Genomic DNA, 99,195 nt, shown 5'->3' on the forward strand with positions numbered 1-99,195 from the left:
ATCCCCATAGAGATAGAGTATAGATGTAACATTAAATCCAGCGGCTAAGTTCAACCTCATTTTATCTGTTAATGCCGCTGGCACTACAGATAAAACGCTAATTGTTATAGTTCCCCGCGTCTTTATCAAAAATACCGATATAATTATTATAAAAATCATTATTCTTAACCGTTGCATAGGATGTACTGTAAAGAATTATTCCGGCGCTGTTAACAGCAGCTTCTATACGATCCGGATCTCCCGGCAATAATCCGTTCGAGTCATGAATCAAGTTGTTTTCAATGGTCAGATGGCTTGCCGTATCCGCAAATATCAAGGCATTATTATCGTGGGTATCGGCATTTAATCCCGTCAGGTCACAGTTCTTAATAGTAATATTATTGGACTGAAAAACACCCACCAGGAAGTTGACCCCACCCGTGTCTACCTGGGTGGAAGTAAAACCATCCCAGGTAATGTAGTTTCGGTTGAAAGCCCCTATAACGGGACCGTCCATATTGCCCGTTAAAACCGGACTTTCACCGGGGTAAGCTTTAAATATGATTGGATTCCCTGCTGTGCCTGAATTTGCCGGATTCATTGCAGGTATGTCGTAATTTGCCGCATTTCCAGGATCATAGACACCGGTACGGAAGTAGACTGTGTCGCCTGCCTTAGCATTTGTTATTGCCGTCTGCCATGAACAGGGAGTTGCCGTGTTTGAACAATCGGCCCACACTGCCGAGCCCGAAGTTGAAACATAATATGTAGCAGCCTCAATAAAATTCGGTGTGCATATAACGATTACATTAAAGAAGATAAAAATAATGAAGGACTTTCGGATTTTATGCATTGTTTCCTGGCCTTTTGCCAATACTTCTATATCAAAAAAAACAAGTAACCTGCATCATCAGGGCTGGCCTTAAATATCATAAAGTTTTTGGGTCCCCATTTCATTCTTCCCCGTTTTTTTAACATTACTTTTTATACATTAATCAACTTTATTTGTAAACGAATAAAAGCCGGAAATAACAGGTGTTGCATCTACGCATTTGATAAAAAATGAGCTTTTTTCTAACATTGCCGTAAGTTCTTTCCATAAATAAAGAGAAAGGGTAAGATTAATTCACTTACAGTAAAAGCCTTAAAAGTAAACGATGAAAATGGAAATATAACAGCCGTTAGAGGTATATCAGGCTGTGAGATAGAAGTGAAAGTTAGAACGAAAAGAGGGGCCGCGTCCAGGCCTTTGACAAAATATGGGGAGTTAATATGCTAAGAAAATTTTTCGGAAAAAAGAAAAAGCTGACAGAGGAAGAGGAAGAAAAACTTGAAAATAATTGGTTTGATGAAAAAAGCCGATTAATGGAATCAATACTGGCAAAGGAGCATGACATGGTAATGCATGCTCTTATTCCTTATGAAGTAGGCGGCGGTTTGGATCTTTATTATTATCCAAATGGTATTCCGGGCACAGCAATTGCCACAAAAGAGCTTTCTTACGCATGCAGAGAAAGCTCATCAAATGATAAGTACAAAAAATATGAACTGGTCATGTTTACGAGAGAAAAACTTAATCTGGATCAGGCGAAAGAAGAAAACGCCACTTTTGGAAAAGCCCATAAAAATATAAACTCCATTCTGAATCCGGTAGCAAATTATAGCAAGCAAGCGACGCTTAATCCGAATGAAACATGTGAGTTCCCTTCCGATATGGAAGGTATAGGCGGTAAATGCCTCATTTTTTCCGAATATAAACCAGCCAGTGATGATGTTGAAGATTTCGGGCTCATGGCTGTCATTGAAATTCACCGCAGTGAAATGGAATATGCTATGCAAAATGGCGGAAGAGAACTGCTCAACCTGCTGGAGGAAAAAGGATACTATCCCTATTCTGATATGGATAGAGAACCGGTTGTGTGAAAATGAAGGGGGCGTTGATGTGAGTTAATTTCGTGGGCAATGCCCAAGCTGCGGGACTGAGCCTGTCGTAAGAGTACCCCCCTCATCTGAAGTTTTTTATAGCTCTTAATGTCAAAGTTGAACATTTAATTGACAAGAGTCACATTCATGTATTAAATAGAGAAAGCCTGTTAATAACATAGTTGGAAGAAAATCAAAGCGAAGGTTGTCAAATGAGATATAGAAAAACGACACCTCCAGACAAGATAGTTCTCGATGATTCATTAATTCTGGAAGGGGATGCATTGCACGCGCTTCGCCTATTACCGTCAGCTTCGATTCAATGCGTTGTCACTTCTCCCCCTTACTGGGGGCTTCGTGATTATGGGATTGATGGTCAAATTGGATTGGAAACTACTTTACCACAATTTATTAATCATTTAGTTGCAATATTTAACGAGGTAAAACGCGTTCTACGCGACGATGGCACACTATGGTTGAATGTTGGTGACGGATATACTAGTGGAAATCGTGGTTACCGCGCAGTCGACAAGAAAAACCCTGCACGGGCAATGACCATTAGACCAGATACCCCTGAAGGTTTAAAACCAAAAGATCTTCAAGGCATTCCGTGGAGATTAGCATTTGCTCTTCAAGATGACGGCTGGTATCTAAGAAGTGATATTGTTTGGCGCAAACCGAATGCAATGCCGGAAAGTGTAAAAGATCGGCCAACACGTGCACATGAATATTTATTCATGCTCACCAAGTCAGAGCACTATTACTATGACTATGAGTTAGTTAAAGAAGTTGGATTAAATGGAAAACTTCGCAACCGTAGAAGTGTATGGGATATTAATACACAACCATTTCCTGAAGCTCACTTTGCAACGTTTCCTCCTAAGTTGATTGAACCTTGTATTCTAGCTTCTTCACAACCGGGTGATTATATTCTCGATCCTTTTTTTGGTTCTGGCACAGTTGGCATTGTATGTATAGAACAGTATAGGCGATATGCTGGAATAGAATTAAATCCAGAATATGTGGCCATAGCAGCAAATCGGCTAAGTGCCACAGAGGAAAGAATAATTAAGGTTGCTGTGTGATGGCGGATATAAATATTCCTGCACCAGAACTTCAAATTGATTTTTCATTCGCACTTGGTCAGGTACGAAGCCTTTACCTTCAAGACGCATTAAGCAGCACCATTGACGCTCTGAACCTGTCTACTCTAGACAAGGAGTTGTCCACATATGTACCACAAAGTAGCCTCAAAGCACTAGCGAAACATGGCTTGAGAGGCGAGCTTGTTTATGCAGTTCCATGTGTTCTTAAAACTAATCCATATCTACTCGGCTATTACAGATTACTGCTCGGATTCAGTCAAAAAGAATTCTATACAAAAGAATTCGGTGTTTCTGGCTTCAAATCAATGGAATCAAAAGGAATTCTAACTGAAAGAAATAAGCCTGATTTATCAAATTTGTGCAAAGGTTTGGTTGTCAGTGCGGTGGCTTTAGTAAATGGGATTGGAATCGATAGATTGAGCCGGGATATGCTTGACGATTTAACCCTTCTTACCGTTGGGCCACAGTTAAGAGGTGGTGCAAATGTCAAAAAGGGTGTTGCTGGTATCGTTGATGTGTTTCAAACAATTCACGACATTGTTGAACATCCCGCCACGAAGTCCAGCGCTGGCAAAATCGAAATTGAGAATGCTGCTGGTCGAAAAGTTCTAATAGAATTTGCACCTGATCCCGACATAGTCATTAGAGAGGAAATGAGCAAAAAAAGATATAGAAATATAATTGCTATTGAGGTCAAAGGTGGGACGGATTTTTCTAACATTCACAACCGCGTGGGCGAAGCTGAAAAAAGTCACCAAAAAGCAAAGGCAACAGGATATGTCGAGTGTTGGACAGTCGTCAATGTAGACCGTATTGATATAGAAATGTCAAAAAGGGAGTCGCCGTCTACAAATACTTTTTATCGCTTATCTTCTTTAAAGCAGGGTGAAAGCGATGAGTACCAAGACTTTAAAGAGCGTGTAATTTCATTGACAGGGATACGGAATGACATGGTTTAGCAGATATTCTATAAATAAGGGTCAAGCATTTGAAAATTCATGAATACTTACTCAAAAACAATTCCTTTGCTCATTTTTCTCTCCTTCCTTTCAGCCTGTTGCCCACTTACATCGGTTCATCCCTTATCAAATCCCGATAAAGCGACTTTTGATGATAGGCTTAAGGGCACCTGGAAGCTTCAAAAAGAGGGGGATACCGTTTTCCTGCATATTGGAAAACTGAAGGATAATAAAACTCAGGTTGTCTCCATTGAACACACGGATTCAGGAAATCTCGTCACCGTGGCGGCATCCATGTTTCCAACAGAAATTAAGGGTAATCACTTTATGAATCTCAATGCCATAAAGGTAGAATTTATTGAACCTTCTAACGAGATACCGCCCGATGAAGGAGGGTACTACTTTTTCAAGTATAATTTTAAAGACAAGGATAGCTTTTCATTTTCAATGATTAATGAAAATATCGTAGCTGATGCAATAAAAAAAGGTAAATTAAAAGGGGAAATAAAGAAGAAACCGGTTCGGCCCAATAAAGGGGACATTATAAAAATAGAAAAGATTGTATGTACCAGCATTACAGACAGTACAGAAAACCTGGTAAGATTTTTCAGAGAAACGCCTGTAAATACTTTATTTCCTGAAAAAGATTCATTCCTTTTCAAAAGGGTGAAGTAGCCTATTGGGATTCATTTACGCTTTGCCCAATCTTATACACTTAAATCCTTTTCATCCCCCTTCTCTTTGTTACGCCTGCAGGTTTACTACTTGACGAGTACGTGCTATTGTTATTACATTAGTACGTATCGGAGGTTTTTGCCATAAACAAAAAACTAACACTCAAGCTCGATGATGATGTCATTGAAAAAGCCAGAGTTTATGCCGGGACAAGGCACAAAAGTCTCTCTCAACTCGTGGAGAACTACTTCAGGGTGATTACCGGAGAAAGTGGGGAAAAAGTGGAAATAACACCTATTGTGAAGGATTTGTCCGGAGTAATCAAGCTTGAGGAAGATGAAGACATAAAAGATGACTATGCCCAATATCTAATTGAGAAGTATCGACTCTGATATTCTTCTCGATCTTCTCGCCAAACGTGAGCCTTTCTACAAATCCGCAGCCGCTTTATTCTCTCTTGCTGAAAAGAAGGAAATAAAGGGAACATCCTACTACTCCTTATGTCACCAAAAGTGTTTACAGAAGGTCTTCCGGATTCTGCACTTAGTGCGGAATCCGGTTCTATTTATTATTAGAATTGCAAGTAGCAATGGAACTAAATATTGACTCTTAAAAGCGTGATACAATTACTGAACAACTATAGCTGTCCCCAATTACCTCACCATTTTTCGTCCTTTCCGGCCAGTTGCTGAAAAGCACTACTTATCACTTACTTTCTTATCACTCAGGCATTTTCAATAACTATAGTAACCGAGGCATTGATAGTATTAGTTTCCTTATTCCAGGTCGTTCCTTCCTTCAGGGTTAAAACAAAATCCTTATTAAAGATTAAATCAACAAGCTTTGCCTTAGGAATATCGAGAGTAGCAAAACCGAATTCCAGATTACACTCGTAGGTTGATCCATCCTTTTCAAAGGTTTCTCTACCGCTTGTAATTTTACCTATGGGGCTCATTAATTCGTTTACATTGAGTTGTAAAAGCGCATCTAAATTAGCCTTTCCATCAATATCAATCAGCCACGAACGGATATTAACACCAGCCGTAGCACCAAATGACAATAAGGTCTTAGATTTTTCCCATTTAGGCTCCTGACCATAGGTTGGTATGCTTACTACCCTGAAACTAATCAGAGTGGAACTGTTTTTTTTAATCTCTCTGAGAATACCCGGAAAAGCTCCCCATGTCCCTCCTGAAGTGCTTCTGTCTGTGTTATATAAAATAGGACCTGATATAGCTGATTTTTGGAATAGTTCTTTCTTTTTAATTTTCAGATCTGATCCGCAGCTTGCAATAGCATTAGAACATAATGGCCAGCCTAATTTATTTTTGAGTTTATCTTCCGATTTATCTTCCGATTTATCTCCCGGTGTAAAGCTAAATTCATGGTCTGTTTCGTTTTCAAAATAGATAGAGATATTATTTGCAGCAACAATGGCAGGTGTTCCCTGATGTACGTGAATCTTAAGAGAACAGTTTCCGGTATCCCCACGGCCTTTGAGACTAAAAATATCTATCAATTCTGTATTACTGCCGGCTTTCAAGTAATAATCATCGGAAGTGTCATGTTTAGAAGAGTTATTATACTTGCTAAAGGAAGCATCATCTGTACCCAGCTGAAACTCTCCAATATCCGGGCCATCCACATAACTGACCTTTATCCTTCTGTATGAATCTCCCCAATGTGAATTGACATCGGAAACAGAGTGTAGATCCAGGATATCTCCCGGTTTTATCTCCGGCTTGCTGTTCACATGATCATGCTGCCAGTCCTCTGATGAACCGCTGGTTAATTTAATAGGTCTCTGTGTTTTGTTCTCAATATTTGTAAAAAAACATGGATTAGACATAACATTAAGCTCCTTATTTATATTGTAATAGGGTGAATGAAGTTACTTTTTCAGCAAGCGGCTCCGGAGGGCAAAAGGAGAGCCTTGTTGCCCACAAAAGATTTGGTAGAATCTGACCTTCCTTAACTGTCAAGTTTGGGGTCATATATGTAAACATATACCTTTCAATCATTGATTCGGCCACTATTTTTTTCAAAATAACGCTCAGCTTCACCGACTGGTTTTTCCGCTGACACTCCAAAGCCAGTCCAGGTTGAAACTGTTGTTATCTAACCTTATTCGTTAGGCAACTTTATCCACATTAATCCCTGGAATTGCCATAAATTTAAAAGAGGGCGCAATAGCATATTGCGCCCTCTTTTGTCAGCTATTGACAGGCAGCGATCATTTCGTTTCCTGATGGAGTGCAACCTTTTCCATTACTTGTTGCATTGCTTAGTTGTCCTGATGCATCGACTGTAATTTTGTAATTACAACCGGCTCCGCCACCTGACCCCCATGGAGAAGAGGAGCTTGTCCAGTTACAGGTTTTTCCGGCCACGGTAAAGGAAATTGGGGCTGATGGTCTGAATGCATAGGAAATAGTGCCGGAAGCGCCCGGCTTTTCCGGGGTAATAAAATCGGCAACAGTGGTAATATTTACGGTATCTGCAAGTGCAGGCGTTGATAAAAACATTGAAATAATAACAGCAAATATAATCTTTTTCATAATATTCTCCTTTTAATCAGCAATTAAATAGTTTACGAAATAAAATCTTGATTAGTCCTCACTTTCTATCCCTGCTTGCACGATATACAGGGTAAAAAAACCTCAAAGAGCAATCATTGATGACAAAGAGGGAACATCATTTATTATTTTCCCTGATCAGATTTTATTACCCTTCTCGTGCATGCCCCCATCCGGTAATTAACCTCCTTTCCTGTTTTAGAAAAACAGTAGTCAATAAAAATAACGATTTCTACAGGAAAGGTATGACCTTCCCTGAACCTTTCAGTGATTAGCCGGAATTTACTGACCAATACTTCAAATCTATGACCTTTTGAAATTTATTTTTTTGGAGGGGCAATAGTGCTTGAAAAGATTAAAATCAGGGAAAAAGAGTGGAAATGATATGAACAGGGGGATACTTTTTTAAGATTTCTCCCTGCCGTCGAAATGGCATGATTATTTGTAATGAGGAAAACCTGAGCCATCGATTCCCGGTCAAGTGGACAATGACGGATAAAAACATTCCCGTCCCTCCCCCTTTGCATTATCAAATATCTTGTGATAACCTGCAAATATCCTGAAATAAAATCCGAGAAAGGGTGGCCGGCATGAATTTATAGTGTAACATTTTGGTTTTACCCCAAGGGCACTTCCTTCGGGGCGCACAGTGCTTTCAAAAAATCCTGGTTTCACCCGCAGGTTAAGCGGGCATTTTTTGAATGTGTTGTGGAATCAAAAGGTTGCGCTGGAAATCGTGATCCAACTACCCTTTCCCGGACTATTAATTTTCACATCCTATCCATGGCAATACTAATCGTTGACGATTCAGCAAGTATCAGGGAAATAACGGGAGATATCCTTGCTTCCGCCGGGTACAGCGACATATTAACTGCCGCTTCCGGTGAAGAAGCAATGGAAATACTTGCCGCAAATAAAGAAAACAGGATAGACCTCATCCTCATGGACATGGTCATGCCCGGGATGGGAGGCATTGAAGCATGCCGCATGCTCAAGGAAAGTAAAGAGCACCACTATATTCCCGTCATCATGGTTACCGCCATTAATGATATGAACAGGCTCAAACTTGCCTTTGATGCAGGCGTCAACGACTATATTCATAAGCCTGTCAATAATATTGAGTTGCTCTCCAGGGTCAGGGCCGCCCTGGGCCTTAAATCGGAAATTGACAAGAGGCAAAAACATGAGAGTGAACTGCTGGACCTTACCGGTGAACTTAAAGAAACAAACGAGAAACTGAGATACTTCGAAAAAGCCATCGACAATATGCAGATGGGACTGACCATCGCTGATCCCGATGGAAAAATCATGTACTGCAATCCTGCCGAAGCAAAAATGCATCGATACAGCCCGGAAGAACTCATCGGAAAGGACGCCAGGATTTTTGCGCCGAAAAAACTCTGGAAACCGATGGAAAGAAAAAAACTTAAAGAAATCGGAAGTTTCAGGAGAGAAACGACGAACCTGAGAAAAGACGGCACCACCTTTCCTGTTCAACTGCTATCGGATATTGTGCTTAACGACGACAATGAGCCCATTGCCATTGTAACGACCTGTGACGATATTACGGAAAGAACGGAAGCGAAAGAAGCCCTTAAAAAAGCCCATGGCGAACTTGAAGAGAGAGTCAGGGAAAGGACAAAAGCGCTTTCCGACGCCAACATCCTGCTGAAAGACGAGATCAGCGAGCGCAGAAAAGTGGAAGAATCGCTCAGGGTAAGTGAAAATGAATTACGCAGCCTCTTCCAGCAATTCAATGCCCTTCTTGAAGCCATACCCGATTCTCTCATCCTTTTCGGCCCCGACCTTCATATCCTCTGGTCCAATCATGGCGCGATAAAAATATTCGGTTTAAAGAAAAAGGAAGAGCCGGGCAAGCCCTTTGCTATTATAAACAGGATTTATGAGGACCTGGATGAATGGCCCGTAAAAAAATGCTTTGAAAGCGGTCACGAAGAAAGTGACGAAATTTCCATGGACGATGGAAAGATGCTTCATATCCGTGCCTTTCCCGTAATTGATGAAAAAGGACGGGTAAACAACGTGCTTCAATTTTTAATCGACGTTACCAAAACAGCTAACCTCCAGGCAGAAGCAATGAAAGCAGGCCACCTGGCATCAATAGGGGAACTTTCCGCCGGCGTTGCCCATGAAATAAACAATCCCGTCAACGGCATTATCAACTGCGCCCAGCTCATTGAAAAAAAATGTGAAGGAGCAGAAAAAATAGAAGAACTGGCATCAATGATAATAAAGGAAGGAAAACGGGTGGCCAAGATCGTAAAGGCCCTGCTTTCCTTCGCCAGGCACAGGGGAGACAAACTGGAAGCCATGAGTCTTGAAGCCGTTTTGCGCGAATCACTTGCACTGACCGAGGCCCACCTTAGAAAGGACGGCATTACACTCCATATTGATTTTCCCGAAGACCTGCCACTGCTCACAGCCAATGATCAGCAAATAGAACAGGTCTTCCTCAACCTTATTAATAATGCAAGGTACGCCCTCAATAAAAAGTATCCCCATGACGATAAGAAGAAAGTCCTGAAAATCAAGGCAAAGACCTTTAAGCGGGATAAAAATCTCTACGTGAGAACAGTCTTTCATGACAGTGGCCCGGGTATAGAAAAAAAGGTCCTTAACAAGGTCATCAACCCCTTCTTTACAACCAAGCCCCCCCGGGAGGGAACGGGCCTTGGCCTCAGCATCAGTCACGGTATTATCATTGACCACGGTGGGAACCTTTCTATTGACAGCAGGGAAGGCCAATATACAAAAATCATTATTGAACTTCCTGCAAGAAAAGAGGAACGATGAATTCCATTCTTGTTGTCGATGATGAAAAAATACTCCGCTTTACCTTCCAGGAGTTCCTTGAAGAGGGAGGATATGCTGTTGTAACGGCCGGTAACTATAGGGAGGCCCTCGAAAAACTTAAAGAAAAGTCTTTTGATCTCATCATTACCGACATCATACTGGGCGGGAAAACTGGCCTTGATCTGCTGGAAAAAATCAGGGAAATGGAACTCACCTGTCCCGTAATCGTGCTGACCGGTTATCCTGATATTGAAACGGCCACAGAAGCGGTGAGATTAGGCGCATTTAACTATCTTTCCAAGCCTGTCGACCAGGAAATGCTTTTAAATGCCGTCCGTATCGCCATCAAGTACAAGGATTCAAAGGAAAAGGAAGAGAGTTATAAATCAAACCTGGAGGCCATCTATAAAAGCGTTAATGAAGGAATCATCACGGTAGATACGGATTTTAAGATCATTGAACTCAACAAGGCAGCCGAATCCATTTGCGGGCTTACGCGCAAGGACATTGGAAAAAAATACAATACCCTTGCCCGCCCCTGCGGCAGCGGCTGCACAGAAATTCTGAAAAGGGCCGTCACGATAAAAAAACCGGGAGAAGTTCACCGAATTGAATGCCACCGCAGTGACAGACAAAACCAGCTCGTCACAATAACCACGTCACCCCTCATTTATGAAAAGGGGGACTATGCAGGTGCTGTAATGGTCATCTCTGACGAGACACGGCTTGCCGAACTGGAGCGTGATCTGAAGGCAAGAAAAAGCTTTAAAAATATGATCGGTGAAAGTCAGAAAATGCAGGCCCTCTATGATCTCATTGAGAACATCTCAAAAGTCGATTCAACGGTCCTTATCATCGGTGAAAGCGGAACAGGCAAGGAACTCGTTGCCCAGGCCCTCCACTACGGCAATCCTCTCAGAAACGGCAAACCGCTTATATTCATTAATTGTGCCGCTATCCCGGAGAACCTCATAGAAAGCGAGCTTTTCGGCCATGAAAAAGGGGCCTTTACCGGCGCCATTTCGCTCCAGAAAGGAAAGTTCGAGCTTGCCTCAGGGGGAACCCTCGTTTTGGATGAAATCGGCGATATGCCCCTTACGCTCCAGGCAAAACTGCTAAGGGTACTGGAGCAATCGGAAATACAGCGGGTAGGCGGCAAAGAAATTATCCCCATAAATACGAGAGTCATTGCATCAACCAATAGAGATCTTCGCAAGAAAGTTAAAGAAGGAATGTTCAGGGAAGATCTCTACTACCGCCTCAGAGTTATTGAATTAACCATGCCCCCCTTGCGAGAGAGAATGACCGATATCAATCTCCTTGCCAGGCATTTTATTGAACAATTCAGCAAAAAATTTAAAAAAACGATAAAAGGCGTTTCATCGGAAGTACTTAAGGCCTTTATGGATTACCGTTGGCCGGGAAACGTGAGAGAACTTGAACATATCCTGGAACATGCCGCCATTCTTTGCAATGCCCCCGTAATAACCATTGATGACCTCCCGCGCCAGTTTCTTTCCGACAGCCGCAGTGAAGAAGCTGCCCCTCCTTCCCGGGAGGACAAGGAAGACGACCGCATACGGCATGCCCTGAAAAAAACAAAATGGAACAAAACAGAAACGGCAAAAATGTTAAATATGGACAGAAGCACACTTTACCGTAAAATGCAGAAGTATAACATCACTTAAAAACACACCCTTTCAGCAACACCTCTTTTTTCCCCTCATCTGATGCATAACCGGACAATGCAACAAACTGTTGTGCAACAGTTTGTTGCACAACAGCCTCTTTTTCTATTCAGGACATCCACATCCCCTTTAACGCACGCACAACCCATTGATATTTAAAGCTTTTTAGACACCCCTCTTTTGATGCCCTTTGGCATACATATTGTTCTTAGTAAAGACAGGAAGAGGTATGTCATGAGCAAAGTAAAAAAACCGGATAACAAAAAAACAGAGAAAGGAGCCGGAAAAATGAAAAACTGTCCTTTGATCAAAAAACCCTTCGAGGAATGCTATTGCATGAATATGAGCAGCATGAAAATTTACGATGCCATTTATTACTGCGGCAACAATTACAAGCTCTGTCCCATTTATAAAGAAAAAGCAGCAATCCCTAAAAAAACATACAGAAAGTCAATTTGTAAAAGTAAAAGGTAAAAAGTCATGATGGCTCCTTTTAAAAAAAGTATTCTCCCTCTATTGCTCGCCCCATTATTCTCTCTTATGCCTGCTATGGCCCTGGCCTGGCCCAATGATGCAGACTGGATAGCCATTTACAGAGGGGTGGACCCCGTCGACGATACGCTTAACGATGCAGCAGGCTCGCGGGACATTGTAGGAGACACGACAACACCCTATCCTGCTGCCTATATATCTAACGACGGCACATACATCAATTTCCGCATCCGCCTCGACGATGACCCCCTCAACAATCCACGAACAGCACTGGACCCCTTTGGATGGGGTTTCATCATTGATACGGACCAGAATGCCGATGACTACGAATGGATGGTCATGGTTGATGGTATTTCCGAAGAAATCTACCTTGCCGAGAATACCCTTAAAACAGGCACAGGTGATCCCTCAGACAAAGCCGAAGTCATTGCTACACCCACCTGGCCGGAAGCAGCCGTACTGAACAGCAATTACAGGGTCGTAACAGCCGATTCCACATTTAACGGGGATACAGACTATTTTCTCGACTTTCGCCTTAATTATACAGATTTTAAAGCAGCTACAGGCATTACTGATTCAACACCGGTCAGATATTTTATGGGAAGCTCCAATAGCGCCCAGACACTGGCCTCTGACCTCGTTGCCGCCTCGGACCTTTATGCCGGGCTTAGTGAAACCGTACTGCCTACGGGCCCTCAGCCCACAACAGGCAGTGCAAAATTCGCTGCTGACCTGGCCGGCACAGGTGATGTGACAGAAATTTACCCCGGCGACACCATTTATATAAGAGTTGATGATGCAGACCGGAACAGCATGGCTTCCGAAGCGGAGACAATCACCGTAACAATATCGGCCCCCAGCGGAGACAGTGAAACCGTCACAGTCACAGAAACGGGGATTAACACAGGCATTTTTACGGGTTCCATAGTTTCTTCGGGCGCTGCGCCAACAGTTAGTGACGGCACACTGCAAGTAGAGGCCATTGAAACAGCTACCGCAACCTATACAGATGCTGTTGATGCCGCTCTCAATGAAAACCAGTCACGCACCGATACACTCACCGTTTTACCGAGCGCTGATCTTGAGCTTACAAAAACGGTAAGCAACCTCACACCCAACGAGGGAGACCCTATCAGCTATCGTCTTTCTCTTATCAATACCGGCCCCAGCAATTCGTCAGGTGTGCAGGTTTACGACCCGCTGCCTGCCGGCGTCACCTATGACTCTTACAGTGGTGATGGAACCTATAACTTTTCAACAGGCATTTGGACCGTTCCCCCAACACTTAGTGGTTACAGTTCCATTCTCTCTATTAATGCAACGGTAGATTCCGGAACAGCCTATTCGACAATAACAAACTTTACGAATATTACAACAGCCGGACAACTTGATCCCATCAGTGCAAACAACTCGGATTCAGCATCGATCACTGTGGCAGGCGCCGACCTGAATCTTACGAAAAGTGTCGACAATGCAACGCCCAATACAGGTGACACGGTAATTTTCACCATTACCGTCACCAATGAGGGCTTAAACAATTCGAGCAACATCGAGGTAACGGACCTTCTTCCGGCGGGACTCTCCTTTGTGTCCTACAGCAGTTCAACGGCTTACAACAGCGGCACAGGCCTCTGGAACGTGGGCGATCTTACCGTTGGAGCAAGCAGCACCCTGAAACTGGCAGCAACAGTAACGGCAGGAAGCGGCTCACTTATAAGCAACACGGCCCATATTACCGCCACAGACCAGGCCGATCCCCATGCAGCCGACAACAGCGCTTCAATCTCTATTTCGGTAGGCGGTACCGACGTGGCTGTCACCAAAACGATCAACAATGCAACACCCAATGAGGGTGAAGGAATCTTCTATACACTTACCGTCACCAATAACGGTAATAACGATGCAACGGGGCTGGCTGTTACCGATAGCCTTCCTGCGGGGGTCACCTATCTTTCAGATTCGGGAGGCGGCAGCTACAACAGCGGCAGCGGTCTATGGACTATAGGCAACCTCGCCAACGGGGCAAACACCTTTCTAAATATCTCGGCAACAATCGATAGTGGAACGGCAGGCACTTCCATCAGTAATACGGCCTCCCTTTCAGCCATCGATCAGCTCGATCCTGTAAGCGGAAACGATTCATCCGCTGCTTCACTAACCGTTCAAAAAGCGGATTTGGCCATTACCAAGGCAGTCGATAATTCAGGGCCGAACGAGGGTGACACCATCAATTATACGGTTACCGTAAACAATAACGGCCCCAATGAAGCAACAGGAATAGAGGTAACAGACAATCTTCCGGCAGGAGTGACCTATGTTTCATACAGCTCAACTCAGGGAACCTACAATAGTGGAACCGGTCTATGGAACATCACTTCCATAGCCAATCCCGGAACGGCAGTACTTACCCTGACGGCAACCGTCGATACGGGAACGGCACTTACATCCATCACTAATACAGCCTCCCTGAGCGCAGCAGACCAGGTGGACCCTGTCAGTTCAAATAATACAGCCACAGCTTCTATCTCCGTTGGCGGTGTCGATCTTGAAATCAGCAAGAGCGTAAACAACCCTGTTCCCGGCGAAGGTGACGCCATTACCTATACCGTTACAATTGTTAACAACGGCCCCAATGATGCCGACGGCATTGTCATAAAAGATATGGAACCGGCCGGTGTCTCATTCGGGACCGTCACCGTTTCACAGGGAAGCTGGAATGGCGGTCAATCAAAGTGGACCGCAGGCACTCTTGTTAACGGGGCTTCAGCAACGATGACCATTGCCGCCACCGTCGATGCGGGAACAACGGGACAGACCATTAGCAACACGGCAAGGGTAACAGAGGTGGATCAGACGGACTACGCCCTTGCAAATAACGTTTCTTCTATCGACATTGAAGTGGGAGGTCTCGACCTCGCCATCTCAAAGACAGTGAGCAATGCCACACCGACCATCGGCGATACAGTGACCTATACCATTACCGTAAGCAACAACGGTCCGGCAGATGCAACGGGTATTGAAGTAACGGATAATCTCCCATCGGGCGTGACCTTCACTTCCTACAGCGCCACCCAGGGAAGCTTCAATAACGTAAGCGGTCTCTGGACTGTCGGCGGCATTACAGCCGCCGCTCCCAACACAGCATCGCTTTATCTCCGGGCAACTATCGATTCAGGCACAGCCGGCTGGAGCATTACAAACAGCGCCCACCTTTCGGCCGTCGACCAGAATGATTCCGATAATAGCAACGACAGCGCTTCAGACTTGCTGGTCGTACAGGCGGCCGATCTTTCCATCGTCAAAACAGCGGACAATTCTACACCCGATGAGGGCGACAGCATTAGCTATACCATCACCGTCACCAATAACGGCCCGCACGATACGACAGGTGTGGAGATCACCGATTTACTGCCTGCCGGTGTTACATACCAGTCCTACAGTTCAACCTTCGGAAGTTACAGCAGCGGACCGGGGCTGTGGAACATTGGCAACCTTGCCAAACTTTCCAGCGCTGTTTTAACAATTAGAGCATCCGTCGATAACGGCACGGGAGGATCAAACATTACCAACACAGCCTCAATAACCGCCTCCGGCCTTGCAGACACAAGCAGTGCAAACGACAGTTCGTCTTTTGTCATTACGCCCAGAGCCATGCCGCTCATCACACTGGCAAAACTGGTGGCAGCCATATCGGATCCCGTCAACGGCGGGACCAATCCCAAGGCCATTCCCGGCGCCGTTATGGAATACACCCTATCAGCAACCAACACGGGCCTCGGCGTTGCCGATGCAGACACCGTTATTATTACCGACGCCATCCCTGCCGATACGGAGTTCTACGCCTGGGATATGGGCGGATGGCCCGTCATCTTTAGCAACGGCGCTACGGCAAGCGGTCTTACTTATACCTTTACTTCCCTCGGTGACGGAGGCGACAGCATCGAATTCCTCGATTCAGACGACAATCCCATGACACCGACAGCCGGTTTTGACGCCGCTGTGGCAAAAATAAAGATTACCTTCGGCGGAAGCTTTAATGCCTCCGATGGAACAAACCACCCCTCATTCAGCCTGAAATTCAGAGTGAGGATTAAATGAGCGGAGGAACTGATTTATGAAAGGGATTAAATTCATAGCGGCGCTCATTCTGCTAATCGCCATTAGCCCCCTTTCTTCATGGGCAGCGGGCACACCGGCAGGCACAAATATATCCAATAGCGCAACCGTCACCTATACCGTTGACACAACGGATTACAGTATTACAAGCCTGCCCGCTAACATTACCGTTTCTGAACTGATAAACATCAATCTTCTCTGGCAGGATTCAGGCCCCGTCAGGGTGTCATCGGGCGATTCAGGCCAGGCGCTTACCTTTCTTGCCGCCAACAGTGGAAACGGGAGTGAAACTTACGATCTTTCGGCAAATTCGGCCCTTGGCACGGCAGATTTTAATCCCCTTTTAAGCGGCATCTATTTCGACAGCAACGGCAATGGTACTTACGATGCGGGAACGGACATTCAATATGTGGCAGGCGTCAACGAGCCAACCCTTTCTCCCGATGCAGCCATAACGCTATTCCTTGTAAACGACATTCCACCATCACTTAACGATGGTGATTCAGGTGACAGCGAACTGACCATCACCTCTCAAACAGGATCAGGGCCGGTGGGAACAATTATTGCCAATGGCGGCGACGGCGGTCTCATTGACGCCGTCATCGGCGCCTCAGGAGGAAGGGCAACGACAAGAGGCAGCTACATCGTCTCCACACTGGATGTGGTCATCAATAAATCAGCTGTCGTAACAGACCTGTCGGGCGGCTCCACTGCCATGACGGGTTCAACCATCAGCTATACACTTTCTGTCTCCGTCACAGGAACGGGGACAGTAACGGGACTGGTCATAAATGATCTGATTCCCGCAAATACAAGCTATAAGGCAAACACATTAAGGCTAAATGGAAGTGCGCTCTCCGACGCCGCCGACAGTGATGCAGGCGATGTGGGCATAAGCGCCGCCAACACGGTAACCGTAACGCTAGGCAATGTAACAGGCGGCTCGGCCGCTCAGGATATAACTTTCGACGTCACTATAAACTAACGGAGGGATTGAAATGAATAAACAGGTCTTGACAGCACTGGCTCTCATATTGCTCTTACCGATCAGCACTTTTGCAGCCGATCCGGGCAGCATAGAGCTAAGGTCAGCGGCAGAAGTGGAAATGAAGACAAGCAATGAAAAAGGAGAAACCGAAATAAAGAGGGTAAATGCCGAAAAAGCGGAAGTTTATCCCGGTGATGAGGTGATCTTTACAACACATTACAGGCATGTCGGTGAAAAACCGGCTGACAATGTAGTCATCACCAATCCTGTGCCAAAACACATGACTTACGTCGGCAAGAGTGCAAAAGGAAAGGACGGCTTAATCCGCTTTTCCATTGATGGAGGGGAAAAGTACGACATCCCTTCCCGGTTGAAGGTGAAGACGGCTGACGGCGGGGAAAGAGTGGCAGACCCGGCTGAATATACCCATGTCAGGTGGATATTCAGCGCTGATTTAAAAAAAGGGGATGCAGGCCATGTTTCATTCAGGGCCAAGCTTAAATAAACAAACAAACTTATAAACTTTTAAGCGAATTCAGGAGGGTTGAAATGAAAAAGAATATAAAGAAAAAAAGAAGCCTGGTAACAACTCACAAAGCAAGACAACTCAGTTTTAGAACAAATCCTGTGAAAACCGGTTGCGGCAGGTTCCCCAATCTTCCGCCTCCCGACGATGAAGTAAGGATAGCAATAAAAAGAACCGACTTTAAAGAAACTTACAAAAACAACCATAAGCAGGAGGAGAAAATGAAAACACTAAAACGATACAGTATGGCAGCGCTGGTCATTCTATCTGCGCTGGTCATCGTCATGCCGCAGCTGGCCTATGCCGTCGGCACCCCGGCCGGGACGGTCATAGGCAACAGGGCCTATGTCGATTACCAGGTAGGCGGTATCGATCAGACGCAGATAGGAAGCTCGGTGGCCGGTAACTCATCGGGCGCCGGAAGTGACACAACCTTTACCGTCGACAAGATGGTCGATGTTACCGTTGCGGCAGGGGCAGGGGCCACCGTCTTTGCAAACCAGACTTCAGCGCCACTCGTCTTTACCGTCACCAATACGGGTAATGCAGCCATGTATTTTGCCCTTTCATCGGCTGAAGTTACCGACGTAAACGCAATCCTCACGATCCAGCCCGAACTCTGGCTCGACGTTGATGCAAGCGGAACGGTATCGGCTGGAGATGTTCAGTATGTGGATGAAAGTACTTTCGGAACCTTTTCAGGTAATGAGACCTTCCAGGTTCTCGTAACAGGTGATATCTCGGCAGGGGCACTCAATGCCCAGACGGCGACAGTCAACCTCTTTGCCAACGCCTATTCGGCAATTGGCGTTGAGGCAGTCGGCGGCGGTGCAGCGGGGACAGGAAATGCCATTGCTTTAGCCGACGATGACGCCGACGGCGCAGGAGCGGATGATGCGGCAAATAACGGCGCCGACTTTGCCGTTAATACTTACACCGTATCAGGGGCAACGCTGACTATCACCAAAACGGCGGCTGTTTACTCAGATCCCGTTAACGGCACAGCAAGTCCTGTCGCCATGCCGGGAGCCGTTGTTACTTACAGCATTACCGTCGCGAATGCAGCCGGTGGCGCAAATGCCACCAATGTTCAGGTTGCCGATCTGCTCGACACAGCCAATCTGACCTTTGCAACCCAGTTCAATGACGGCGTCGACGCCTGCGCCGCAGGTGAAGGGATAGTCATTAACAACGTCTGTAATGACCATGGTGATGCTGATGGAAGTGATTACAATGTAACGACGGCAAATACGGTTACCCTGTCGGGCCTTACCGTCAATGCGGGGGCCAGCACAACCATCAAGATCCAGGTAACCATCAACTAAGGTTACGGGCAAGGAGTCAAAGTGAAAAGTGTAATCGGCATAAGAGCGTTAGGAAAGCGCATGGGCAGGGCCTTAAAGGCCTTGCCTTGCGCCGTTTTGCGCGCTTTTGCCCTTTCTTTTTCACAATTAACCTTTAATCCGGGCAGGCAGGCCGGTCTGACCCTCCCTCCGGCCCGCCTCTCTCAATCCATATCCTTTAGGGGCTATGGATTGAGAAAGGCCTTTATCCTGTTCATTATCCTCGTAGCGGCGCCGGGAATATCCCTGGCGGCAACGCCGGCAGGGACCGTCATCAGTAATACAGCGACGGCGCAATTCTCAGTCTACAGTTCTGCACCCATTACAAAACCATCCAATACGGTTGATGTGACAACAGTCACCTACCACACACCTTCACAGATAGAATTCATGCAGTATGCGCCTGCCCATCCGTCGCCGGACAATATTCTTGTCAATAATACGGATTATGCAAGCGGTGGAAGCGGTGGTCCCTTTGTTTCACTGCCGGCGCCGACCCCTTTCGGCTCGTCAACACCACTCGATCTGTCAAATCCTGTTCCCCTTATCACTTCAAACCTCTTTCATGCAGGGAACATCATCTTTATAAGGCTTACCGATCTCGATCAGAATGCAGACAGCCTTCTCATGGAGACCGTTACCCTTACGCTGACAAACAACGGAACAGGCGACACAGAGGTACTGCGGCTATACGAAACCGGCACCGATACAGGAGTCTTTGCAGCTTACCTTATGACAACGACAGCGGCTGCCACTGCCTATGACGGCAGCCTCTCGGTAACAGACGGTTCGACAACACAGGCGTCCTATACAGACAGTAATGACGGCGCCGATACGACTGCATCGGCTGCCCTCGTCGATCCCTTCGGCCTCATCTTTAACAGCAATAACGGCAATCCCGTCGACGGCGTAACGGTAAGCCTCATCGATGCCTCAACAGGGCTGGCGGCCACTGTCTATGGTGACGATGGTGTAAGCACATTCCCCTCAACCGTTACATCGGGCGGAACAGCCACCGATTCGGGGGGAACAAGCTATACCTTCTCCACCGGCAGCTACAGGTTTCCCTATCTTCTGCCCGGAAGCTATCGCCTTCTCGTTACACCACCGTCAGGCTATGAAGCGCCTTCAACAGTGAGCACAGCCGAGCTTCAGGCCCTGCCCGGCGCTCCCTTTGCCATTGTCAATCCCGGTTCGAGAGGCGAGGTTTTTATTGTTAATCCCGGCCCGGCCCTTCATATCGATTATCCCGTCGATCCACTCATTACAAGCCTTTATGTGCGGAAAAAGGCCCTCAAGTCCTTCGTTTCCCATGGTGATTTTCTGCAATATGAAGTTGAGGTTATTAACGGTACCGTCGCGGATATTACCAACACAACCATTTCAGACGTGCTTCCCCAGGGCTTCAGATATGAAAAAGGCTCTCTCAAAACAGGCGGAGTAAAGGGAAATGAACCCCTTATCTCACCTGACGGCAGGACCCTTTCCGTTAATATAGGGACGCTGGCAACGGGCGCTTCCCGTAAGCTTACCTATGTTACGGAAGTTGCCTCAGGCGCAAAAAGAGGAGAGGCCCACAACATTGCAAAAGCTGCCGGCGACGGCGGCATGGAATCAAATCTGGCCAAAGCGACAGTCACTGTGAAAGAAGCGTTTTTCAGAAGTGAAACCCTCATAACGGGACAGGTCATGGCCGGTCTTTGCGATGAAAAAGAAGCGCCTTTCCCTGTGGAAGGAATAAGGATCTACATGGAAGACGGAACTTCCGTCATCTCCGACAAGAAGGGTATGTTCCACTTTAAAGGCGTCTCAAAAGGAACACACCTTGTTCAACTTGACGTGGACACCATCCCCCCCATGTATGAAGTTGTTTCCTGCCATGAAAACAGCCGTTTTGCCGGAAGGACATTCTCCCGCTTTGTCGACCTTCAGGGAGGGACATTGTGGAGAGCCGACTTCCACCTGGCCCTCAAGCCGAGAATGGCCGGTGAAATATCGCTCCAGCTAAAGAGCCGTTTTAGAAAATATGAAGAGGCAAAGGAAAAAAGTTCTTTCACTAATCTTTCTTCAAGGGAACCTTCACAGCTTATCCTCGATAAAAATACGGACGACCAATCAAGGAAGGAAATGAAGAAAATCATAAAGAACCGGGAACTGGAAAGAGAAAAAAGGATCGTCGACTTGAGCATTCCCTTCTCCATCGGCCAGGTCGATGTAAGAAACATGAGGCTTACCCTTATACTTCCCGACGGCGCGCGCTACCTCCCGGGAAGCACTTTCTATGACAATGAACCGCTGGAAGATCCTTTTATTATGGGCAACTCCCTCACTTATAATATAGGCAACGGCCAAGCGGGAACAACAAGGGAGCTAAAGCTTTCCGCTGCCGTCGTTTCAGGGAAAGGGTACCGGACACTGACAACAAAAACCCTTATTACCTTCGATACGCCTGCAATTAAAAATGTCAGAACACCGCTGGCAGAAAATATTCTCGAAAGTGTGGAAGAGGAAGAGCAGGTAGAAAATCCCGATATTATACTAAGACCCCACTTCCAGCCCATGAGCGCCGAACTCGATGAGGATTACAAAAGACAGCTCGATGATCTCATTGAGGCCCTTAAGGACGCTTCCGTTACCCACATCTATGTAACAGGACACACAGATTCCCTGGCTATTCGTAAAAGGTCCAGAACCGTCTATGCCGATAATTATGAACTCTCCAAAGCGCGGGCCGAAAGTGTGGGCAACTACATAATCGATAAACTCCGTCTCGACCCTTTCCATCTGTCTTTTGAAGGCCGCGGTCCCGACGAACCGATTGCAACGAACAAGACGGAAAAGGGAAGGGCCCTTAACCGCCGCGTTGAACTTAAGGTGGAATCGGTAAGGCTGGTCCTTTGGTCACATCTTGATCATGTTAAAGATGAAAGCCCTATTGAAAAAGTCGAAACAGAGGGACTAAGGCCCGGCGAGACATGGCAAGAGCCTAAAAAAATAGAAGTGGCAAGTGATTTTGAAAAAGCCCTGAGAGACGACAGTCCCGGCTTTAAGTGGCTATGGCCAAAAGCGGATTATTATCCTGCCATCCCCAGTGTCAAGGTAAGCATAAAGCATGATTCTTCAAACCTCGTCATGCTCTATCTCCATGGCGAGAAGGTAAATTCAGTCAACTTTGAAGGCATCACGAAAAGCGCTGATGGAAAAGTTTACAAAAGTACCTGGCTCGGCGTCGATCTCAGGGAAGGTGAAAACAGGTTTTTGGCCAAACTTATCGATAAGGAAGGTAAGGAACTGGACCGTATGGAAAGGACCCTCCACTACGCCGGGCTCCCTGTGAAAGCAACAATTGCCGAAGAAAAATCTTTCCTCCTGGCTAACGGCAAATCATCACCTCTTATCGCCGTAAAACTGACCGATAAAAATGGAGAGCCTGCAAGAGAAGGGCTTATCGGGCAATTTACAGTCGATCCGCCTTACCTTTCCAACGATTTTAACGAAGAGGTCAATAAAAAAGGCATTGGAGGAGGCAAAAAAGAATTCTACCGCTACAAGATTGAAAAAGAGGGTATTGCCTACATCAAGCTCGCTCCCACCACGAAAACGGGCGAAGTGGTTCTCAGGTTCAGGCTCGATAATGGCATGGAAGAGGCAAGAAGCTGGCTCAGTTCCGAGGCCCGCAACTGGATACTCGTCGGTTTCGGTGAAGGAACGGCAGGCTACAATACACTAAGCGGCAATATGGAGGCCATCAATGAAAATGATATTGAAGAAGACCTCTATTATGACGGCCGTATCGCCCTTTATGCCAAAGGAAGAATCAAGGGCCGGTGGCTGCTCACCATGGCCTATGACAGCGATAAGCTGAGAGGTCTCGAGAGAGAAAAGCTGCATCAGACCGTCGATCCCGATGCCTATTACACCCTCTATGGTGACGGCAGCGAGCAGCAGCATGACGCCGCCACCGCCGGTGAACTCTTCCTGAAAATAGAAAAAGACAGGTTCTATGCCCTCTTCGGCGATTACGATACAGGCCTCACCAGTACGGAACTCTCACGTTACAGCAGAACCATGAACGGCTTCAAGTCCGAAATGAAAGGTGAGAACTTCGAATACAAGCTCTTTGCCGGCGATACGGCCAATGCCTTTATTAAAGATGAAATCAGGGGGGATGGAACTTCCGGCCTTTACAGCCTTTCCAAAAACAACATGGTCATCAACTCCGAATCTGTTGAAATCGAGGTAAGAGACAGGTTCAGAAGTGAAGTGATCCTCTCTTCGAGAAAGCTCTCAAGGCATGTGGACTACAGCATCGACTACGACGAAGGAACCCTCTTCTTCAGAGAGGCCGTATTCAGCACAGACAGCAATTTCAACCCTGTTTACATTGTCGTCGATTACGAGACCAATAATTCATCGGAAACCGCATTCAATTACGGTGGCCGCGGGGCCGTCAAGTCTTTAGGCGGCGCATTGACGACGGGACTTTCCCACGTCCATGAAGGAACGCCGGGAGGAGAAGGCGACCTCTATGGCTTCGATCTTAAATCCGAACTGACAAAGAGCCTTTCAGTAAGCGGTGAAATCGCCTCCAGCGATTCGGAATACTTCGGTCTTTCCCGCAGCGGCAAGGCCTATCTGGCAGAAATAAGCCACATATCGGACAAGGTCCGGGGAAAACTCTATTACCGGGAGATGGAAGAGGACTTCGGTCTCGGCCAGCAGAGAGGAAGTGAATACGCCATGAAGAAGGCCGGCCTTGAAGGTAACTATCTGATCAGTAAAAACACGGGCCTTTCAGCGCAGCTTTTCAGGCAGTCAAACCTCCTTACCGGCGCCGAGAGAGACCATGGCGAAATGAAGGCAACTTACAGCCAAAAGAAATATTCCCTTTTCGGTGGTTTCAGGAAAGCTGCCGACAAGTACGGCGACGGCACGAGCGATGAATCGAGCCATGTCACGGTGGGCGGAAACCGCACACTTTTTGCAAACAGGCTAAATGTAAGGCTCAACCACGAGCAGGCCCTGGCCGGTGAAAGTGAAAATGCCGATTATCCCTCACGGACCATCATAGGAACGGATTACAAATTGTCTAAATGGACGTCCCTCTTCCTGGATCATGAAATCGCCCACAGCGCCTATGAAAAGTCGCAGGCAACAAGGGCCGGATTTAAAACAAACCCCTGGGCCGGTGGTGAATTCAGTTCTTCACTGGATCGCCGCATCAGTGAAAAGGGCAGCAGGCTTTACTCCAACCTGGGCCTTAAACAGACGGTGCAACTCACCAAAGGCTGGAGCATGGATGCAGGCCTCGACAGGGTTGAGACGATAAGGGAAAAGAACCGGAAGAGCCTTAATACGAGCATCCCCTATGCCACAGGAAGCAGCGAAGACTTTACAGCCATGTCGGCAGGGCTTGCCTACAGTGCGGAAAAGTGGGACTGGACGATGCGGGGTGAAAGGCGTTATGCCGACACTTCCCATAAAACAGGCTTCTTTACCGGCGCCAACGGCGAAGTTCGAAAAGGCCTCGGCCTTGCTTTAGGACTAAAGGCCTTCAAAACAGACTATGACAACGGCGACAGGAGAAGAAATGCCGATCTCCGCTTCAGCCTGGCATCGAGACCGGCCTTCACCAAATGGATAATACTTAACCGCCTCGATCTCATTTATAACGAAGAGGAAAGCAGCAGCCTCCACTATGACAACTGGCGCATCGTCAATAACCTGAACAGCAACTACAAGCTTAACGATAAAATGATGGTTGCCTTCCAGTACGGCGCAAAGTATGTTAATGAAAATATCGATGAAGACGATTACTCAGGTTATACGGACCTCATCGGTCTTGAAGGAATCTATGATGTGACAAAGAAATTTGATGTCGCCTTCCGGGCAAATATGCTTCACTCCTGGCATTCCCATAACTGCGACTACGGCAGCGGCCTCGCTTTGGGCTACAATTTCGCCGAAAACGTCTGGGCCAGCCTGGGCTATAACTTCACCGGCTTTAAAGATAGGGATTTCTCAAAGGCCGACTATACAGCGCAAGGCCCCTACATCAAGTTCAGGTTCAAATTTGACCAGCAGACGGTCAGGGAGTTGGTGAAGGGAACGGAGCTAAGGTAAAATCATTTCCACCGCTGAGAAAGGCAGAGCACACCGGGAAATCTTGCAGCGTGCGCCTGCAGGGGCTTTTAATTCTTTTCTTTCGACAAAATAAACCCATACCGCCAGGGCGGATCAGGACGGTTCGAAAAAGGGGGAAGCAGAATTTAACTGCTTCCCCTCATTAATAGATCATCTCTGGAATACAGACCTCACTGTTGATTATCATCCTCATTTTTATCATAAGTGACTTCAAAGATAAGATTCGCTTCTATCGTATCATTAGCAAAATTCAAATAGATAAACTCATTATATTCTTTAAAGGTACCCGTCAAACCTTCAAACTCTCCAAGCCCGACAACGACCCTTCCTGTGCCGGGAACCGTTGTTTGAACTTTAAGAGGGGGATCAAAATACCTTTCCGTTTCTCCTTTAGCGGCCATATCTTCGATTATTTCAATCAGCATAGCAGGAGATTCAGTTTGAGTAACCAGCAGCGTCCCTCTGCCGGGCACTTTGAACGTCCACTCGACTGCTGCCGTTAGATTACCCGTTGCATCTACCGTGAAGTGCTCCAGTTCGGATGCAAAACCAACAACCTCTCCACTGCTATCGGTAACTTTTGCAAGTGCGGCCAGACCATCAGCAATATTTGGTTCAGACAGATATGGAAGTGATGGAGGAAAAGGTTTCAATAAACCTGCGGGACCGGCGGTTAGCGCAATGAGATAAGGATCAGCATTGGTATAAAAAGTTTCGACAATTTGTCCTTTTTCATTAATAGTCTGGGTAGATGCCAGGGCCCAAAGATTGCTTGATAAAAAACAAAGAAATATAACTGAAAAAACTAACTGCATAATTGTTTTCATTAACTGCTCCTCTAAAATTATTTGTTTAAATTTTCATTAACTGTTCTCAGCAAATTTTTTTCATCCAAATGAGTGCTAAGGCGGTCTATTCTTCCGGCATTGAAAAAAAAATAACAATGTTTCCGAGCCGCCAATAAAAGTAAGATGCAATATGTTCATTTTGCAACCTTTTGTAAATAATTTAAGCTATCTCCCTTTACCCCAAAAAAAAAGCCCGTACCTGATAACACAGGTACGGGCTTTCAATCTCATAAAGTTTTTAGCTCCCCCATTTCATTCTCCCCCATTTTTTTAATTTTTATACATTAACCATTTTCTTTTAACCGTTCCGCAGCGTGCGCCCTGCGCGGGCTTTCGCCGCCTATCCTCTATTCCCGGAAAGGCCCTAGAAGCCGCACTTTTTTCTTAATACTTTTGAAACTCTGTGGGCGCCCTTCTTTGCAGATCCGGAATCCCAATGGATACCATCATAGGTGGTCATCCCTTCATAAGCATCAACATAGTTAATGCCGTCGAGGCTTTCAAAGGCGGCGCGGTGTTTATCCGCCATGAGTCGATAATCATTCTCGGAAATGATGTAACTTATGCCGAAAAGTGCCGCAACCCTCGGCAGATCAATATTTTCCCATGGCATGAGAGACATAACAACAACACACTTTCCCCCATCTCTTGCGGCAATAGCCACATCCATCGCACGCTGAATATAGGCGTCCATATCTTCTTCCGAGCACATAAATGAATGCAGGCAATCATTCACCTGGTCAATAATTACGGCAGAGAGATGGTCAACGCCATCAATCCATGCTGTCTGCATGAGCGCGCTTTCATACTGCGATTGATAACCGAGCCAGCCGGTGCCGGGAACATCATAACTATAGGCGCCTGCCTGGGCCGAATTATGGACCCTGTGATTCTCCTGTATCAATGCATCGCCAAGGTCCAGGTATGAACCGCCTGCCACCGTCATTCCGCCAAAGGGGGAATTAAGGGGCGTGCTTCCTTGCGACCCGGAACCTCCGAGAAGCGCAACAACGGGGTCATCGGGCCAACTAACGGGCTCAAAGGCATTAACAGTTACAGGCATTGACAAAAACAACAGCGCTGCCGAAATAAAGATTCTTTTTTTCATGTTTTTTTCTCCTTTTTTCTTGTGAGGTTTATGTTAATTTATTTTTTATACATAAGTCACTTTTATTTATAAACGAATAAAAGACAAGTTGCAAGCTGCCGCTTCAAAACAACAGAAAAAAGGTGATCCTTGCGCTAATTTTTCCGAACCTCCCGCGTCAAAAGGCAAGCCGCAAACCTGCTGCATAGCCCGATAAATTGAGGCGTATATCAGATCGAAGCCGATTGCCTTCATAATCATAATCCCACCGCCGAAGGCCCGCGTAAATATTGAGGTTTTTCGAAAAAGGATAATTAAGTCCCGTCTCCGCCGTCAGGAGAGACACGTCATATCTGTTTTCGAGGCGCATGCCTCTAAAGTAAAAATTGAAAGGTCCCGGGAATGGCGCTGTAATATGAGCACCCGAGACAATGACATACTGGCTTTTTCTGATGTAACCATATATGTCCTGAAAATAAGCCTTCAGGCTGAGGTCGATCCTTCCCACGCCGGCAAACAGTTCAAAACCCGCCCGGCCTTTAACCCAGAGCCCTCCCCTGACGATAGCCATGTAATTATTAATGGAATAGCGCATCTTTACGTCCTCCCAACGAGGGAAGACGGCGCCATTTAAAATGGGGTCGCCATTAGTGCCACCTGTTGAATCCACATCGTCACCCCTGCCGCCGCTGCCTTCCAGCTCTATAGAGAGCCGCCAGACCCTCATCTCTTCAGGGGTAAGCAAACTGTAATTGACGTTAAAAGAGGGGAAAATAACGTCCTCACTCGTCCCCTCAAAGGTCGGTTCAGCGGGGGGCGAGAAACCGCAGAGCATCAAAAGGGCCGCGCCAAAGAGCGCTAATCTGAAAAATTTATTCATAGAATAGGTAATAATATGCGGGACCAGGTTTTTACAGTTCTTGCCCAAAATTGAACATAATTTTTTTATACATTAATCAACCTTATTTGTAAACCAATAAAAAAACATGTTGCAAGTTGCAGGCTATAAAAACAAAGGGGCGTATCTGCCTGTTTTCGGCAATGGCCACGCATGCCTTGTTAAAACTTTTACCCTTAATATCCTGTTTACATGCGGGTAATAATTTTTTAGTTGGATTTTTCGGCATTATGGCTGCCCATCTCTTGACAATAAGCAGTTTACGGCATAATTTCAGCTTTAGTATTTTATTAGTAATAGTGAATACGCCTGCTATGAATACTCCTTGACAAAAGGGCTATGCATGCTTTAATTTATGTATCTTTTTTGCAACTTTTCAAAGTTAAATAATCAAGAACTTATTTAATTATCGATAGAGTATCTAAACAGGGGAATATTATGAGTGACGTTGTTTTGGTAAATAATAGTGAACGATATAGCGGTCAATATGTTGCTACTAAATCCTTCCTGGACAAAGATGTCATTGCTCACGGTCCAAACCCGTCTAAAGTTTTACAAGCTGCCAAAAAGCCTGGAATTGAACTGCCTGTCGTTTTTTATGTTCCTGAAAATGATGTAGTTCATATTTATTAATGCCTGTTAATAATTGCCCGCCCTGTCTGTGCCTTCTTTCCATCATTAACACATTATTTCAAGAGATCTAAAGAGATGAAATATTTTTTTGGCAGGGTTTAAAACCATTGAAAATCATTTGATCTTTATCCTGAAAACCCTGCCTGTCCCGTCTGAAACGATCCTTTTGCTCTTGCCTTTTTCGTGAGCGCTTCCTAACTTTTCAATGGAAAGACATCACTTTTGTTAATTGACAATAGCGCTGAAAGGTGGTAATTTGCTATCTCGCGCAAACTAAATTGAGCAAAAGATGCACAAAAGAACCTTCCTTATTGCCGTTACCCTCTTTATCCCCTTTTTCTCATCTGACCTGTTCGCACAGGAAAGAGAGGAACTCATGTATTGGGAAACGGAAAACATCATCACCTCTGCCACCAAACTTGCCCAGCGTTTGGAAAAGGCTCCCGCCATAGCCAGCGTCATATCCGGTAAAGAGATCAGGAATATGGGCGCCAGGAACCTGCTCGACGTCCTTAAAAGAATTCCGGGCATGGGCGTATCAATTGTTACGGGCTACGGCAAGTTCGGTGTCGAATCGAGGGGGATTAAAAGCAGCACTTCCGAAAAGGTACTTCTTATGATTGACGGACACAAGGTCAATGAATCCATCAGGGGAACGGGCATCTGGCACTTTGGCGACATGACCGTTGAAAATATCAAACAGGTCGAGGTGATCAGAGGCCCCGGCTCAGCTGTTCACGGCGCCAATGCCTTTGTTGCCGTCATCAATGTCGTAACGAAAGACGCAAAAGCCATTGACGGCGCCGACATAAGGGTTGGAGGCGGAAGCTTTGACACCAGGCATTATAATCTTTTGGCAGGCAAGCCTAAGTCTGACAAGTCAAAGCTCGAAATAACCGGCATGGTAGACTATTTCGACACGAATGGAGAAAAGCTGCATGTGGATAAGGATGCGGACGGCAGAAGCGGCAAGACTGATGGCCAGGCTGAAAAAACGGATACCGCCCTGAAAGTCTCCTATGGAAATTTATCATTTAGCGGACGCTATCTGGACAGGACCGATGGCGGCTACATCGGTTCTGTTAAGGTCTTGAGTGACGAAACCCTTTTTGAAACAACTCATTACTTCGGAGAGCTTAGATTCAGCCATAAAGTAAGTAGCGAGATCGAGTTCCATATGAAAGGATATTATGATGAATATAAATGGTCATCATATATTGAGGTGTTGCCTGAGGATTCATACCCTCCCTACGGTATAATCGGTACTCCCGAAGTTAAAAACCGAACAACCGGATCGGAGGTACAGTTAGATTATTCCATTGGAGAGAAAAATACTCTCACTACAGGTATGCTCTACGAGAAGATCGAGCAATTTGATGTAAAGCAGAGCTTAAACTTTGACCCGGGAACCGGGACCACTTTCAGCTTTCTCAAAGACTTCACTTCCTCGGCCAACTGGAACCGGAACGTGAACAGGTATGTTTCGGCCCTTTATCTCCAGGACGTCTGGAAGATCACGCCGGGAACCGAAGCGACCCTTGGCGTCAGACATGACCGTTACAGCGACTTCGGCAGCACTACTAACCCGAGGCTCGGCCTGGTGTGGAGACATTCAACAAAGACGATAGCCAAAATCCTCTATGGCGAGGCCTTCAGGGCTCCCAGCTTCGTAGAACTCTATAACGATAACAACCCCGTCCAGAAAGGCAATGCCGACCTGAAACCGGAGAAGATAAGGACCTTTGAGGCATCGCTGGAGTCCGGTTTTTTTGAAAAATACCGGACGAAACTGACCTGGTTCCACAGTGAGATAAAGGACCTCATCAGAGAGAGAAAAACGGACTGGCGCTATGAAAATCTCGATGAAGCCGTAGTGGACGGCATAGAGGCGGAATGCACACTCTACTTCAATGAGGCTTCTAATCTTCACCTCAACTACACCTACCAGAATCCCCGGGAGAAAGACAGCGGCGACAGGCTGCCTGACGTGGCCGCGCAGAAGGGAAATGTCGGATTTAACCTGGCCCTCGGCAGGTATGTCAACGCCAATGCCAATCTTTTGGTAGTGGGGCCAAGGCCGAGGGACAGTAATGATCCGAGAGAAAAAGTGAACGGTTATGAGGTCGTTGATCTCACCTTGATAGCGAAGAACTTCTTTAAAAACCTGGAAATAAGGGGGTCCGTCTACAACCTTTTTGACGAAAAATATGCCGATCCTGAAAAGTATACTGAACAGGCGCAAAGGGATATAGAGACCATCTCCCTTAATTTACTTGGAAGTGATTTTCCCCGTGAAGGGCGCTCCTTTGTCCTTGAAGCAAGGTACAAATTTTAGCGTACAGTCGTTGAGGGTAGTTTCCGGTTTGAAGTAAAGAAGACGCAGGTGTTGCCGCTCTTGAAAGTTACGAAAAGGCCGGGTCCCTGTAGCCGCTATTGATAACTTTACGGCAAGAATCAGTGACGGCCCGCATGCTTATAAATGCGGAGTGATCTCTGCAATCAATCAAAAGGCTGAACGGCGCGGCATAAGCACAGGGATATGAGCAAAAAAAGCAGCGCAACCTATGTTAAAAGGAGCAGTAATTGCAGATAAACAGCGCAGGTATTATTGGCACAGGTTCATACCTCCCGGAAAAGAAAGAGTCAGTTGATGATTTCCTGAAAAAGGGGGCTGGCAGAGAACTGATAGACAAATGGGGCGTCTTTGAGCACAGGGTTATGGGCGTTCATGAAACGGTTACCGATATGGAGGCAGAGGCTGCCAAAATAGCGATAAAAAGGGCGGGATTAAAGCCCGAAGATATAGAGCTTATTATTGGGATAACTGCGCTTTCCGAAGAGGTAAACCCTCAAAATGCCTGTCTGACCCAGCAAAAAGTGGGCGCTGTCAATGCGGCAACCCTGGCAATGGACCTGTCCTGCTGCGGCGCCATACCGGCAATGATCACAGCCGGTAATTTTATCACCCTGGGGCAGTACAAATATATTCTCCTCGTCGCCTCATGCAACCTTACCCGGGTATCGGATGACACCGATCCGGCAAGCTATGTGGTACTGGGTGACGGCGCATCGGCAATTGTTATGGCTAAGGGAAGAGATGACCGTGGAATTATCTCCTTTGATATGGAAACGAAAGGTGAATTTTTCAGCAACTGCGGCATTAAGATAAAAAGACCGAAATTATATGAAGAAGAGCCGTCATATATAAAAACCCCATCGGAAAGACTGCTCTTCTTTATTGATTATGATGAAACAAATACAAGCTCCAAACTGAACAGGTATGCATTTCAATCGGTTCCTGATTCTGTCAATAGAACGTTAAAAAAGGCGGGTATGACTGCTGAAGATATTGACCTTTTTATATCACATCAAAATGTTGCTGCTCTGTGCGGAAAGTGGGTTGAAATGCTGGAAATTCCTATGGGGAAAGCTCATTTTACTTATCAGAAGTGTGGAAATATGAGCGCTGCAAATATTTGGGTAAATCTCGATGAGGCTATTCAGGAGAACAAACTTGGCGATGGAAATATTGTCGTCTTTGCAGGTCAAGGCTCAGGCTTTCATGTAGGATCTTTAGTAATGAAATGGGGCTGAAAAAAATGACGGCAGCCGATCTGATAGTGAAATACCTGGAGCAGCTGGGTGTGGAGTACATTTTCGGGGTTCCGGGGGGGGCGCTGGAGCCTTTATATGAAGCAATGAATAAAAGTAATAAAGTAGAGGCCATACTTGCCAAGCATGAGTGCGGGGCCGCTTTTATGGCAGGCGGCTACGCCAGAGTAAGCGGCAGGATCGGTGTTTGCTGTGCAACGACAGGACCGGGGTCTACAAACCTCATTACCGGTGTTGCCTCGGCCTATTGCGATTCCATACCGCTTCTGGCAATTACGGCCCAGGCGCCCACAATGACCTTCGGAAAAACTGCATTCCAGGAAGCATCACCTTTGGGCGTAGACATTATCGATATATTCAAGCCCTTTACGAAATACAGCGCCATGGTGTTGAGGAGAGAAAAAGTTGGAGAGATGCTGAGGCAGGCGCTGAGAAATGCCCTGACGGGCCGAAAGGGGCCTGTCCATCTGAATATACCGCTCGATATAATGAGAGAGGAAGTGAGTGAAGCCATAATCCCGTCAAAACAATTCCTGCCTGATATAAAAGTTACCCATAACGAAGGCATTAAAAAAGCTGCCGCTCTTCTCATGGAGGCTGAAAACCCTGCCGCCTTTATCGGCCATGGGACCCTGGTTTCCGGGGCGGCCCATGAGATACTGCAAATGGTTGAGCTGCTCTCCATGCCTGTTGCCACAACGCCCAAAGCGAAAGGGCTGTTTCCCGAGGACCATCCCCTTTCGCTGGGTGTGCTCGGCATAGCCGGATCACCCCAGGCCGATGCCTGGCTTCTGGAGGAAGAAAAGGTGGACATACTGCTTGCCGTAGGCACCACCTTTAACGAATTGGCGACGCATAACTGGGACAGACGGCTGATCCCCACAAAAGCAATGATCCAGCTCGATATTGATCCCGCTGAAATGGGCAAAAACTACCCTGTTGAAATAAGCCTGCTCGGCGATGCAAAGGAAACGCTTAGAGAACTGAAAGAGGAAATATCAGGGCGTCTTGACAGCCTTTCCAAAGATGAGCGTAACCAATTTCACAACAAAAGATCAGACATGAAAAAAAATCTGTCACTCTTTAAAAACAAAAAAGGAAGGTATATTGATAAGGAGAAAATGCACGCTAACGATATGCCCCTCAAGCCTCAGCGGGTTATGGCCGACCTGAGAAAAAGCATTCCTCATGAAACTGCCTTTTTTATCGATTGCGGCAACAGCGTGGCCTGGACAATTCACTATCTCGATATCTATAAGCCCTATTCCTTTTTTTCAGCACTCGGTTTTGCTTCCATGGGGTCCGGCATAACGTCTGTTATAGGCGGCAAGTTTGCTGACCCGGCGAGACCGATAGTAGCAATCAGTGGTGATGGAAGCTTCCTCATGAACGGAACGGAAGTGGCTACCACCGTTAATTATGACAGGCCGGTGATCTGGGTTGTGCTAAATGATTCTCAGTTAGGAATGGTAGCCCATGGACGCCGGCTTGCAGGCATGGAGCATACCAATGCGGCTAACTACAAGCAGGTAGATTTCGTCAAATTTGCTGAAAGCCTGGGGGCAAATGGAATGATGATTACAAAACCGGGCCAGATCAATAAAGAGATGTGGGATGAAATTATCGCATCGGGCAAATCAACCGTTCTGGACGTAATAATCGATGGAGAGGAGGCGCCACCGCTGGAGTCGAGAGTCAGGGCAGTAAAAAACGCCTATTTTAACTAGTTTCAACAGGGGTTTTCTTCTTCTAATGGGTGGATAATTAGTGATTTTACCTGGAACATTTCATAACTCAATCCGAATAGCGGCGATTTTAATTTTTGCGGCACTGCTGCTTTGCGGCATTGGATCGTCCCCTTCTCACGGGGCGAAAGCCTGCCATATAGCGGTGGTTCTCACTGATGATTCCAAACCTTACAATGAGGCGCTGTCAGGCTTCTATGAGGGCCTGAAAGCAGGAAATATCGATTGCCGCGCAAGCGAGTATGTCCTTAACGGGGAAAACAGGCAGGAAATAATCGCCGCTTTAGTGTCATTCAAACCTGACTTTGTTCACACCATCGGCACAACGGCCACCAGAATAACGAGAGATAAGATCAAAGACAGACCGATAATCTTTTCCATGGCGCTCAATCCCGTAGCAAGCGGATTGGTCAAAAGCATGAAATCCTCGGGCAACAACCTTACAGGCGCGTCGCTGGACGTGCCGCACCTGGTTCAGTTTAAACGCATAAAAAAGAAGCTTCCCTCCATCAGGAGGATCGGTGTTTTATACAGCGAGGTACAAACAGGCGTTGTCGTGGCCGACGCCGAAAGGGCGGCCGACGCCCTGGGCATAAAACTTGTGAAAGCGAGAATTGAGTCCCCGGCAGATGTGCCGCGCGAACTGAATAAGCTCATCGGAAAGATCGATATTCTATGGTCCGTTGCCGACACCCAGGTCTTTACGAGAGAGACCCTGAGGGAAATTCTGCTTGTTACCCTGAGAAATAAAATCCCCCTTGTCGGACCGGGCCCCTCCTTTGTCAGGTCGGGAGCCCTTTTCGCTTTTAATCCCGATGAAAAGAGCGTGGGCAGACAGGCGGCCATAATAGCCGAGAAAGTGCTGGCCGGTAAAAAGCCTTCCCAGATTCCCGTTACAGCGCCGGAGAAGGTAGAGCTTATGATAAATGAAGACATATTCGATGTGCTCGGAGTAGACATCAAGCCCGATTAATTTACAATTTCCTGCCTCGCGCAGACTTAACAGAGCAAAGGATGCACAAACTTACCTTCCTTATTTCCATTATCCTGATTATTTCTTTTTTCTCATCCAGCCTCTTGGCCGGGGAAAGAGAGCAGCTTATGTATTGGGAACCTGAAGACATCATCATCTCTGCCACCAAACTTATCCAGCATCTGCAAGATGCGCCGGCCATAGCCACCGTCATATCCGATAAAGAGATCAGGAACAGGGGCGCCAGGGACCTCCTGGACATCCTCAAAAGCGTCCCCGGCATTGGCGTGTCAATGGTTACGGGTTATGGCAAGTTCGGTGTCGAATCGAGAGGGATTATAAGCGTCTTCTCTGAAAAAATGCTTCTCATGATTGACGGGCACAGGGTAAATGAGTCAATCAGGGGATCGGCCATCTGGCACTTTGGAGACATGGCCGTTGAAAATATCAAAAGGGTCGAAGTTGTCAGAGGTCCCCTCTTTGCCCTTCACGGCGCCAATGCCTTTGCCGCAATGATCAATGTTGTAACCAAAAACGCAAAGGACATCGATGGCGCGGATTTGAGGATTGGCAGGGGGAGTTTCGACACAGACCATTACAACCTTATGGCCGGGAAAAAAGGGTCCCGTCTCAAAATAGCCGGCATGGTGGATTATTTCGACACCAATGGCGCAGAGCTGCATGTGAATAAGGATGCCGCCGGCAGAAGCGGGGAGACGGCTTGCCGTATCAGAAAAACCGATACCTCGCTAAAAGTGACGTACGGAGACCTTATGTTCAACGGCCGCTATCTGGAGAGAAAGGGTAATGGGGGTTATGTGGGGCCGCTAAACGTATTAGGCGATAAATCATGGGAAGAAAACAAGCACTTCCTGGGGGACTTAAAGTACAGCCATCGTTTTTCGAAAGAAATTGCTTTAAAGCTCAAGGGCTATTTCGATCACTTTGAATGGCTGTCCTTTGTTGAAGTATTGCCGGAAGACCTATCCACCTCATTTCCTGACGGCATGATCGGTATTCCTGAAGTTAAAAACAGAACAACGGGATTGGAGGCGCAGTTCGATTATTCCATTGGAAAGAATAACCGGCTCACGGCAGGCGCTATCTACGAAAAGATCAGGCAATTCGATGTAAAAGAAAGGTTAAATTTTGATCCGACAGCCGATCCTCCTTCACCCTTAGGCTCTCTCCAGGACGTCACCTCAAAATACAACTGGAACCGGAATGTGAGCAGGTATATTTCGGCGCTTTATCTCCAGGATGTGTGGGCGCTCACAAGGGAAGTGGAAGCAACTTTTGGCGTCAGGCACGACCGTTACAGCGATTTCGGCAGCACCACCAACCCGCGCTTTGGCCTGGTGTGGCGATATTCGGCAAACACGATAGCCAAATTTCTCTATGGTGAGGCCTTCAGGGCCCCCAGCTTCTTCGAACTCTATAACGAGAAAACCCCATCCAGAAAGGCAACGCCGACCTGGATCCTGAGAAGATAAGGACCTTTGAGCTATCACTGGAATCGGGATTTTTTGAAAAATACCAGACCAGGCTAAGCTATTTCCACAGCAGGATAGAGGACCTCATAAGAGAGAGAAAGGTGGACTGGCGATATGAAAATCTCGACAAGGCAGAGATCAATGGAATAGAGGCGGAATTGAGGCTTGACTTCAATAAATCTTCCTACGGCTACCTCAATTACACCTACCAGAACCCGCGAGATAAAAAAAGCGGCTCCAGGCTGCCTGACGTAGCCGCGCAGAAGGGAAACGCCGGATTTAACCTGGCCCTGGGCAGGTATATCAACGCTAACGCCAATCTTTTGGTAGTGGGGCCAAGACCAAGGGACAGCCGTGACTGGAGAGAAAAAGTGAGCGGCTATAAAGTCGTCGATCTGACCCTCATAGGCAAGAACTTCTTTAAAAACCTTGAAATAAGGGGGTCCCTTTATAACCTCTTTGACGAAAAATATGCCGACCCTGAAAAGTATACTGCTCCGGAGCAAAGGCGGATGCCGGACGGCATCTTACTTAAGTTACTTGAAGATGATTATCCCCGTGAAGGACGCTCTTTTGTCCTTGAAGCAAGGTACAGATTTTAGCCTGAATTTGATTGGCCGTGCTTCCCCTTTAAGGCAAACAGCGCTTACGGGGAGAAAGCCTTAAGATCTCCCGCTGCCGGCAAGACGGCTTTTCAGCATTTTCTTTCTCATTAATATTAGTGTATAGTAATTTATACGTCATTCACTATCGGCGTTCCCTATGTACCGCTTTCGTCATTTTTTCAATAGAGCGCCGCCTCCGGCGGCCAATCAAACAAAGGAGAACACAATGAAAACCATTCTCTATCTTTTGATAATTACATTACTGGCCGGTTGTGCCGGCAAAGGCCAGGTTGTTAAAAAGGAAAAAGGGGCGGCGCCTGATTTTGATGCGATGATTGCAAGGGAATCAAAAGGCCTTACCCTGAAAAAGACTGACGGGGCATTAGGCATTTCGCTTTTTTCTGCCTCACCGGCAAAAACGAAGCTTACAAATAAAGCAAAACCTGTTCAATATGAAGTAAACATTCCTATCGGGGCCTCCATTGACGCAGATTGCTACCTTACGGAAGAGGCGGCTTTTCCAAGCGTTGTTCTTAAGAGTATTTTTGACAACATCGGCTCGCTCGACACCATAGAGCAACACAGAATCAAGGAGATCAAATCAGGGGTCCTGCATAATATCCCTTACCTGTACATTGAAGCGGAATATGTAACGAAAGAAAAACATTACGGTATTGCAAAGATGATCGCATCATCAACAATGGATGTCTCCTTTTACTGCAGCCACGACGAACTCGGTTATAAAGAAACTTTCTTTGATACCATAAAGTCGCTTGCAAAAAGCAGCTATATGCAGGGCTTTGTGGAGGAGCTTTCTAATTACAGGCAAAAACAGATAGACATTATCTATTTAAACAAAATGTCTGTCGGATATTCGGAGAGTTACCGCATGGACATCGAAGGTAATAATAAGAGGGACATGACTTTCAGCAGCATACTTATACCGAGAAGCGCCGATGCAGTTTTTACCAATGATTCCGTTGATTATACGACTTACAACGGCAAATCAGGCCACTTGCTCGAAGGGGAATATTACTCTTACACCAATGACGAAGCGGATCATGAACTGACGCTTATGAAAGGGAAAAAAAGGAATTACTCGGTAAAAGGGCTTTTTCAGGGGAAAGAAATCAATGAATCTTTCAAGTCAAAAAAAGACCTCCTTTATTCGGGACATATTATCGATCTTTACATACAGAATAAAACAAAAAAAAGAAAATGGGAATTTACAGAGTATGTTCCCCTCTCGCCCGCCGGCCCCACAACAAGCATAATCAAACTATTGAAGAAAAAAGGCAAAGACAGCAAGACAATTGAATATTCATTTGCCGGAGCAAAAGCGACGGTAGAACTGGACAAGCAGAGTTATTCCAGGATGGATATGAACCTGGGCAATGCCTCCTTCAAAATGGTGAGAGAATATCTGGACATCAAATAAAGGGTAATGTCATGACAAAAACGGCTTTACTTGTTTTTTTCTTCCTCTTTTTTTATCCCCAGGGGACGCTTGCGGCGGAAAAGAAGCTTGTCTTTCTCGGCAATATTGAGTTCACCCCTATTAAGGGATATTCCCCTGACGATTTTGAACTCAGGTTATTTATCAAGGAGAAGACAGGACTGCTTAAACATTTGACGGAAGAAAGGTCCTACCATATTATTAACAAAAGTGAATACCTGGCTATAAAAAGCAGGCACTACTCCTTCCCCGGAAAAACAGGCTACAGCAAGGTTGAACCTTCATTTATTATTGATTTTGACATTGAATTATTTAAGCCCATAAGGAACGAGATAATAGAAAAATACGGGAAAAAGCCTGAGCCTGAAGACCTGGTCCGTTATGTAAATCATTATATTAAAGATAAAAACTTCAACAGGGGCTTTGATATTGCATCCGTCATTGCCAGGAAAAAAGAGGGGGATTGCACAGAGCACGCCATTCTCCTTGTTTCTATCATGAGAATGTTTAAAATTCCGGCCAAAATGGCCATGGGAATCAAGGTTTTCACTGAAAAAGGCGTTACCCGTGCCTTTGGACATGCCTGGGTCGAGTATATATTTAACGGCAAATGGAAAGGAGCAGACCCCTCTCTTCTCACTGAAGTGGACCATTCCTACATCCCCATGGGGACGCTTGACAGGGAAGGACTGGACTATGCAATGGGCATGGTCACTCTTTTTAACAGGATGCCCTATCGCCTTGAAGGATCGGGGATGTAAGTTTTGTACTCATTCAAGTCTGTAAATAGTTCCTTCAAAAGACTTGTAGAGGACTTTAAGTTTCATGTTTTTTAAAAGCTCTTTTTCTACCGGCAGATAGGTTCTCCAGCGGATCACCTTGAAATAGACGAGAACAGCGTTCTCCTTCCCCAGTTCCCTCATCACGGCATTCATTTCTTTTATGAAATTAACATTATTTTTCCGCGTCGTCGGGCTGTAAAGGAACGGAATGGAGCGGGCCTGTCTGCCCGTATAGAGGCTGATAAGATCAGCGCCGTTTGAATAGATGGGGGCTTTTTCGGGGAGGTAGTTAATGAATTTGAAGATATCACTTTTTTGCAATAGTTTAGATGAATAGAGTCTCCCTCTTCCGTATTTCTCCGCCAGCTCATAAGAGTGCATGAACTGAAAAAGGATGAGTACAATACAAATGAAGGAAGCACTGATCCCGGCCACCTTCGTTCTTAAGGTCGCCCGGGCAAGCAGTACAAAAGCAATGACTGTAAAAATAAAAAGAGGCGACAGAATCCTGTCGTTCATGGGGATTTGTGCATCGGCGAGGGAGATGGAAAAAAAGAGAAAAACCAGATAAAGTGGCGCTAAAATCAGTAATATTTTAGGAAAAAGAAGGGCCTCCCTCTTTTCTTCTCCTCTTGGTTTTTTACTTCCATAAAAGAGCAGTCCCGTAAATATGATGAGCGCTGAAAAGAATAAAATTACAGACAGGGCTGACCGGGGATTGTGTGGCGGCGCCCACCCGGCAAAGGTATAAAAAGCAGCCTTAACATGTTCCATTGTTGGCGGGTGAAAAACAAGTTCCCTGTTTGTTGCCGAAGCGCCGGCAATTTTATTCCTTAGTATCCAGAGAAGAAATGGAAAAAATGAAATGAAGGAAAAGGTAAAAATATCTTTTAGTTTTTCCTTTTTTTCTCCCTTTGAAAAGATCCAGAGGGAAATGAGGGCGCATAAAATAAAAGGGAGCGCTGCATAACGCGTTAGGAATGCAAGAGAAAAAAGAGCAGCCGGGGCGATTATTGTCCATAGTGCAGGGCTATGGAGATGCCTGTAGAGCAAGGCAAAGCCGGGAATAAGCAGCAGGATAAATAATGATTCCGTCATTGCCATGGAGAAGACATTGATTGAAAGAGGGGAGCCAAGAATGATAAGGGCGCCCAAAAGGGGCGGCAGCAGCGCCCTTTCCCGATTCATGCTCACCATGGCAAGAAAAAGGGCAAGAATGTTAAGACTAAAGAGAAGGATATGAAGTCCCTTCGCTCCTAACCTGGGATCCATATTGAAAAAACCCGTCACCGACAACAGCAGTGGGTAGAGGGGCGGAAAATGGGTAATGGCATTGCCGCCGGCATCGACATAACCATTACCCTCGATAATATTTCTTGCCGCATTAATATAGGTAATAGAATCGGGCTGGATGCCCACACCGCTGTCCGTCGCCCGCATCATAAGCAGTGTTGAGAGAGTGGCAAGAAGGGCACAAATTAAAATTAATGCGATCTTTTTTTTCATAAAAAAGGAAATGGCAGGATAAGTTTATAAAAGCCCCTTCCGGTGATTTACCGGAAGGGGCTTTGGTTTTTCATTAAGTTGTTCAGGTTTTGCAGCTTGCTTCCGGTTACCCCTCTTTAATTTCCCTTGCCAAGGGGGGGGTGATCTATAAATATACTACCCTTGACTTTACTCTTTCCTTCCAAAAAAGCAACTATTTTCAGGAGAGTGCGAAACTTGAGCAAGTCATAAGGGAAATTACTTTGACTCGCTAATAATCTTCATGACCGCATTTCCCGCATCCTTTAGCGGCACATTTTCAGAGTCTTTCTCCGAACGGCGCTTTATTTCGACAACTCCCTCCTTTAGGCCCCTGGCTCCTATGGTGAGCCTTATGGGTATTCCAAGAAGATCGGCATCCTTGAACTTTACACCGGGCCGTTCGTCCCTGTCGTCGAGGAGCACTTCCGCCCCTTTGTCGAGAAGCTCCGTATATAAATCGTGGGCAACCTTTTTTACCTCTTCATCCCTGGGATTAACAGCCGTAATAATCACCTGGAAAGGCGCAAGCGGCATGGGCCATTTGATGCCAAAGTTATCGTTGTTCTGTTCTATGGCTGCTGCCGCCGTTCGGCCCACGCCGATACCGTAGCAGCCCATGATCATCGGTTTTTCTGTGCCGTCGGCATCGAGGAAGGTGGCGCCCATGGCTTCCGAATATTTTGTGCCCAGCTTGAAGATGTGGCCCACCTCGATTCCCCTGTGGATCTCAAGTTTGCCGTTACATTTGGGGCATTCATCACCACGAACAACACTTCTAAGATCATAAAACCCTTTGGCTTCAAAATCTTTGAGATTGACATTTTTAAGATGAACATCTTTCTCATTACCACCGGTAACGAAGTTGTCCATCCCTTCAAGGGCATGATCCGCATAGATTTCAACGTCCTTCAGTCCAACAGGCCCTGCAAAACCGGAGGGTGCCTTTGTTATCTTTTCAACAGTGGCATTATCAGCCAGTTCCAGATCGTTACAGTTAAGGACATTCTTGAATTTTACCTCATTAAGCTCATTATCTCCTCTTACAAGAGCAACAACGGCTTTGCCATCGGCCAGATAGATAAGCGTTTTGACCAGCTTTTTGGCCTTTACTCCCATAAATCCCGTCACTTCTTCCACTGTTTTCTTTCCGGGAGTGGAAACCTTTTCAATGGTAAGCGCAGCCTCCCTGTCTGCCGGCAGATAGCGCTTGCTTTTTGCCACAGCCTTCTCAACATTGGCTGCATACTCACAACGGTTGCATGAAGCGACGGCATCTTCGCCGGACTCGGCGAGAACGACAAATTCATGGGAAAAGTTACCGCCGATTGAGCCTGTGTCGGCCTCGACGGCCCTGAACTTCAGACCGCAGCGCTCAAAGATACGCTTGTAGGTTTTGTACATGTTCATGTACTCCATCTCGGCGTCCTCTTCCGTCGTATGAAAGGAATAAGCGTCTTTCATAACAAACTCGCGTCCCCTCATGAGCCCGAAGCGCGGTCTTACTTCATCTCTGAACTTGGTCTGGATCTGGTAGATATTCATGGGGAGAGAACGGTAGGACCTCACTTCGTTGCCGACAAGCTCGGTAATCACCTCTTCATGGGTTGGCCCCAGGCAGAAATCCCTTTCATGGCGGTCTTTAATACGAAGGAGTTCCTTGCCATAAAAATTCCACCTGCCGCTCTTTTGCCAGAGTTCGGACGGCGTTACCACCGGCATGAGAACCTCCTGGGCGCCTGCCCTCGTCATCTCTTCCCTCACTATATTTTCCACCTTTTTCAACACCTTGAAACCAAGCGGCAAATAAGTATAAATACCGGCAGCCACCTTTCTTATATAGCCGCCTCTGAGCATCAGCTTATGACTGATGACTTCAGCATCGGATGGTGTTTCCCTCAAGGTAGGGATAAAGCTTTGTGAATATTTCATGTAAAATTCCTCCGCATTCTTAAACCCGGCAACGGCAGTTGGCCATGAATTTATAGCGCAACGGCTGTTTCCAGATTGAAGTGGACAATTCTATTTTAGCTCTCCCCCAGAGTCAAACAAAAAGGGGTAAGTAGTAACAAGAAAAAATGCATTCCAGCAATATATGACGCAAAAAAAGCAAAATCCGTCGCGTAAAAAGGGCTTCCACCTGTTACCTTTTATTTAACTGAAACTTTAATTTTAAAATAAAATCTAAGAAGAAAAGGGGGGATATAAAAATGAAAAAAGAAAAGAATGCGTCGAAAATGATCAGGTGCAAGCACTGCGGCGGCCCCATGAGACTTTATAGAGACGGCATCAACTGTCTCATGTGCGGCAGAACACTGGAACACAGCTGTGAAAGGTGCAAGTTTACTGATGATGAGAGGGAGGCAGTGACAAAGAAACAGGTTGCCTGAAAGAAAAATTTCTTACCCTTTTCCCACACTGCCGGGGCAAAGCAATAAGCGCCCCTTCCCGTAAAGCGGCCGGGGCCCGGCAACCCTGCATGAGCAATAGATGATGCCCTTTTAACCATTTACCTTTCCCTGTGCTATACTTTATTTAAGGGGTAGCACATCGTGGTCTGCGCTTTTTAGCCTTCCCGCATGATTCAACATTAAAAAGAATATTTTTCAGTCTGCCTCAAAATGATCATTGAGCCTGACGATGGGGGAAAAGGGTGGTTTTCTATAACGTACTTAAAAAAGCTTCCTATATATTCCTTCCTCTTTTCATTATTATCAGCGCCCTGAGTTTTTCTCTCTATAAAAAAGAAAAAAATATCATCAACATGGAACTGGAACATAATGAGAAAAGAACGGTAGCTCTCCAGAAAGAAACCATCAGAAATGAAATTGATCATATTGTTTCCAACCTCCTTCTGCTTTCCCGTGAATTTGAACTGCATATGTCAAATGGAGGGATATTTGATGAGTCGATAGCATTTTTTAAAAATGAGCTGATCATTTTTTCCGACAGTTTAAAGTCCTACGACCAGGTACGCCTCCTGGACAAAAAGGGGATGGAAGTTATAAGGATTAATCTTGTTGACGGAAAATCTTACCTCGTACCCGATAAAGACCTCCAATCAAAAGGTGATCGTTATTACTTTCATGAGACCCTTAATCTTGAACGCAGTTATATCTATATTTCTCCCTTCGATCTTAATATAGAACATGGACGCATAGAAAAACCCTTTAAACCGGTGATACGGCTGGGAACGCCTGTTTATTACGAGAATGGCAAAAAATACGGTATTATTATTTTCAACTACCTGGGAGAAGTCCTTCTAAAGTCTTTTGAAAAACTTAATGACATGCCCGGAAGAATCTCCATGCTCATGAACATGGAAGGGTACTGGTTTTCAGGCCCTTCCCCGGAAGATGAGTGGGGCTTCATGTTTGAAGAGAGAAAAAAGAGGACCTTCGGCAACAGGTTCCGTGAAGCATGGGCCGTCATTTCGGGCAATGATTCAGGCCAGTTTTACAACAGGGAGGGCATATTTACTTTTAACACGATTAATCCCCTTTTTGAAGCCATCAAATCAAATCCGCTACTGGAAAGCACCGGGAGAGCTTTGGATATTCATTCTCTGCCCCGGCCCTCTGCCTGGAAAATCGTGTCACTCGTTCCCGGAGAAGTGATTGCGGCAAAAACAGACAAGGTCCTGAAAAAGTTTTTACTTGTCTATGCCTTCCTTGTTTTTCCATTATTGTTTGTTTCCTGGCAGGTGGCCCGCATAAGCATTCAGCGGAAATTATGGCAGGAAACGCTGGAAAAAAGTGAAGCCGGCCTCCGCACGGCCCAAAACATTGCCCGTATGGGAAATTGGGAGTGGGACACATCAGGCGGCAAAATATACTGGTCGGAAGCTTTTTTTCACATTCTGGGCCTGGACGCAAAAAAACATGCTCCCGGCATGAAAACATTTCTTAAGCTCGTTCATCCCGGCGACAGGGCTTATGTTAAAGAAAAGATCCGTAATTCTCTTAAAAAGAAAGAAGCCCTAAACATGGACCACAGGATGATTTTGCCCGATTCATCAGAGATGGTGATTATTCATGATCATGGCGAGATGATAAGCGATGACGGTAAAAAGACGGTAAAAATAATAGGAACAATCCAGGACGTAACAGCGCAAAAAAAGATTGAAGAAGCGCTTTTGAAAAACAACCACCTTCTCGATGCCATCAGAAGCGCCCAGGAAAAGTGCATCATGGAAAAAAATGTGCCCCCTCCTTTCAAGGAACTTCTGGCCCACCTTCTCTCTTTAAGCAATAGTGAGGGCGGCTTTATCGGGGAAGTGATTATATCCAAAGGCCTTTCCACCCTCAACGTGGTTACATCCGCTTTTAATTTCACCGGTAAAAAAACCGGAGATAATGCCTCTGAAAGTCCCGACCCTGCCGGCATAAATCCACTTTTTGAAGCGCTTGTTTTAAAGGGAGAAAGAATTATTTCAAACCATTTTTCCGGAGCGCCTCATTTGAGGGAACTGTTCAGGAGCCACCCTCTCATTAACGCCTTCATAGCTATCCCCATTAAAGAGGGCCATAGAGTAACAGGCATGATAGGCATGGCAAACCGGCCCGGCGGTTATGATGATGAGTTGCTTGACTTTCTCGATCCTTTTATTCGAACGTACGGAAACATTATTAAGGCCTACAAAAATAACGCAAAGCGCTTTGCCGCAGAAAGGAAACTCCTTAAATATAAGGAAAACCTTGAAAAACTGGTAGGAAAACGCACTGCCGAACTGGCAAATACCAACAGGGCACTGCAAAAAAGCGAGGCCCTTTATCATAGCCTTGTTGACAATATGAATGAAGGTCTCGGTATGGTTGACAAAGAGGGAACTACGACCTATGCAAATAGTCAATTCGGCAACATAATAGGTTATCCCCTGTCCGACATTATCGGAAAACACTGGACAAGCTATTTTGACAGTACAGCCAGGGAAGAAATTGAAGCGGAGCTTAAGAAAAGGAAAAAAGGCATTGCAGAACCCTATGAAGTTGAAAACAGGCGTAAGGACGGCAAAAAAGTCTGGCTCAGGATTTCCCCGAAAGTAATGCTTGACCCTGAGGGCAGGTTCCGGGGAAGCATGGGCCTTTTCCAGGATATTACGGACAGAAAATTATATGAGGAAGCGCTTAAAAAAAGAGAAGAGGAACTGGGGGAACGGATTAAAGAACTCAATTGTCTCTACGGCATGTCAAAATTGATCGAGGCGAAAGGGATCACTCTTGATGAAATCCTGGAAGGCACGGCAGAACTGCTGACAAAGGCATGGCAGTATCCGGAAATTTGCTGCGCCGCAATCTTTTTTGAGGGGAAAGCATTCAAAACAGCCAGGTTCCGGAAAACAAAATGGTGTCAAACAGCACCTGTCTTCATTGACGGGAAGAAAGCGGGACAGGTAGAAGTCTGTTACCTGAAAAAAACAGCGCAGCACAATGAAAGCCCCTTTCTTAAAGAAGAAGAAGCGCTCATCAATGAAATAGCAGAGCGAACAGGAAGCATAAGCAAACGAATAGAGGTGGAAAAAGCCCTTGCTGAAAGTGAAGCAAAATACAGGGGCCTTTTTAATAATGCACAGGTCGGATTATGGAGGATCTCGGCTGGTGACGGGAAATTGCTGGAATGCAATGAAAGGCTCGCCCGGATTTTCGGTTATTCAAACCGTAAAGAAGCGATGACGCATTTTATTGCTTCAAAAAACTACCTTGATCCGGGAAAAAGGGAAGAAATGCTTGCCCTTATTAAGAAGAAGGGAGAGATCAATAATTTTGAAGCACGGCTGGCAGGAAAGGAGGGTCTGCCCATTTGGGTCCGTTTTTCTGCAAAACTCTATGCTGATAAAGATTTTCTTGAAGGCGTGGCTACCGATATTACGGAAGAAAAGGAGGCCTTAGAGGCGCTGCAAAAAAGTGAAGAGCAGTTCAGGCAAGTGGTGGACAAGTCTCCCGTTCCCATGGTGATTACTGATTCCAAAGGGTATATTGAGAATTTCAACAGTAAATTTATCGAACTTTTCGGCTGGACGACAAAAGAGGTGAGAACACCGGAGCAGTGGTGGAATGCAGCTTATCCCGACGGGAAATACAGGAATAAGGTCCGCCGTTCCTGGGAAAAAGCCGTCAACGAAGCAACCCTTAAAAAGATGGAAATACCGCCGCAACAGTGGCAGGTGACATGTAAAAACGGTGATCTCAGGGAAGTCGAGTTCAGAATGGTTCCCATTTCTGAAAAGAGGAATGTTATTGCCATGAATGATATTACGGAAAGAAAAAAGGATGAATTGAAAATCCGCAACTCACGTGAACAGATGCGCGCCCTTGCCTTGCACCTGCAAGATATTCGTGAAGAAGAAAGAAGCGCCATTGCCCGGGATATTCATGATGAACTGGGTCAAGTACTGACGGCCTGCAAATTTGATTTGTCATGGATCGGAACAAAACTGAATAAAAAACAGGAGGAGCTTCTGGAAAGAGTGAAAGAATCGACGGAATATATGGACAGGGCCATTCAGTTTGTAAAAAAAATTGCAACGGAACTAAGACCGGCGCTCCTCGACGACGTCGGCCTTATGGCTGCCGTCGAGTGGCAGGCAAGGGAATTTGAAAGGAAAACGGGCATAAAGTGCCATGTTGAATTCAGGCCCTGGCGCATTATATTGAGCAGAGATCTTTCAACAGCCGTCTTTCGAATTTTCCAGGAAGCATTAACTAACGTATCACGCCATTCAGAAGCGAGCGCTGTGAACGCTCTGCTTGAAGGCCAGGGACCCAATTTAGTCCTGGAAGTAAAAGACAACGGAAAAGGAATGAGCGATGAAGATATGGCAAACTCAAAATCATATGGTATTATTGGAATGAAGGAACGCCTCTTTCCCTGGGGCGGTAATGTGACTATTTACGGGAAGAAAAAAGAAGGCACAACGGTAAGAGTGATAATTCCACTTTTAAAAACAGAAAAAGTAAGCAGCAAAATGAAAATATGATCAGGATTCTTATTGCAGACGATCATACGATTTTAAGAGAAGGATTAAAACGTATTCTGTCCTCCTCCAAAGACATTGTTGTTGCCGGTGAAGCGGCAAACTCGAAAGAAGTGCTTAGCCAACTCTCTAAAAGCAATTTCGATGTTGTTCTTCTGGACATATCCATGCCCGGCCGGAGCGGGCTCGAGATTATCCGGGAAATCAGGGACTACAATAAAAAATGTTCTGTTCTTGTGCTCAGTTCCTATCCCGAAGACCAGTATGCATTGCGCGTAATAAAGGCAGGCGCCGCGGGATATCTGACAAAGGAAAGCGCTGCTGAAAAATTGATTGACGCCATAAAAAAGGTCTCCGGCGGGGGGAAATACATTACGCCTTTTGTCGCTGAAATGCTGGCCTTTGAAGTTGTCGACGGTAACCTCCACAAGGCGCCCCATGAAAAGCTTTCCGACAGGGAGTATCAGGTCATGTGCATGATAGCCTCGGGCAAATCCGTTTCCCACATCGCTCTGGAACTGTCATTAAGCGTAAAAACCATTAGCGCCTACAGAGCGAGAATGCTTACAAAAATGAAGATGAAAAATAATGCGGAGCTTACGCACTATGCCATCAGGGAAGGGCTTGTCGGGTAAGATGTATTTATTTTTGACATGATCCTGTTAAACCATGATCCAGCTCAGCAGTGTCCGGTCAGGGAATTGCAGAAATTTAAAAACCCCATCCCCCTCCTGACCTCCCCCTTGAAGGGGGAGGAACAGCGGTGCAAAATCCTGACCGGACACTGCCGGGGCCAACTGCTGTTTCCAGGATAATTGTTTTGACTAACGTTGTAGGACAAAGTCGCTAGTGTAATTGAGACAAATACATTAGTCACAAATGGGCCTTGACCTGTTTTTTTATACATCGAAACCCCTTATGCTAATAGTAGGAGCAGACTATAAAAAAGTGAAATTTTAGCATGGGGGATAAAATGGCTAAAAAAGTATTAATATGTGATGACGAAATCAGTGTGAGGGAACTCATTAAAAAAATAGTGCAGAGAGAAGGATATGAAGCGCTTCTTGCCAAAGATGGCGATGAAAGCATAGACATGGCCTGTCATAATGCGCCGGACCTGATCATTCTCGATCTGACCATGCCGGGAAAAACGGGCTATGACGTATGCATGGCATTGAAAAGACAATCCCTCACCAAAGATATCTACATCATCGTTCTAACAGGCAACCTGCTTGAAATGGATGACAAGTGGAAAAAAATGACAAAACCCGATTTTCTCTTTACCAAACCTGTTATCCCGCGCCAGCTTCGTATGAAACTTCATGAAGTACTGGACAGGTAGATGAAAAAAGATAATCCCGCCGACATGGAAAGCCTTACCGATGAACTGCTTCATTGCTATGAAGAACTGGGGTTGATCTACGAAACAGGAGAGCTTCTCGCGTCTATTGCAAGAGGTGAAGTGAGTCAGTGGAAAGCCATGTCCGGCACTTTCCTTCAACTTACCATTGAAACGCTGAAGGCGGATATGGGGTGGATTTATTTTGATTCAGAGAATAAAAAGGATGTTCACGTCGAGGCCGTAAGCAGTATTCAAAAAAGAAATGCAAAAAAGATTTCTCTCCACTTTTTAAGCCGGGTAAAAGAGGGAACCTTAATGGTTAACCATCCTCTTGATAAAAACGGTAATGAAAGGGCAGACAAGACTTCTCTCCTCATTTTCTCGCCCTTTAAATCTGCCGGCAGATTTATAGGTGCTATTGTCATAGGCAAAGAAGGACCTGCCCCATTCAACTCAGGTGATGTAAAACTGCTTTCACACGTTTCCGGCTATTTTTCAAACATATTTGAAAATGCCAGAATGTTCCAGGAAATAAAAGAGGCATACCTCTTGTCGGAAAAAGCGAATAAACGCCTTAATGAATTAAACAAAATGAAGAAAGACTTTATTGCCATTGCCTCTCACGAACTGAATACACCGCTTTCAATCATCTCTTTATGCCTGGAAATGATTAAAATCAGGGGAAAGGAGAGTTTGCCGGAAAAACTCTATGATGTTCTCGAAACAATGGATGAGGGGCGAAGTAAACTGGCGGAAATTATAAACAATATTTGCAGTTATTCATGGCTCGATGAAGGTAAACTTTCGCCGGAGAAAGAGTCTTTTTATTTGATTGATATAACGAAAGAGATTCTGGCGGGACTGGAGAGTATTTTCAGGAAAAGAAATATCAATGCCGGCCTCCGGGTAAGCAAAGACTTTAAACTATTTGGCGATATAGAGATGATAAAAAATTTAATCAGCGAAATCATCCTTAATGCCGTTAAAAATACGCCTGACGGCGGTAAAATCGACATCAAGGGCGAGAGGAAGAAGAATGAAACCATCGTCTATATCAGCGATAACGGAAATGGCATTCCTCAAGCCGAGAGGGAGCATCTTTTTGATCCCTTTCACAAAGCGGGAGATTTTATGACCCATTCAAGCGGAACCTATGAATACAAAACGGGAGGGATCGGGATCGGACTTGCCCTGGCAAAACGTATCGTTGAATCTCATGGCGGCAGGATATGGCTGGAAAACGCTTCTCATATCTGCAACTTTTCAAAAGGTTCCTCTTTTGCCGTCAGCCTCCCTCTCCAATAAAAACAAAAGTGGCGGCATGCGTGAAAACCGCTTTACCCTTATCAGAAAGAATCCTGCATTATTGCCATCCTTACCGGTATTCGGACGAAACTTAACCGGCCGCATGTTTTTCCCCTTGCTCTATTTCTTGATACATGCCATATTTTTTTAGTCCTCTTGTAAAGTATTTTTCATTTGCTAAACTTAAATTATCAGCAACAGTCCTGTCCGTTCATTCGGGGAGGCAACGAGTGAATTGACGGCTATTAGCGCAATAAGCTGAAAAATTAATAAACAACATGCCGACTGTATTTAAGGAGAAAAAGTGAGAAGAGAAAAGTTATTACTTGTCGATGATGAAGTTGCCATTCTTGATATCTGTGAAAAAATTCTTGTCAGGGATCAATATGATGTGCTGACGGCATCATCAGGTGAAAAAGCCATGGAAATTATGGATAAGGAAATGGTGGATATTCTTGTTACCGACATAAAGATGCCCGGCATGAGTGGAAAAAAACTGCTCAAGGAAGGAAAGAAAAAATATCCCGATATGTCGGCTGCCATCATTACAGGCTATGCCGACATGAAACTGGCCATAGAAACGATGCACCTGGGGGCGCAGGCCTTCATCATAAAGCCTTTTTCCCCTTCCCAGCTAAAAGATATGCTTCATGCCCTTACCGAAAAAAAAGTCCTGCTCAAAGAGAACCTGAGGCTAAAAACCTTGATGCCCCTCCTTGAAAGCAGCAGGAAGATGCTGGAAAAAATTGATTGCCGTGAAATATGCAATCTCGTTATGAAAGAACTATTGGAAGGCCTTAAAGCGGACAAAGCGGCTATTTTGCTAAGGGAGGAAAATGAATTCCAGGTCATGTCAGGTGATGGCTTTGAAGGTGAAATACTGGAAGAACTTGTAAAGAATGATCATCTTTTAAATAAAATTTCCGACAGAAAAAAGCAGGCGCCCATGAGAGGGGATGCGGTATTTAAAAAACAGCCTGCCCTCGCCGGCGCAAAAATAATAATGACTCCCATTGTTCATGATAAAAAAACTTCCGGACTTTTGATTACACTGAAGGACGGGGACAGTGACAACTTTAGCGAAGGAGAGCTTGAGTTTATCACTATTTTATCCAATCACCTGGCGGCATCCATGGATCGCGCCCTCCTTTACAGGAAACTGGAAGAAGCCCTTGCCGAGGTAAAAGAGGCAGAGAAACTGAAGGATATTTTTCTTCGCAATATTAGTCACGAGTTTCGAACGCCCCTCAATATTGTTATCAGTTTTGCAGAGATTATGCTTGAAGGTTACCGGGGAGGGAAAAAACTTTCCTATGAGAGAGAAAAGCTCGAAATTATCCGTAATAAAGGAGATGAGCTTCTGGCCCTTTTTGAAATGCTTCTCGATGCAAGCGGACTGGAAGCGAACACAATAAAAGCCAGTCTGAAACCGGCGCTCCTGTCCTCATTAATTTCAGAATGCTATCCCTCCTTTAAGAAAAAAGGGGAAGACAAGGGCCTTGCAGTAGTCTTTAAGAGCAACAGGAAAAAACTGCAGGTTGTCATCGATGAAGCGTTAATGAATAAGGTATTAAGCCATGTGCTGAACAATGCCATAAAATTTACCGATAAGGGAAAGGTTGAAATATCAGCGGACAGAGTCGGATCGGAGGTGATTTTGAAAATTCAGGATACAGGTGTGGGCATCGAACAAGATAAAAAGGAAATCATTTTTACAAAATTTCACCAGGGAGATGATTCTATAACCCGGCGATTTGCAGGCGCCGGTCTCGGCCTTTATCTGGCTGAAAAAATGCTGAACCTCATGGAGGGAACAATCGAGGTTGAGAGCCCCCCGCCGGGAACAGGGCAAGGGAGCCTCTTTACAATCAGATTACCTGCTCCGGACTAGGCCCATTCTTATCCCTTACCTGCCGGTATTCTTCTATGGCCTCCTTTATAGCGGAACGAAACTCTCCATTGTCCCAGGGTTTATAAAAACACCTGAAAATTCCGAGTTCGCCGACAGTGGTTTGAACCACGTCATGGTTAACGAGAGCGCTGATCAGGATACTTATTGTTTGCGGTGAAACCTCCCTCGTCTCCCGCAGCAGCTGCAAACCCGACATGCCGGGCATTTTGTAATCGGAAATAAGAAGGGCAACTTCCCTTTTCTTCATAATTTCAATTGCCTCTTCCCCGTTTTTCGCCAATATTATTTCGTAAGGTTCATTGCGCAACAAGCGCCTTATAAGTGATAAAATACAACTTTCGTCATCGACACACAATACGGTATAATTATCCATTCCCACTCCCCCCATTTCTTCACGGAACCACCCTGACGGCATACTCCCTCCTCAGAAAGCTTCCATACACTCTTTAGCCACTTTCATCCGGACAGGCAACTCGATGAGAAAGGTTGTTCCTTCGCCGGGATTACTCATAACCGTAATATTTCCATTATGCTTTTTTATTATATTGTAACTGATGGCAAGCCCCAACCCGGTTCCCTTGCCCGGTTCCTTTGTTGTAAAAAAAGGATCAAATAACTTATTAATAATATCGGGAGGGATGCCTGCTCCTGTATCGCTTACTTCTACAAAAACCTTCTCATTTTCACTAAATGTCTTTATTCGTATTTCCCCTTTATTCTTAATTGCCTGAGAGGCATTAACAAAGAGATTCATAAAAACCTGGTTCAACTGGGTAGGAAAGCACTCAACCTCCGGAATATTCCCATATTCTTTGATAACTTCAGCCTTATATTTAAGTTCATTCCAGACAATATTCAGGGTGCTGTCTATGGCCCTGTGCAAATCAAAAATTTTCCGGTCGGCATCATCGGCCCGGGAAAAATCTCTCAAATCCCGGACGATCTTATAGACCCGGTATGTTCCTTCTTCAGATTCACTGACAAGCTTTTCTATATCATCTTTAATAAAATCGAGGCCCACTTCTTTTTTTATCTTTTCCAGTTCCTTCAGTTGGGCGAAAAAAGCTTTCTGGTCTTTCTTTTTCAAGGCTGAAACAACATCTTCACTCTTGTATAAAATAGCCATAAGATCATGAACATACTCCTTGAGCGTTTTGAGGTTGCTTTGAATAAATCCGATGGGATTATTTATCTCATGGGCAACACCGGCGGCAAGCTGGCCCAGCGATGAAAGCTTTTCTGTCTGAAGGAGCTGGGCATGGGTATTTTTTATTTCTTCATTCGCCTTTTCCAGCTGTGCCGTTCTTTTTTTCACCATGGCTTCCAGGTTTTTGCTGTACCCCTCTATCTTTTCTCTCGAAATTTTCAAAGCTTCCGTCATTTTTGCATTATCAATGGCAACGGCAATCTGCCCTGCCATGGTAATGAGGGTCTCTTTGTCGGACTCATTAAAATAACCTTTCCCGTTTTTGTTAATAACCTCGATAACACCGACGATCTGATCTTTTACAAAGAGAGGAACGGCAATCATGGTTCGGCTTTCAAAACCTGTTTTTTTATCTACGCCGCTAAAAAACCTTTTGTCCTTTTTTAAATCTTCAATAAGGAGCGACTCTCCATGTTCCAGCACCCACCCTGCAACGCCCTGTCCCCGCTTTATCCTGAACTCCTTGACTTCATCCCCCTTTTCACCGAGGGCCACAGTAAATACGAGTTCTCCGCTTACCTTGTCCAGCAAAAGGATTGAACAGGCCTCGGCATTGAGCACAGATTTGCTGATATCCATTATTTTTTCCAGCAGTTTATCCAGATCGAGCGTTGAAGAGATTGCCTTTGAAAGCTTTTCAAAAAGCTCCAGCCTCCTGATCCTCTCTGTCAGTTTTTTTACGAGGGACCGGTTTTCAGTCAGAAGATGCTGCCTTTCGACAGTCTTCATAACGGAATGGAGGAGTTCATCCTCATTAAAAGGTTTCTTTATATAATCGTAAACATCTTTTCTGATCGCTTCCACAGCAGAGTCGGTAGAGGCATAAGCCGTCATAATGATAATGGCCGCATCACGATTTAAGGCCCTGATCTGTGGAATCATTTCAAATCCCGATTCACCGGGCATGACTACGTCGAGGAGAATAATTTCCGCCTTCTCTTTCTTCAGCAGTTCAAGACCCTCTTCAGGGCATTTTGCCATTTTTACGTCGTAACCGGCCTTCGTCAGAATTTCACAGGCAACGGTTCGAATCAGTCTGTCGTCGTCAACGATTAATATTTTTTCCATTGTGAGCTCCCAATACTGCAAAATTGAAAAAAACCTCAGGATAACTGCTTTTTTCTCTCAATCCACTCTCCTCACTTTAGAGGGTATTTTTTATGATTTCATCAAGAGATTCGTCATCCAGGCTATCTTCATCTATGACAATACTCCCGTCTTCACTTCTGCTTACCTCCGATATGCCGGGATAATGGTTCTCCAGTTTTTTCAGTACGCCGGCCTGCTTTTTAACGGTTTTCGTAAGGTTTCTGTTGGTAAGCTTGAGATCTCTGAATTCAAGAGACTGGCTGACGGTCACCTGAATTTCCTCATCTTTCCAGGGTTTGGTAATAAAGCGATAGACTTCACCCTTATTGATGGCATCGATGGAAGCCCCTAAATCAGCGTAACCGGTAAGCATAATCCTTACCGTATCGGGGGAGACTTCCTTCACTCTGGCAAGGAAGTCGACACCACTCATGTGGGGCATTTTGTAATCGGAGATAATAAGTGAAATCTCGTTTTCTTCCACAATTTTTAATCCTTCGGCGCCGCTTGTTGCCGTAAATATTTCATAGCCCTCATTTCTAAAGAGCCTTACCAGCGAATTCAGTATATTGACTTCGTCATCAACGAACATAAGCGTATGTTTCATTATGGTCCCCCTTTCTCATTTGATTGCTGCTGTTTAAAATCTCATTTACTCCCCGGCGGGCACAATTCCCCATAGCGTTAATTACTCCCCTTCACAGGCCGTCAGCTTGCCGCGGGTGATTGCTTAACTGACAAACTTTTTCCAGGCATGTTGTTTTCACACCTTCATAAGCATCTCCTCCTCTTTTTCAATTATTTTCAATAATGCCTCCACCGGCTCAGGATCAAATTGCTTCCCGGCATTAACCTGGAACTCGTTAATAATAAACGCCAGTGTTCTTCCCTCCCTGTAGGGTCTGTCCGCCTTCATTGCATCGAAGCTGTCGGCAACAGAAAGGATGCGCGCCAGCAAGGGAATTTCTCTTCCTTTCAGACCATCGGGATAACCGCCGCCATCATACCTTTCATGGTGATGACGAACGGCGGGAATAATACTTTGCATCTGCTTGATGTGAGATATGATCGCCGAACCGGCCACGGGGTGCTTCTTCATCTGCTGAAACTCCACTTTCGTCAACTTGCCCGCTTTATTAAGTATACTTTCAGGCGTCCCCACCTTTCCAATATCATGGAGCAAACCGGCCAGTTCGAGATGATAGAGATCATCTTCATTAAAGTTGAGCGCTTTCCCGATAAGAAGAGCGTAACGGGTCACTCTTTCCGAATGTCCCGCCGTCCAGGGTGATTTTGTATCGATCGTTTCTGAAAAAGACTTGATCGACGAAATAAAAAGCTCATGCAGATCTTCAATTAACATGGCATTCTTTAATGCAACAGAGGCTTGCGAAGCAAGTATGCCCACAAGATCAATATTTCCCTGGTCAGGTTCGTTCTCTATTTTGCCCAGCTTTGCCAGATTTATGGCGCCAAAGACCTCATCCTTTACCTGGAGGGGGAATGTCATTGATGTCATCTCCCCTTCCACCATAATAGGGTCCAATTCATTGCCGGGCGCGCCTTTCTTCAAAACAATATGTTTGCCCGTTTTGGCGGCCTTCATGGCCATCTCTTCTCCAAGCGCCGCAATCATCCCTTTTTCCGGGAGTCCATCGAGCCCCCGCTGTATTTTTTGCGCGAATGACCCATTATTCTTTTTGAGCATTATCGATATATAGTCGGCGCCGGTTTCACCGGTGGCAACGTGGGCAACGTATTTAAGCAAATTATCGGTATTCACCTCCTGTACCATTCTCCTGCTCGTTTCAAAAAGCGGTAAAAGCGACTTGAGCCTCACATTCTCTTCGATCAAACGCATCTTTTCCATGGCATTATTGACGACAGTCATCAAGTCATTATGGCCGAAAGGTTTTAGAATAAACCCATCGGCGCCGCGCTGCATGGCGTCAAGCGCCATTTCTATTGTGCCGTAGCCTGTAACGATTATTGCGGCATTTTCAGGCCACTTTGCCTTGAATTGCTGAAGCAAATCCATGCCGCTCATACCGGGCATTTTTATGTCCGTAATAAGAAGGTCAATATTGTGCTCCTCCAGCAGGGAAAGCGCCTCCTTACAGTTTGAAGCAACAGCCGTTTCAAAACCTTCCCTTTGCAGAATCCTTTCGGCAAGGGAGACAATCACTTCTTCATCATCAACGACGAGTATCTTCTCTTTTTTCATGGGCCCTGTTCTCTATGCTTAACAGGCAGGAGGACGGAGAACTCACTCCCCTTTCCTTCTTCACTCTTTAAGGTAAGGCGGCCACCGTGGTTTTTTACAATACCGTAACTGACGGAAAGGCCAAGGCCTGTTCCCGCCTCCCCCTTGCTGCTGAAAAAAGGATCAAAAACCTTATCGACAAAAGCTTTCGGTATGCCGCAGCCATTATCCTTGAAGCTGATGAGCACATTCTTATTCGCTTTGTCGCATAAAACCTCCGTTTTTATTTTCAGTTCCCCGCCATCATCCATGGCATGAACGGCATTCCCCATCAGGTTGAGAAAGACCTGCTTCATCTGATTTTCATCGACCTCCACTAAAGGGAGCTTTTCCTCCAGGTTCAACTCAATTAAAATATTGGAGGTCGTTGCCATATGGCTTATGAGAGCAATGCTTTCTTTAATGATAGCATTGATATTACTCGCTTTTTTATTGATCTTTCGCTGACGGGAAAAGTCGAGGAGGTTGCGAATAATGCCTTTTATCCGGTATGATTCTTTTTCAATTACCTTCAAATCTGTATAAACAGAGGAGTTCTCATCGAGGTCTTCCAGAATTAATGAAGCATAACCAAGAACAGCCGTCATGGGGTTATTGATTTCATGGGCCACGTTGGCAGCCAGTTCGCCGATGGAAGCAAGCTTGGCAGACTGTACAAGCAACTCCTGCACGCCTTTCATCTCGGTAATATCTTCCATGACATGAACAAAGAGGGCGCTGCTTAATCCCCTTTCATCAACAACATAGCATCTGACTCTGAATATCTTGCCGCTTGCCGGGTCGGTCAGTTCTTCTTTCCCCGGCAAGGGGTTGCCCTTTGACAGGGAACACATAGTTACAGGCTCTTTCATAACAGGAAAAACCTCCCAGTATTTCCTGCCGATCATATCATCATAGCTTATGCCGGCTTCATCCTGAAAAGCCTTGTTAGCCCTGACAATTCTACAGTCCCTGTCATGAATAAAAATAGGGTCCCATATGCCGTCAAAGGTTTTAACCCACTCCTCTTTAATATGTATAATCGCTTTCTGCGATTCATTAAGGTCCTCCATCATATAAAGCATCGCTCTGCGCGTATCTTCAAGCTCGGCTTCGCGCTTTTTGGATTCGCTCAGTTTGTTTTTCAGGAAAGTCAGTTCCTTTTTAAGTTCTTCAATGGGGCCATCTTTTTCGCCGGGGTCCGGCGTCAGGCCATTGGAAGCAAGCCCGGAAAGGGCTGTTATTTTTTCCTGCTCTTTCATCGCTAAAAGGAATTGCCAAAGGTTTCCGTTTTTTTCAATTTCAACACCATTCCCCACCCCCCGCATCATGCCGGGGGGAATTTCGTCCGCCAGGGATTAAAGAATGAGAAGGGGAGATTTACATCCCTTTGCGAGTCACCGGCCCGGCGCTTCTCAATTCCATAATTTTTCCCCTGAGCTTCAGGTTTTCATCCTTCAGTTCCTTCATCCTGAATTCCCGCTGTACCGTTGCTTTACGGAAACATTCCAACTCTTCAAGGCGGCTTTCCATTGCTTCTTCCGCCATTTTTTTCTCTGTTATTTCCGTAAAATTCCCTACATATCCACTAACTTCGCTCCCGGAAGTCATAATAGGAGAAACCTGAAGCAAACCCCAGAGCACCTTCTTGTCCAATGTGACGAAACGATGCTCTGATTTATACTCCCGCCGGTCCCGCATGACCCCTTCCAATGCCTCAATGACCCGGTCCGATTCATCGGGGTGGAGGCACTTTTCCCATCCCTTTCCCATGGCATCAGGGGCCGTCATACCTGTCAGATCGGACAATCGCCGGCTCCAGTATGTAATATTGCCGCTTAAATCGGCGGCAAAAACAGCCGATGGCGATAGCTGGAGAAAAGTCCTGAAGTGCTCCTCTCTTTCTTTCAGTTGACTAAGGGATTTAACATTCTTGACCATTTGCCACATTTCATCGAGCATTGTTATAATAGCCCTCAGGTCAACATCGTCATAATTTTCACTTTTGTTGGCCACAGCGGCAACAGCAACAAGTTTCACACCATCAAAGACAGGAACGCACAGAAGTCTCTCAATTAAAACATGCCTGTCAGGATAAAACCTCTGGCCCTCCTCTATTTCCTTTTCGCAGTCATTGACGATAATGGGGTAACCCTTCCTGATAACGTCCTTCAAGACCCCGGCCTCATTAATATTTATTTTTCCGGTTTTCTTTTCAACGCAGCGCTCATCATTAGCATCGTTGACTTCATTGGCTTCCCTGGAAAAGGAATAAGCGATCATTTCAGCATCTTCCGACATTAAACCGATAAATGAAAACCTGCTTGCCGTGCATATCAAGGATTGTTTAAGCACAAAAGCGAATATTTCTTCATCCGAGTTAAATCGTCTTTTGTGCATTTCCATTAAGGTAAAAATATTCTGTTCTCCACGAACTGCCTCTCTCTCTATTTTTTTTGTCCGGCTAATATCGGTCAAACAACCTACGATCTCCTGCGGGTTCCCCTTTTCATCTTTCATGACTGTCAACTCGTCACAAAGCCAGATATAGCTGCCATCGTGACAGCGAAAGCGGTATTCATGATAACCGACACTGCTTTCGAGGCTTCTCGACAGCTTGAATAACAGTCTTGCCCTGTCATCGGGGTGAACATGCTCTATCCAGAATTCCGGATTTTCAAGAAAATCTTTGGACTCATACCCCGTCATTTTGTCAATATTTTCACTTACAAAGGTAGCGCCGTAATCTCCCGATGCCTTTGAAGTGTAAATAACGGCACCCCTGGAAGTAAGCAGGTATTGAAGCCGCTTATTGACCTCAAGGGCCCTGTCATCGAACGCTTTGAGAGTGCCCGTATCGGCAATGGTAACAAAAAAGGTTGCCCTATCGGCCTTTAGCTCACCCCGGGCATGGACCCACATGACCTTGCCGTCGGAAAAAAGGTTTCGATGATAAATGTCGTACTTTTTTTTCCCCTTAAGCGCAAGGTCAAGGTTCTCTTTGACAAATCCCAGGTCATGGGGATGGACCCTCTCGAGGACAGGCTCTATTGCAGGTTTTACCTTTTCAGGATCAGCACCGTAAAGCCTGAATAATTCATCCGACCAATAGACTTCGTCGCTTTTCAGGTTCCACTCAATAAAACCCATTTTCCCCACCCTCTGGGCCATAAGAAGCCGTCGTTCACTTTGCTCCGATTTATGGAGTGCCTCCTTAAGCTCTTCTTTGTTTCCCTTCCTTTTTTCCATCATTTACCCTGTTATAGCGCAGTCGAAAAGACAAACATTGCGCATCGCTCAAGACAGGTTCTCTTCAGGCAGTTTTTTTTCCAATGCTTCAATATATAATTTCAGTTTTTTATTCTCCTTTTTTAAGGCCCCCATTTTCAGTTCCCTGCCGACCATAAGCTTGTTGATACGTTCCACCTCATCGAGCTTGCGCTTTAACAGGCCGACGGCTTCCTCCTTTTCTCTTTCGGCTTTCTTCTTTTCCAGGGCATTCCTCAAAGCCCCCGGCAGCCGCATTAACCGGTCTTTCAGTATATAGTCATCCATCCCTTCTTTCATACATACCACAGCCAGTGTTTCTGAAAGTGAACCTGTAACCAGGATAAAGGGGATAAAAAGATTTAGGGATTTAAATAACCTGAATGCCTCGAGCCCCGTAAGCCGGGGAAGGGAATAATCAGCCAGGACAATGTGCGGCACATCTTCTTTCAACGCCTCCATAAAGGCCTCCTTCGTATCTACACGCTTTAATGAAAATCCTATTGCCGCTTTTTTCAGTTCATACCGGACCAGTTCGGCATCTGCCGGATTATCTTCAAGCATAAGAATTTTCAGATCCTCATTCATGAGCCCCCGAACTCACAAGAGAAATAAAGCGTATTGATTTACCTCACTTAAAGTTTATCACCCGCTTTAATTATTGCAAGTTCCCCACCTCTGATAAATAAATCCCCGGCAGGGACTATGACCGGCAGTTTGCTGCGGAGCGGCTCATTATCATTTCGTCTCATTATGAAAGCGGCAATTAAAGCTGAAAAGGGCAGTGGCCCATGGATTTATGTCTCTTGAGGGGCTTTGAGAGTGCAGCTATTTTAGGGGGGATCTGTTTACATCAATTATGCAATGCCTTGATAGAGACATTCATGGGGCGCCGCAAGGCGGACTTCCTTTTTTTCATTTCCTCCGTCACGGTAATCTTTCGGGGGTCCTGTCAATCATTTTTACGCGCCGGACAATCTTTCCATCGCTCTTCTTAATCTCTCATTCTCTTTTTTTAACTCACCCATTTTGAGTTCTCTTCCAACCATGAGCCTGTTGAATCTTTCCAGTTCATCAATATTTTGTTTCAGTTTTTCTTCCATTTTTTTTCGTTCCGTAATATCGATTGTATATTCTATTATCTGGATTACCTCTCCTTTATCGTCAAAGACAGGATGACTGTAGGCTTCTACAACGACGGCGTTCCCTTCAGCATCGAAATGAGTATGTTCCGCCATGGCAGGTTTTTTTGTTTCTTTTACTTCCTCAAGCAGGCAGAGGTGATCTTTTCCGTCGCAGGGGCTTTTTCTGTTATGGGTAAGCTCATAACAGGTTACGCCTTCTTCAAACTTGTCTTTTAAAGCCGCATTTGCCATTTTGACGGTAAAATTATGGCTGTCGATAACATAGAAGGGGTGAGTAATGGAATCAAAAACCGTCCTTAGAAAATCGCCCTGTTTTCGTATTTTCTCTTCACTGTTTTTTCGCTCTGAAATATCCCTGACAATACCCGTTGCATGCCATTTTCCGTTGACTTTGACAGATGAAATGGAGACTTCCACGGGAAACTCACTGCCGTCTCCCCGCAAGGCAATGCATTCTATCGTTTTGCCGACTAAAGGCCCCTCCCCCGTTTTACTGAAGGCTTTCATCCCTTCACCGGCATCCCTGCGAAAACGCTCGGGAAGAATTAGTTTATGTATGTTTTTCCCTGCCGCTTCATCAAAAACATAACCAAACATCTCTTCCGCTCTTTTGTTCCATAAATGGATATCCCCCTTTTCCTGAATGTAGATAATGGCATCCTGAGCCGTTTCGGTAATCACCCTTAAACGCTCTTCACTGGCTTTCAGTTTTTCAAGAGCTATCCTTCTTTCCTTTTCAGCCTCTTTCTTTTCAAGCGCATTCATAAGCGCTGAAGGAAGCCGTTTCAGGCTTTGTTTCAGGATATAATCGTCCATCCCTTCACGCATGCACTCTACTGCCGTCTCTTCATTGAGGGAACCCGTCACCAGAATATAGGGAATGTGCTTTCCATATTCCCTAAAGAGCTTAAACGCTTCCAGACCGGTAAATTGCGGGAGCGTATAATCGGAGAGAACAACATCCCACTTTGTCTCCCCAAACTCCCTGAGAAAGGCATCTTTTGTTTCAACCCTTTTCCATGAAAAATTTATTCCCCCCTTCTTCAGACTGAGGGTCATCAGTTCGGCATCATCAGGATTGTCTTCAAGAATCAAAATTTTTAATTCTTTCTCCATTATTTTTTCAGCTCATTCCTGTTTAGTTTTCAAATGTTCCTCCCCTTCAAGGGGGAGGTCAGGTAAATCTGCAATTTCCTGACCGGACAATGCCGGGTCCAACTGCTGTTTCAGATTTAAGCACTTTCTTTTTCCGTGCCTCCCTCTTTTTGTACTTCCCCATTCAAGGCAGTCTGTTCAGTATCATCCAGTAAAATCCGAGATCCGAGATGGTTTTGGCAAAGTCTTCGAAGTTAATGGGTTTGGTAATATAACTGTTGACGCCAAACTGGTAACTTTCAACAATATCTCTCTCCTCACTGGATGAAGTGACCACCACAACAGGTATGCCCTTTGTCCGCTCATCGGACTTGATCCTTTTTAAAACCTCGATTCCGTCCACCTTGGGCAGTCTCAGATCGAGCATGACCAGTTTTGGGGCATTTTTTATACTCCCGTCGGCATGGTTGCCCTGGCCAAACAAAAAATCGATCGCTTCGGCGCCGTCTTTTACCCAGACCAGTTTGTTGGCGAGATTACGTTTTTTCAGCGCCCTTATTGCCAGTTCCGCATCAGCCAGTGTGTCCTCAACTAAAAGGATTTCCACTTCGCCTGAACTCGTCATACCTCTCTCCTCTTAATCGTTATTTACTTTCCAAATTGAAAAGGAAGCTCTATCCATCATTTAAAAGTTTTCAAGAAGAGCTATAATTTTTTTCTCCAGGCGCTCTTTGACTCTTTGAAAAAGCGGGTCACCGCTCCCTGGGGAGAGAAAAATAAAAGGTCGCCCCTTCTTCTGTTTTTCCCTCAGCCCAGATTCGCCCGCCATGCTTTTCGATGATCCGCTTGACGATAGAAAGACCGGCGCCTGTTCCTTCGAATTCCTCTACTCCATGGAGCCGCTGAAAAACACCAAAGAGCTTGTCTTTGTAATCCATATCGAAGCCGACGCCATTATCCTTAATACTGTATATCTTTTCTTCTCCTTCAATTTTACCCGCCATTTCAATGATTGCAAGGTCCCTTGTCCTTGTAAATTTGACGGCATTGGAAAGGAGGTTGGTCAAAACCTGCCGGATCATGGGGCGGTCGCCAAAGACAGCGGGGAGCTTACCGGCTTTAAAACTTATCTTACGCTCCGGCGCCGCTGATTTAAGTTCATTAAAAATGTCATCTGCAAGCGCTTTCATATTGATGCGGCATATGTTTATTTCCTTTCGTCCCATGCGGGAAAAATTGAGAATATCGTCTATGAGCCGCCCCATCCTGTTTGCATTATCTCTGACAATACTTAAATAGCGTTGCCCTTCTTCATCGACCTTATGGCTATACTCTTCCAGCAATATTCGTGAAAAACCGTCAATGGCCCTGAGCGGCGCCCTGAGATCATGAGAAACAGAGTAACTAAAACCCTCCAGGTCCTTCACTGCCGCTTCCAGTTCCTCTGTCCGTTCCTTCACTTTTTCTTCAAGCTCCTGGTTAAGTTTATTAATCTTGTCTTCGGCCTTTTTGTAATCACCAAAGTCCTCGAATATGATGGCAAACTTGCCTTTTTCAGGCGAGTAGGCGAGGACGCTGTACCAGCGGTCAAGCTCTTTTGTATAACTTATAAAGCGGGCAGGCTCCCCTTCCAGGGCCACTTTCCCGTAGGTTCCTATCCAGTCAAAGTCTTCCTTCACTATGCCGGGCAGCGCTTGTGTCACCCGCTTTCCGATAATGTCCTCCGACATAAGACCGGTCAATCTCTCAAAAGCGTCATTAACCTCCAGGAATATGTAGTCAACAGGAATGCCGTCGCCATCGACGATTATCTCGTGATAGGCAAAACCGTTGAGCATATTGTCAAAAAGGGCGCGGTATCTTTTCTCTCTCTTTTCAAGCGCCTTTGTTCTCGCCGCGATCTTCACTTCAAACTCTGCATTCACCCTGGCCAGCTGCCCTCGTTTTTCATCGAGTTCCCTGCTGCTTGAAATTGCATTTTCATGGAGGGAATAGAGAAGCGTCAATATCTGCCCTCTGCTGCAGCTCACCTTGAGATAGCTGCCGTCAACCAGTATATCGGTAGCCTTCTCTTCAGGCCTGTTAACAACCTGCAAGTGCTGCTCGATTACAGCAGTGACCATGGAAAGAATACTGTCATTGCTGCAGGGTTCGGTAATATAGTAATCGGCCCCCGCATTGAGGGCCTGTATAAACTCATCCACATGGGCAAGGCGGGTGCGCAGGATGAGAGGGATATCCCTTGTTGCATTGTCATTCTTGATATTCCTGCACATATCGAAACCTCTCATAAAAGGCATGGTTGCATCACCAATAATTATATGGGGAACCTCCTTCCTGGCAAGTTCGAGGACTGCCTCTCCCTTTCCCGCTGTTATAACGGAATAGCCTCCCCTGGAAAGGATATCCTTTAACAAAGGCTGCTGCCGGCTGCGGTCCTCAACAACCAGTATTTTACTTTCCCCGCTCATAAGTAATAATCCCTCCTTTTATCAGCTTGCCCCATTCTCTCCCCTTAATAATCAAGCCTTTAGAGATACCTTTTATTTAGGGTTTATATGCTTTTGACGCTTCGTCATTGAGTTCACTTTTTTCCGGAATCTTGTCAACGGGCGAGATCAGAAGCTACGCCTTTTTCGGGCAGGGTGAACCGGAAAATAGCCCCTTTGCCCACTGTCCCTTCAGCCCACAACCTTCCACCGTGCTTATCGATAATCCTCTTGACGATGGCAAGACCGGCGCCCGTTCCTTCAAATTCATCTGTTCCATGGAGCCGCTGAAAAACGGCAAAAAGCTTCTCTTTGTACGCCATATCGAAGCCGACGCCATTGTCCCTGACAGAGTAAATTATTTCATCATTTTCAATTTTAGCATCCACTTCAATGCTTGCAACGTCCCTTGTCTTTGTAAATTTGATGGCATTGGAAAGGAGGTTGGCAAAAACCTGCCGGATCATCGACTGGTCTCCGGAGGCAGTTGGAAGCTCACCGGCTTTAAAGTTTATCTCACGGCCCGGCGCCATTAGCTTGAGTTCATTAAAAACCTTCAGTGCAAGCGCTTTCATATCGATATCACTCATATTCATTTCTTTTCGGCCCATGCGGGAAAACTTGAGAATATCGTCTATGAGCCGCCCCATCTTATTGGCATTATCTCTGACGACCTTTAAATAGCGCTGCCCTTCTTCATCAACTTTATTGCCATACTCTTCCAGCAATATTCGCGAAAAACCGTCAATGGCCCTGAGCGGCGCTCTCAGATCGTGAGAGACAGAGTAACTGAAGGACTCCAGGTCCTTGTTTGCCGCTTCAAGTTTACCCGTAGAGCTTTTCAGGTTACTATTCAGTTGCAACAGCAGTTCTTCAGACTCTTTTCTATAGGAGATATCCTCAATAACGGAGATAAAGTATTTCGGCTTGCCTGCCGACTCACGAACGAGCGCTATGGACAGGTTTATCCAAACGATAGAGCCGTCCTTTCGTATATAGCGCTTTTCCATAGCGTAGTTCTCAATTTCACCTTCAAGTATTTTATTGATACAATTAAGGTTTTTTTCAAGGTCATCAGCATAGGTAATATCCTGAAACGTTTTTTCAAGTAACTCCTCCCGGCTGTAGCCTGCAATCTCACAAAGTTTGCGGTTAACAGCGAGCCACCTGCCGTCAAGGGCCACCCTGCCGACACCGACGGCCGCCTGCTCAAATGTGGCGCGGAACTTCTCTTCACTGTCACGAAGCAGTTCCTCCGCCCTTTTACGCTCCGTAATATCTTCGTGAACGGAAACCCATACCTTTCCATATTCGGGGTGATTAAATTCTGAAACCGATGCATAGCACCAAAATGGCGTGCCGTCTTTCCTGATATTTTTTATTTCACCTCTCCATTCACCGCTCTCGTTGAGCGCTTTTATTATTTTTGCTGTCCCTCCTTCAGCTTCTTTATTATCGGAAGCTGAAGGCGCATTAACAATGGAGATATGCCGACCAATCATTTTCCCTGCTTCATAACCGAACATCTCTTCAAACTTGGGGTTGGCAAATACAATAATACCGTCGTTGGCCCTGACAAGGTTAACGCCTTCATTCATGTTGGTTGTAATTTCAGCGCTCAGTTTCCGCTCCGCTTCGGCCCTTTTGCGCTCTGTAATATCACTCCAGATACTCTGAATGAAAGTGTCATTGTCTATCGATATGAGCCTGCTGCTGACCAGAATATCTCTTAGCTCTCCATCTTTTTTCCTGTGTTTCGTTTCAAAAAGATCACTTCCCTCCCTTTTTATTTTTTCTATATGCATTTCCACTTCTTCAGCAGATTCCGTCACCTCGAAGTCCGGGATTTTCAGCTTTTCAAATTCTTTACGCCTGTAACCGAGGCTCTCGTATGTCTTTTCATTGAAGGCGACCATCTTTCCATTAGCAGGGTCAATGAGAACGATAGAGTCGGCAGCCTGATCGAAGATGGCCCGGTACTTCTCCTCCGACCGCCTTACCTCGGCCGTTCGCTCTTCTACTTTCTGCTCCAGTTTCTCATTCAATAATTTAAGCCGCTCTTCAGCCTTTTTACGCGCACGCTTGGCCCTGACGGCCTCCACCAGGTTTGCCAGCGTTTCTGTGAAGGGTTGAATGAACTGTACCACGCCCTCATCATACCCATCCTCTCTGTTGGCAATGCAGAAGATACCCACCTGTTTATCTTCCTTGTAAAAGGGAATACCCAGAAAGGTATTAAGAGGAGGATGGCCTTCAGGAGTGCCGCCACTGCGGGGATCCCCGGCGGGATCATTGGATATGACCGGTTTCCCCGAACTTACCACGGCACCGAACAAGGTTTTCATATTACGGAATCCAAGCCCCGTCGTGGACGCTATCTTGTAGGTCTCCCGCGACGCCTGGTCCCAGGCCACATCCGATATGGCCAGAATCATTAAATAGGGTGTGCCGTCATCTTCATAAACGGTTTCAGCAATAAGTCCGTATTCACTTTCCGTCGCTTTAAGGAGTTCATCCAATACCTTGTTGTACATAACCATCTGATCAGCTTCGGCAATGAAATGATACTGTGACGTTCTTATAGCATCGAGAAGGCTGTTGGCCCTGCTTATTTCATCTTCGGCCCGCTTGCTTGCCAGAGCATCCATCATGGCTACGGAGAGACCTTCAATGGCTTTCTCATCGGCAATGTGATATCCACCTTCCTTATTCCCCAAACCTATCATGCCCATAACTTTTCCCTCTTTTATAAAAGGTACGCCAAGGAATGCGTAAAGAGGCGGGTGCCCCCGGGGAATGTCAACATGATCGGCATGGTTTTTAATGGCCTCTTCACCGTTTACGATTCTTGATTTTCCCTCCTTCATGGTCCCTCTGTCTACGCCACGAATGGCCATATCCTTGATGATAAGGGTGGCATGCCCCCGGGGAACCTTGCATTCGTCCCATCCGGGATTACTGATGGCAATGGTATCGAAAAGTCCCTTCTCATTAATCTCACCAAAGAATCCGAATTTGCTTCCTGTCAACTCCTCGGCTATGGAAAGGCATACTTTCCCCAATTCCTCCTCCGTCTTGCATCTGATCCTCTCCAGCAATACCCTGTTAATTGCACCAATTACCCTGTTCCGCCTTGCTGATTCATCTTCCACCCCTTTGCGCTTTTCAGCCATTTGATTAAAAGCAAAGGAAAGCTCGCCAATTTCATCCTTTTTGCCGGAAGCAATCCTGTAATCCAGGTCCCCTTCCCCGATCATTTTAGCGCCGCTCGCCGGTTCCCTGAGAGACCGTGAGAAGGTTCTGATAAATAAAAAAGACAGGATTATTACGGCTGAAGAAAGGATTCCCGTCAAGATCAGTGTGAAAATATTGACTCTTGTTTGAAATTTTACGGCGTCCTTATGCACCTTCTTACCCAGTTTGGAAGCATTGGCAACTATAGCCTGTGATTTAGTCAAGAGACGGCCGGCCTGTCTTTTCTCAAGCAAAAGGGCGGCATTGATCTTTTCCTGTGGCGCGCCTTCCCGCCGCAGGGCTTCTATTTTTTTGTAATTTGTCCTTAGCTGTGAAAACATGCCCGACAAGTCCCTGTACCGGGCATGCATTGATTTTAATAATTCCTCTTCTCCATCCTCAAGCAAAGCCGTAATGCCTTTCAGGGTCTCTCCCATGGCGTCATATTTTGACTGCCACTGCCGGACCATTCGCTGTTCATGATACAACAGGTATTCATAGCTGATTATTTCAAGCTGCGACAGGGCAATCTCAAGTTCCATCAACTGCTCATGTTTTTCGCCTTCCCTGTTGACCCGCTTTGATGATGTTGTAACAATGGAGAAAAGGAGCACAGCCAGAGCAAATGTCACGGCAGCGCCTATTAAGAGTTTATTTCTGATTTTCATTCTTTTTCACCACCCGCTTTTATCTTGTTCAGAAAATACCGGAATAAACCATGGAGGCAATAATGGTGTAGTCATTTCTTTTAAAGCTGTTGAACATGACGGACGTCCGGGCGACAGTTACCATATGGAGGCCGCCTTCATTCAACATCGTTGCAAGGGCGTTTTTGCCGGAAGCAAATTCCTTGATCGTTACATGAAGTCCCTCTTGCTGAAAATAGTTTTTCTTTTCCGCCACCCGGAGGGCTGCCGGAAGAATACTCATCTCTACTCCAGGGGTAAGTTTTTCGGGAGAGGCCGTCTTCTTATGAGGTTTTTCCCCGGGGAAATAAAAATAAATAAGGCCATCGGCAATAAAGAAGGCGATTATGATTCCAGTAAAAGTACGTTTTTTCATGAGACGAGAAATAACTTAATAAGATGAAATGCTGAAAAAGCTTCCCTTTCAGAACACTTCTCTCGAAAAAGAGTCCTGTTGCTCATAGTGATAAGTATAGCAGAAGATCAAAGATAACAAGGGAAAGGGAAAAATAAGGTTTGCCGGAAATATTCCCTACCGCCCCATTTGGAATATTAAAAATCTGTGAACTTTATAATCCCCGTCACGCCATTGAAAGGGATACGGAAGTGGAACTGGTTCTTGAGGATGTTCTTGAAGAATTGCCCGACAGGTTTGAAAGTGTCAATAATTTTGAACAGTACGGCAAATTTGACCAGGGGGTAGCGCCATGGAAAAGTTGACAGGGGAATTTTTATAATGATGAACTTAAAATGACCGTAAGAGAAGCCCTGAGTTACAGAAAAGAACTATAAACCAGGAGAAGCAGTGAAAAAAACAGTCCCTCCTTTATGACAGGCCTCAAAAAAGCTGTTCCCGAGCCACCCCGGTTGATCACGGTAAAGATAGCGCCATCATCATTGATGATTACAAATTTGATGGCCTCTCTTTTGATGATCTAAACAGCATCCATTGATGAGTCCTCTTATTGCCTCTTCACCTGCCGCAAGGCGCCGTCCCCCCTTCCTCTTTTCATGGCGGCCCTTGCGGTAAATCTGCCAAGGAATTCCCTTTAGGCTGAAAAGGTTCTCCCTGCCTTGTTTCCTTTCTCTTCAACCCCCTTTGCCATCTCTTCCCTGTAGGAAGCGAGCTTTTCTGCAATAAGCGGATATTTTATGGAGAGGATTTCCGCCGCAAAAATCCCGGCATTTTTTGCTCCCGCCTTTCCAATAGCCATGGAAGCGACGGGAATGCCACCGGGCATCTGAACCGTTGCAAGGAGGGCATCCATGCCCTTTAAGGGGGAAGAATCGATGGGAACACCGATTACAGGCAATGTCGTCTCAGCAGCAAGAACGCCTGCCAGATGGGCCGCCGCCCCTGCTCCTGCAATAATCACTTCAACACCTTTTCCCCTGGCCCCTGATGCAAGCGCGGAAGCCCTGGCCGGAGACCTGTGAGCCGAAGCAATGGTAAGTTCATAACCGATGTCAAACTGTTCAAGTGCTTTTGCCGCTTCTTCCATGACGGGAAGGTCAGAATCGCTCCCCATTAATATTAGTACCTTTACGCCTTTTTCCATTTTATAACCTCGCTAATCCTTTCTTTCCGATATCCTTTCTAAAATAGACGCCCTCCCATGAGATGGATTTAACAGCGTCGTAAGCTAAATTGATGGCCTCTTCCAGCCCTTCACCAAGGGCAGTCACTCCAAGTACCCTGCCGCCATTGGTAACTATTTTGCCCTCCCGGCCGGATGTGCCGGCATGAAAAACAACCAGATCCTGACGGTCTTTAAATGAATTGAGGCCTGATATTTCCTTCCCTTTTTCATAATTGCCCGGATAACCGCCGGCAGCCATGACAATGCAGACGGTTTTTCTCTCCTCCCATTCCATGGTAACGGTATGGAGTTTTTCTTCGACAACGGCCTCCAGAACGGGAATAATGTCGCTCTTCATACGCATCATAATGGGTTGGCACTCGGGGTCTCCAAACCTGCAGTTAAATTCTACAACACGGGGACCGTCTTTAGTCATCATAAGGCCCGCATAGAGTATCCCTTTATAAGGTTTGCCCTCTTTAGCCATGCCATCGATAAGTGGCTTGATAATTTCCTTAATAATCCTTTTTTCAAGCGCTTCCGTAACAACCGGCGCCGGGGAATAAGCCCCCATCCCTCCCGTATTGGGCCCCTTATCACCATCATAAACTGCTTTATGGTCCTGTGACGTGGGCATGGGGAGTATGTTTTTACCATCGGAAAAAACAAGGTAGGACGCCTCTTCACCATCCATGAACTCTTCAACAACCACCTTCTCGCCGGCAGCGCCAAAGGCCTTGTCTCCCATCATTGCCTCAACGGCCTCCCCGGCTTCAGCGAGAGTTTGAGCGACAACGACACCCTTTCCCGCCGCAAGGCCGTCGGCCTTTATAACAATGGGGGCGCCCATTTTATCAATATAGTCGAGAGCTTCTTTCTTTGAAGTAAAGGACGCATAGGCAGCAGTAGGAACACCATACTTTTTCATGATGGCCTTGGAAAAAGCCTTGCTCCCTTCCAGTTCTGCCGCGGCCCCGGAGGGTCCGAATATTTTCAGTCCCTCTTTCTCGAAATGATCGACAATGCCCATGGTAAGCGGCACTTCGGGACCGACGACGGTAAGATCGATGGCCTCTCTTTTTGCAAAGTCGGCCAAACCATCGATGTCGCTTGCAGAGAGATCTGCCGTTTCCGCAATTTCCGCAATACCTGCATTCCCCGGCGCGCAGTAGACTTTATCTACGAGGGAGCTTTTGCTTATCTTCCAGACCAGGGCATGTTCTCTTCCGCCACTGCCTATTACGAGGACCTTCATTTATTCACCTATCTATTATTATTTAATCCATAAACAACCCTCCTTACCTCTACCCTCAGGGGGCATCAAGACCCTGGTCAAGGGGAGGAGTAATTATATCCCCTCCTACCAGGGAGGGGACAAAGGAAAGGTTTAAGTTGAAAGGACTAACTCAGTTTTTCCTCTATCCTTATAACCTTCGTTGAATCCATAACCACATCAAGCTTGTCAATTTCCGTCAGGGCATGCCTCAGGTTCTTCTCCTGCGCCTCGTGCGTAATGATAACAAGGGGAACGGCCTTTTCCTCATGACGCCCTTTCTGAAGAACAGAAGAAATACTGATATTATGTGCGCCGAGAATTCCCGATATTTTTGAGAGCACACCGGGACTGTCAACAATTGAGAAACGGAGATAATACTTGGAAATAACCTCTCCAATATCCTTCATTTTAAGATCTTTAAGGATCTTATAGCCAAGGGGAGGTACCCTTCCCGAGATTCCATTAATAATATCTCTTGAGAGTTCGATAATATCACCGACAACAGCGCTTGCCGTCGGCATCATTCCCGCGCCGGGACCGTAATACATGGTAGGACCGATAGCATCGCCCGTCACATAAACAGCGTTGAGAACACCTTCTACATTAGAAAGGAGCGCCCCTTTCGGAATCATGGTGGCATTGACCCTTGCCTCGATTTCACCATCGGAATTTTTGGCTATGGCAAGAAGCTTGATTTTGTATCCAAGCTCGGTGGCATAATCAATATCCATTTTACTTATATCACTGATCCCTTCTGTGTGAATGTCTTCGAAAACGACCTTTGTTCCAAAAGCGAGGGAAGCAAGAATGGCAAGTTTGTGAGCGCTGTCGACACCTTCAATGTCAAAAGTAGGGTCAGCTTCGGCATAGCCCAGTTCCTGGGCTCTTTTCAATACCGTCTGAAAATCACCCCCCTTGTTTGTCATCTCTGTCAGAATGTAGTTGGCAGTACCGTTGATAATCGCGTCGATAGTTCCAAGATTGTTGGCAGAAAGACCTTCCTTGATGGCCCTTATAACAGGGATCCCTCCCCCGACACTCGCCTCAAAACCAATATCCGAACCACTGTCGGCCGCTTTTTCAAAAATTTCGGCGCCATGAACAGCAAGAAGCGCCTTGTTGGCGGTAACCACTCTTTTACCCTTTTCAAGGGCTGCCATAACAAAAGACCTGGCCGGTTCATAACCGCCGATCAGTTCGACAACAATATCGATGTCGGAATCATTAATAATATCACCGGCATCGGTAGAGAAAGCGACAGCTTTGCCCGCTGTTACACCCCGGTCAGTCTCTATGTCCTTGTCGGCAATACGGGTCAGCCTAAGCTCCGAACCGAGCCGTTCCCTGATGATGCCGGCATTGTCCTGTAATATTTTTACAACACCGGCGCCTATCGTCCCAAAGCCGATAAGCCCGACATTAATTGTCTCTTTTCCCATCATATTTTCTCCTTAATCCTCAAGGGGATAACAAATATTTAAAAGGGGGGAGTATAACAGAATAGTCCAAAACTTGTAAAGGAGCAGCAAAGGACCAAATTCCCAGGCCTTCTTCAGGGGAAGATTATAAAGCGCTCACGGGAAGCTTTTCATCCGAAAAACAAAGGAACTTTAAATAACACCCACCCTCTCGGCGCTAACCCATCCAACAAGGCCGCCAGGTGTTGAAACCTTGAACCACTGCTTGTCGGAAGCAAGAATGCTTACCTTCACACCCTCATTAATTTCGACTTGCGGCGTTCCCTGCGCCATGGGAACTTCATAAAGCTCGGCCTTGCCGCCAACGATAATCCCCTTATTCAAACTTTCCTGCCTGAACAATTCATAAGAAGCTATGGCAGCCAAAATAAGCGCTGCAAAAGTAAAAAGAGTCCCTGCTTTTTTGAGTTTCAATCTGCGGTTTTCATCGCCTGTAAGCAGCATTGCCGAAAAAAGAATAAAGAGGACAATGTAAAAGAATAAGGTCAAATCGGCTGACCGGGCAAAGGTAATAATGCCTGCGATTCCTTCCCAGGGCGCCGATGCATCGATGGAAGGATCAGTGAGGGAAAGCTGCTCTTTTACGAGGGAAAGATTGTATTCTACATCTTCGCTCCCCGGGGAAAGCTCAAGGGATTTTTCATAATTGAGCAACGCATAGCCCCCCTCACCGGTCTTCACATAAGCATTGCCGAGATTATAATAAACATCGGGGTTTATGATCCCCTTATTTATCATTTTTTTATACCCCTTGATTGCCTCATCATACCTGCCATCCATATAGGCAAGATTGGAAAGAGAAAAAAGCTCTTCCGTCGAAGCGCCTTCATTACCGGCATAAGCTTCACCGGTAAAAAGAAGGAGACACAGCGCACATAATGCCTTTTTCATTATTTTCATAGCTTCCTCTCAAGTCCCGATTTATCAAAATCCCTGATAATATTAACAGCCTCGTCAAGGAAGTTCTCCATCTCTTCCTTACTGTACCTTGTTGGTGAAAAACGCCCCATATCGGCCGTGGTCATCACTTTTTCAATGCGTTCTATAAGCGCCTCAGGACAACGGGCCTCACCAAGCACAATGCCAAGCTCCTCTTTTGATACCGAGGCCGGGGCCATATTCAGCTTGTGGGCAAAATAATCGATAAGGGCGGAAGAGGTTGAGCTAAAGAAATCCCTGCTGTCATCGGCAGAACTCATGGATTCAGCCAGCTTGAGGGCTTTCATGGCCCGTTTGACAGCGCCGGAAGTTTTCTCCTGTCTTCTGGAGGCCCCCCTTGCGGCAATGATTCCTGTTAAGGTGAGAGGCGGCAAAAGAATCAATATAAGATAGACGCCCTGAAAATAGGAATAAGGGTTCCAGTTAGCAAGATCACTTTTCATCCGGATGGGCCTCAGGCTCTTTCTGGCGGCGCCATTTCCCAAAAGCGCCCCGGGCTCGGAGGATTTGAGGAGGCCCGCTGCAGCGGAGGCCTTCACCGACACGGTAATATCTTTCGTTTTAAGGGTCCTGAATTTTTCCTTTGCCGGATCAAAGAAAGTAAATGAAAAAACAGGCAGTTTCAGATCGCCGCTTTTTAAAGGGACAAAAAGAAATTCAAAACTTTTTGTCCCGCTGATCATATCGTTAAAGGTAGAAATATCCATACTGTCCTTCGGTTCATAACCCCTGAAAAACTCCGATTCTTCATAGGAAGGGGGAGTAATGGCCTTAATATTTCCCACACCGGCAATCTTGACCTTAACGATAACGGGCTCATCCTCTTTCGCTTTCAGGTTCTCCACCCCGGCTTCAATGGTAAAATTTCCTGCAATACCGGAAAAACCTTCCGGCTCCCCGGGCAGAGGCAAGACCTCCACTTCAATAGGCTCCGTACGGAGTGTAATGGGCCTTGCAAAGGGATCAAGCAAGGCGCTAAAAGTTGTACTCCCAACGGTCAGCAAACCTTCCCTTGTTGGAAAGAGGACTTTCTTGATATCTTGCCTCAGATACCTCCGGCCCTTAATAATAACCTCTTTTGTCCCTTTCTGAGGCGGCAGGTCTTCTGACCAGAAATCGCTAAAGACAGGAGGATCATACTGGGGATTCTCCCAAAGCCTCACCTTGTGGAAAAAACTGAAAGTATAAAGAATGCCCTCTCCCAGATAGGCCTGTTTTTTATTCAAGGATGAAGAAATGAGTACTCTTCCCAGCGGGTCTGCCGAAAGACGGGAAAGTTGTTCATCCTTTTCCTCTCCTTGCGGCGCTTTGGGAGCTGCCGTAACGGTAACCTCAATTGGCCTGGAACGGTATTCATTCCCTTTGTAGGTCAGCTTCACCTCACCAACAAGGAATTTACCTTCCGACCGGGGAAGCAAAATATAATTCATTGTTTTAGACGCGCTTACTCTCCCGTTTACAAAGGAAAAACTGGAAGACTGAAAAGGCGCTCCTCCAATATCAAAACCATCGTGACCGGGCAGTGAAGAAGGCGCCGGCAAGGAGCCGATGACCTGTCCCGAAATTTTTACTGTAAGGGTCAGTTTGTCACCCATCATGAGCGTCTTTTTATCGACAAAAGACTCAATGGCAATTTCATTGGCCATGCAAAGGCCGGGAATAAATAAAGCAGCCGTCAGCAAGGCTGCAAAAATAAGGGACACATATTTTTTCATTTCATTTTACCAGTCTTTTTCCACTTTCACAGGTTTAGAACCTTGTATCATATCAGACATGCTTTGTAAATCCATATTCTGGTCTCCAAGGCTTTCCAAAAGGCGACTTGCCTCTTCTTTTGTCATTTCTTTTTCATCTCCCTTTTTCATTCCCTCATCTTTTGGAGAAGGTTCCTCCTCTTTTTCACTCTCATTTCCCGAGGGTGTTTGCTGAGCGTCATCACCTTCTTCCTTCTCTTCACTTTCCTGTTCCTCCCCCGAATCGCTTCCGCTCTCGTCCTCCCCCTCGTCTTTCTTCTCCTGCTGCTCTTGCTCTTCCATTACCTTGAGGGCCATTTCGAGGTTGATCTTGCTATCCAAATCTTTCGGATCATAACGGAGCGCATCTTTATAAGCCTCTGCCGCCTCGCCATATTTGCCGGAACCGTAAAGGGCATTCCCCATATTGTAAAAGCTTTTAGCCTTAACCTGGTCATCACCATAGGCAGCGCCCTCTTTATAAGCCTTGAGGGCAGGGTCGAGGTCTCCTTTCATGAGAAGGGCATTCCCCTTGTTATACTCGATGGGACCGTCTTTCTCGGCCTTCTCCGAGGCCCTGTCATACTTTTCAATGGCTTCATCATAATTCCCTTCCAGGAAAAGCGCATTCCCTTCCTCCACAAGTTCTTTGGGGGAACTGAAAGGCCCTATGGCAACGAGAAAGGGAAGAAGCAGAAAAAGCATTCTCATGAGGGCTTCCTCCTTAGCGGGATAAGCATCTCCAGTGAAAGCAGGATAAAAGCCAGCAGGAGGGGATACTGGAACCTTTCTTCCATGAGGGTAAAGAGCTTTGACGAAATGACGCTTTTATCCTTCCTGTCAAGCTCCGCCGCCAGTTGAGACAGGGCCGTTCCGCCCTGGAAGCTCTTGCCTCCGCCCTTTTTGGCAATTTCACTTAATATTTTCTCATCGACCCTCGATATAACCGTCTTTCCTCCCTTGTCCTTCTTGTAGTCGGCAATTTTCCCGTCTTTACCCAAAACAGGCACAGGTCCGCCGTCTTTGGTTCCAAAGGCCAGCGTATAGACTGAAATCCCATTTTCTGCAGCCTCTTTGGCGGAACGAAGGGGGTCACCGGTAGTATCTTCTCCATCGGTAAGGAGAACGAGCACCTTCTCGCGCCCTGCCTGTCCCTCCATCATACGGGCGGCCACTTTAATTGCTCCTGAAAGGTCTGTGCCTCCCCGGGGAATCATTCCCGCTTCCAGGCTTTTCAGAAAATTCTTGGCAGCGCCGTAATCCATAGTAAGGGGGCAGGCAACCACGGCAGCCCCCGCAAAGGCAACAATCCCTATACGGTCTCCCCTTCTCGAATCGATAAGCCTTGCCAGTTCCATCTTCGCCCTGACAATCCTGCTTGGAGCAATATCGGCCGAAAGCATACTTTTGGACAAATCAACGGCAACAACAATATCAATCCCTTTTCTTTCAACAATCCGTTCCTTGATTCCCCACTTCGGTCCGGCCATGGCCATTATAAGGAAAGTGAGACCAAGCAAAAAGAGAAGGCCTTTGAAGGCCCTTCCCCTTTTGAGAGAAGCATATTTTTTACGAATGAGGGATTCCCCCGCTTCAGGACCGGCCGAAGGGGAAAATTTTCCATACTTCTTTTCCGAATAGAAATGGAGCAGCACGGCAGGCAGAAAGAGCCACAGCAAATTAAGCCATTCTGTATTTGAAAAATTCACTTCCTACTTACCTCTCTTCAAGGAAAAGACCATAGCCAGGTCGACCGGAGCAATAAGGAAAAAAGAAAAAGGAAAAGGGCCGCTCCCAGAAAATATAAGTAAAGTTCCACATAGCTGAAATACTCTTTTATCTTAATATCCGTCTTTTCCAACTTGTCAATTTCACCATAGATACGAATAAGGGAATCGCGGTCTGTCGCGCGAAAATATTTGGCATTTGTTATTTTAGCAACCGCTTTGAGCGTCTCCTCATCCATTTCCGTCCTTACAATATTGCCGCTCCTGTCCCGGGCGTAGACCTTTCCAAAGACAGGATCATCAACAGGGATAGGAGCCCCCCCTTCTATTCCCACACCGACGGTGTAAACCTTGACGCTCAGCGCCGCCGCCACCCTGGCAGCCGTTGCAGGATCAATATTTCCGCTGTTATTTACACCGTCAGTGAGAAGAATAATGATCTTTGTTTCAGCTTCAGAATTTTTCAGCCGTTTTGTCCCTTCGGCAATGGCCATGCCGATGGCCGTGCCGTCCTGATAGCGCCCAATCTCCAGGTCATCAACCAATGAATAGAGAATGCCGTAATCAATGGTAAGAGGTGACTGGGTGTAGGCCTGTCCGGCAAAGGAGACAAGTCCTATCCTGTCGCTTTGTCTCCCCTGGACAAAACTTTTCAGCACTTCTTTTGCAACATAAAGACGGTTGTTCGGTTTAAAATCTTCCGCCTGCATACTGCCCGATATATCGAGAGCGAGGACAATATCCGTTCCTTTCGTTGAAACCTCTTTTTCCCGGTTAACAAGCTGCGGTCTGGCAAGGGCAAGTATTATTAAAACCAGAGCAAGAATATTAAGCAGTTTTGGAAAATTTTTCAAACGCATACGCAGCGATGGCCGGACCCTTTTGACCACCCTCACTGTAGGGTAAGAGAGGGCCGGTTTCATCCAGCCAAAGCGGAAATAAAGGGGGAGGAGAAAAAGAAGTCCTAAAAGAAGGTAATCATCAAAGCGCACTTTCTTCCTCCATGTTCTTTACCCCCCCGCTACTTTCACCGCTGACAGTTTGCCGGGCCATGTCTCTCTTTATGATTTCCCGGGCCCTTTCCATGAGTGCGGAAACATCCATCTCGGGAGGCGAATACTTTGCAAATTTGACCATATCACAATCGGTAAGAAACTTCTTAAGTAATGCCAGGTCTTCACTGCCCTTCTTTTCAAGGGTATGAAGAAGCTCTTCCGTTGTCATCTCCATGGCGTCAAAGCCTCTGATTTTCCCTTCAAAGTTTCTCAGAACATCTGCGACAAGGGTATAGTATTTTTTCACCTTTCCCTCTCTTAAAAGATTGAGCCCTTCAATCCTTTCAAGCGCTTTCAGGGCTTCTATATGGGGGGGGATAATTTCGAAAGGCACGTGAGGAACGTCTTCTCCCCTCATGCGGTTTAAAAAGAGAATGGTGGCTATTATGGCTGCCAGGATAAGGGCTGCCGCTATCCATGGCCAGAGGGGGCCTCCCTCGTCTACCTCAAGTTGCGGTTTAAGCGGTTTTATTCCCTGTTCATCACCTTTTAACAGGGCTTTCACACTTATCGTAACAGGTCCTGATTGGTAACTTTTCCCCTCATGGTCCTTTACCTCAAAGGGGGGAATAGTAAAATCCCCCACCTTGAAAATGTGCCCTTTAACAGTGAGGGTAGTTATTCCCGATTCCTCGTTAAAAGCCTCTTCCCTGCCTGAATACTCAAAGGGCGCCAGGGCCTTCTTGTTCACATCTCCCAGTTTGAAACCCTTTCCCTCGATTGCAATTCTCAGGGTGACAAGATCACCAATTCTGTAACTCTTCTCATCGCTGCTTATTTCCAGCTTACCGGCGATTGCCGGTGAAGGCAGGAGAACAAGCAGGATCAATATTGAAAAAAGAATCTTCGACACCTAGTACCTCTTGGCCCGTCTTTTAAAGAAGTTTCGTAATGGAACGATATAAGGATGAACCGTATCGATATCAATGGCATCGAGCTTCATTTTTTTTGTCATTGATTGCCAGGTCTCTTCACCGGCCGCACCAAGGGCCGCAAAGGTGTCCTGCCAGTCCCTGTCGGCAGGGTCGGCAGTAAAACGCTCTCCTGTTTCTGCATCTTCCAGTTCAACGAGACCCCGAAGAGGAAGCGCGCTTTCCATTTCATCCTTTATTCTTAAGAGGAGAAGATCATGTTTTTTAGAAATAATGGAAAGCTCCTTTTCATAACCTTCATCGATAAAATCGGAAATAAGAAAAACGATACTCCGTCCCTTTTCCACTTTGGCAAGATATTCGAGCGCTTTTGTAATGGATGTTCCTTTTGCCGGCGGACTCATTGTAACCAGTTCCCTGATGACTCTCATTCCGTGGGCCCGCCCTTTTCGCGGCGGCAGGTAGAGATCAACGTCCTCGGAAAATGTAAGCAGACCGACCCTGTCATTATTACGAAGGGCCGAAAAGGCGAGCAGCGCCCCCACTTCGGCAATGAGGTCTTTTTTACTCTTCTCTGATGAACCGAAGTCGTGAGATGCGCTGGCATCGACAACAAGCATGACCGTCAGTTCCCTCTCTTCAACAAAACGCTTAACAAAGGGATTTCCTGTTCGCGCCGTTACCTTCCAGTCGATGGCGCTGATCTGGTCGCCGGGATAGTAATGTTTGACCTCGTCAAACTCCATACCCCGGCCTTTGAAGACGGAATGATACTCACCACCGACAAGACTGCTGACATCTTTTCTCGTCGATATTTCTATTTTTCTTATTTTTTTGAGGATTTCTTTTGCAAGCATGAGGTATTAAAGAAGATTACAGTTGGTTGGATTTTAAATGACAGCAACAGACCTGAGAAGAAGAGTAAGCCGTCTCCTGTCAATGTTATAACAGCCTCTTAATTAAAGATTTAGACCGCAAAAGGTTTTCAATCTTTTCTATTCCCATTCAACGAAACCGAGTGAAACAATTGCCTTCGGGAATAAGGGGATCAACGGTTTGAATGCAGCGAGTTTTTATCCCCGCCACAGGTAATTGCGTGAGCGAGGGAAGCCGCAGGCCAAAGTTTAATCACCTGAAAACAATGTTCTGGAAAAACCTGATTCCCCTGCGGAGCCGATGTATAAATAATTATCTTTAAGGAACTTCCACTGCGTCGAAGATCTTCCTGATTACATCTTCAGGACTAACTTCTTCAGCTTCCGCCTCGTAACTCAAAATAACCCTGTGTCTCAGGATATCGAGAGCAATGGCCTTAATATCTTCAGGCGTAACAAATCCCCGGTGCTTCATGAATGCATTAGCCATAGCCGCTCTGGCAAGGAATATGGAAGCCCTGGGGGATGCCCCGTATTCAATGAGATCTTTAATATCTGCCAGGCCATACTCTTCAGGGCGCCTGCTTGCCGAAACGAGGTTAACAATATACGTTTTTATTTTATCGTCAACGTAAATCCTGTTAACAACTTCCCTGGCAGCAATAATGTCATCGGTGGTGGTCACCTTTTCTACGGCAAGTTTTGTGCCTGCAATATTGCGGGTAATAATCTCTTTCTCTTCATCTTTAGCGGGATAAGTGACCTGCAGTTTGAACATGAAACGGTCAACCTGGGCCTCGGGAAGCGGGTAAGTTCCTTCCTGTTCTATGGGATTTTGGGTAGCAAGAACGAGAAAGGCGTCGGCAAGAGGGAATGTTTCATCGCCGATGGTCACCTGTTTTTCCTGCATTGCTTCCAGCAGTGCGCTCTGAACCTTGGCAGGCGCCCTGTTGATTTCGTCGGCAAGAACGATATTGGAAAAGATGGGCCCCCTCTTTACAGAAAAGCTGCCGTCTTTCTGATTATAAATTTCCGTCCCTACCAGATCGGCAGGGAGCAGGTCGGGTGTAAACTGTATCCTGTTGAAGTCAGCATGGACGGCATCGGACAAGGTGTTAATGGTCAGTGTTTTTGCCAGGCCCGGAATCCCTTCCACAAGGATATGGCCACCTGTGAGAAAGCCCATGAGGAGCCTTTCCACGAAGTTCTTCTGACCGATAATTACTTTTCCTACTTCACCAAGAATGTCGTCAACAAAACGACTTTTTTCTACAACTTCCCTGTTTAACTGTTCCAGGTTAACTGTTTCTGACACAGGCTCTCCTTAAGGTTCTTTTTTATCCTTGCTTCAAGCTGCCTTGCCCTCTCCCTGGAAACACCGAGATGATCGCCTACTTCCTGGAGCGTCATCGGTTCATCGGCCATTAGCCTTTTTTCTATAATAAACCGGTCTCGCTCCTTCATGGAAGAAACGACATCAGCCACGTCTTTTTTTATGACGGCTTTTTCCTGGGCATCGGCAACGATTTCTTCCTGATTTGCCTTGTTGCAGGGGAGAAGGTCCATATGGGTCGTCGTTCCTTCATCATCGATTGTCGAATCAAGAGAAAAGTCCCTGGCGCTCATCCTGAGATCCATCTCCTCAACATCACCTTCTCTTACGTCGAGGCTCTCGGCAATGGCCTTGTAGTCATCACCACGGGCCAGCTTTTCCTTGGCCTGGTTCAGCTTGTAGAAAAGTTTTTTCTGGGCCTGCGTCGTCCCGATTTTAACAAGGCTCCAGTTTTTAATGATGAATTCCTGGATATAGGCCTTAATCCACCAGACGGCATAAGTGAGAAGACGATAGCCCTTATGGGGATTGAATTTCTTTACCGCCATAAGAAGGCCGATATTGCCTTCCTGAACCAGGTCCATCAGCTTGAGTCCGTAATTTCTGTATTCGTTAGCGATTTTTACGACAAAACGGAGATTTGAAGTGGCAAGCCTTTCAGCCGCTTCCCTGTCGCCATATTCGCGCAGGCGGACAGCCAGGTCAAACTCCTCTTCCTGTGTAAGAAGAGGGTACCTGTTTATTTCATTCATGTAGAGAGTTATGTCATTTGTTCTGGTTAATGCGTACATCTCTATCCTCCACCATTCTCAAAACTTTAGTCCGCTATTAGCACTCTAATGCTGTGAGTGCTAATAATATAAACATTATCTCTTTAAAATGCAATAGTTAGCACAATTTTTTTTATCTTTTTGCACTTCCTTTGACAGGGGACTTTAAAAAAAGTTCAAACAGACAGGGGTTTATTGTAAAAAATTATTTCTGCCGTCATGAAACTTCTTTAAAGCAGTTGACCTCTTTTTATAATAAGTTTACAGTAAATAAAAAAACTATCGGGGCCTGACAATGACACTAGTATCAATTATGAAAAATTCGCCAGGGAAAAAAAGGTTAAATCTTATCATCCTCTCCATCTTAATTTACTGGGGAGCGCTCACTTCTTATTGTGAAGCCATTGTGCCGGGCGACGACAAGATAAGAAAGAAGATCGTCAAGATCTACGCTTCCCAAAGCAGTCCTGACTATCTCAACCCCTGGAGGTCGGGAGCGGCAACACAGGTCAGCGGTTCGGGCTGCATCGTGGAAGGCAACAGGATCCTTACCAACGCCCACGTCGTTGCAAACAGTACCTACCTGGAAGTAAGACTCCACGGCAGTTCCAAAAGATACAAGGCAAAAGCCTTAAAAGTCGCCCATGAAGTCGACATTGCGCTGCTGGAAGTGGAGGATGAATCCATATTTGCAGGCATCAGTCCCCTCAAACTGGGCAAACTCCCCGAGGCACAGCAGGAAGTTCTCGTCTACGGATTTCCTATCGGCGGCGATTCTCTCAGCATCACCAAAGGGATTCTTTCACGGATAGAGCACCAGAGTTATGTACATAGCGGGGACTATTTTCTGGCCGGTCAGATTGATGCAGCCATCAATCCCGGCAATAGCGGCGGCCCTGTCATTGTAGACGGTAAAATTGCCGGCATCGTCATGCAGTCATATAGCCCGCTTCACTCGGAAAACCTTGGCTATATGGTGCCGGCCCCCGTGATCCGGCATTTTTTCGAAGATCTGGAAGATGGTGAATATGAGGGCTTTCCAGCGCTCGGCCTTCACACGCAAAACATTGAAAATCCGGCAATGAAAGAGAAATACAGCATGAACAAAAACAGGACCGGCGTTGTCATAAACCACATCTACTTCAAATCACCGGCACAGGGAAGGCTGAAAGTTAACGACATCGTCATGGCCGTAGACGGGCATGCCATAGCCGACGACGGCACGGTAGAATTCAGGCCCGGAGAGAGGACTTTCTACTCCTACTTCATAGAAATGCATCAAATGAATGAAAAGGTAGAAGTGGATATACTTAGAAAGGGAAAAATAAAAAAATTCACATTTAAGCTGAGAAATGAGAAAGACGACCTTATGCTCGTGCGAAACATGAAGGAAAAAAATCTTCCCAGGTACTTTGTTTTCGGCGGCATCGTTTTTACCCCTCTTACAAAGAACCTGGTTCAGCAATGGGGAAGAGGATGGCGGCGCCGCGTTGATGAAGAACTGCTCTATGAAATTTCAAACTGGCCGAGCAAAGAAAAAAAAGAGGTCGTTGTTGCCCTCAAGGTACTTGCAGCCGATCTGAACAGGGGCTATCACAAAATCAGGAATTGGGCAGTGGAAGAAGTGAATGGAAAGAAATTCGCTAATTTCGATGAATTCATAAATATCATTTCCCGTGAAAAGGAACCCTTCATTGAATTTAAAAACCGCAAGGGATACCGGATAGTCATAGACAGGCTAAAAGCAGGAAAGGATAAGGAAAGTATCCTGAAAACCTATCGTATCAAGGAAGACCGCTCACCGGATCTGAAATAAAAAATCAAATAGAAATATTCAGCAAGGCCTCCGCAGGCAACGGGCTATTTTCGTGAAAAATACGCTTCCTCCCTCTTTCGGCAAGCCACGGGAAGGACTCCCCCTGCAAACGACAATGATGAAAACACAGTTAATCTTGACAAAGCGTTATTCCCGGCTGTATATTACGCTTTAGTTATGGAAAGGTCGAAACCGAGAAAAAAACCATCAAAGAGAATTTCAACGGAGAAATCACCGGGGGAAGGGGGCCTCTCTCTTCGTGCCAGAATATGGTTCGACATGGACGGCGAGACCTTTATTGCGCCGGGAAGAGCTACCCTGCTCGAAAGGATAGACCGGTACGGCTCCATCAGCAAGGCTGCAAAATCGATGGAAATGTCCTACCGCCATGCATGGCTCCTGGTTGATGATATGAACAGGAAAGCAATATCACCTCTTGTTGAAAGAGTATCCGGTGGTAAAGGGGGCGGAGGAACGGTATTGACGGTGGAAGGAAAAAAGACCCTTGAAAGGTTTGAAAAGCTGCAAGGGAAAATAAGGAATTTTGTCGAAGAAGTGGCGAAAGAAAACGGCATGCTTTAAAAATGTTTCCGGTCCGTTATTATGAATCTTAAAAATAAACTTCCTTCAACTATAAAAGAAGTAAAAAAGGGAAAACTCAACGCCCACGTCTCTCTCGAATGGAAGGATATTCCCTTGAGCGTTATTATCACCTCTGCCTCTGCCGATGAAATGGGTCTTGTCCGGGGAGACCGGGTGGACGCACTTTTCAAGGCCTCTGACGTTATTCTGGCCAGGGGGCTTTCGGGTCAGTTAAGCGCCAGAAATGTTTTTAGCGGGAAGATTGTAGAGCTTAAAAAAAGCTTCCCCCTGGCTATGGTTGATATCAATGCGTCAGGCTGCATGGTGTGTGCTGAAATCACCCTCTCTTCACTGGAAGCAATGGGATTGAAGGAAGGGGAGGATGTGGATGTAGTAATTAAATCGTCTGAGCTTATTTTGGCAAAGGCACTATAGTGACAGGTGGTATTGCGCTCAGGTTGTACTTTTTTTAACTTTCTTTGTGTCCTTGGCGCCTTGACGTAAAATAAAAAAATTAGAGAAACAACATGACATCGAACAAATATCTCCATAAACTATGTCTCACCCTCTCCTTATCTTTGGCTTTATTCATCTCCACTGCAGAGGGGGCAGAAAAAACCCTAAACATCGCCGCCGCATCAAATCTCACTTACGTCATGCCTGAAATAGTGAAGGTATTCGAGAAAACGCACAAAGGCATAAAGACAAAACTCTCTCTCGCCTCATCGGGCAGCATCTATTCGCAGATAATTAACGGCGCGCCCTATGATGTCTTTCTTTCGGCCGACGAACTGAGGCCGTCACTGCTTTATAAAGAGGGCAAGACCATTGGAAAACCTTTTACCTATGCCACAGGCAAGCTTGTTCTCTGGACGGGAAAAAAAATGACTCTTGTAGAAGGACTTTTTGTTCTCTCTTCACCGAAGGTAAAGCGGGTGGCCATTGCCAATCCGAGACATGCGCCCTATGGGGAGGCTGCAAAAAAGACTCTCATCGATGCGGGCCTGTGGGAGGTGATTCAATCCAAACTGATCTATGGTGAAAACATTGGACAGGCGGCGCACTTTGTCAGTTCCGGTTCAGCAGATGTGGGGGTCATTGCCGAATCGATGCTTAAATCGCCCGTCATGGCATCAGGCACAAGCTATCTATTGCCCGAGGGAAGTTACGATCCAATCACACAATACGGCGTTGTCATTAAAAACAAAAGGGGAAACCGTGAGAGGGCTCAATTATTCCGCAAGTACCTGAAATCTGATATAGCACAAGCTATCTTTAAAGACTATGGCTACGGAGTGGAGTAGTGCAGGATTTCAGTCCCATATTTCTCTCTATCAAGCTCTCATTCGTTACGACCCTCTTTCTCTTTGCTTTCGGTATCCCCTTTTCCTACTGGCTTTCAGTGACGAAAAACAAGCTAAAACCCGCCCTGGAAGCAATAATTGCGCTCCCCATCGTCCTGCCACCGACAGTGCTGGGCTTTTACATTCTTCTTGCTATTGGCAGTAACGGGCCTTTTGGTAAACTCTACGAATCAATTTTCGACAGCCAGCTTGCCTTTTCTTTTACAGGCCTTGTGGTGGGGTCGTTTTTTTACTCCTTTCCCTTTGCCGTCCAACCCATTCAGTCAGCCTTTGAGTCCATCGACAAAAAACTCATTGAAGCGTCATGGACACTGGGCAAGTCGCAATTTGAAACCTTCCGGCGTATCATTTTACCTCTTTCAAGAAAGGGTCTCATTACAGGCGGCGTCCTCTCTTTTGCCCACACTATGGGTGAGTTCGGCGTCGTTCTTATGGTGGGGGGGAATATTCCCGGCGTCACAAAAGTAGCCTCCATTGCCATCTATGATGAAGTGCAGGCCCTTAATTATAGAGGGGCAAACATCTACTCTCTCATACTGCTCCTTATTTCCTTCTCCGTCCTTCTTATGGTTTATGTTTTTAACCGTCAAACAGTGAGGGCGCTATGAGTTGCTTCGAAGCTTCTTTCAGGAAAACCTTTCATGGAAAAAAGGGGGAAGAATTCTCTCTCGATCTCGATTTCACCCTGCCTGAAGGCAAAATTACAGTCATCTTCGGGCCCTCAGGTTCAGGCAAGTCAACCATACTGAGACTTATTGCCGGACTTGATGCAGCCAATGGGGGGGTATTCAAATCAGCAGGGGAAACATGGTTTAATGCTGAAAAGGGAATAAACCTTGCGCCACAGGAGAGACAGACAGGCTTTCTCTTCCAGGATCTTGCCCTTTTTCCGCACCTCACCGTTGAAGGAAATATGAGTTATGCTATAGAAAAAAAGAGCGAAAAGCTCAGAATAAAAGCGCTTTTAGAAATGACGGAACTGACGGGTCTGGAGCACCGTTATCCCCATGAGCTTTCAGGAGGGCAGCAACAGCGCCTTGCCCTGGCAAGGTCCATCGCCGGAGAACCGAAGCTGCTCCTTCTCGATGAACCCTTCTCGGCTCTCGACAGGTCTGTAAAAAAACGTATCCACGAAGAATTCCTCAAGTTCCATGACCGTTTCGGCTTTACGGCCCTCATGGTAACCCACGACATATCCGAGGCCTACCGCCTTGCCGAGCATGCCATAATTTTGAAGGAAGGGAAAAAGGTTAAGGAAGGTACACCGGAAGAGGTCTTTCTGGGAAAGACCCTGAGTACAAGAATCCAGATCCCCGTCAAGGTGATTGAAATGGAGTCCGACGAGATTCACACCCTCCTTACCGTAGAGGAAGGAAGAAGGACCTTCCGCGTCTTCGTCGATAACGATGAGGCAAAAAAAATCACCATCGGCGATGAAGTCATCGTCGCCGCCAAAGCATCGGAAGCGCTGGTTTTCAAGGTGTAAAACACCACAATTTGTCATTTCGAACGTACGTGAGAAATCTTGATTTAATAACTGAAGGTTTGCCACAGAATTCGCTGAAGGTCACAGAAAAATCTATAGAACAGGGATATCACAGATTTTACGGATCAACAGGGATTTTCAATCTTTTACTAAAAAATGTGAGATTCCGTTCCGCACCTTCCACATTTACAAAAACTATCTATATTAAATCGCAGGCACTTTAATTGTTCTGCAATAATTCAGAAAAAGGGAGGAAAGAAGATTAGTGGATTTACCCGGATACCCTTTTAAGTTCCCGGCACAATTTTTCCGTTAAATGGACGCCCATGACCATTTGTTCCATAAACAGAGCATTCATTACCTATAAAAGGAATACCTGATTTTGATGCACTTTCCAGATACTCACTTTGATAAAAGTTTAAAGTAACTTTATCCGAAGCATCTCTTCCATATGTCCTAATAGAGTCGGATTTAACGGATGTTTTACCTTTTTCAATGTGCTGAAACTCATAGGCATTTGTTTTTGATACGCTCCCGTTTATTAACAGTTCAACGGTTACTGCAAGATGATAGACATCACAAATCCTACCCTTTTCTCTGACTTGAACTGAATAATTATAATAGTGGTAGTTAGCCGTATCTTCTTCATTAATAATCGATATTTCCACCTCTGCCTCATCTCCGGCACAACCAATCATGAAAGAGAAGCAAAAAAATAACAATAAGTAAACTTTCACGGACCCTCCAAATTGCAGTTTTTTATAAATTACTAATCAAGGTAAATCTGTGTCTAAATAAACACGATGGGGACAAAATACACACACTTTTTAACATCAATCATGAAAGCATATAGCCCCGGAAGAAAAACCGGGGATGCGAGAAAGTCAGTAAATCCAAAGCCTTTACAGCACATCACCATAATCTGTTTCCTCTTTTAGCCTTTCAATCAACAACCTGGCAGCCATATCATGCAACTGATGTGCCTTCTATCAAATTTCTTTACAAACAAATGTGACTGAGGTATAAAAAAAGTTCGGCAGGGCCGGTATTGCTTACAAATATTTTGAGACAATAAATCACAATGAGAGAATAAAATGCATCTATTAGGGATAATTGAAATTATCATACAAATCTATTTTGCCGTTCATGCAGGCAGAACCGGCCGTTACGGGTGGATTTTTCTCATCCTCTTTTTTCCCTTGATTGGATCACTAATATACTTTTTTATTGAATATCTGCCGGAAATGCAGATGGAGGCAAAGATAAAAAAATCAAGAAACCAGAGTCCGCGAAAAAACATATCGCAATTAAAGCGGGAACTGGAACTGACAGACTGTATTAAAAACAGGATAAATCTTGCTGAAGCCTATTATCATGAGGGGCAATATGAAGCGTCCATTGATTTACTGGAGAAAAGCCTTACAGGAGCCAATGCCAAAGATCCTCATATATTGGAAGGATTGAGTTTCTCTCATTATAAAAAAGAGGATTACGCAAAGGCAAAAGAATATCTGTCCTTGTTAAAAGAAAATACAGAGGGCAAACTTGCAAGTAATTTACGGCTCATGAAAGCAAAGACCCATGAAGCATTGGGAGAGGCAGAAAAAGCGCTGGAAGAATACAAGGCCATTGCAAACAGTTATGAAAGTGAAGAGGCAAGATGCCGTTATGCGTTGCTGCTGAAAAAATGCGGGCAACATGACTCTGCAAAAGAGCAATTTGAGGAAATATTAAAAAATGCAAAACTATACCCCAAACAATATAAGAAATTTCAAGGCAAGTGGGTAGCCATAGCCAGAGAAGAAGTACGCTGAAGGCCTGGTAATAGAAAAAAACGCGAGCCGGTTTTAATCCTTTTAAAGAGGCCTGAAAACAACCCTGGAAGCCCTATAAAGGTAAAAAGCGTTTAATGAAAGGCAGAAAAATGATTTGCAATCTTGCAATGATTAGGCTATAAAAAGCAGCAATTAAATTTAGAAGGATTTCCCCCCGGCAGTATATCAATATGGATCACCAAAGAGAGATTAACAACACCCATTGGACGCTCATCTTCATCAGTTGGCTTGTCGCCGCTGTTTCAACGCTGGGCAGCCTCTTTTTCAGTGAAATAATGGAATTGACGCCCTGCGTATTGTGCTGGTACCAACGGATATTTTTATTTCCCCTGGCAGTGATACTGCTGGTCGGCCTTTTTCCCTTCGACAAAAAGGTGGTTCGCTATGCATTACCCCTGACAATCATCGGTTTGCTCTTCACCCTTTATCATTGCCTGCTCTTTTTTGGATTTATCCCCGAGGCCCTTAAACCATGCAGCCAGGGCGTGTCCTGTGCCGACGACAGTATGGTGCTGTTCGGCTTTTTGCCAATCCCCCTGCTTTCCCTGGCTTCATTTTTGATTATTCTTACTTTATTACTAATAACCCGAAAAAGGATGTATAAATGAAAAAAAACTATCTTGTAATCGGATCGGTACTGCTGATGGTGCTCATATTTGCCATCGCCGCCTTTATCTATAACTCCCGGCAGACGCAAAAACAGATTAAACAGGCCACTGAACAATCGGGGGCTTTGATCAGGGCCCATTCCCCCAGAAAAGGGAATCCTGATGCAAAGGTTACCATTGTGGAGTTCATGGACCCGGCCTGTGAAACGTGCGCTAAATTCCACCCTTTTGTAAAGAAGCTCATGGCATCCCATCCAGGCAAGGTAAACCTGGTGATTCGTTATGCGGCATTTCACCAGGGTTCTGACCTGATGGTAAAGATACTTGAAGCCGTCAAGAAACAGGGTAAGTTCTGGGAGGTACTGGAAAAGATGTTCGAAACCCAGCCCTATTGGGCCTCTCACCATAACCCGCAGCCACAGGCATTCTGGAACTACTTGCAGCGTTCAGGCTTCGATATGGCCTACCTTGAAAAAGCAATAAATGATCCGGAAATTATAAAAGTCCTTGAAAGGGACCAGGCCGATATCAGGCGCCTGGGTGTAAACAAAACGCCCACCTTCTTCGTTAACGGCAAACCGCTGCCCAGCTTTGGCTATGAGCAACTGGCGACCCTGGTAAATGCCGAAGTGGCGGCAAATTACTAAGCATAGTCAGTAAAAAAGAGACGAGCTTTCTCTTTCACTCATTTATCATCAACAATGAGAATATTCTTTTTCATCATTATTTGACGAGCTTGGGATTATTTTTATGTCTCTTTGAGTCCCGTCTCGTCTTCTTATCCAGATTTTTTCTGATTGCCCCGGTCATATCTATGCCTGTCTGGTTGGCTATACAGGTAATAACAAAGAAAATATCAGCCAGTTCGTCGGCAAGGGAAATCTCCTTATCTGACGGTTTAAAACTCTGGTCGCCATAGGTTCTGGACATAACTCTTGCCAGTTCCCCGACTTCTTCCATGAGTTGCGCAAGGTTGGTCATTTCCGAGAAATACCGAACACCATGCTCCTTTATCCAGTCATCAACAATTGTCTGATACTCTCTAAAAGTTATATTTTCCACCTGTCTCCCTGCAAATAAGTTTACTAATTTGATTGTAACGTAATATAATAGGTTATATAACCAGCCTGAACAAGAACTAACCCATAGCTTTTTAACTTTTTTTACCATACTGGATGAAAACAATAACGACGGATTTCCCGGCAGCAACAAAGAAGAATATTATTAGAGTCATTCTCCTTCTCGCTTTCTTATTATTTCAACCAGGGCAAGCTCTCTTTGCACAGGAAGATTTCCCGGAAGAAAGCGAGCTTGAATCAATTGAGAAATCGATTGAAGCGCTCCTTCCTTCAGAGGAAAAAGATGAGCTAAGAAGTCGCTACTACCTTATTCTTGCCCGGGAAAAGCTGAATAATAAGGAGTTTGAGGAAACACTTAATTTACTCGAAAACAACAGTGAGTATATTAGGGATGAAAAAACCGCCACACTGATGAGGGGGATAGCCTGCTATTTTACAGGAAGCCACTATGAAGCTGAAGCTGAATTACTTAACATTGCCTATGACGATGGGGGAAACAAGGAGGCGCTAAACCTGCTTGGAAGTATCTATTATGAAAGAGGTGATCTGACTATTGCCATAGAACACTGGCAATGGGCGCTATCGCTTGAAAAGGAGAATGCGGAACTTAAGGCAATGATTGCCAAGGCAAAGAGGGAGGCTGCCGTAGAATCAAAAATGGAGAAAACCTTTACAGGCAGGTTTCTCATTAATTATGACGGCAGGCGCGATGAAAAAACAGGCCATGTCATATCGGGTATACTGGAAGAAGCTTATTATGACGTAGGCACAGACCTCAACTTCTTTCCCGAAAAAGAGATAAGCGTCATTATATATACGGAAAAGGAATTTAAGGAAGTCACCCTGGCGCCGGGCTGGGCCGGAGGGCTTTATGATGGGAAAATAAGAATCCCCTCCGGTGGCGCCGAGCTCTCGTCCATGAAGCTCAGGCAACTCATTTACCATGAATACACCCATGCCGTTATTCATCTACTTGCAGGAGGCATGTGCCCCAGGTGGCTTAACGAAGGGATTGCCATGTACGAAGAGAGCAAAGTGAATGCAGAAGGGGAACAATTCAAGGCAAGCCCAAAGAGTAACATCGATATCTCCAGCAGTGGTGACATTGACCTTCTTTTAATGTCAGACAATGCAGACAAGGCCCTCTTTGCCTACAGACAGAGTTACAGCCTTGCCAGGAACCTTATAGACAACTACGGAATCCACAAGATTGCCGGACTGTTAAAGGCCCTTGGAAAAAACAAACCCTTTAAAAAAACATTCAACCAGGCATACGGCAACGACAACCTTTCCTTTGACACGTGGTGGAAAAATGTATATAAAGATTAATAGGTCAATCGGTTTATCCCGGATTAGGGAGGGCATGAAATTCAGGAGCAATATATGACTGAAGAAGAGTATAATAAAGCAATGGCCAAAGGCATTGCGCTTCTTAAAAAGGGACATGCCGTTGATGCCGTATTTATCTTCGAAGAAATTATCGAAAAAACAGGCCCTAACGGAGCAGCTTATTCCCTGCTCGGCCTTTCCATGGCCAGGGCGAAGGTAGAAATAAAAAAAGCGGAAAAATACTGCATAGAAGCGATTAAGATGCACCCATCAAGGGCTGATTATTACCGTAATCTTGCAGAGCTTTACATGATCGCAAGAAAGAGAAATAAAGCGATCATGGTTCTTGAAAGAGGTGTGAAAGTCTGTAAAAATAAAAAAATGCTCCTCCAAAAATGGAGAATGATGGGCATGAGAAAAAGCCCGCCTCTTCCATTTCTTTCAAGATCAAATCCGGTAAACAAGTATCTGGGATTATTACGAAGAAGGATATCCTCATAGGAGCCCGGCAGGCTCCTGGATAAAGAGGATATCAAGGGGGGCATTTATTTACGATCACACCCTGCCTGTCACTGAAAATCGGTTCTTTTTAAGAAAGGGGGAAGATGAAGTCAACTTTCCTCCAGTAATTCAGGAATCTCCAGGCCGTCTTTCTCGATAATTTCCCTGAAAGTCTTCACTACTTCCGGATCGAACTGTATTCCCGCCATTCTTTCAAGCTCTTCCACGGCAGCCTCGGTTGACATAGCCGACCGGTAAGGGCGTTCCGACGTCATTGCTTCAAAGGCATCGGCCACACCGACAATCCTGGCGCCAAGGGGAATTTCATCACCTTTTTTACCATAAGGATAACCCTCGCCATTATAAAATTCATGGTGGTGCATGACAATGGAAACAACACCCTCCAAACCATTCATTCGTTTCAATATTTTGCTCCCTATCCTGGGATGTTCTTTCATTTCGTGAAACTCATCGTTCGAAAGGGGCGCTTCTTTGAGAAGTATGCTGTCACGAATACCTATTTTACCAATATCATGAAGAATGGCACCTCTTTTTATCGTTTCCATATCGGCACCCGATATACCCATTTTTTCAGCAATCATGCAGGAGTATATGGACAGGCGAACAGCATGGTTGGCCGTATACTGGTCTCTCGCCTCAACGGCATTTGCAAGGGCTGCAATCACATCGAGATGAGTACTTTTCACCCTTTCATATAACCTGGCATTTTCAATGGCAATTCCCGCCTGACCGCAAAGAACGGAAACAACTTCTTCGTCGGAATGGGTAAAGGGCTGATTGTTGGACACTTTGGCCAGGTTCAATACACCATGGAGATTATTATTTATTATGATAGGAACGCAAAGGGCAGAATTTATTTCATTATTTTTCATTAGGGATTCAAGTTCAGGCGCTATTTCATCTTTGCCACCATCGAGCAGCAAAGACTTCCTGTTTTTCACGACCCATTTATCGATATCCAAAGTATATTCCCTGGTATGGTCATCATTCATATCGACACCGAGAGCTGCCTTCATTTTAAGTGTGCCGTCATTTTCGAGAAGCATGAGAGAGGTCCTCTCGGAATTCGTATATTGTGCAGCCTCTTCAACAATAATATCCATAAGCTGATCGATATTAAGTTCCCGAAGAAGCCTTTTATTCACTTCAAAAAGAGGAAGTGTCGCTTTAAGCTTGATATTTTCTTTAATTATCCTGCTTCTGTCGAGAACATCTTCTACGGCATCACGAATTTCACCGGGTGTAAAAGGCTTCAGGATAAAAGCCTGCGTGCCGTGCCGCATGGACTCCATGGCAATATCGATGGTTCCGTGACCTGTAATGACAATAATGGGAAGAACAACGGAAAACTCGCCTCTTATTTTTTCAATCAGCGGCATGCCCCCGAGCTTGGGCATTTTTATATCCGTTATGACAAGGTCATAGGACTCATTGACTAATTTGTTATAACCCTCTTCACCATCGGAAGCCGTTGATACTGAATAATCGGCATTAGTCAATATTTCAGCGAGCACCTCCCGAATCACGGGCTCATCATCAATGATCAGGATATTTTCCTTTAGCATCAATCATACTCCTTTATAGGCAATTTAATTGTAAAGGTACTTCCTTTTCCAGCTTGACTCTTAAGGTCGATTTTACCACCATGTTTTTCAATGATTCCATGACTGACGGAAAGCCCCAGACCAGTCCCTTTTGTTTCAGGCTTTGTTGTAAAGAAAGGATCGAATATCTTGCTGCTCACCTCTTCCGACATTCCGATACCGCTATCTTCAATGGCAATATTAACCCAGGCATGGCTGGCAAAAGTCTTTACCTTCAGGATGCCGCCATCGTACATGGCATGTATGGCATTATTGAAAAGGTTAAGTAAAACCTGTTTAATCTGCGCGGCATCCACAGCAATCAGGGGAATGCCGGGCGCATATTCCTCAACGATTTCTATATCTGAAAGTTTTGCCTGATGAGAGATAAGATCCAGCGTATCCCCTACGATATCAAGAATATCCATAGACTCTGTTCTTGAATCGGATTGCCTTGCAAAATCCAGCAGATTCCGCACAATGGTTCTGATCCGCATCGTTTCATCATGTATAACCTTCAGCCTTTTCCTGTCTTTTTCAGAACCCTCGGGATTATCCATCATCATGCAGGTATAGGTCAAGACCCCCGTAAGAGGATTGTTTACCTCGTGGGCCACATTTGCCGCAAGTTCCCCGAGTGATGCCAGTTTGGCCGTTCTAAGAAGCTGTTCCTGTGTCTTTTTGATTTCATCGAGCTGCTCTTTCAGTTTCCCGTAAAGCTGGGAATTTTCAACGGCCGTTCCTATCTGGTCTCCAATGGCGCGAAGCAACTTCACCTCATCGCCGGAAAAGGCATGTGAAGCATAGGACGTGATATTCATGGCGCCCAGCGTCTCTTCCCGTGATCGCAGAGGAATACTCGCAAAGGCCTTGAATTTTACATCAAGGAGGGACAATCTTGTTGCTCTTGCATCTATTGACACATCATCGACGATGATAGGTTCACCCGAGGTTGCAACCTTACCGGCAATGCCCTCGCCCGGCTTGAGAAGCCTGATCTCGGCGGCAAGCTCAGCTTCTATACCTTCGTAAGCAGCCATTTCAAAAACCTTTCCTCCCCTGGCCGGCAGATAAATCCAGCCAAACTCCATTCCTGTTACCTTTAAAACCTCCTGCAGAGCCCCATGAAGCGTCGTTTTTAAATTAAGCGACTGGTTAACGACAGAAGCAACCATATTTATGGCAAAAAGCTGCTGCAAATGACGATTAATCTCTTCATCCTTTTTTGACAGGGAATCGACCATCCGGTTAAAAGATGTAGCCAGATGACCTATTTCATCCTTTGAACTTACGTCAATCTGCTCGTAGGTCCCCCTCTTCTCAATGGCCTCTACCCCCCTGTTGAGCCTTAAAAGAGGGTCCGTTATTCTTTTTGCCAGCAGGTAGGCAAATATAAAACCGAGCGGGAGAAAAAGCATGGCAACGGAAATACTCGCCAGCACAATATCTCTCAGGCTGGCCTCAACGCTCCTCAGGGAAAGGCCGACCCTAACCACCCCTATTATCATCCCCTTTTCCAGATCACCCGGCAAGTCACTATTCTCCCCCTCTATTGCCTCCGCTTCCATATCCATGACAATATCTTCATCGCGAAATACTTTTGAAACCTTTACAGGAGCCCACAATTCATAAATAGTATCATTAGCTACCGTCATTTCCCGCCAGAAAGGAGCGCCCTGCCTGTAAATTTCCTTTCTTACATCCACAGGCAGAGGCTCATTCTCTTTGTCAAAAGGCAGCGGATGTTCCGAAGATGCCAGTTTAATGGTCAAAGGCTTTCCTTCCATGTTATAAGCGCCTGCATAAAGGGTATTTCGCTCCTGCAAAACACCAATAAGAGCAGGTGTTATTAAGTCGGGATTTTCTGCAAAAACACCGAGCTTACTTTCAGAAGCAAGGTTGGAAACCGTAGATAAACCGTTCCTGACAAGCTCCTGCTTTAAAAGTTTTCCCTGCTGATAGATAACCACGGCCGTAAAACATATGGATAAAGAGGCAACCAGGATAGCGACAGACCAGAAAACCTTCGGCAAAAAGCCGCTCAAAATTTTATCTATCATTTTATCTCGGTATCCATAAGCCACAAGCCTGCTTTATAAGGCTTAAAAGGCTCCTGGTTTTTATCTTCAAAAAAAGGTCTCCACTGTTTAAAAGGCGTACCTGCCCGGCATTTAAGCCCCGGAAGGTATTCAATAAACCTTATGGGCCGAAGCAATCAAATTTTCAGGCAGTTTAAGGCCCAGTTTTTTTGCAATACGGCTATTAAGGGTCAGCTTTAACTTTCTCGGTCTATAAGGAGTTACCTTCATAACCTTTTTGCCGTCAAGAATTTTTTGTGCAATTTCCCCTGCCTGGCGCCCCACATCTTCACTGTCAAAAGAAAAGGCCATAAGCGCGCCGTTTTTAACATATTTTTCGGAAATACCAATAAGGGGTATGCTGTTTTGAAGTGAAAAAAGAAGCATGTATTCTGCCGATTCTCTCGTTATGGCTGTCGTATCGGGAATCATCCAGAGTGCGTCTACATTTCCCTTCATCTCTGAAATAGCGTTAATCGTTTCAGATTTTGCATTTATACTGACGGCAATAAGGGTGATTCCAAGCGCTCTGGCGGCAATCCTGCCCTCTTCAATAAGATTGCTTGTTTTTGACGGGTCATAAACGACACCTATTCTCTTTGTATGAGGGGCTGCTTCCAGAAGAGCGGCAAACTGAACATCAGGGGGGATATTCATACTGATACCGGTCATATTTGCCGGCAGCTTACCGGCAGGGTGACCGATAATTTCATGAGGATTCAAAACAAAGGTAAAAATAACAGGTATGTCTTTTACGCTGTTTTTTACAAGATTTAAAGCGTCGCTGCCAAGTGTAAAGACAAGGTGCATCTTGTCATCATTAAGGTACATCACTACTCTGGCCGCTTTTTCATCATCATAATCAAGCACGTACTCATTGACTTCAGCATTTACACTCGATTTAAAGCCATTAACAGCATCCTGGTATGGCCTGATGTCAACACTCTTAACGGCAGCCACGTCCTCCCCATGAAGGGGGGCAACATATAACAATAGCAGCATAATCGAGACAATTATCTTCATCGCACTTCTGCAGTTAAAATGTCTGCTAATAAAATCAATCATCGATTTAATTATTATAATCTAATCCGGTTTATCGGTTTTAATCCTTAAGGGGCGCAATTCCCCAAAGCATGCTGCGATATAAAATTAATGACTCCAATTTATATCGTGTCTGTTTGCTGCGGGGTGGCTGGTTTATATACTATTAAGAAATGAAGGTTTCTACAATCCTTTATTTTAAAAATTACAGAGGCCTCCGGCCTAAAAATGCCTTCTTTCTCCGGGAGAGTCCTTTAGTGGCGAAAGGTCATCATATGCCCTGTTGAATAGATTGCGAGCAACCGGACGCCCATATTTTTCCTTATATCACTTTTCCATTCTGCTCCCCAAAAGGGAAAAGGTTCCTTAAGGCTTTAGCCAAATTGACCTTCTTCTCTTCCTGCTCTGCAGCAACAAAATAATCAGCGGACAAAGCACTAAAGGGGTTTAATAATTCCGGTGAGTGTATTTGACTTTCTTTATGAGTTTCTGCTGCAAACAGAAAGGAAGGGAATAATAAGCAAACAATTGAGAGAGAAATGAAAATATGACAGAGGGTGCAATTTATTTTTGACATAAGCATGATTCCTACTATACTAATTAAACCATTGCATCATTCTACATTTAAAAAATCTTTGTGTAAAGCCTATCTTTTCCGTTTAAAGACAAATACTCCTTACGGTTCAAAGGTGTAAGTCATGGTATTTATTGAGCATTTTATAAATCAAGACAAATGGATCCAAAGGTTTATCCCTTATATCACTGAAAATGGCAAAAGCATGGCCCTTCTCAAAAGCTGCGCCCTCACATTCACGCTTTTTATTGCATTTACTGCAATACCTTGCGAAAGTTATGCTCAGGAAACAAGACGTCTTGAACTCGGCATGGGCCTTGCGGGAGCAAGTCTGCCCCACTACAGGGGCTCTGACCAGAGAAGAGACTATTTTGCTCCCTTTCCCTATGTTCTTTACGAAGGAAAAAGACTTAAAGTCAATCGTGACGGCGGACAATTCTACTTTTACGATCATCCCCGTTTTTGGATTGATGTAAGTGCCGCCATGTCACCACCTGTTTTTAGTGATGATAATCACGCACGGGAAGGAATGAATGACCTTCATCCCGTTGTCGAGCTGGGTCCCCGTGTGCAGGTCGTGCTTTTTAAGTCAAAGAAGGGGCATTTCTGGCTCAGAGCCTCCTTCCCTCTGCGCATGGCAATAGCCAGCGACCTTAGGGATACAAGATCCGTCGGCTTTGTATTTTCAC

General features: G+C 45.6%; 78 protein-coding genes and 1 pseudogene. 42 read left to right on the forward strand and 37 right to left on the reverse strand.

Annotated features, from left to right (window positions below; translation table 11 throughout):
* Nucleotides 1-97: 97 nt before the first annotated feature.
* Nucleotides 98-832 carry a right-handed parallel beta-helix repeat-containing protein gene (locus OEV42_03960; protein ID MDH3973416.1) on the reverse strand — a complete coding sequence of 245 codons (735 nt, stop codon included), beginning with the start codon at nucleotides 830-832 and terminating at the stop codon, nucleotides 98-100.
* Nucleotides 833-1,251: 419 nt separating this feature from the next.
* Between OEV42_03960 and OEV42_03965 the strand changes: the two genes are divergently transcribed.
* The 6 genes and pseudogenes from OEV42_03965 (at nucleotide 1,252) to OEV42_03990 (ending at nucleotide 5,122) form a co-directional block, all read left to right on the forward strand.
* Nucleotides 1,252-1,902, forward strand: coding sequence for a suppressor of fused domain protein (locus OEV42_03965; protein ID MDH3973417.1), 651 nt, complete (start codon nucleotides 1,252-1,254; stop codon nucleotides 1,900-1,902).
* Between the two features lie 212 nt (nucleotides 1,903-2,114).
* A complete protein-coding gene (locus tag OEV42_03970) occupies nucleotides 2,115-2,987 on the forward strand; it encodes a site-specific DNA-methyltransferase (GenBank protein ID MDH3973418.1) in 873 nt (290 codons plus the stop codon).
* Nucleotides 2,987-3,967 (forward strand): XcyI family restriction endonuclease, encoded by a 981-nt coding sequence (locus OEV42_03975; GenBank protein MDH3973419.1) that lies wholly within the window; start codon nucleotides 2,987-2,989, stop codon nucleotides 3,965-3,967. Before OEV42_03970 ends, OEV42_03975 begins: the two co-directional genes overlap by 1 nt.
* Before the next feature lie 39 nt (nucleotides 3,968-4,006).
* Nucleotides 4,007-4,642 (forward strand): hypothetical protein, encoded by a 636-nt coding sequence (locus OEV42_03980; protein ID MDH3973420.1) that lies wholly within the window; start codon nucleotides 4,007-4,009, stop codon nucleotides 4,640-4,642.
* 143 nt (nucleotides 4,643-4,785) lie between these two features.
* Nucleotides 4,786-5,034, forward strand: a complete 249-nt coding sequence (locus OEV42_03985) for a DUF6364 family protein (GenBank protein MDH3973421.1) — start codon at nucleotides 4,786-4,788, stop codon at nucleotides 5,032-5,034.
* Nucleotides 5,015-5,122 (forward strand): annotated as a pseudogene (locus OEV42_03990) (PIN domain nuclease). The gene OEV42_03985 and the pseudogene OEV42_03990 overlap by 20 nt, the downstream one beginning before the upstream one ends.
* A gap of 244 nt (nucleotides 5,123-5,366) precedes the next feature.
* Here OEV42_03990 and OEV42_03995 read toward each other — a convergent pair.
* Both OEV42_03995 and OEV42_04000 read right to left on the reverse strand, forming a co-directional pair.
* The gene (locus OEV42_03995) at nucleotides 5,367-6,491 is read right to left on the reverse strand and encodes a hypothetical protein (GenBank protein MDH3973422.1); all 1,125 of its coding nucleotides are present in this window, start codon (nucleotides 6,489-6,491) and stop codon (nucleotides 5,367-5,369) included.
* 367 nt (nucleotides 6,492-6,858) lie between these two features.
* Complete coding sequence (locus OEV42_04000) at nucleotides 6,859-7,200, reverse strand: hypothetical protein (protein ID MDH3973423.1); 342 nt, start codon at nucleotides 7,198-7,200, stop codon at nucleotides 6,859-6,861.
* Between the two features lie 801 nt (nucleotides 7,201-8,001).
* Here OEV42_04000 and OEV42_04005 point away from each other — a divergent pair.
* From OEV42_04005 to OEV42_04040, 8 genes are all read left to right on the forward strand, one after another.
* On the forward strand, nucleotides 8,002-10,032 hold the full coding sequence (locus tag OEV42_04005) for a response regulator (GenBank protein MDH3973424.1): 2,031 nt from the start codon (nucleotides 8,002-8,004) through the stop codon (nucleotides 10,030-10,032).
* Complete coding sequence (locus OEV42_04010) at nucleotides 10,029-11,720, forward strand: sigma 54-interacting transcriptional regulator (protein MDH3973425.1); 1,692 nt, start codon at nucleotides 10,029-10,031, stop codon at nucleotides 11,718-11,720. Before OEV42_04005 ends, OEV42_04010 begins: the two co-directional genes overlap by 4 nt.
* A gap of 234 nt (nucleotides 11,721-11,954) precedes the next feature.
* On the forward strand, nucleotides 11,955-12,194 hold the full coding sequence (locus tag OEV42_04015; GenBank protein ID MDH3973426.1) for a hypothetical protein: 240 nt from the start codon (nucleotides 11,955-11,957) through the stop codon (nucleotides 12,192-12,194).
* Nucleotides 12,195-12,200: 6 nt separating this feature from the next.
* On the forward strand, nucleotides 12,201-16,310 hold the full coding sequence (locus tag OEV42_04020; protein MDH3973427.1) for a DUF11 domain-containing protein: 4,110 nt from the start codon (nucleotides 12,201-12,203) through the stop codon (nucleotides 16,308-16,310).
* Nucleotides 16,311-16,326: 16 nt separating this feature from the next.
* Entirely contained in the window at nucleotides 16,327-17,313 is a 987-nt protein-coding gene (locus OEV42_04025) for a hypothetical protein (GenBank protein ID MDH3973428.1), read from the forward strand.
* 13 nt (nucleotides 17,314-17,326) lie between these two features.
* A complete protein-coding gene (locus tag OEV42_04030) occupies nucleotides 17,327-17,821 on the forward strand; it encodes a hypothetical protein (GenBank protein ID MDH3973429.1) in 495 nt (164 codons plus the stop codon).
* A gap of 44 nt (nucleotides 17,822-17,865) precedes the next feature.
* Nucleotides 17,866-19,167: a hypothetical protein gene (locus OEV42_04035; GenBank protein ID MDH3973430.1), complete on the forward strand. Its 1,302-nt coding sequence runs from the start codon at nucleotides 17,866-17,868 to the stop codon at nucleotides 19,165-19,167.
* Nucleotides 19,168-19,188: 21 nt separating this feature from the next.
* On the forward strand, nucleotides 19,189-25,308 hold the full coding sequence (locus OEV42_04040; GenBank protein ID MDH3973431.1) for an OmpA family protein: 6,120 nt from the start codon (nucleotides 19,189-19,191) through the stop codon (nucleotides 25,306-25,308).
* Nucleotides 25,309-25,499: 191 nt separating this feature from the next.
* Here OEV42_04040 and OEV42_04045 read toward each other — a convergent pair whose 3' ends face one another.
* From OEV42_04045 to OEV42_04055, 3 genes are all read right to left on the reverse strand, one after another.
* A complete protein-coding gene (locus OEV42_04045) occupies nucleotides 25,500-26,156 on the reverse strand; it encodes a hypothetical protein (GenBank protein ID MDH3973432.1) in 657 nt (218 codons plus the stop codon).
* Between the two features lie 385 nt (nucleotides 26,157-26,541).
* The gene (locus tag OEV42_04050) at nucleotides 26,542-27,285 is read right to left on the reverse strand and encodes a hypothetical protein (protein ID MDH3973433.1); all 744 of its coding nucleotides are present in this window, start codon (nucleotides 27,283-27,285) and stop codon (nucleotides 26,542-26,544) included.
* A 157-nt stretch (nucleotides 27,286-27,442) separates the two neighbouring features.
* On the reverse strand, nucleotides 27,443-28,144 hold the full coding sequence (locus OEV42_04055; protein MDH3973434.1) for a hypothetical protein: 702 nt from the start codon (nucleotides 28,142-28,144) through the stop codon (nucleotides 27,443-27,445).
* A 456-nt stretch (nucleotides 28,145-28,600) separates the two neighbouring features.
* Between OEV42_04055 and OEV42_04060 the strand changes: the two genes are divergently transcribed.
* The 9 genes from OEV42_04060 (at nucleotide 28,601) to OEV42_04100 (ending at nucleotide 39,440) form a co-directional block, all read left to right on the forward strand.
* Nucleotides 28,601-28,795 (forward strand): DUF5678 domain-containing protein, encoded by a 195-nt coding sequence (locus OEV42_04060; protein MDH3973435.1) that lies wholly within the window; start codon nucleotides 28,601-28,603, stop codon nucleotides 28,793-28,795.
* Between the two features lie 289 nt (nucleotides 28,796-29,084).
* Entirely contained in the window at nucleotides 29,085-31,130 is a 2,046-nt protein-coding gene (locus tag OEV42_04065; GenBank protein MDH3973436.1) for a TonB-dependent receptor, read from the forward strand.
* Nucleotides 31,131-31,378: 248 nt separating this feature from the next.
* Nucleotides 31,379-32,389 carry a 3-oxoacyl-ACP synthase III family protein gene (locus tag OEV42_04070; GenBank protein MDH3973437.1) on the forward strand — a complete coding sequence of 337 codons (1,011 nt, stop codon included), beginning with the start codon at nucleotides 31,379-31,381 and terminating at the stop codon, nucleotides 32,387-32,389.
* On the forward strand, nucleotides 32,380-34,134 hold the full coding sequence (locus tag OEV42_04075) for a thiamine pyrophosphate-binding protein (protein ID MDH3973438.1): 1,755 nt from the start codon (nucleotides 32,380-32,382) through the stop codon (nucleotides 34,132-34,134). The genes OEV42_04070 and OEV42_04075 overlap by 10 nt, the downstream gene beginning before the upstream one ends.
* 40 nt (nucleotides 34,135-34,174) lie before the next feature.
* Entirely contained in the window at nucleotides 34,175-35,125 is a 951-nt protein-coding gene (locus OEV42_04080) for an ABC transporter substrate-binding protein (protein MDH3973439.1), read from the forward strand.
* 128 nt (nucleotides 35,126-35,253) lie between these two features.
* Nucleotides 35,254-36,618: a TonB-dependent receptor gene (locus OEV42_04085; protein MDH3973440.1), complete on the forward strand. Its 1,365-nt coding sequence runs from the start codon at nucleotides 35,254-35,256 to the stop codon at nucleotides 36,616-36,618.
* 17 nt (nucleotides 36,619-36,635) lie between these two features.
* Complete coding sequence (locus OEV42_04090; protein ID MDH3973441.1) at nucleotides 36,636-37,220, forward strand: TonB-dependent receptor; 585 nt, start codon at nucleotides 36,636-36,638, stop codon at nucleotides 37,218-37,220.
* A 229-nt stretch (nucleotides 37,221-37,449) separates the two neighbouring features.
* Nucleotides 37,450-38,661 carry a hypothetical protein gene (locus OEV42_04095; GenBank protein ID MDH3973442.1) on the forward strand — a complete coding sequence of 404 codons (1,212 nt, stop codon included), beginning with the start codon at nucleotides 37,450-37,452 and terminating at the stop codon, nucleotides 38,659-38,661.
* An 11-nt stretch (nucleotides 38,662-38,672) separates the two neighbouring features.
* A complete protein-coding gene (locus tag OEV42_04100) occupies nucleotides 38,673-39,440 on the forward strand; it encodes a transglutaminase-like domain-containing protein (protein MDH3973443.1) in 768 nt (255 codons plus the stop codon).
* A 9-nt stretch (nucleotides 39,441-39,449) separates the two neighbouring features.
* Here OEV42_04100 and OEV42_04105 read toward each other — a convergent pair whose 3' ends face one another.
* Together OEV42_04105 and OEV42_04110 are read right to left on the reverse strand one after the other, a co-directional pair.
* Nucleotides 39,450-40,967, reverse strand: coding sequence for a hypothetical protein (locus tag OEV42_04105; protein ID MDH3973444.1), 1,518 nt, complete (start codon nucleotides 40,965-40,967; stop codon nucleotides 39,450-39,452).
* Between the two features lie 237 nt (nucleotides 40,968-41,204).
* Nucleotides 41,205-42,917 (reverse strand): proline--tRNA ligase, encoded by a 1,713-nt coding sequence (locus tag OEV42_04110; protein MDH3973445.1) that lies wholly within the window; start codon nucleotides 42,915-42,917, stop codon nucleotides 41,205-41,207.
* A gap of 278 nt (nucleotides 42,918-43,195) precedes the next feature.
* Between OEV42_04110 and OEV42_04115 the strand changes: the two genes are divergently transcribed.
* The 6 genes from OEV42_04115 (at nucleotide 43,196) to OEV42_04140 (ending at nucleotide 52,496) form a co-directional block, all read left to right on the forward strand.
* On the forward strand, nucleotides 43,196-43,375 hold the full coding sequence (locus OEV42_04115; protein MDH3973446.1) for a hypothetical protein: 180 nt from the start codon (nucleotides 43,196-43,198) through the stop codon (nucleotides 43,373-43,375).
* A 263-nt stretch (nucleotides 43,376-43,638) separates the two neighbouring features.
* Nucleotides 43,639-47,961 (forward strand): PAS domain S-box protein, encoded by a 4,323-nt coding sequence (locus tag OEV42_04120; GenBank protein MDH3973447.1) that lies wholly within the window; start codon nucleotides 43,639-43,641, stop codon nucleotides 47,959-47,961.
* The gene (locus OEV42_04125) at nucleotides 47,958-48,593 is read left to right on the forward strand and encodes a response regulator transcription factor (GenBank protein ID MDH3973448.1); all 636 of its coding nucleotides are present in this window, start codon (nucleotides 47,958-47,960) and stop codon (nucleotides 48,591-48,593) included. The genes OEV42_04120 and OEV42_04125 overlap by 4 nt, the downstream gene beginning before the upstream one ends.
* Nucleotides 48,594-48,931: 338 nt before the next feature.
* On the forward strand, nucleotides 48,932-49,300 hold the full coding sequence (locus OEV42_04130; protein ID MDH3973449.1) for a response regulator: 369 nt from the start codon (nucleotides 48,932-48,934) through the stop codon (nucleotides 49,298-49,300).
* Nucleotides 49,301-50,605: a HAMP domain-containing histidine kinase gene (locus OEV42_04135; GenBank protein MDH3973450.1), complete on the forward strand. Its 1,305-nt coding sequence runs from the start codon at nucleotides 49,301-49,303 to the stop codon at nucleotides 50,603-50,605.
* Between the two features lie 304 nt (nucleotides 50,606-50,909).
* Nucleotides 50,910-52,496, forward strand: a complete 1,587-nt coding sequence (locus OEV42_04140; GenBank protein ID MDH3973451.1) for a response regulator — start codon at nucleotides 50,910-50,912, stop codon at nucleotides 52,494-52,496.
* On the opposite strand, the gene OEV42_04145 is transcribed toward OEV42_04140, so the two are convergent.
* The 12 genes from OEV42_04145 to OEV42_04200 form a co-directional block, all read right to left on the reverse strand.
* Entirely contained in the window at nucleotides 52,474-52,932 is a 459-nt protein-coding gene (locus OEV42_04145) for a response regulator (protein ID MDH3973452.1), read from the reverse strand. The two genes, OEV42_04140 and OEV42_04145, sit on opposite strands and share 23 nt — an antisense overlap.
* A 9-nt stretch (nucleotides 52,933-52,941) precedes the next feature.
* The gene (locus OEV42_04150) at nucleotides 52,942-54,792 is read right to left on the reverse strand and encodes a response regulator (protein ID MDH3973453.1); all 1,851 of its coding nucleotides are present in this window, start codon (nucleotides 54,790-54,792) and stop codon (nucleotides 52,942-52,944) included.
* A 76-nt stretch (nucleotides 54,793-54,868) separates the two neighbouring features.
* The gene (locus tag OEV42_04155) at nucleotides 54,869-55,420 is read right to left on the reverse strand and encodes a response regulator (protein ID MDH3973454.1); all 552 of its coding nucleotides are present in this window, start codon (nucleotides 55,418-55,420) and stop codon (nucleotides 54,869-54,871) included.
* Nucleotides 55,421-55,576: 156 nt separating this feature from the next.
* The gene (locus tag OEV42_04160) at nucleotides 55,577-57,037 is read right to left on the reverse strand and encodes a response regulator (GenBank protein MDH3973455.1); all 1,461 of its coding nucleotides are present in this window, start codon (nucleotides 57,035-57,037) and stop codon (nucleotides 55,577-55,579) included.
* Nucleotides 57,034-58,317 (reverse strand): ATP-binding protein, encoded by a 1,284-nt coding sequence (locus tag OEV42_04165; GenBank protein ID MDH3973456.1) that lies wholly within the window; start codon nucleotides 58,315-58,317, stop codon nucleotides 57,034-57,036. The genes OEV42_04160 and OEV42_04165 overlap by 4 nt, the downstream gene beginning before the upstream one ends.
* Before the next feature lie 118 nt (nucleotides 58,318-58,435).
* The gene (locus OEV42_04170) at nucleotides 58,436-60,307 is read right to left on the reverse strand and encodes a PAS domain-containing protein (GenBank protein ID MDH3973457.1); all 1,872 of its coding nucleotides are present in this window, start codon (nucleotides 60,305-60,307) and stop codon (nucleotides 58,436-58,438) included.
* A gap of 45 nt (nucleotides 60,308-60,352) precedes the next feature.
* The gene (locus OEV42_04175; GenBank protein MDH3973458.1) at nucleotides 60,353-60,910 is read right to left on the reverse strand and encodes a response regulator; all 558 of its coding nucleotides are present in this window, start codon (nucleotides 60,908-60,910) and stop codon (nucleotides 60,353-60,355) included.
* Between the two features lie 374 nt (nucleotides 60,911-61,284).
* A complete protein-coding gene (locus tag OEV42_04180) occupies nucleotides 61,285-62,583 on the reverse strand; it encodes a PAS domain S-box protein (protein MDH3973459.1) in 1,299 nt (432 codons plus the stop codon).
* A gap of 163 nt (nucleotides 62,584-62,746) precedes the next feature.
* Entirely contained in the window at nucleotides 62,747-63,187 is a 441-nt protein-coding gene (locus OEV42_04185) for a response regulator (protein ID MDH3973460.1), read from the reverse strand.
* A gap of 127 nt (nucleotides 63,188-63,314) precedes the next feature.
* Nucleotides 63,315-65,033: an ATP-binding protein gene (locus OEV42_04190; GenBank protein ID MDH3973461.1), complete on the reverse strand. Its 1,719-nt coding sequence runs from the start codon at nucleotides 65,031-65,033 to the stop codon at nucleotides 63,315-63,317.
* A 134-nt stretch (nucleotides 65,034-65,167) separates the two neighbouring features.
* Nucleotides 65,168-68,953, reverse strand: a complete 3,786-nt coding sequence (locus tag OEV42_04195) for a PAS domain S-box protein (protein ID MDH3973462.1) — start codon at nucleotides 68,951-68,953, stop codon at nucleotides 65,168-65,170.
* A gap of 28 nt (nucleotides 68,954-68,981) precedes the next feature.
* Nucleotides 68,982-69,347 carry an ABC transporter substrate-binding protein gene (locus OEV42_04200; GenBank protein MDH3973463.1) on the reverse strand — a complete coding sequence of 122 codons (366 nt, stop codon included), beginning with the start codon at nucleotides 69,345-69,347 and terminating at the stop codon, nucleotides 68,982-68,984.
* Between the two features lie 140 nt (nucleotides 69,348-69,487).
* Here OEV42_04200 and OEV42_04205 point away from each other — a divergent pair, with 140 nt between their 5' ends.
* Complete coding sequence (locus OEV42_04205) at nucleotides 69,488-69,691, forward strand: hypothetical protein (protein MDH3973464.1); 204 nt, start codon at nucleotides 69,488-69,490, stop codon at nucleotides 69,689-69,691.
* Between the two features lie 329 nt (nucleotides 69,692-70,020).
* Here the strand turns inward: OEV42_04205 and purE are convergent, their stop codons facing one another.
* The 12 genes from purE to OEV42_04265 form a co-directional block, all read right to left on the reverse strand.
* Complete coding sequence (gene purE, locus OEV42_04210) at nucleotides 70,021-70,530, reverse strand: 5-(carboxyamino)imidazole ribonucleotide mutase (protein MDH3973465.1); 510 nt, start codon at nucleotides 70,528-70,530, stop codon at nucleotides 70,021-70,023.
* A gap of 1 nt (nucleotide 70,531) precedes the next feature.
* The gene (gene purD / locus OEV42_04215) at nucleotides 70,532-71,806 is read right to left on the reverse strand and encodes a phosphoribosylamine--glycine ligase (GenBank protein MDH3973466.1); all 1,275 of its coding nucleotides are present in this window, start codon (nucleotides 71,804-71,806) and stop codon (nucleotides 70,532-70,534) included.
* Between the two features lie 146 nt (nucleotides 71,807-71,952).
* Nucleotides 71,953-73,266: a homoserine dehydrogenase gene (locus tag OEV42_04220; GenBank protein MDH3973467.1), complete on the reverse strand. Its 1,314-nt coding sequence runs from the start codon at nucleotides 73,264-73,266 to the stop codon at nucleotides 71,953-71,955.
* A gap of 171 nt (nucleotides 73,267-73,437) precedes the next feature.
* Entirely contained in the window at nucleotides 73,438-74,205 is a 768-nt protein-coding gene (locus OEV42_04225) for a tetratricopeptide repeat protein (protein ID MDH3973468.1), read from the reverse strand.
* On the reverse strand, nucleotides 74,202-75,959 hold the full coding sequence (locus OEV42_04230) for a BatD family protein (GenBank protein MDH3973469.1): 1,758 nt from the start codon (nucleotides 75,957-75,959) through the stop codon (nucleotides 74,202-74,204). Before OEV42_04230 ends, OEV42_04225 begins: the two co-directional genes overlap by 4 nt.
* Before the next feature lie 6 nt (nucleotides 75,960-75,965).
* Nucleotides 75,966-76,688, reverse strand: coding sequence for a tetratricopeptide repeat protein (locus OEV42_04235; protein MDH3973470.1), 723 nt, complete (start codon nucleotides 76,686-76,688; stop codon nucleotides 75,966-75,968).
* A complete protein-coding gene (locus tag OEV42_04240; protein MDH3973471.1) occupies nucleotides 76,685-77,686 on the reverse strand; it encodes a VWA domain-containing protein in 1,002 nt (333 codons plus the stop codon). Before OEV42_04240 ends, OEV42_04235 begins: the two co-directional genes overlap by 4 nt.
* A 17-nt stretch (nucleotides 77,687-77,703) precedes the next feature.
* Nucleotides 77,704-78,696: a VWA domain-containing protein gene (locus OEV42_04245; GenBank protein MDH3973472.1), complete on the reverse strand. Its 993-nt coding sequence runs from the start codon at nucleotides 78,694-78,696 to the stop codon at nucleotides 77,704-77,706.
* Nucleotides 78,686-79,612, reverse strand: a complete 927-nt coding sequence (locus OEV42_04250; protein ID MDH3973473.1) for a BatD family protein — start codon at nucleotides 79,610-79,612, stop codon at nucleotides 78,686-78,688. Before OEV42_04250 ends, OEV42_04245 begins: the two co-directional genes overlap by 11 nt.
* Nucleotides 79,613-80,488 carry a DUF58 domain-containing protein gene (locus OEV42_04255; protein MDH3973474.1) on the reverse strand — a complete coding sequence of 292 codons (876 nt, stop codon included), beginning with the start codon at nucleotides 80,486-80,488 and terminating at the stop codon, nucleotides 79,613-79,615.
* Between the two features lie 337 nt (nucleotides 80,489-80,825).
* On the reverse strand, nucleotides 80,826-81,821 hold the full coding sequence (locus tag OEV42_04260) for a MoxR family ATPase (GenBank protein MDH3973475.1): 996 nt from the start codon (nucleotides 81,819-81,821) through the stop codon (nucleotides 80,826-80,828).
* The gene (locus OEV42_04265) at nucleotides 81,791-82,630 is read right to left on the reverse strand and encodes an RNA polymerase factor sigma-32 (protein ID MDH3973476.1); all 840 of its coding nucleotides are present in this window, start codon (nucleotides 82,628-82,630) and stop codon (nucleotides 81,791-81,793) included. Before OEV42_04265 ends, OEV42_04260 begins: the two co-directional genes overlap by 31 nt.
* Nucleotides 82,631-82,922: 292 nt before the next feature.
* Between OEV42_04265 and OEV42_04270 the strand changes: the two genes are divergently transcribed.
* The 6 genes from OEV42_04270 to OEV42_04295 all read left to right on the forward strand — a co-directional run bounded on the left by OEV42_04270 (nucleotide 82,923) and on the right by OEV42_04295 (nucleotide 87,857).
* Nucleotides 82,923-84,425: a trypsin-like peptidase domain-containing protein gene (locus OEV42_04270; protein ID MDH3973477.1), complete on the forward strand. Its 1,503-nt coding sequence runs from the start codon at nucleotides 82,923-82,925 to the stop codon at nucleotides 84,423-84,425.
* 177 nt (nucleotides 84,426-84,602) lie between these two features.
* Nucleotides 84,603-85,007, forward strand: a complete 405-nt coding sequence (locus OEV42_04275; protein ID MDH3973478.1) for a LysR family transcriptional regulator — start codon at nucleotides 84,603-84,605, stop codon at nucleotides 85,005-85,007.
* A 21-nt stretch (nucleotides 85,008-85,028) separates the two neighbouring features.
* Entirely contained in the window at nucleotides 85,029-85,442 is a 414-nt protein-coding gene (locus OEV42_04280; protein MDH3973479.1) for a TOBE domain-containing protein, read from the forward strand.
* Nucleotides 85,443-85,534: 92 nt separating this feature from the next.
* Complete coding sequence (gene modA, locus OEV42_04285; GenBank protein ID MDH3973480.1) at nucleotides 85,535-86,311, forward strand: molybdate ABC transporter substrate-binding protein; 777 nt, start codon at nucleotides 85,535-85,537, stop codon at nucleotides 86,309-86,311.
* Nucleotides 86,311-86,979 carry a molybdate ABC transporter permease subunit gene (gene modB / locus OEV42_04290; protein ID MDH3973481.1) on the forward strand — a complete coding sequence of 223 codons (669 nt, stop codon included), beginning with the start codon at nucleotides 86,311-86,313 and terminating at the stop codon, nucleotides 86,977-86,979. Before modA ends, modB begins: the two co-directional genes overlap by 1 nt.
* The gene (locus OEV42_04295; protein ID MDH3973482.1) at nucleotides 86,976-87,857 is read left to right on the forward strand and encodes an ABC transporter ATP-binding protein; all 882 of its coding nucleotides are present in this window, start codon (nucleotides 86,976-86,978) and stop codon (nucleotides 87,855-87,857) included. The genes modB and OEV42_04295 overlap by 4 nt, the downstream gene beginning before the upstream one ends.
* Nucleotides 87,858-88,144: 287 nt before the next feature.
* Here OEV42_04295 and OEV42_04300 read toward each other — a convergent pair whose 3' ends face one another.
* Nucleotides 88,145-88,594 (reverse strand): hypothetical protein, encoded by a 450-nt coding sequence (locus OEV42_04300; protein ID MDH3973483.1) that lies wholly within the window; start codon nucleotides 88,592-88,594, stop codon nucleotides 88,145-88,147.
* A 357-nt stretch (nucleotides 88,595-88,951) separates the two neighbouring features.
* On the opposite strand from OEV42_04300, the gene OEV42_04305 reads away from it, so the two are divergent.
* The 3 genes from OEV42_04305 (at nucleotide 88,952) to OEV42_04315 (ending at nucleotide 90,947) form a co-directional block, all read left to right on the forward strand.
* Nucleotides 88,952-89,671, forward strand: coding sequence for a hypothetical protein (locus tag OEV42_04305; GenBank protein MDH3973484.1), 720 nt, complete (start codon nucleotides 88,952-88,954; stop codon nucleotides 89,669-89,671).
* Between the two features lie 191 nt (nucleotides 89,672-89,862).
* Nucleotides 89,863-90,300 carry a disulfide bond formation protein B gene (locus OEV42_04310; GenBank protein ID MDH3973485.1) on the forward strand — a complete coding sequence of 146 codons (438 nt, stop codon included), beginning with the start codon at nucleotides 89,863-89,865 and terminating at the stop codon, nucleotides 90,298-90,300.
* Complete coding sequence (locus OEV42_04315; protein MDH3973486.1) at nucleotides 90,297-90,947, forward strand: DsbA family protein; 651 nt, start codon at nucleotides 90,297-90,299, stop codon at nucleotides 90,945-90,947. The genes OEV42_04310 and OEV42_04315 overlap by 4 nt, the downstream gene beginning before the upstream one ends.
* Nucleotides 90,948-91,023: 76 nt before the next feature.
* Here OEV42_04315 and OEV42_04320 read toward each other — a convergent pair whose 3' ends face one another.
* Nucleotides 91,024-91,353: a nucleotide pyrophosphohydrolase gene (locus OEV42_04320; GenBank protein ID MDH3973487.1), complete on the reverse strand. Its 330-nt coding sequence runs from the start codon at nucleotides 91,351-91,353 to the stop codon at nucleotides 91,024-91,026.
* Between the two features lie 122 nt (nucleotides 91,354-91,475).
* On the opposite strand from OEV42_04320, the gene OEV42_04325 reads away from it, so the two are divergent.
* Nucleotides 91,476-92,708, forward strand: coding sequence for a peptidase MA family metallohydrolase (locus OEV42_04325; protein ID MDH3973488.1), 1,233 nt, complete (start codon nucleotides 91,476-91,478; stop codon nucleotides 92,706-92,708).
* A 54-nt stretch (nucleotides 92,709-92,762) separates the two neighbouring features.
* The gene (locus OEV42_04330; protein ID MDH3973489.1) at nucleotides 92,763-93,209 is read left to right on the forward strand and encodes a hypothetical protein; all 447 of its coding nucleotides are present in this window, start codon (nucleotides 92,763-92,765) and stop codon (nucleotides 93,207-93,209) included.
* A 110-nt stretch (nucleotides 93,210-93,319) separates the two neighbouring features.
* Here OEV42_04330 and OEV42_04335 read toward each other — a convergent pair whose 3' ends face one another.
* From OEV42_04335 to OEV42_04345, 3 genes are all read right to left on the reverse strand, one after another.
* Nucleotides 93,320-94,795: a response regulator gene (locus OEV42_04335; GenBank protein MDH3973490.1), complete on the reverse strand. Its 1,476-nt coding sequence runs from the start codon at nucleotides 94,793-94,795 to the stop codon at nucleotides 93,320-93,322.
* Complete coding sequence (locus OEV42_04340) at nucleotides 94,795-96,873, reverse strand: GAF domain-containing protein (protein ID MDH3973491.1); 2,079 nt, start codon at nucleotides 96,871-96,873, stop codon at nucleotides 94,795-94,797. The genes OEV42_04335 and OEV42_04340 overlap by 1 nt, the downstream gene beginning before the upstream one ends.
* Nucleotides 96,874-97,002: 129 nt before the next feature.
* The gene (locus tag OEV42_04345) at nucleotides 97,003-97,914 is read right to left on the reverse strand and encodes an ABC transporter substrate-binding protein (protein ID MDH3973492.1); all 912 of its coding nucleotides are present in this window, start codon (nucleotides 97,912-97,914) and stop codon (nucleotides 97,003-97,005) included.
* A gap of 797 nt (nucleotides 97,915-98,711) precedes the next feature.
* Here OEV42_04345 and OEV42_04350 point away from each other — a divergent pair.
* The coding region (locus OEV42_04350; protein MDH3973493.1) for a MipA/OmpV family protein at nucleotides 98,712-99,195 on the forward strand (484 nt) is incomplete at its 3' end.

The sequence above is a fragment of the Deltaproteobacteria bacterium genome (assembly GCA_029860075.1).
GTDB lineage: Bacteria > Desulfobacterota > JADFVX01 > JADFVX01 > JADFVX01 > JAOUBX01.

Excerpts from the sequence above, each read along its gene's own strand:
- OEV42_03960 (MDH3973416.1), bottom strand. The coding sequence starts at position 832 with ATGCATAAAATCCGAAAGTCCTTCATTATTTTTATCTTCTTTAATGTA.
- OEV42_03965 (MDH3973417.1), top strand. The coding sequence starts at position 1,252 with ATGCTAAGAAAATTTTTCGGAAAAAAGAAAAAGCTGACAGAGGAAGAG.
- OEV42_03970 (MDH3973418.1), top strand. The coding sequence starts at position 2,115 with ATGAGATATAGAAAAACGACACCTCCAGACAAGATAGTTCTCGATGAT.
- OEV42_03975 (MDH3973419.1), top strand. The coding sequence starts at position 2,987 with ATGGCGGATATAAATATTCCTGCACCAGAACTTCAAATTGATTTTTCA.
- OEV42_03980 (MDH3973420.1), top strand. The coding sequence starts at position 4,007 with ATGAATACTTACTCAAAAACAATTCCTTTGCTCATTTTTCTCTCCTTC.
- OEV42_03995 (MDH3973422.1), bottom strand. The coding sequence starts at position 6,491 with ATGTCTAATCCATGTTTTTTTACAAATATTGAGAACAAAACACAGAGA.
- OEV42_04000 (MDH3973423.1), bottom strand. The coding sequence starts at position 7,200 with ATGAAAAAGATTATATTTGCTGTTATTATTTCAATGTTTTTATCAACG.
- OEV42_04005 (MDH3973424.1), top strand. The coding sequence starts at position 8,002 with ATGGCAATACTAATCGTTGACGATTCAGCAAGTATCAGGGAAATAACG.
- OEV42_04010 (MDH3973425.1), top strand. The coding sequence starts at position 10,029 with ATGAATTCCATTCTTGTTGTCGATGATGAAAAAATACTCCGCTTTACC.
- OEV42_04015 (MDH3973426.1), top strand. The coding sequence starts at position 11,955 with ATGAGCAAAGTAAAAAAACCGGATAACAAAAAAACAGAGAAAGGAGCC.
- OEV42_04020 (MDH3973427.1), top strand. The coding sequence starts at position 12,201 with ATGATGGCTCCTTTTAAAAAAAGTATTCTCCCTCTATTGCTCGCCCCA.
- OEV42_04025 (MDH3973428.1), top strand. The coding sequence starts at position 16,327 with ATGAAAGGGATTAAATTCATAGCGGCGCTCATTCTGCTAATCGCCATT.
- OEV42_04030 (MDH3973429.1), top strand. The coding sequence starts at position 17,327 with ATGAATAAACAGGTCTTGACAGCACTGGCTCTCATATTGCTCTTACCG.
- OEV42_04035 (MDH3973430.1), top strand. The coding sequence starts at position 17,866 with ATGAAAAAGAATATAAAGAAAAAAAGAAGCCTGGTAACAACTCACAAA.
- OEV42_04045 (MDH3973432.1), bottom strand. The coding sequence starts at position 26,156 with ATGAAAACAATTATGCAGTTAGTTTTTTCAGTTATATTTCTTTGTTTT.
- OEV42_04050 (MDH3973433.1), bottom strand. The coding sequence starts at position 27,285 with ATGAAAAAAAGAATCTTTATTTCGGCAGCGCTGTTGTTTTTGTCAATG.
- OEV42_04055 (MDH3973434.1), bottom strand. The coding sequence starts at position 28,144 with ATGAATAAATTTTTCAGATTAGCGCTCTTTGGCGCGGCCCTTTTGATG.
- OEV42_04060 (MDH3973435.1), top strand. The coding sequence starts at position 28,601 with ATGAGTGACGTTGTTTTGGTAAATAATAGTGAACGATATAGCGGTCAA.
- OEV42_04065 (MDH3973436.1), top strand. The coding sequence starts at position 29,085 with ATGCACAAAAGAACCTTCCTTATTGCCGTTACCCTCTTTATCCCCTTT.
- OEV42_04075 (MDH3973438.1), top strand. The coding sequence starts at position 32,380 with ATGGGGCTGAAAAAAATGACGGCAGCCGATCTGATAGTGAAATACCTG.
- OEV42_04085 (MDH3973440.1), top strand. The coding sequence starts at position 35,254 with ATGTATTGGGAACCTGAAGACATCATCATCTCTGCCACCAAACTTATC.
- OEV42_04095 (MDH3973442.1), top strand. The coding sequence starts at position 37,450 with ATGAAAACCATTCTCTATCTTTTGATAATTACATTACTGGCCGGTTGT.
- OEV42_04100 (MDH3973443.1), top strand. The coding sequence starts at position 38,673 with ATGACAAAAACGGCTTTACTTGTTTTTTTCTTCCTCTTTTTTTATCCC.
- OEV42_04105 (MDH3973444.1), bottom strand. The coding sequence starts at position 40,967 with ATGAAAAAAAAGATCGCATTAATTTTAATTTGTGCCCTTCTTGCCACT.
- OEV42_04110 (MDH3973445.1), bottom strand. The coding sequence starts at position 42,917 with ATGAAATATTCACAAAGCTTTATCCCTACCTTGAGGGAAACACCATCC.
- OEV42_04115 (MDH3973446.1), top strand. The coding sequence starts at position 43,196 with ATGAAAAAAGAAAAGAATGCGTCGAAAATGATCAGGTGCAAGCACTGC.
- OEV42_04125 (MDH3973448.1), top strand. The coding sequence starts at position 47,958 with ATGATCAGGATTCTTATTGCAGACGATCATACGATTTTAAGAGAAGGA.
- OEV42_04130 (MDH3973449.1), top strand. The coding sequence starts at position 48,932 with ATGGCTAAAAAAGTATTAATATGTGATGACGAAATCAGTGTGAGGGAA.
- OEV42_04135 (MDH3973450.1), top strand. The coding sequence starts at position 49,301 with ATGAAAAAAGATAATCCCGCCGACATGGAAAGCCTTACCGATGAACTG.
- OEV42_04145 (MDH3973452.1), bottom strand. The coding sequence starts at position 52,932 with ATGCCGTCAGGGTGGTTCCGTGAAGAAATGGGGGGAGTGGGAATGGAT.
- OEV42_04150 (MDH3973453.1), bottom strand. The coding sequence starts at position 54,792 with ATGGAAAAAATATTAATCGTTGACGACGACAGACTGATTCGAACCGTT.
- OEV42_04155 (MDH3973454.1), bottom strand. The coding sequence starts at position 55,420 with ATGAAACATACGCTTATGTTCGTTGATGACGAAGTCAATATACTGAAT.
- OEV42_04160 (MDH3973455.1), bottom strand. The coding sequence starts at position 57,037 with ATGAAAAAAGAGAAGATACTCGTCGTTGATGATGAAGAAGTGATTGTC.
- OEV42_04165 (MDH3973456.1), bottom strand. The coding sequence starts at position 58,317 with ATGAAAGAGCAGGAAAAAATAACAGCCCTTTCCGGGCTTGCTTCCAAT.
- OEV42_04170 (MDH3973457.1), bottom strand. The coding sequence starts at position 60,307 with ATGATGGAAAAAAGGAAGGGAAACAAAGAAGAGCTTAAGGAGGCACTC.
- OEV42_04175 (MDH3973458.1), bottom strand. The coding sequence starts at position 60,910 with ATGAATGAGGATCTGAAAATTCTTATGCTTGAAGATAATCCGGCAGAT.
- OEV42_04180 (MDH3973459.1), bottom strand. The coding sequence starts at position 62,583 with ATGGAGAAAGAATTAAAAATTTTGATTCTTGAAGACAATCCTGATGAT.
- OEV42_04185 (MDH3973460.1), bottom strand. The coding sequence starts at position 63,187 with ATGACGAGTTCAGGCGAAGTGGAAATCCTTTTAGTTGAGGACACACTG.
- OEV42_04190 (MDH3973461.1), bottom strand. The coding sequence starts at position 65,033 with ATGAGCGGGGAAAGTAAAATACTGGTTGTTGAGGACCGCAGCCGGCAG.
- OEV42_04195 (MDH3973462.1), bottom strand. The coding sequence starts at position 68,953 with ATGAAAATCAGAAATAAACTCTTAATAGGCGCTGCCGTGACATTTGCT.
- OEV42_04200 (MDH3973463.1), bottom strand. The coding sequence starts at position 69,347 with ATGAAAAAACGTACTTTTACTGGAATCATAATCGCCTTCTTTATTGCC.
- purE (MDH3973465.1), bottom strand. The coding sequence starts at position 70,530 with ATGGAAAAAGGCGTAAAGGTACTAATATTAATGGGGAGCGATTCTGAC.
- purD (MDH3973466.1), bottom strand. The coding sequence starts at position 71,806 with ATGAAGGTCCTCGTAATAGGCAGTGGCGGAAGAGAACATGCCCTGGTC.
- OEV42_04220 (MDH3973467.1), bottom strand. The coding sequence starts at position 73,266 with ATGGGAAAAGAGACAATTAATGTCGGGCTTATCGGCTTTGGGACGATA.
- OEV42_04225 (MDH3973468.1), bottom strand. The coding sequence starts at position 74,205 with ATGAAAATAATGAAAAAGGCATTATGTGCGCTGTGTCTCCTTCTTTTT.
- OEV42_04230 (MDH3973469.1), bottom strand. The coding sequence starts at position 75,959 with ATGAAAAAATATGTGTCCCTTATTTTTGCAGCCTTGCTGACGGCTGCT.
- OEV42_04235 (MDH3973470.1), bottom strand. The coding sequence starts at position 76,688 with ATGAGAATGCTTTTTCTGCTTCTTCCCTTTCTCGTTGCCATAGGGCCT.
- OEV42_04255 (MDH3973474.1), bottom strand. The coding sequence starts at position 80,488 with ATGCTTGCAAAAGAAATCCTCAAAAAAATAAGAAAAATAGAAATATCG.
- OEV42_04265 (MDH3973476.1), bottom strand. The coding sequence starts at position 82,630 with ATGTACGCATTAACCAGAACAAATGACATAACTCTCTACATGAATGAA.
- OEV42_04270 (MDH3973477.1), top strand. The coding sequence starts at position 82,923 with ATGAAAAATTCGCCAGGGAAAAAAAGGTTAAATCTTATCATCCTCTCC.
- OEV42_04275 (MDH3973478.1), top strand. The coding sequence starts at position 84,603 with ATGGAAAGGTCGAAACCGAGAAAAAAACCATCAAAGAGAATTTCAACG.
- OEV42_04280 (MDH3973479.1), top strand. The coding sequence starts at position 85,029 with ATGAATCTTAAAAATAAACTTCCTTCAACTATAAAAGAAGTAAAAAAG.
- modA (MDH3973480.1), top strand. The coding sequence starts at position 85,535 with ATGACATCGAACAAATATCTCCATAAACTATGTCTCACCCTCTCCTTA.
- OEV42_04295 (MDH3973482.1), top strand. The coding sequence starts at position 86,976 with ATGAGTTGCTTCGAAGCTTCTTTCAGGAAAACCTTTCATGGAAAAAAG.
- OEV42_04305 (MDH3973484.1), top strand. The coding sequence starts at position 88,952 with ATGCATCTATTAGGGATAATTGAAATTATCATACAAATCTATTTTGCC.
- OEV42_04310 (MDH3973485.1), top strand. The coding sequence starts at position 89,863 with ATGGATCACCAAAGAGAGATTAACAACACCCATTGGACGCTCATCTTC.
- OEV42_04315 (MDH3973486.1), top strand. The coding sequence starts at position 90,297 with ATGAAAAAAAACTATCTTGTAATCGGATCGGTACTGCTGATGGTGCTC.
- OEV42_04325 (MDH3973488.1), top strand. The coding sequence starts at position 91,476 with ATGAAAACAATAACGACGGATTTCCCGGCAGCAACAAAGAAGAATATT.
- OEV42_04330 (MDH3973489.1), top strand. The coding sequence starts at position 92,763 with ATGACTGAAGAAGAGTATAATAAAGCAATGGCCAAAGGCATTGCGCTT.
- OEV42_04335 (MDH3973490.1), bottom strand. The coding sequence starts at position 94,795 with ATGCTAAAGGAAAATATCCTGATCATTGATGATGAGCCCGTGATTCGG.
- OEV42_04340 (MDH3973491.1), bottom strand. The coding sequence starts at position 96,873 with ATGATAGATAAAATTTTGAGCGGCTTTTTGCCGAAGGTTTTCTGGTCT.
- OEV42_04345 (MDH3973492.1), bottom strand. The coding sequence starts at position 97,914 with ATGAAGATAATTGTCTCGATTATGCTGCTATTGTTATATGTTGCCCCC.